This is a genomic window from Butyrivibrio sp. INlla14 (assembly GCF_900102515.1).
GTDB lineage: Bacteria > Bacillota > Clostridia > Lachnospirales > Lachnospiraceae > Butyrivibrio.
The window spans coordinates 1-103,713 of record NZ_FMVS01000016.1; the positions used below are offsets into that span (position 1 = coordinate 1).

General features: G+C 41.0%; 98 protein-coding genes and 1 tRNA gene. 86 read left to right on the top strand and 13 right to left on the bottom strand.

All coding sequences use genetic code 11. The features are described from left to right. Positions 1-579: 579 nt before the first annotated feature. From BLO53_RS11265 to BLO53_RS11350, 18 genes are all read left to right on the top strand, one after another. The gene (locus tag BLO53_RS11265; protein WP_092061563.1) at positions 580-2,184 is read left to right on the top strand and encodes an ABC transporter substrate-binding protein; all 1,605 of its coding nucleotides are present in this window, start codon (positions 580-582) and stop codon (positions 2,182-2,184) included. 121 nt (positions 2,185-2,305) lie between these two features. Then, on the top strand, positions 2,306-3,250 hold the full coding sequence (locus BLO53_RS11270) for an ABC transporter permease (protein WP_092061803.1): 945 nt from the start codon (positions 2,306-2,308) through the stop codon (positions 3,248-3,250). 280 nt (positions 3,251-3,530) lie between these two features. Next, positions 3,531-4,334 carry an ABC transporter permease gene (locus tag BLO53_RS11275; protein ID WP_092061566.1) on the top strand — a complete coding sequence of 268 codons (804 nt, stop codon included), beginning with the start codon at positions 3,531-3,533 and terminating at the stop codon, positions 4,332-4,334. Then, positions 4,325-5,125, top strand: a complete 801-nt coding sequence (locus BLO53_RS11280; RefSeq protein WP_092061569.1) for an ABC transporter ATP-binding protein — start codon at positions 4,325-4,327, stop codon at positions 5,123-5,125. Before BLO53_RS11275 ends, BLO53_RS11280 begins: the two co-directional genes overlap by 10 nt. Before the next feature lie 38 nt (positions 5,126-5,163). Continuing rightward, complete coding sequence (locus BLO53_RS11285) at positions 5,164-5,943, top strand: ABC transporter ATP-binding protein (protein WP_092061806.1); 780 nt, start codon at positions 5,164-5,166, stop codon at positions 5,941-5,943. A gap of 174 nt (positions 5,944-6,117) precedes the next feature. Next, a complete protein-coding gene (locus tag BLO53_RS11290; RefSeq protein ID WP_092061571.1) occupies positions 6,118-6,546 on the top strand; it encodes a hypothetical protein in 429 nt (142 codons plus the stop codon). Positions 6,547-6,713: 167 nt separating this feature from the next. Then, positions 6,714-8,222, top strand: a complete 1,509-nt coding sequence (locus BLO53_RS11295) for a shikimate kinase (protein WP_092061574.1) — start codon at positions 6,714-6,716, stop codon at positions 8,220-8,222. A 9-nt stretch (positions 8,223-8,231) separates the two neighbouring features. Further along, positions 8,232-8,966, top strand: coding sequence for an epoxyqueuosine reductase QueH (locus tag BLO53_RS11300; protein WP_092061577.1), 735 nt, complete (start codon positions 8,232-8,234; stop codon positions 8,964-8,966). Positions 8,967-8,997: 31 nt separating this feature from the next. Then, on the top strand, positions 8,998-9,678 hold the full coding sequence (locus BLO53_RS11305) for a hypothetical protein (RefSeq protein WP_092061580.1): 681 nt from the start codon (positions 8,998-9,000) through the stop codon (positions 9,676-9,678). A gap of 25 nt (positions 9,679-9,703) precedes the next feature. After that, positions 9,704-10,354 (top strand): prolipoprotein diacylglyceryl transferase family protein, encoded by a 651-nt coding sequence (locus BLO53_RS11310; RefSeq protein ID WP_330388897.1) that lies wholly within the window; start codon positions 9,704-9,706, stop codon positions 10,352-10,354. A 123-nt stretch (positions 10,355-10,477) separates the two neighbouring features. After that, complete coding sequence (gene argS / locus BLO53_RS11315; protein WP_092061586.1) at positions 10,478-12,247, top strand: arginine--tRNA ligase; 1,770 nt, start codon at positions 10,478-10,480, stop codon at positions 12,245-12,247. A gap of 193 nt (positions 12,248-12,440) precedes the next feature. Beyond that, positions 12,441-13,784 carry an MATE family efflux transporter gene (locus BLO53_RS11320; RefSeq protein ID WP_092061589.1) on the top strand — a complete coding sequence of 448 codons (1,344 nt, stop codon included), beginning with the start codon at positions 12,441-12,443 and terminating at the stop codon, positions 13,782-13,784. Positions 13,785-13,884: 100 nt separating this feature from the next. Beyond that, entirely contained in the window at positions 13,885-16,395 is a 2,511-nt protein-coding gene (locus BLO53_RS11325) for an EAL domain-containing protein (RefSeq protein WP_176757254.1), read from the top strand. Positions 16,396-16,409: 14 nt separating this feature from the next. After that, positions 16,410-17,039 carry a L,D-transpeptidase gene (locus BLO53_RS11330; RefSeq protein ID WP_242875369.1) on the top strand — a complete coding sequence of 210 codons (630 nt, stop codon included), beginning with the start codon at positions 16,410-16,412 and terminating at the stop codon, positions 17,037-17,039. Positions 17,040-17,115: 76 nt separating this feature from the next. Continuing rightward, complete coding sequence (locus tag BLO53_RS11335) at positions 17,116-19,158, top strand: SpoIIE family protein phosphatase (protein ID WP_092061595.1); 2,043 nt, start codon at positions 17,116-17,118, stop codon at positions 19,156-19,158. Positions 19,159-19,279: 121 nt separating this feature from the next. After that, a complete protein-coding gene (locus BLO53_RS11340) occupies positions 19,280-20,146 on the top strand; it encodes a hypothetical protein (RefSeq protein ID WP_092061598.1) in 867 nt (288 codons plus the stop codon). Then, on the top strand, positions 20,143-21,447 hold the full coding sequence (locus BLO53_RS11345; RefSeq protein WP_143003240.1) for a hypothetical protein: 1,305 nt from the start codon (positions 20,143-20,145) through the stop codon (positions 21,445-21,447). Before BLO53_RS11340 ends, BLO53_RS11345 begins: the two co-directional genes overlap by 4 nt. Positions 21,448-21,561: 114 nt before the next feature. After that, positions 21,562-21,822: a hypothetical protein gene (locus tag BLO53_RS11350; RefSeq protein WP_092061604.1), complete on the top strand. Its 261-nt coding sequence runs from the start codon at positions 21,562-21,564 to the stop codon at positions 21,820-21,822. 3 nt (positions 21,823-21,825) lie between these two features. Here the strand turns inward: BLO53_RS11350 and BLO53_RS19225 are convergent, their stop codons facing one another. Next, positions 21,826-22,002, bottom strand: coding sequence for a hypothetical protein (locus BLO53_RS19225; protein WP_176757255.1), 177 nt, complete (start codon positions 22,000-22,002; stop codon positions 21,826-21,828). A gap of 469 nt (positions 22,003-22,471) precedes the next feature. Between BLO53_RS19225 and BLO53_RS11355 the strand changes: the two genes are divergently transcribed. The 4 genes from BLO53_RS11355 (at position 22,472) to BLO53_RS19230 (ending at position 26,913) form a co-directional block, all read left to right on the top strand. Then, on the top strand, positions 22,472-23,065 hold the full coding sequence (locus BLO53_RS11355; protein WP_092061607.1) for a hypothetical protein: 594 nt from the start codon (positions 22,472-22,474) through the stop codon (positions 23,063-23,065). Between the two features lie 66 nt (positions 23,066-23,131). After that, positions 23,132-23,413: a hypothetical protein gene (locus tag BLO53_RS11360; RefSeq protein ID WP_092061609.1), complete on the top strand. Its 282-nt coding sequence runs from the start codon at positions 23,132-23,134 to the stop codon at positions 23,411-23,413. 334 nt (positions 23,414-23,747) lie between these two features. Then, positions 23,748-25,322, top strand: coding sequence for a ribosome small subunit-dependent GTPase A (gene rsgA / locus BLO53_RS11365; RefSeq protein ID WP_092061612.1), 1,575 nt, complete (start codon positions 23,748-23,750; stop codon positions 25,320-25,322). A 76-nt stretch (positions 25,323-25,398) separates the two neighbouring features. After that, the gene (locus BLO53_RS19230) at positions 25,399-26,913 is read left to right on the top strand and encodes a GDSL-type esterase/lipase family protein (protein WP_176757256.1); all 1,515 of its coding nucleotides are present in this window, start codon (positions 25,399-25,401) and stop codon (positions 26,911-26,913) included. A 57-nt stretch (positions 26,914-26,970) separates the two neighbouring features. Here BLO53_RS19230 and BLO53_RS11375 read toward each other — a convergent pair whose 3' ends face one another. Further along, positions 26,971-27,555, bottom strand: coding sequence for a TetR/AcrR family transcriptional regulator (locus BLO53_RS11375; RefSeq protein ID WP_092061618.1), 585 nt, complete (start codon positions 27,553-27,555; stop codon positions 26,971-26,973). A 234-nt stretch (positions 27,556-27,789) separates the two neighbouring features. Here BLO53_RS11375 and BLO53_RS11380 point away from each other — a divergent pair, with 234 nt between their 5' ends. After that, positions 27,790-29,202: a radical SAM protein gene (locus BLO53_RS11380; RefSeq protein WP_330388892.1), complete on the top strand. Its 1,413-nt coding sequence runs from the start codon at positions 27,790-27,792 to the stop codon at positions 29,200-29,202. A gap of 53 nt (positions 29,203-29,255) precedes the next feature. On the opposite strand, the gene BLO53_RS11385 is transcribed toward BLO53_RS11380, so the two are convergent. Beyond that, positions 29,256-29,329, bottom strand: a tRNA-Met gene (locus BLO53_RS11385). A gap of 211 nt (positions 29,330-29,540) precedes the next feature. Here BLO53_RS11385 and BLO53_RS11390 point away from each other — a divergent pair. The 23 genes from BLO53_RS11390 (at position 29,541) to BLO53_RS11505 (ending at position 50,504) form a co-directional block, all read left to right on the top strand. Next, the gene (locus BLO53_RS11390; RefSeq protein ID WP_092061621.1) at positions 29,541-30,482 is read left to right on the top strand and encodes a phosphatase PAP2 family protein; all 942 of its coding nucleotides are present in this window, start codon (positions 29,541-29,543) and stop codon (positions 30,480-30,482) included. A gap of 28 nt (positions 30,483-30,510) precedes the next feature. Continuing rightward, positions 30,511-31,815, top strand: coding sequence for an alpha-amylase family glycosyl hydrolase (locus BLO53_RS11395; RefSeq protein WP_092061624.1), 1,305 nt, complete (start codon positions 30,511-30,513; stop codon positions 31,813-31,815). 275 nt (positions 31,816-32,090) lie between these two features. Further along, the gene (locus BLO53_RS11400) at positions 32,091-33,788 is read left to right on the top strand and encodes an EAL domain-containing protein (RefSeq protein WP_207648477.1); all 1,698 of its coding nucleotides are present in this window, start codon (positions 32,091-32,093) and stop codon (positions 33,786-33,788) included. Positions 33,789-33,812: 24 nt separating this feature from the next. After that, the gene (locus BLO53_RS11405) at positions 33,813-34,250 is read left to right on the top strand and encodes a hypothetical protein (RefSeq protein WP_092061631.1); all 438 of its coding nucleotides are present in this window, start codon (positions 33,813-33,815) and stop codon (positions 34,248-34,250) included. A 1-nt stretch (position 34,251) separates the two neighbouring features. Beyond that, entirely contained in the window at positions 34,252-34,809 is a 558-nt protein-coding gene (locus tag BLO53_RS11410) for a GNAT family N-acetyltransferase (protein ID WP_092061635.1), read from the top strand. 218 nt (positions 34,810-35,027) lie between these two features. Continuing rightward, on the top strand, positions 35,028-35,546 hold the full coding sequence (locus tag BLO53_RS11415; RefSeq protein ID WP_092061638.1) for a CarD family transcriptional regulator: 519 nt from the start codon (positions 35,028-35,030) through the stop codon (positions 35,544-35,546). An 832-nt stretch (positions 35,547-36,378) separates the two neighbouring features. Then, positions 36,379-37,848 (top strand): alanine--tRNA ligase-related protein, encoded by a 1,470-nt coding sequence (locus tag BLO53_RS11425; RefSeq protein WP_176757257.1) that lies wholly within the window; start codon positions 36,379-36,381, stop codon positions 37,846-37,848. Positions 37,849-38,216: 368 nt separating this feature from the next. Next, entirely contained in the window at positions 38,217-38,930 is a 714-nt protein-coding gene (locus BLO53_RS11430) for an AzlC family ABC transporter permease (protein WP_092061647.1), read from the top strand. Continuing rightward, entirely contained in the window at positions 38,927-39,232 is a 306-nt protein-coding gene (locus tag BLO53_RS11435; RefSeq protein WP_092061650.1) for an AzlD domain-containing protein, read from the top strand. The genes BLO53_RS11430 and BLO53_RS11435 overlap by 4 nt, the downstream gene beginning before the upstream one ends. Positions 39,233-39,320: 88 nt before the next feature. Next, the gene (gene ispF, locus BLO53_RS11440; RefSeq protein ID WP_092061653.1) at positions 39,321-39,869 is read left to right on the top strand and encodes a 2-C-methyl-D-erythritol 2,4-cyclodiphosphate synthase; all 549 of its coding nucleotides are present in this window, start codon (positions 39,321-39,323) and stop codon (positions 39,867-39,869) included. A 156-nt stretch (positions 39,870-40,025) separates the two neighbouring features. After that, positions 40,026-41,450: a cysteine--tRNA ligase gene (gene cysS / locus BLO53_RS11445; RefSeq protein WP_092061656.1), complete on the top strand. Its 1,425-nt coding sequence runs from the start codon at positions 40,026-40,028 to the stop codon at positions 41,448-41,450. Further along, positions 41,435-41,875, top strand: coding sequence for a Mini-ribonuclease 3 (locus BLO53_RS11450; RefSeq protein ID WP_092061659.1), 441 nt, complete (start codon positions 41,435-41,437; stop codon positions 41,873-41,875). Before cysS ends, BLO53_RS11450 begins: the two co-directional genes overlap by 16 nt. 115 nt (positions 41,876-41,990) lie before the next feature. Beyond that, a complete protein-coding gene (gene rlmB, locus BLO53_RS11455; protein WP_092061662.1) occupies positions 41,991-42,740 on the top strand; it encodes a 23S rRNA (guanosine(2251)-2'-O)-methyltransferase RlmB in 750 nt (249 codons plus the stop codon). Then, positions 42,737-43,360, top strand: coding sequence for a sigma-70 family RNA polymerase sigma factor (locus BLO53_RS11460; protein WP_092061665.1), 624 nt, complete (start codon positions 42,737-42,739; stop codon positions 43,358-43,360). The genes rlmB and BLO53_RS11460 overlap by 4 nt, the downstream gene beginning before the upstream one ends. A gap of 146 nt (positions 43,361-43,506) precedes the next feature. Continuing rightward, complete coding sequence (locus tag BLO53_RS11465; protein ID WP_092061668.1) at positions 43,507-44,379, top strand: transporter substrate-binding domain-containing protein; 873 nt, start codon at positions 43,507-43,509, stop codon at positions 44,377-44,379. A gap of 129 nt (positions 44,380-44,508) precedes the next feature. Further along, the gene (locus BLO53_RS11470; protein WP_092061671.1) at positions 44,509-45,201 is read left to right on the top strand and encodes an amino acid ABC transporter permease; all 693 of its coding nucleotides are present in this window, start codon (positions 44,509-44,511) and stop codon (positions 45,199-45,201) included. After that, positions 45,194-45,943, top strand: a complete 750-nt coding sequence (locus tag BLO53_RS11475; protein WP_092061674.1) for an amino acid ABC transporter ATP-binding protein — start codon at positions 45,194-45,196, stop codon at positions 45,941-45,943. Before BLO53_RS11470 ends, BLO53_RS11475 begins: the two co-directional genes overlap by 8 nt. Before the next feature lie 54 nt (positions 45,944-45,997). Next, on the top strand, positions 45,998-46,675 hold the full coding sequence (locus BLO53_RS11480; RefSeq protein WP_092061677.1) for a zinc ribbon domain-containing protein: 678 nt from the start codon (positions 45,998-46,000) through the stop codon (positions 46,673-46,675). A 124-nt stretch (positions 46,676-46,799) separates the two neighbouring features. Continuing rightward, on the top strand, positions 46,800-47,006 hold the full coding sequence (gene rpmE / locus BLO53_RS11485) for a 50S ribosomal protein L31 (RefSeq protein ID WP_026488091.1): 207 nt from the start codon (positions 46,800-46,802) through the stop codon (positions 47,004-47,006). A gap of 87 nt (positions 47,007-47,093) precedes the next feature. After that, positions 47,094-48,086 (top strand): DUF1385 domain-containing protein, encoded by a 993-nt coding sequence (locus BLO53_RS11490; RefSeq protein WP_092061680.1) that lies wholly within the window; start codon positions 47,094-47,096, stop codon positions 48,084-48,086. Then, complete coding sequence (gene prmC, locus BLO53_RS11495) at positions 48,079-48,924, top strand: peptide chain release factor N(5)-glutamine methyltransferase (protein WP_092061683.1); 846 nt, start codon at positions 48,079-48,081, stop codon at positions 48,922-48,924. Before BLO53_RS11490 ends, prmC begins: the two co-directional genes overlap by 8 nt. Positions 48,925-48,981: 57 nt before the next feature. After that, complete coding sequence (gene prfA / locus BLO53_RS11500) at positions 48,982-50,049, top strand: peptide chain release factor 1 (RefSeq protein ID WP_026488089.1); 1,068 nt, start codon at positions 48,982-48,984, stop codon at positions 50,047-50,049. Between the two features lie 95 nt (positions 50,050-50,144). Next, complete coding sequence (locus BLO53_RS11505; protein WP_092061686.1) at positions 50,145-50,504, top strand: Hpt domain-containing protein; 360 nt, start codon at positions 50,145-50,147, stop codon at positions 50,502-50,504. Between the two features lie 13 nt (positions 50,505-50,517). Here BLO53_RS11505 and BLO53_RS11510 read toward each other — a convergent pair whose 3' ends face one another. Next, positions 50,518-51,021, bottom strand: coding sequence for a DUF5721 family protein (locus BLO53_RS11510; RefSeq protein ID WP_092061690.1), 504 nt, complete (start codon positions 51,019-51,021; stop codon positions 50,518-50,520). A 192-nt stretch (positions 51,022-51,213) separates the two neighbouring features. Here BLO53_RS11510 and BLO53_RS11515 point away from each other — a divergent pair, with 192 nt between their 5' ends. Continuing rightward, complete coding sequence (locus BLO53_RS11515; protein WP_026488086.1) at positions 51,214-52,239, top strand: substrate-binding domain-containing protein; 1,026 nt, start codon at positions 51,214-51,216, stop codon at positions 52,237-52,239. Here BLO53_RS11515 and BLO53_RS11520 read toward each other — a convergent pair. From BLO53_RS11520 to BLO53_RS11535, 4 genes are all read right to left on the bottom strand, one after another. Then, positions 52,229-53,065, bottom strand: coding sequence for a DegV family protein (locus BLO53_RS11520; protein WP_092061693.1), 837 nt, complete (start codon positions 53,063-53,065; stop codon positions 52,229-52,231). The genes BLO53_RS11515 and BLO53_RS11520 overlap by 11 nt on opposite strands. A gap of 75 nt (positions 53,066-53,140) precedes the next feature. Next, positions 53,141-53,884 (bottom strand): response regulator, encoded by a 744-nt coding sequence (locus BLO53_RS11525; protein WP_092061696.1) that lies wholly within the window; start codon positions 53,882-53,884, stop codon positions 53,141-53,143. A gap of 23 nt (positions 53,885-53,907) precedes the next feature. Further along, positions 53,908-54,201 carry a DUF1294 domain-containing protein gene (locus BLO53_RS11530; protein WP_176757258.1) on the bottom strand — a complete coding sequence of 98 codons (294 nt, stop codon included), beginning with the start codon at positions 54,199-54,201 and terminating at the stop codon, positions 53,908-53,910. Further along, entirely contained in the window at positions 54,202-55,428 is a 1,227-nt protein-coding gene (locus BLO53_RS11535) for an argininosuccinate synthase (protein WP_092061700.1), read from the bottom strand. Positions 55,429-55,711: 283 nt separating this feature from the next. On the opposite strand from BLO53_RS11535, the gene argC reads away from it, so the two are divergent. From argC to BLO53_RS11610, 15 genes are all read left to right on the top strand, one after another. Next, complete coding sequence (gene argC / locus BLO53_RS11540; protein ID WP_092061703.1) at positions 55,712-56,764, top strand: N-acetyl-gamma-glutamyl-phosphate reductase; 1,053 nt, start codon at positions 55,712-55,714, stop codon at positions 56,762-56,764. A 14-nt stretch (positions 56,765-56,778) separates the two neighbouring features. Further along, entirely contained in the window at positions 56,779-57,222 is a 444-nt protein-coding gene (locus BLO53_RS11545; RefSeq protein ID WP_092061706.1) for a GNAT family N-acetyltransferase, read from the top strand. A gap of 30 nt (positions 57,223-57,252) precedes the next feature. Then, the gene (gene argJ / locus BLO53_RS11550) at positions 57,253-58,476 is read left to right on the top strand and encodes a bifunctional ornithine acetyltransferase/N-acetylglutamate synthase (RefSeq protein ID WP_092061814.1); all 1,224 of its coding nucleotides are present in this window, start codon (positions 57,253-57,255) and stop codon (positions 58,474-58,476) included. Positions 58,477-58,524: 48 nt separating this feature from the next. Continuing rightward, the gene (argB, locus tag BLO53_RS11555) at positions 58,525-59,418 is read left to right on the top strand and encodes an acetylglutamate kinase (RefSeq protein WP_092061709.1); all 894 of its coding nucleotides are present in this window, start codon (positions 58,525-58,527) and stop codon (positions 59,416-59,418) included. Between the two features lie 44 nt (positions 59,419-59,462). Next, complete coding sequence (locus BLO53_RS11560; protein ID WP_242875370.1) at positions 59,463-60,662, top strand: aspartate aminotransferase family protein; 1,200 nt, start codon at positions 59,463-59,465, stop codon at positions 60,660-60,662. Beyond that, positions 60,659-62,158, top strand: coding sequence for a sugar ABC transporter substrate-binding protein (locus BLO53_RS11565; protein WP_092061714.1), 1,500 nt, complete (start codon positions 60,659-60,661; stop codon positions 62,156-62,158). The genes BLO53_RS11560 and BLO53_RS11565 overlap by 4 nt, the downstream gene beginning before the upstream one ends. Positions 62,159-62,255: 97 nt before the next feature. Continuing rightward, positions 62,256-62,921 carry a helix-hairpin-helix domain-containing protein gene (locus BLO53_RS11570; RefSeq protein WP_176757259.1) on the top strand — a complete coding sequence of 222 codons (666 nt, stop codon included), beginning with the start codon at positions 62,256-62,258 and terminating at the stop codon, positions 62,919-62,921. Between the two features lie 13 nt (positions 62,922-62,934). Next, positions 62,935-63,615 (top strand): response regulator transcription factor, encoded by a 681-nt coding sequence (locus tag BLO53_RS11575; protein WP_026488075.1) that lies wholly within the window; start codon positions 62,935-62,937, stop codon positions 63,613-63,615. Positions 63,616-63,627: 12 nt separating this feature from the next. Then, positions 63,628-65,145, top strand: a complete 1,518-nt coding sequence (locus BLO53_RS11580) for a sensor histidine kinase (RefSeq protein ID WP_092061720.1) — start codon at positions 63,628-63,630, stop codon at positions 65,143-65,145. Further along, positions 65,142-66,086: a GerMN domain-containing protein gene (locus tag BLO53_RS11585; protein ID WP_092061723.1), complete on the top strand. Its 945-nt coding sequence runs from the start codon at positions 65,142-65,144 to the stop codon at positions 66,084-66,086. The genes BLO53_RS11580 and BLO53_RS11585 overlap by 4 nt, the downstream gene beginning before the upstream one ends. An 18-nt stretch (positions 66,087-66,104) precedes the next feature. Continuing rightward, positions 66,105-68,357 carry a DNA internalization-related competence protein ComEC/Rec2 gene (locus BLO53_RS11590; RefSeq protein WP_092061727.1) on the top strand — a complete coding sequence of 751 codons (2,253 nt, stop codon included), beginning with the start codon at positions 66,105-66,107 and terminating at the stop codon, positions 68,355-68,357. Positions 68,358-68,429: 72 nt separating this feature from the next. Then, positions 68,430-69,446, top strand: a complete 1,017-nt coding sequence (holA, locus tag BLO53_RS11595; RefSeq protein ID WP_092061730.1) for a DNA polymerase III subunit delta — start codon at positions 68,430-68,432, stop codon at positions 69,444-69,446. A gap of 132 nt (positions 69,447-69,578) precedes the next feature. Next, a complete protein-coding gene (locus BLO53_RS11600) occupies positions 69,579-70,268 on the top strand; it encodes a DUF1653 domain-containing protein (protein WP_092061732.1) in 690 nt (229 codons plus the stop codon). A gap of 28 nt (positions 70,269-70,296) precedes the next feature. Continuing rightward, positions 70,297-71,322, top strand: a complete 1,026-nt coding sequence (locus BLO53_RS11605; protein WP_092061735.1) for a glycosyltransferase family 2 protein — start codon at positions 70,297-70,299, stop codon at positions 71,320-71,322. 83 nt (positions 71,323-71,405) lie between these two features. Continuing rightward, positions 71,406-72,116, top strand: coding sequence for a phosphatase PAP2 family protein (locus tag BLO53_RS11610; protein WP_092061739.1), 711 nt, complete (start codon positions 71,406-71,408; stop codon positions 72,114-72,116). Positions 72,117-72,184: 68 nt separating this feature from the next. On the opposite strand, the gene BLO53_RS11615 is transcribed toward BLO53_RS11610, so the two are convergent. Then, complete coding sequence (locus tag BLO53_RS11615; RefSeq protein ID WP_092061741.1) at positions 72,185-73,150, bottom strand: diacylglycerol/lipid kinase family protein; 966 nt, start codon at positions 73,148-73,150, stop codon at positions 72,185-72,187. 174 nt (positions 73,151-73,324) lie between these two features. Here BLO53_RS11615 and glyA point away from each other — a divergent pair, with 174 nt between their 5' ends. From glyA to BLO53_RS11630, 3 genes are all read left to right on the top strand, one after another. After that, entirely contained in the window at positions 73,325-74,563 is a 1,239-nt protein-coding gene (gene glyA, locus BLO53_RS11620) for a serine hydroxymethyltransferase (protein WP_092061744.1), read from the top strand. Between the two features lie 1,135 nt (positions 74,564-75,698). Further along, positions 75,699-76,961: a glycoside hydrolase family 3 N-terminal domain-containing protein gene (locus BLO53_RS11625; protein WP_092061747.1), complete on the top strand. Its 1,263-nt coding sequence runs from the start codon at positions 75,699-75,701 to the stop codon at positions 76,959-76,961. 140 nt (positions 76,962-77,101) lie between these two features. Continuing rightward, complete coding sequence (locus tag BLO53_RS11630; RefSeq protein WP_051196728.1) at positions 77,102-77,983, top strand: YitT family protein; 882 nt, start codon at positions 77,102-77,104, stop codon at positions 77,981-77,983. Between the two features lie 715 nt (positions 77,984-78,698). Here the strand turns inward: BLO53_RS11630 and BLO53_RS11635 are convergent. Further along, complete coding sequence (locus BLO53_RS11635) at positions 78,699-79,688, bottom strand: AraC family transcriptional regulator (protein ID WP_092061750.1); 990 nt, start codon at positions 79,686-79,688, stop codon at positions 78,699-78,701. Positions 79,689-79,740: 52 nt separating this feature from the next. Further along, positions 79,741-80,625, bottom strand: a complete 885-nt coding sequence (locus BLO53_RS11640) for an aldose 1-epimerase family protein (protein ID WP_092061752.1) — start codon at positions 80,623-80,625, stop codon at positions 79,741-79,743. A 219-nt stretch (positions 80,626-80,844) separates the two neighbouring features. Here BLO53_RS11640 and BLO53_RS11645 point away from each other — a divergent pair, with 219 nt between their 5' ends. The 4 genes from BLO53_RS11645 to BLO53_RS11660 all read left to right on the top strand — a co-directional run bounded on the left by BLO53_RS11645 (position 80,845) and on the right by BLO53_RS11660 (position 84,761). After that, complete coding sequence (locus BLO53_RS11645; protein ID WP_026488062.1) at positions 80,845-82,095, top strand: L-rhamnose isomerase; 1,251 nt, start codon at positions 80,845-80,847, stop codon at positions 82,093-82,095. Positions 82,096-82,199: 104 nt separating this feature from the next. Then, positions 82,200-83,048: a rhamnulose-1-phosphate aldolase gene (gene rhaD / locus BLO53_RS11650; protein ID WP_092061755.1), complete on the top strand. Its 849-nt coding sequence runs from the start codon at positions 82,200-82,202 to the stop codon at positions 83,046-83,048. A 21-nt stretch (positions 83,049-83,069) separates the two neighbouring features. Beyond that, positions 83,070-84,497 (top strand): rhamnulokinase, encoded by a 1,428-nt coding sequence (gene rhaB / locus BLO53_RS11655; RefSeq protein ID WP_092061758.1) that lies wholly within the window; start codon positions 83,070-83,072, stop codon positions 84,495-84,497. A gap of 78 nt (positions 84,498-84,575) precedes the next feature. After that, on the top strand, positions 84,576-84,761 hold the full coding sequence (locus BLO53_RS11660) for a CooT family nickel-binding protein (RefSeq protein ID WP_092061761.1): 186 nt from the start codon (positions 84,576-84,578) through the stop codon (positions 84,759-84,761). A 66-nt stretch (positions 84,762-84,827) separates the two neighbouring features. On the opposite strand, the gene BLO53_RS11665 is transcribed toward BLO53_RS11660, so the two are convergent. Beyond that, on the bottom strand, positions 84,828-85,076 hold the full coding sequence (locus BLO53_RS11665) for a GlsB/YeaQ/YmgE family stress response membrane protein (protein ID WP_035789112.1): 249 nt from the start codon (positions 85,074-85,076) through the stop codon (positions 84,828-84,830). 251 nt (positions 85,077-85,327) lie between these two features. Here BLO53_RS11665 and BLO53_RS11670 point away from each other — a divergent pair, with 251 nt between their 5' ends. The 11 genes from BLO53_RS11670 (at position 85,328) to BLO53_RS11715 (ending at position 96,617) form a co-directional block, all read left to right on the top strand. Further along, positions 85,328-86,530: a 2-hydroxyacyl-CoA dehydratase family protein gene (locus BLO53_RS11670; protein ID WP_092061764.1), complete on the top strand. Its 1,203-nt coding sequence runs from the start codon at positions 85,328-85,330 to the stop codon at positions 86,528-86,530. Then, positions 86,527-88,218 (top strand): 2-hydroxyacyl-CoA dehydratase family protein, encoded by a 1,692-nt coding sequence (locus BLO53_RS11675; protein WP_092061767.1) that lies wholly within the window; start codon positions 86,527-86,529, stop codon positions 88,216-88,218. Before BLO53_RS11670 ends, BLO53_RS11675 begins: the two co-directional genes overlap by 4 nt. A gap of 66 nt (positions 88,219-88,284) precedes the next feature. After that, on the top strand, positions 88,285-88,512 hold the full coding sequence (locus BLO53_RS11680; RefSeq protein ID WP_026488055.1) for a hypothetical protein: 228 nt from the start codon (positions 88,285-88,287) through the stop codon (positions 88,510-88,512). A gap of 25 nt (positions 88,513-88,537) precedes the next feature. Then, positions 88,538-88,879, top strand: a complete 342-nt coding sequence (locus tag BLO53_RS11685) for a hypothetical protein (RefSeq protein WP_092061770.1) — start codon at positions 88,538-88,540, stop codon at positions 88,877-88,879. 37 nt (positions 88,880-88,916) lie between these two features. Then, on the top strand, positions 88,917-89,678 hold the full coding sequence (locus BLO53_RS11690) for an ATP-binding protein (protein WP_092061773.1): 762 nt from the start codon (positions 88,917-88,919) through the stop codon (positions 89,676-89,678). Between the two features lie 44 nt (positions 89,679-89,722). Continuing rightward, complete coding sequence (locus BLO53_RS11695; protein ID WP_026488053.1) at positions 89,723-90,919, top strand: 2-hydroxyacyl-CoA dehydratase family protein; 1,197 nt, start codon at positions 89,723-89,725, stop codon at positions 90,917-90,919. Beyond that, complete coding sequence (locus BLO53_RS11700; RefSeq protein WP_242829046.1) at positions 90,919-92,694, top strand: 2-hydroxyacyl-CoA dehydratase family protein; 1,776 nt, start codon at positions 90,919-90,921, stop codon at positions 92,692-92,694. Before BLO53_RS11695 ends, BLO53_RS11700 begins: the two co-directional genes overlap by 1 nt. 93 nt (positions 92,695-92,787) lie before the next feature. Next, positions 92,788-93,582 (top strand): acyl-CoA dehydratase activase, encoded by a 795-nt coding sequence (locus BLO53_RS11705; RefSeq protein WP_026488051.1) that lies wholly within the window; start codon positions 92,788-92,790, stop codon positions 93,580-93,582. A gap of 26 nt (positions 93,583-93,608) precedes the next feature. Further along, positions 93,609-93,776 (top strand): hypothetical protein, encoded by a 168-nt coding sequence (locus BLO53_RS19235; RefSeq protein WP_176757260.1) that lies wholly within the window; start codon positions 93,609-93,611, stop codon positions 93,774-93,776. A 42-nt stretch (positions 93,777-93,818) separates the two neighbouring features. Beyond that, positions 93,819-94,538, top strand: a complete 720-nt coding sequence (locus BLO53_RS11710; RefSeq protein WP_092061776.1) for a hypothetical protein — start codon at positions 93,819-93,821, stop codon at positions 94,536-94,538. 15 nt (positions 94,539-94,553) lie between these two features. Then, the gene (locus BLO53_RS11715; protein WP_092061779.1) at positions 94,554-96,617 is read left to right on the top strand and encodes an oxidoreductase; all 2,064 of its coding nucleotides are present in this window, start codon (positions 94,554-94,556) and stop codon (positions 96,615-96,617) included. A gap of 80 nt (positions 96,618-96,697) precedes the next feature. Here BLO53_RS11715 and BLO53_RS11720 read toward each other — a convergent pair whose 3' ends face one another. After that, positions 96,698-97,156 (bottom strand): helix-turn-helix transcriptional regulator, encoded by a 459-nt coding sequence (locus BLO53_RS11720; protein WP_092061782.1) that lies wholly within the window; start codon positions 97,154-97,156, stop codon positions 96,698-96,700. 208 nt (positions 97,157-97,364) lie between these two features. Between BLO53_RS11720 and BLO53_RS11725 the strand changes: the two genes are divergently transcribed. The 6 genes from BLO53_RS11725 to BLO53_RS11750 are packed head-to-tail and all read left to right on the top strand — an operon-like array spanning position 97,365 to position 103,526. Next, a complete protein-coding gene (locus tag BLO53_RS11725; RefSeq protein WP_092061785.1) occupies positions 97,365-98,003 on the top strand; it encodes a hypothetical protein in 639 nt (212 codons plus the stop codon). Continuing rightward, the gene (locus BLO53_RS11730) at positions 97,984-99,819 is read left to right on the top strand and encodes an ArnT family glycosyltransferase (protein ID WP_143003242.1); all 1,836 of its coding nucleotides are present in this window, start codon (positions 97,984-97,986) and stop codon (positions 99,817-99,819) included. The genes BLO53_RS11725 and BLO53_RS11730 overlap by 20 nt, the downstream gene beginning before the upstream one ends. Further along, positions 99,819-100,367 (top strand): hypothetical protein, encoded by a 549-nt coding sequence (locus BLO53_RS11735; protein WP_092061791.1) that lies wholly within the window; start codon positions 99,819-99,821, stop codon positions 100,365-100,367. The genes BLO53_RS11730 and BLO53_RS11735 overlap by 1 nt, the downstream gene beginning before the upstream one ends. A gap of 12 nt (positions 100,368-100,379) precedes the next feature. Further along, positions 100,380-101,372: a glycosyltransferase family 2 protein gene (locus tag BLO53_RS11740; RefSeq protein WP_092061794.1), complete on the top strand. Its 993-nt coding sequence runs from the start codon at positions 100,380-100,382 to the stop codon at positions 101,370-101,372. Continuing rightward, the gene (locus tag BLO53_RS11745) at positions 101,311-102,402 is read left to right on the top strand and encodes a glycosyltransferase (protein WP_092061797.1); all 1,092 of its coding nucleotides are present in this window, start codon (positions 101,311-101,313) and stop codon (positions 102,400-102,402) included. The genes BLO53_RS11740 and BLO53_RS11745 overlap by 62 nt, the downstream gene beginning before the upstream one ends. After that, positions 102,378-103,526 (top strand): glycosyltransferase, encoded by a 1,149-nt coding sequence (locus tag BLO53_RS11750; protein ID WP_092061800.1) that lies wholly within the window; start codon positions 102,378-102,380, stop codon positions 103,524-103,526. The genes BLO53_RS11745 and BLO53_RS11750 overlap by 25 nt, the downstream gene beginning before the upstream one ends. Positions 103,527-103,713 lie beyond the last annotated feature (187 nt).

The window sequence follows — 103,713 nt, forward strand, 5'->3', positions numbered from 1 at the left end:
CTTACACGAAAATAACTGAAAGGCGTAGATTCATATAAACAAGTCAAGAGAGTAGAACTAGAGGCCTTACACGAAAAATAAGCGTAGCCGTAATTTCATGCATCCAGCCTTCTCCAGCCTGCCACAGAACAGTTGATGGCTGCGGGCGTGGCGGGCAGTATTGCGGTGTAGCTGGAGCGTTTGTGAATCCGCGACCGGGCTTCAAAAGAGTAAGCTGAGCTGCAAAAATGCTAAAGCTGCGAGACATTCGCACGGAGGAGATAATGCATGAGGCTTTGAAACGAAGACTAGTTTTCTGCTTATGGTTCACTAGGATTTGAACCATAGAAAACTAGTCAGAGGAGCAAAGCCCATGCATTACGACGAAGGTGAAGCGAGCAGATTTAGCATTTGCAGCTCAGCGCTCACTTACAGCACAAAAACAGCGGATGCGCAAACACCCTGCGGCACCAAATACTGCGGGTTGACAATTCTTTGACGAAGTTTTATAGTGCTTATGTGGCGTCCGAGGAGTACGCCGCGGTCGTAGACTCCACTTCAGGGAGCTACAATTCAATTAAATAGGAGGAAGATTTTAACATGATGAGAAAAAGACTTAATGGAAGGGCAGCAAGCTATCTTCTATCTGTCGTGTTAACAACGCTGACTGTTGCATTGAGCGGATGCTCAAGTGACAAGGCAGGAGATTCCCAGAATCAGAGCGAGAACACAGGGGCAGGCACTGAAACAGTGACCAGCACAGAGACACCAGCTGCTGAGACTACGGATGATCTTTCCAAGCTTACTGTAGGAATACCTCAGGACATTGATGGTCTTGACCCACACAACGCAACAGGGGCAGGAACAAGAGAAGTATTCTATAACATTTTTGAAGGCCTTGTTAAGGCTGATGAAAACGGTAATCTTAACCCTGCTGTAGCCAGCGACTACCAGATTTCAGAGGACAGTACAACATACACTTTCACTCTTAGAGATGGCATCAAGTTCCACGACGGATCAAACGTTACAGTAGAGGATATCAAATATTCCCTTGAACGTAACATGGGCGTAGATGGCAGCGAGCCACTTATCAAGGCCTATAGCAAGATTGACAGTGTAAATGTAATTGATGACAGCCACGTAGAGGTTGTCCTTAAGGAAGCTGATTCAGATTTCCTGACACAGCTCACAGTTGCTATTATTCCAGCATCTAACGAGCATCCTGAGACAACACCTATCGGAACTGGCCCATATATGTATGTTTCAAACTCACCACAGGAGAATTTCGTTGTTACAAGATTCGACGATTATTGGGGAGAGAAGGCATATATCAAGGACGTTGTTTTCAAGATCGAAGCTAATATGGACGCTATCGTAATGGATCTTGAGGGCGGCTCTATTGATATGATGGCTCGTGTTACACCAACACAGGTTGCACAGCTTTCAGACAAATTTGAGGTTTATGAGGGAACAATGAACCTTGTTCAGGCTCTTTACCTCAACAATGCAGTTAAGCCTTTTGATGATGTAAGAGTTCGTCAGGCTCTTTGCTATGCTGTAGATCCACAGGGCATCATGGACTTTGTATCAGATGGTGCAGGAACAGAGGTTGGTTCAGCTATGTTCCCTTCATTTAGCAAATACTACATGCCTGAACTTAACGACACCTACAACCTTGATACAACCAAGGCAAAAGAGCTTCTTACAGAGGCAGGATACCCAGATGGATTTGAGTTTACTATCACAGTTCCATCTAACTATGGTCAGCACGTAGATACAGCCCAGGTAATAGCTGAGCAGCTTAAAGAGATTGGCGTAACAGCAAACATCCAGGAAATTGAGTGGAATTCATGGGTTTCTGATGTATACAGTGGCAGACAGTACGAGGCTACAGTAGTAGGTATCGATGCTTCTACACTTTCAGCATCAGCACTTCTTTCAAGATATGTATCTGACAATGGCAAAAACTTCGTAAACTTTAATAGTGAAGCCTATGATACAGCTTATGCAAATGCTTCTGCAGCAACTGATGATGATACTAAGACTCAGTACTACAAAGAGTGCGAGACAATCCTTTCACAGGAAGCAGCAAGCGTTTATATTCAGGACCTTCCTGAATATGTAGTCCTTAACAAGAAGTTTACAGGATATGTTTTCTATCCTCTCTATGTTCAGGATATTGCTAAGATCAGACCAGCGCAGTAAAAGATTTAGAAATACACGTTTATCATTGGACATATAGCCCTGTAAACATGTACAATAAAATACAAGTGGAATCTTGCATTATGCAGGATTCATGAGAAAAATGTTTGGCGGGGAATACGATATGAAATACACATTAAAAAAGTTTATCTCAACAGTAGTTACTTTGGTTGTGGTTTCATTATGCGTATTCCTCGCTTTTAATGTTCTTCCAGGGGACCCGGCCGTCAGAATGCTGGGACTTGAGGCATCCCCTGAACTTATTGAGCAGACAAGAGAGCGTATGGGCCTTAACGACCCGCTACTTGTCAGATATTTTAGATGGTTCTTTGCTTTTCTTCAGGGAGACTTTGGCACAAGCTATAGCTATAGCGTTTCCGTGGCAAGTCTCGTAGTCAAAAAGATCCCAATTACGCTTACACTGGGGCTTTTGGCATTTCTTTTCACAGTACTGATTTCTATTCCCCTTGGAATACTTACAGCTAAATATGAAAACGGAATCCTGGACAGGACAATTACCGTTATAAATCAGGTCATCATGGCCATTCCGCCTTTCTTTTCCGGAATCCTGATCACATTTGTGTTTGGCATGATATTTAAGCTGTTTACTCCAGGCGGATTTATTTCATATACAGATGATTTTGGCGGATTTCTTAAGTATCTCTTTTTCCCATCCCTGGCGATAGCCCTTCCTAAGGTGGCTATGACCGTCAAGATGCTGAGGGGCAACCTTATCGATGAATCGGGAAAAGATTATGCGAGAACCGCATATAGCAGAGGAAATAACACCAATGGTGTTCTATATAGACATGTTCTTAAAAACGCTATGATACCAGTCATTACCTTCCTGGGCATGGCTCTTGCAGACATGGTGGCTGGAAGTATCGTAATAGAACAGGTTTTCAATATTCCAGGTATCAGCAGAATTCTCCTTAGCAGCATCAGTAACAGGGATTACCCAGTGGTTGAGGCAATTATCATGGGAATCGCTACAATCGTTATTGTGATCAACTTTCTTGTGGACGTGATCTACAGGATCATCGACCCTAGAATCAGCATAGAAGATTGATACAAAAGCTAACATTATAGGGGAAAAGAAAGTTAGCAGGATAAAATGTATAATATTGGACTTTGTAAAATTTGTAAGCAAGGCTTGCTTGAGATAGTCAAAGACGAAAAGACAAATAAAATATATATTTGTTGTGATGAGTGCGAGGCGGAGAAATAAATAGACTAAACTGGGATGTGGATATTTTTGAACATCACAACTAAACCTCCCATAGGCAGGTTTTAATAAGTGTTATATGAGCAGTCGAAAATATCGGAATAAATAAGCAATGAAAAATAAAATGATAAGAAAATTTTTAAAAAATCCATACCTTGTTATTGGCAGCATTATCATGGGAGTGATCCTCCTTATGATAATTGTGGGCTTTTTCTGGATGCCTTACGAACCTACCAAGATGAGTGCCTCTGAGAAGCTTCAGGGGATTTCTTTTAAGCATCTCTTTGGAACTGACAATATGGGACGTGATGTCTTTAGCAGAGTTATGTACGGTAGCAGAGTGACTCTTATGATCGCCATTGGCACCATCATAATCGGCGCGGGAGTTGGCACTGTGATAGGGGCTGTGACAGGTTACTACGGCGGAATGGTGGACGAGGTTACCATGAGGGTTATCGATGCTCTTTTTGCCTTCCCTAGTATTCTCCTGGCTCTTGTAATTGTCAGCGTATTTGGCGTTGGCTGGCCGCAGCTTGTGGCATCTCTTGGAATTGCTTTTGTCCCCAGTTTTGCCAGAATTGTAAGAGGAGAAGTCCTCAGGGTAAAAAATATGGATTATATCGAAAATGCAAGGCTTCAGGGAGTATCTGATGTCAGGATGATATTCCTGCACATACTGCCTAACATTAAGGGAGTCTTTGCATCTTCTATACTTATTGGCTTTAATAACGCAGTTCTTGCAGAGGCAGGACTTAGCTATTTAGGCGTTGGCTCTCAGCCGCCCTACGCAAGTCTTGGCCGAATGCTCTCAGATGCCCAGCAGTACATGTTTACAAGGCCTAGCTACGTGTTGTGCCCAGGTATTGTAATAGTTCTTATAGTTCTTGGCTTTGCATTTTTAGGGGAGGGTATTAAGAGATGGGAATAATCCTCGATGTTACGGATCTTCACATAGAATTCCATGATTCCTCCACACCTGAAACTGCAGTTGAGGACTTTGACCTGATGCTAGGAAAGGGCGAAATTGTAGGAATCGTGGGAGAATCTGGCTCAGGCAAGAGTATGAGTGCCCTTGCGATTGCAGGTCTTTTAAACAGGCATGCCATCAGGAAGACAGGCAGAATCATGTTCAGAGGTCAGGACCTTCTAACCTGCGACAGGGCAGTTCTGCGTTCTTTTCAGGGAGATGAGATATCAATCATCTTCCAGGAACCCATGACAAGTCTTAATCCTGTCAAAAGAATTGGCTGGCAGGTGGAGGAACCGCTTAGGATCCACCACCCTGAGATAAAAAAGAAAGAGCGCAAGGAGCGGGCAATTGCAATGCTGGGGGACGTGGGACTTGAGCATGCCGAGGAAGTTTACTACATGTATCCTCACGAATTGTCTGGCGGTATGAGGCAGAGAGTTATGATCGCTGCAGCCATGATAGGCAATCCTCAGATTCTTATTGCAGATGAGCCCACAACAGCCCTTGATGTCACAGTGCAGGCACAGATTGTGGATCTTTTAAAGAAACTCAACAGGGAAAAGGGAACATCGATCATCTTCATTTCTCATGATCTTAGCCTTGTAAGCCAGCTCTGCGAAAGAGTTATCGTAATGCAGAAGGGCAATATCGTTGAGACTGGGGATACAGAAGCTATTTTCACAAGGCCCCGCCACAACTACACAAAAAAGCTTATTGCCGCAATTCCCAAGATTGATCTGGGGGAGTGATGAGGGCTGATCATTGTCAAAAATGGAAAATAGATATTATGGAAAAAGAAAAAGTTCTAAGAGTAAGTAACCTGAACGTCTTTTACAAGAACAGGAAGCACAAGCTCTTTTCAAAAACAGACAAAAAAATACAGGCTCTTTTCGATGTTTCTTTTGACATGGAAGAGGGAGAAGTGCTGGCAATAGCAGGGGAGTCGGGTTGCGGTAAATCAACCCTTGCAAGGGCTATTGTTGGCATCAACAAGGACTATCAGGGAAAGATTTGGCAGAAATACAACAGACCCCAGATGGTCTTTCAGGACCCTTACAATTCCCTGAACCCTGCCAAGAAAATCGGCTGGCTTTTGGAGGAACCCCTTAAGGTTGATAAAGAGAGAAAGTGGACCAAAGAGGAGCGGAAAAAGAGAGTAGAAGAGATCATGGAGGAGATTGAGCTGCCACTTAGTATGCTGGATAGATTCCCTTCTCAGCTGTCAGGAGGCCAGAGGCAGAGAGTCTGCATAGGAATGGCTCTTATGCGGGAGCCCAAGCTTCTTATAGCTGATGAGCCGGTTTCTGCGCTGGATGTAACTATTCAGGCACAGATCATGGAGCTACTTCAGAACCTTCATAAGAAGCACGGAATCTCAATTATCTTTATCTCCCATGACCTTAGAGTCGTCTACCAGATCAGTGACCATGTTATGGTCATGAAAAATGGCCGTGTTGTGGAGTACGGAGAGACCAAACAGCTCTACAAAAAGCCTCAGGCTGAGTATACAAGACAGCTCCTATCTGCCGCAGGTATCAGGAAGGATAAAGCAGCTGAAAATGCCTGAAAATCTCTTCGAAATAGTACAGAACTGAATTATAAAAAGTATATTAAAAGTCTTAAAATCCCATTAAACATGCCGGATTTTAGGGCTTTTTTTGTATACTTATATTAAGTATTATTGTGTTTTTTCCGATATATCCTTTGAAAAACATGGATGTGATCAGAAAGGACGAGGAGTATGGCATTAGATAAACTTGGTGGTTATCTTAATAACTATAATGCTTACAATATACCTCCGGCAGTAGATAACAACGTTAAGGTAGGCGATTTAGAAAAGGTTCAGGTTCAGCCAAATGAGCAGCCAAAGAAGGAACTACAGCAGGAAGAACCTAAAAAGGGCCTTGACCTTACCGTTGAAGAAATACCAGTCAGAGAGAATGCTTCAATTGAGAATATTGCTATTTCATTTGGACAGTATGACAGCTCCTCAATTGATCTTTTTGGCGAGAAGGGACTTGCATCAGAGGATATGAAGCAGGCTATCTCTGGAATGCAGAAGGACAAGATCCTCCACGAGTATCAGTACTTTGTTGGCGGAAAGGATATGACTGGCAAGCAGAGCAACATTATCACTGGAACAGAAGATGGTTTAGTTATCAAGCTGTAACATTTTTTATAATATGATTATTTCGGGAGACATCAAAAGGTGTCTCTTTTTCTTTTGTCCTTTCTTATTTGATTTTGCCGTGGTATAAAGCGTTAGGATTTAGTATAATTAGGACAATGTGACAGAAAGTTTAGATACCCTTACATCTGCACAAGAAGGAGGCTTCTATGGGGAACTATACTGATGGAAACACCAGGGTTTGCGGTCTTATTGGCAATCCTGTAAGACATACACTTTCACCGCTTATTCACAATATGCTGGCGGAGATTACGGGAATCAACATGGTGTATGTGCCATTTGAAGTTGAGACTGTAAATGTTGGAGACGCCATAAAGGGGGCTCTTGCTCTTGATATAAAGGGGATGAACGTGACAATCCCTCATAAAAGCGAGGTTATTCCTTATCTTGAGGACATAGACCCTCTTGCCAAGGGAATTGGAGCAGTTAATGCCCTGGTTAGAACACCAAATGGCGGCTTCAAGGGCTATAATACGGATATGACAGGCCTTTACCGCGCCATGCTAGATGAAGGCGTTGAAATAGCCGGACAAACTGTGGTTATCCTGGGAGCTGGTGGCGTAGCAAGGCCAGCAGCTTTCCTCTGTGGCAGCAAGGGAGCCAAAAGGGTTTATATCCTTAACAGAACTTTTGACAGGGCTTTAGATGTGGCAGATGAAGTTAACAGGGCTCTTTTTGATATGAAAAGAGATGACCATATTACCGCAGATGGGATAAATGCCGCAGGAGAGGCCATGGACTTTCCTGAGATAGTTCAGCCAATGCGCCTTGAGGACTACAAGGATCTATATCAGGAAAAAGAAAAATTCATAGCCCTCCAGTGCACTTCAGTAGGTCTTTTCCCGGATGTGAATAGCGCAGTTATTGAGGATATTGAGTTTTATCAGCATGTAAGTGCTGCTCTTGATATGGTCTACAGGCCAATTGATACCAAGTTTATGAAGCTTGCAAGGCAGGCTGGGGCTGTAGCTTACTCAGGCCTTAAGATGCTTCTGTATCAGGGAATTGATGCTTATGAACTCTGGTTTTCTGATGAACTTACTGATGAAAATGGAAATCCTGTGCGCATTACCAAAGAGCAGGCAGATGATATCTACAAATCTCTTATCCTTGAAGTTACAGGAGCTCGCAACATAATCCTTGAAGGCTTTATGGGAAGCGGCAAGACTACAGTTTCCCAGATACTTGCAGATAAGCTTAGCCTTGAAATGCTGGATACAGATGCCGCTATCGTGGAGGCTGAGGGCCGCAGCATCAACAAAATCTTTGCAGACGATGGCGAGGAAATATTCAGAGATATGGAGACAGCTCTTTTGGCTACTGCAGTTTCTGAGCATTTCAGGGAGATGGTGATTTCCCTGGGAGGAGGTCTGGTCCTTCGCGAAGAGAACAGAGAAATGTTAAAAGAACTTGGCAAGGTTATCTACCTTAGAACCAGCCCAGAGACAGTTTACGAGCGCGTCAAATCTGACGATTCAAGACCACTTTTAAAGGGCGAAGATCCTCTCGGCAAGATCAAAAAGCTGCAGGCTGACAGGGGACCGGTTTATGAGTCTTGTGCGGACATCATAATCGATACCGACGATTTGACGCCAGAGGAAGTTGCTAGTAAAGTCTGCGAAATGGTACTTGGAGACGGAGCTATAGGTCCATTTTGAGAAAGAAATATGAGTACAAATAAGAGAAATTATTCAAAAGAACTTGAAAAGAAAATAGAAGAATTTGGAAAAGAAAATGCGCATCCAAGGCTTCTTTTACACGCCTGTTGTGCGCCTTGCTCTTCCTACTGCCTTGAGTATTTAAGGGAATACTTTGATGTGACAGTTTTTTTCTATAATCCCAACATTACAGAAGAGGCTGAGTACAGGAAAAGAGTTGAGGAAGAAAAAAGACTGATTTCAGAGTACAATAGGCAGGTGGACGAGGGCTCTTTTGACGGGATGAATTCAGATGAAAGGGCCAGAAAGATTGAGATTCTGGAGGGAGACTACATTCCTAAGGATTTTCTTGATGCCGCAAAGGGGTATGAAGACTGCCCTGAGGGCGGTGACAGATGCAGGAAATGCTTTGAACTAAGACTTGATGAAACGGCCCGGATTGCCTGGGAGAAGGGATATGAGTATTTCACAACCACCCTAACGATCAGCCCGCTTAAAAACGCTGATGTTTTAAATGAAGTGGGCGAGGAGGCAGCAAGGAAAATCAACTTAGAGAAAACTGCGCAAGTTTCAGGGCAAGAGAGTTTTAGAGTGGAGTTTTTGCCTTCGGATTTTAAAAAGAAAAATGGCTATAAGCGTTCAATTGAACTATCCCATAAGTTTGGCCTATATAGGCAGGACTTTTGCGGCTGCGGATTTTCCAAGGCTCAGAGGGAGAGGGAAAAGAAAGAGCGTAGTGAATAAGTTTTGATGGCTATAGAAAAGGGGAATTAAAATGGGGAATGATATTAAATATGATCCGGTGACAGGTCAGCCGGTTTCAGAAGGTTTGGATGGCGGCCAGGGCCTTGATCCGAATATGCTTGCAGGTTTTGATCCTGCTACAGGTCAGCCGATACAGGCGCAGCCAGTGCCACCTATGCAGCCAATGCAGATGCAACAGTCTATGCAACAACCAATGCAAGGAAATCCACAGTATACAGTGAATGTAGATTCAGCAACCGGACAGCCAATACAGATGCAGCAACCACAGATGCAGCAACCAGTGCAACCAGGGTATTATGTTCCACCAGTAAATCAGCAGCCAAGGTATGTTGCACCAATTCCTCAGGTTCAGCATCCGGATGATACAGATCCCAAAGCTAAAAAGCTGGTTCTGGCTTCTGCTATATGCCTTGCACTTGGGCATATTATGCCGGGGATTTCTTCATATGTAAGTGCCCTTAGCAACTCTTTTTATGATGACGATATATCTTATATTCTTGGTGGTGGCGGATTTTTCCTGTATATTGCAGCGCTGATACTAATGATAGTTCTAAGAGTCAAGTATCCTAAGAATAAGGGCGGCAAGATCATTATGATCGTAATGATAGCTGAGATTGCCCTTACTCTTTTTGCAGTAATCATGCTTTTTGCAACTTGCTGGATTTTCCTTGATACTTTTGGATGTACTTGAAAATTTTGAAGTTATGTATAGATTGATGATTTTTCTATCCCTGCTTTTGGGAATTGGATTTGCAGTATTGAGGAGCAAAAGAAAAGGAGTGCCCGGAAACATTATCGGCTATACGGTGATGTTGTCAGTAGTACTTCTTTTGAGCCTTTCAATTGGTGTGACCTTTATAACTTCTGCCGGAGAGGCAATTGGTCTTAACGGTACCGGAGCTGCAGTAGGAATAGGTCTTGGAATTTTTACCATGGCTATGATATCCCCGCAGTATAAAAGGAAACTTGCAGGATCATTTTTTATGGCTCTTCCACTTATGTACGGAATTGGGAAAATAGGTTGCTCTTTTGCCGGGTGCTGCGCAGGGCTCCCATATCACGGGGCTTTTTCTGTGTCTGGAAGAGAAGGAGTAGAAGTCTTTCCCATACAGGCTCTTGAGGCGGCGGTATTTCTTTTGCTATTTCTAGGATCAGCAGTCCTGGATATCAGAGGGCATTTTAAGCCTGTAATTGCAGCTATAGTCTATGCCTGCGCCAAGATTATGCTTGATTTTCTAAGAGATACGCATGTGGAGCATATCTTTTCACAAAATCAGATCATGTGCCTTGTGATCGTGATTGTTCTGTGCACCATGCATATAATAAGTGCTATAAACAATAAAGACAGGCTGCAAGTCAGACAGTAATACGGATAAAATATAGACTTCACATAATTGGAAAACTCTGTTAAAATCGATTAAGTTATCTTCTTATAACAGTAAAAGAAAAGTTGAAGTTTAGTTATAAATCATAAGAAAGAAGGTTTAATTTTGGAAAAAGTACTTGAACTAATTTCTAAAGAAGTAGGAGATGCCTTTGAGGCAGCTGGATATGACAGGGACCTTGGAAGAGTAACAATCTCTAACCGTCCTGACCTTTGCGAATATCAGTGCAATGGCGCTATGGCTGGTGCCAAGAAATATGGCAAGGCTCCATTTATTATTGCTGATGAGGTTGCAGCAAAGCTCCAGAACAATGAAATGTTTGATAAGGTTGATTCTGTTAAGCCAGGATTCCTTAACATCACAGTAAGTGGAGATTTTGCAAGGGGATACATTGTCAAGATGCTCCATGAGAAGCACTTTGGAGTTGATAGACCTGCCCACGAGCCTACATACATCATCGACTACGGCGGACCAAACGTTGCCAAGTCTCTTCATGTAGGACATCTCCGTAGCGCAGTTATTGGTGAGAGTATCAAGAGAATCCTTAAATATACAGGTAATAAGGTAATTGGAGATGCACATCTTGGTGACTGGGGCCTTCAGATGGGCCTTGTTATTTCTGAACTTGAAGTCAGAAAGCCTGACCTGTGCTATTTTGATCCAAATTACGAGGGAGCATATCCCAAGGAAGCTCCTTTTACAGTAGAAGAGCTGGGAGAAATCTATCCTGCAGCCAGCGCCAAGTCCAAGGAGGATGAGGCTTTCAAGGCCAAGGCTATGGATGCTACCAAGAAGCTCCAGGATGGCTACAAGCCTTATAGAGCTCTTTGGCACCATATCATGAATGTTTCTCTTGCAGACCTTAAAAAGAACTACAAGAACCTTAACGTAGATTTCGATCTCTGGAAGGGTGAGTCCGACGCTGATCCAGTTATTCCTGGAATGGTTGAGTACATGAAGTCTCATGGATATGCACATGAGAGCCAGGGAGCCCTTGTTGTAGACGTTGCTGAAGAAACAGATACCAAGGAAGTTCCACCTTGCATGATCCTTAAGTCAGATGGAGCATCTCTTTACAATACAACAGACCTTGCTACAATCAAGCAGCGTATGGATGAGAACCACCCACAGGGCATCATTTATGTAGTTGATAAGAGACAGGAGCTTTACTTTACACAGGTATTTAGATGCGCTCGCAAGACTAAGCTCGTTATGCCTGAGACAGAGCTTCACTTTGTGGGCTTTGGTACTATGAATGGCAAGGATGGCAAGCCTTTCAAGACAAGAGCAGGCGGAGTTATGCCACTTGGTGATCTTATAGCTGAGATCGATGATAAGATGTACAACAGAATCAAGGAAGGCAATCCTGATATGCCAGAAGAAGAGGCAAAAGACACATCTCATAAGATTGCTCTTTCTGCCCTTAAGTATGGCGATCTTTCAAACCAGCCATCCAAGGATTACATCTTCGATATTGAGAAATTCACTTCCTTTGAGGGAGATACAGGCCCATACATTCTCTACACAATGGTTCGTATCAAGTCAATCCTCAAGAAGTATGAAGCAGAGGGCGCAAGCGTCAAGGATGCCAAGCTCGGCAATCCTGACAGCCCTGCAATGAAGGAACTCATGCTTCAGCTTACAAGATTTGCAGATGCTATCGAAGGCGCAGCCAAGGACTTTGCTCCTAACAGAATCTGTGCTTACATCTACGATCTTAGTAACGCTTTTAACAGCTTCTACCACGGAACCAAGATCCTTGCAGAAGCTGACGCAACCAAGAAAGAGAGCTACATTGCCCTCATCGCAACAACATTGAAGGTATTAGAAACAGGTATAGATCTTCTCGGATTTTCAGCTCCTGAGAGGATGTAAGCGATATGAGGACTGAGTAAATGCAATTTCGTGCTTGCACGAAAAATTGCATTTATGAAAGGACTTAACGGACATGAGGAAAAAAGACATACGAACGAAGTGAGTATGTCGATTTCCGAATGGACGTAGCATGGCGAGAGCGAAGCGGAGCCATGCGTGATATCGCGAACGAAGTGGTTCTAAAGGTATTTATATGAAAGACACACAGCACATGTTCAGCAACAGGAAGCTACTCCTGTTGCTGATTCCAATTATAGCGGAACAGTTTCTGAACTCCCTGATGGGAATGGCAGACTCCATGATGGTCAGCAACGTAGGAGCTGCGGCTCTCTCCGGAGTATCTCTTGTAGATTCCATCAATAACCTTGTGGTCCAGGCCTTTAATGCCATGGCTACAGGCGGAGTTATCATCTGCTCCACATATGTAGGACAAAAAGATATGAAAAGGGCTCAGGATGCCGCAAGACAGGTCATCCTCGTTTCAGCCTTCATATCTTTTGTTTTGATGCTCATATGTCTCATATTTAGAAACCAGCTCCTTGGAATGATCTTTGGCCAGATAGAGCCAGATGTATATAAGGCAGCCAGCATATATTTTCTTTTAACTATTCTTTCTTATCCGGGAATATCCCTTGCCGCTGCGGGAAGTGCCATCTTTAGGGCTCAGTCCAACACAAGACTTCCAATGAACGTGGCAATAGTGTCCAACATCCTAAATGTGGCCGGTAATGCAGTTCTTATCTGGGGATTTGGCCTTGGAGTTTATGGAGCTGCTATAGCAACACTCCTTTCAAGAGTCTTTTCAGCGGTAGTACTGCTAACTCTTTTACGTAGGAAGAATCAGGAAATATCCGTCAGAGATTACCTTAAGATCCGACCTGATTTTCCAAAAATCCATCGTATCCTGGCCATGGGAATTCCAAATGGAATCGAGAACTCCATGTTCCAGTTTGGTAAGCTGGCAATACAGTCATCAGTATCAACCCTTGGGACTATGGCCATTGCAGCTCAGTCTATGACTAACATTTTTGAGAACGTCAACGGAGTTGCCGGAATTGGCGTTGGAATTGGACTTATGACCATAACAGGCCAGTGTCTTGGCGCAGGGCGCAAGGATGAAGCTATTTATTACACCAAGAAGATGATCGGCTGGGGATATATAGCCATTCTTGTTAGCTGTCTCTTTACCTACGCTATTGCAAGGCCTGTCACATTCCTGGCAGGCATGGAACCAGAGAGCGCAGGGCTCTGCATCTATATGCTGGGCTGGATTACAATTGCCAAGCCACTTTTGTGGGCGCCTTCCTTTGTAACTCCTTATGCCATGAGGGCTGCAGGCGATGTGAAATTCTCAATGATAATCGCAACCCTAACCATGTGGCTGTGCAGAGTTACTCTGGCTACATACCTCATCAGAGTTGTGGGAATGGGAGCTATGGGAGTATGGATCGGTATGTTTGCTGATTGGGCAATAAGAGGTATTATATTTACCTTTAGATTCCGTTCTGGAAAGTGGATACACAGGGTTGTTGAGTAAAAGTTATTAGTGTTTTAATGGTTTTTTAATTAAATATCAAACTAATCTAAAATATAATTAAGGTGTAGTAATTTACGTCTATTTTGCAATGGTAAAACGTATGAATAAAGACAGGAAAAAGCTTCTTTTTTATGTGCGCTACACCTTAAGTGTGATTGGTGTTTTATTACTATTATCTTCAATATTTGAGCTCATCAGAATATCACGTTCCGACGAGCTTTCTAGTTCTGTCCAGAGCCCTACTTTGGTCAGTCATAGAGTACTTTTCCTGTGCTCATATAATTCGCTTTATTTTACTTATAATGATCAGATCGAAGGCCTCAAGGAGACCTTGTATCCAAACGGAATAGAGTTTGACGTTATTTACATGGATACAAAAAAATATGGATCTGAACACGACATTGATATGTTTTATACCTTCTTAAAGGACAGGTTAAAAAAGGATAACGGTTATGAAGCTGTACTTCTTGGAGATGATGATGCAGTTAAGTTTGCCTTAAAGTACCAGGATGAGCTTTTTAAGGATCTTCCTATGGTGTTTTTTGGAGTAAATGACGAAAACTTTGCCGAGGAAGCTGCCAAGAACCCCATGATGACAGGCTTCTATGAGATGGACTATCTTAGCGACTGTATCGATCTTGCAGTAGCTCTTTTCCCAGAGAGAAAAGAACTGGTTGCTCTTCACGACAATTCCGCAGCAGGTATAGCGGATGAAGAGATATTCTATTCTCTTGACTTAGAATACCCTGGATACAAATTTACAGATATAAACAGCGCTCTTCTTACGCAGGATGAGCTTGTTGAAGCATTGCAAGGAATTTCAAGTGACGATGCAGTGCTCCTTTATATGACCTGCTACAGCGACTGTGAGGGCAAGACCTATTCAGTTCTAGATAGGACTAATACGGTTGTAAAGTATGCAGATGTACCAATTATCAGGAATTACTCCGGAGGAAGAGAGCAGGGAGTTTTGGGCGGCGTTTACATGGACTTTAGGCATCAGTGCAGGGATGCAGCCCTTATCATTGTTGACATTCTGGAAAATGGAGCAGACATTTCTGACTATGCACTTGACCTTGATACACCTAGTAAAAGCGTGTTCAGCTATCCGCTAATGCAGAAATATGGCATTAGTAAAAAACAGCTTCCTATTTCTACGGAGTATATAGGGGAGCCGGAAAATCTTTTTACCTACTACAGTAAAGTGCTACCTGCTGCTGTCATGATAGTTACGGCGCTGCTAATCCTGATCGTTACTTCTAACATGGCTGTATCCCAGCAGAGAATAGATAATGAGCAGCTAAAGCGTTCAAAAGAGGATTTGGAAAAATCAAGGAACAGGCTAAAATACCAGGCGGACCACGATGAACTTTCAGATCTTCTAAATAGAAGAGCTATAGTTGATACTTTAGCAAGAAAAGTTAAGAGCGGTGATAAATATGCAATCGTCATGGTTGATATCGATGGCTTTAAGGACGTGAACGAGAACTATGGACATAGCATGGCGGATTATATTATCAAATATCTGTCAAAAGAGCTAAAGGAAATGTCCGAAAGGGGCAACTGGCTAACCGGAAGATACGGCGGTGATGAGTTTATCATCATGATTCCTAATGTGAATCTTGATACTGATTCTGAAGAAGTAATACAGATCCTGGAGGCCTTTAGAAAGCCTATAGTTGTGGGCGAAGAGACGATACTTCTATCTGCCAGCATAGGAGTTTCAAATTCGAATTTTGAGAACCTTCCGGAGCAGCATATCATAAATGCTGAAATTGCCATGTATGAGGCCAAGAATATGGGCAGAAATACTGTATTTATCTATGCTGACGAGATGCAACTTAGGCTGAGGGAAGAAAGCAGGCTAAAGAATCTTGTGATTGAAGCCTTTGACAGAGACCAGTTCTACATTTTGTACCAGCCAAAGGTAGAGACTCTAACTGGCAAGGTGGTTGGTTTTGAGGCACTGGTAAGAGCTGAATTTATACAGGAAGGCCCGGGAGTATTCATACCTATAGTAGAGAAGAACGGCTGGGTCACAAGGCTGGGGCGTATTGTGACTGAGAAGGTCATTAAGCAGCTTGCAGTATGGAAGGCTCAGGGAAAAGAACTACTTCCGGTATCCATTAATTTCTCTTCTAAGCAGGTTAATGACCTGGGTTATGTTTCTTTTCTCAGTGACCTGTTAAAAGAGTACGATATACCCGCTAAATATATAGAGATTGAGATAACAGAGAGTCTTTTGCTGGAAAAGAGTATTCAGTCGGATAGGCTTTTTGCAGAGCTTAAGGGGCTTGGCATCAGGATTCTGATGGATGATTTTGGAACAGGTTATTCATCCCTTGGATATCTTATTTATGTCCCTGTGGATGAGATAAAGCTTGATAAGTCCCTTGTAGATAATTACCTTGTTCCGGAAAAGGATGGTTTTATAGGCGATGTTATTAAGCTTGTTCATGACATAAATAAAACTATTATCATTGAAGGCGTAGAGGAAGAATGGCAGTTCAAAAGACTTTGCGATTTTCAGGCTGATGCTGTTCAGGGCTATTACTTTAGTAAACCTCTTGACCCTAGTTCAGCTATCGATTTTCAGGTAGAAATAGATTGAAAGGAAGTGGACTTATGAATATGAGAAAAGTGCTTGTAAGGAGCTGCCTGGCTGCGGCGATGTTTATCTTTTTACTGGGAGCAGGCTTTAAAAAGGCCAAAGCCAGTGATTTTGACCCGGGTTTTTATGCTTCCTATTATCCAGATGTAGCGGCGGCCTATGGGACAGACCCCAATGCTCTTTACAGCCACTATCTTACCTTTGGAATTAATGAAGGAAGATTTAAAAATGCCCAGGAGGCGGCAACAGGGCAGAGAGATGATACTTTGGATACGCCTACTACTTATGTGGATGTGGATCTTACAAATCAGCAGATGATCTATTATGTTGACGGAACACCAGTAATAACGTCTTCAATTGTTTCAGGAAATACCAGCAATGGCAATGGAACGCCAACAGGAGTATTTTTTATAAACGCCAAAGTCCCCGGAAAATACCTGGTGGGACCTACCTGGAATGTGTGGGTCAATAGATGGATGAGATTTACCGGAGCTGTGGGACTTCACGATGCCAGCTGGAGAAGTGAGTTCGGAGGTGAGATCTACAAGAAAAATGGGTCTCATGGATGCGTGAATCTGCCAAGTGATGTGGCTAATTCTCTTTATGATATGGTAAACATTGGCACCATGGTCATAGTTCATTGACCACTTATACTATATATAGATATTTTTCTTTTTCATAATTCGTTTGTATAAATAATTAGGCAGAGGATGTAGGATCATGTTATCAATGATTATCAAAATGTCAGCAATATCGGCACTTTACGTTGCCTTAACAATCGTTTTGTGGCGCTTTTTCAGGGTAAAGAAATTAAGCAAGGCTTCAATACTTATAATAGGACTTATCTATGGCATGTGTTCAGTTTTGTCTACTCACTTTGGGGTGGACTATGGAGACATGCTTTTAAATCTGCGTGATGTGGCGCCTCTTGCTGCGGGACTTTACTTCCACCCGGCAGCTGGCGTTATAGCGGGCCTTATAGGCGGCATAGAAAGATATATAGCTGGAACTTACTTTGGAATTGGATCCTACACCAGAATTGCCTGTAGTGTGTCTACATGCCTTGCGGGTTTTGTAGCTCTTTTGATGAATAAAAAGGTATTTAAGGGCAAGAAGCCATCGCCTATGTTTGCTTTCTTTATGGGAGCAGTCATGGAAGTTTTCCATATGTATGTGGTATTTATCACCCACAGGGATGACATGAGGATGGCTTTTGTGGTTGTAAGGGCCTGCGCTATACCGATGATCATATTTACTGGAATTGCCCTTTCTGTTATGGCAATCATAATGCAAATCCAGGCGGGGGAATGGAAAAATCCATTCAGGACTGTTTCTGATGAGAAAGTATCGGTATCTCAGACCTTCCAGAAGTGGCTATTTATTGTTACATTGTCAGTAATTGCCGTAAACTTTGCTTTTTCGTTTTTGGTTCAGACTCGGTCTGCCTATCAGGATGGCCGAAACAGGATAATCGATCAGGTTGAAGATGTGAAACTTAGATTTTCAGCGGGTCTTAAGTACGTTGTTCCTGAGTCCTCTGAATATTTTGAAATCATAAGGCCTGACGGGACTATAATCGCCGGCAAGCATATAAACGATAAGGTCCCAATAAACGCCCTGGCCAGCATCCAGGACCATCAGGGCAAGGAAATGTACAGGGCAGAATATTTTGAGGAAATGGCCTTTAACAAGGTTGATGCGCTTTCTTCTGATCTGCTACTTCTTACGTATATTCCTGAAAGTGAGATGTACTGGTACAGAAACGCTCAGGCTTATGAAACAGGCTTTGCGGATATTCTGCTATTTACGGTTATATATGTGCTGATTGCCTTTTTGGTAAGGCAGATTGTGGTAAATAACATTGACCTTATTAATACCTCTCTTGATAAGATCACTAATGGTGACCTTAATGAGGTTGTGACGGTAAGGAACTCCTCTGAGTTTGCGTCCCTTTCTGATGATATCAATCAGACTGTTGATACTCTAAAGGGCTATATAGATGCTGCGGAAAAGAGAATTGAGCAGGAACTCTTTTTTGCAAGGACCATTCAGGAGTCATCCCTTCCGAGGGTTTTTGATTTCCCGGGTAGAGATGAGTTTGAGATTTTTGCATCTATGAAGGCGGCAAAAGAGGTAGGTGGAGACTTCTACGATTTCTTTTTCGTAGACAACAAAAGGTTTGCCCTTGTTATAGCGGATGTTTCCGGTAAGGGAATTCCGGCATCTTTATTCATGATGAGAAGTAAGACAGCTATCAGAAGTTTTGCTGAGACAGGTGAAACTCCTGGAGAAATCCTGTCAAAGGCCAACAATGCCCTTTGCGAGGGCAATGATGCTGAGATGTTTGTCACTGTCTGGCTGGGAATCATAGATCTTTCAACTGGAGTCATGAAGTGCGCCAATGCAGGTCATGAGTACCCGCTTATAATGCGCGCAGGCGGCAATTTTGAAATCTTCAAGGATAAGCACAGCCTTGCGCTTGCTGCCATGGAGGGATTAAAGACCAAGGAATATGAGATTGAGCTTAAACCTGGAGATAAGCTATTTGTCTACACAGATGGTATTCCAGAGGCTATAAATGAAGAGGTTGAGCAATACGGCACTGACAGGCTCACAAATGAGATCAATACTGTAAAAGATAAGTCTTTTACCAAGATACTTCCATTTTTGTCCGATTCAGTGGCCAAGTTCAGGGGCAGTGCTGAGCAGTTTGATGACATTACTATGCTGGGATTTAATTTCTTTGATTATTTGAAGTTATAAGGCGCTTGAGCATGCAACAGATGATTCCGCTATTTTGTTTTTTATTTTAAAGAGCCTTCCGTTTTTGGTATAATATGCAAGGCTTAAAAATATAAAGAAACATGATAACGGGAGAAAAGTTTTGAAAGCGGAGTTTTTATTTACTACTGATATAGTCGAAAAGAGACAGAGTCAGTGGCCTTTTGATGAGAAAACTAATGAGATGGCCTATGTTTCAGGTGGCGCCAGATCTTATATCACGGTCACTGAGAATGGAATAAATGAAGTAATAAGGGGCTATGATGGCCTTTTTAAAGATGTTACCTGCAACTTTAGTGAGATAGAAAAAGTTAAGTGGACTGAGGATTATCTTTTCCTAAAGACTAGCAGACATACTTTTGGAATAAAGCTTGATACGGTTTATGAGGGAAGTCTTGATGAGATCACTTCTAAGGTCAAGGCTGCAAGGAAAGGCCGCATCAAGTCTTTATTTGCAAATTCCAAAAAGGAAGATGGTATTTCCAAGGAGGCTAGGGATTTCTTTAGGGCAAACAGCTCTTTAGATGCTAAGAGAAGTAAACTCCCTCTTTCTGCAAGATTCAGGCCAAATATGATTGGTATGATCTTGTTTGTTGCCTATGAGCTCGTTAACCAGTTGGATTCGGCTTTGTTTGACGGAGTTGGTTTTTATAGCCCACTTCCAATTGTGCTTAGTGTTCTTTTAGCTGCGGTGCGTGGCTTTGCTGCAGGCTATATCTATACATTTTTTGTCACCTGGTTTTTCCAGCAGAAGGAAAGCGTAAGAGTGGCATCCATAGTTCTTTTCCCTGTTACATTTGTAGCTTTTGGTTTAATGGCTGTTGTAGGGGCAATTCCTTATACAATCTATTTGCTGATAAAGGGCAGGACTACGGCGACTTTTGACAGGATTGTCAACGTCAGTGCTGTATTTTTTGGCGTGGCTGCAGTGGCTGTCGTGACTTATTTTGCAACGATATTTCTGGTATGAAAAAGGAACGAAAGACAATGAGTTATGCAAGACCAAATAGTGCCAAAAAAGAATCGGCGGGTTGCCTGTTTGGGTTACTGACTTTTATTCTCGAGATGCTGGGACTAATTCCGGGAATATATATTGTGAAGTTTGTTGACGACACTTTTAATAATAGCATCCTGACTCAAATTGCAGTCTTTATTTTTCCATTTCTTGGCATGGTTATAGTTGTATTATTGATGGCTTGCCTGGAAGAAAGGATAGTAGCTGCAAGGCATCCAGAGGTTTCTCCAATGGATGAAGCTGAGAAATACTTGCCAAAAGAGCCATTTGAAAGGGTACCTCATTTTGGAAAGCTCTTTGGAGATGATCAGGTAGATGAGTTGATTGGCAGTTATAGCTTTAGTCCCTATATAGATAAAAAAGGAAATTCGTCTAAATTCATAAATTTAAGCGAAGATAAAAAGTGGATGCAGCTACTGGGAAGTTACCTGCCACTTGATCTTTTATGCGGTTATAACGAGAATACAAACTTTCTCTATACAATTGACGGTGCAATTATTCAGCTTCCTAAAAGGGCCAAGAAAACTGATGTAAAGGATCAGATCAGAGAATTCCTGGATGCGCGCGGGATGTACTATAAGTTTTTGCCATCTTCTTCTGAAAAAGTGTTTAATGAAATTAGTAAAAAATATGGAACTTTGTCTAGGGCTGACTGGAGCAGGATGCGCTATGAATGGGAAAAGAATATACTTAGTAATAAAAAGGTATTTAGAGAATTAGGATTTCAAAAGTATACCCCACATTCCGCTAGAGTTAAGGAAAATCAGTACTTTTTTGAAAGAGTTCTTACAGCCAATGAACTTGAAAATACTGCGTTGGCAGTAAGAAGAAAAGAAATACCGCTTTCTGATTATCTTGTTTTTGAGAAGTATAAGAATGAATATAGCGTCTGCAATGGTATTGAACTTATAAAGCTTGTAAATGATTCTCAAAAGAAAGAGAGCTTGGATTTCCTTTTTGACTGCCTAAGAGATGTAGATGAAGCTTATTTCATGCCTGCTGCAGAACTTTTAAAGGACCTACCTGCTGACCTTGTATTTAAAAAGATGGAAAAGAATGCAAGGAGAGCCTACGAAAACAGAGATGCGAACAGACTTGCTGGAATCCTCTATTTATCTAAACTGATGGGCCACGAGACGGAATATATCAGGAAGAAAAAGGAAGAAATAAGGAAGGGCAAAGAAGAGGAACTTCAAAAAACTATTGAATCAGTTTATGATACAAGGAAGTATGTAAGGTATATGATGGAGGAATGATTGACATATACTAATAAGGATATATAAAGACGGTAATATACAATTTCCAGTTGAATATTTTGACAGGCATAATTATTATGATAGGTACAGCATAAAGTGCCGGGATGGAGAAAAATGGAACAGGGAAATTATAAGAATACTAAGAGAAGAGTATTGATATTGTTTATTTTGAGGGTTTGCCTATGGATTGTGGCGCTTGGCTCAACAGCTTATTGGATTTACTATTCGGTGCGCCTTCACATGGATGGCATATTTGCACCAGAACAGTATTCACCAATGCTGAGGCCAGTTTTGTATACTTGCCTGATAATTGCGATTGTAGCTATTTGTATGAGTTTTGTGCTACATGCAATTTCGAATAAGATAAAAAGATAATATTTAGTTGCTGTTTTTTGTTCTAACACTAAAGCTGTAGTTGTATCCGTAGCTCTTAGCAAATTTCTTTATTGACAAAACTTCTGATACGCTATCAACGGCTATTGTAAGTACGCTACCAGTGAGCTCAGCTTCGTAGCCGTTATTATTTAATATTTCCAAGAATTCTTCTTTTCTCATATTCAATATCTCCTACATTTTCTATTTCGATAATGAGGTTCGCTACAACGCGCAAACCTTGTATAAAATATCACTAACATAAATTTTATGCAATGCAAATTCTGTGAAAATTGTGTGTCCTAGGTGAGCTGGAATTTTGTGGGGGCTTCCTGGTCTACACGAAAGTGCCGGTTAGAGCCAAATGCATATAAGCAAGATTAAAAACAAACAAAGAAGTATAGCTAGAATTTTTTGACGTGAGCAACAATATGAATAAAATAGTAATTGGCCTATTATTAGCATACGAAAGGCATGAAGAAGAACAATGTTCATTGTGAAGAGTCATATAGAAAATCCCGTTTTGGACCGGAGAATTATCTAGTCTACTGGGGAAGAACTGTAAACTTTGAAATCGGTGCTAAATGTAGCTATATCAATGGTGGCTGGAAGATTGAATTTTGTTAGGAAATATTAATGGTAGAATAATAGTATGAATAACTATAATTCTGCCATTTCTTTTTTTATTAATATAATTATATTTTTTGTAACGCTGATATTTACTGCACAGCTATTCTTTAAAGACAGAAAGTGGTGTCCACAAAGGGCAAAAGAAGCTTTCAGGTTCTTTACGGTTCAGAGTAATGTGTTGTGCGCTATATCTGCTCTTTTTATGTTGCTTTTTCCTGCATTAGAGTGGGCGTACTATCTAAAGATTATTGGTACTTCTGCTGTAACTGTGACCATGATGACAGTTTTATTATTCCTTGGACCTGTTTTTGGATATCAGTACATGTTTAAGGGATCTGACCTGTTTATGCATTTGCTGACGCCGCTTATGGCGCTAGTATCATTGTGCGTATTTGAGAGAAGAGGAGTAAGTTTTGCTCAGGCGTTTATTGGAATAATCCCGGTAGCATTATATGGCCCACTATATCTGTATAAGATAAAATTTGCGCCTGAAGGAAAAAGATGGGATGATTTTTACGGTTTTAACCGAGGAGGCAAATGGAGAATATCATATGTTTTGATGCACATTGGCACGGCAGTGCTCTGTATTATCTTGTATCTGTTGCTTAATATATGATCTCTTTCTCCCCAATAACTTTATAGCAATCTGATTTGATGATGGCATTGTGATTTGGAGCATATTATGTATTCAAAAATAATTATTTGTCTTGACGGGAATGAGGATGAAATACTTACGAAGCAAGTTGCTATGCTGAGTGAGAGACATCATGCTGCTATTGAAAAAGTAGATTCTGAGAGGGCTGCAAGAATTATAGCAGATGGTGATACTGATATTCTGTTCATTTGTGATAATGAGGGACTATTGTCGAGGGCAAAGGGCAGAGGAATAATAACGAATACTCCAGCTAAAATGAAAGAATCTTATGCTAAAGCGATGGAGATGTTGAAAGCTTTAGGCAAATGAGAAACTCAAGTTGACTAGATTCTGATATGCTGATAGACTTAAGATATACCAAATAAAGGAGAAAGCGAGGTAAATTTGATGCGTGTAGTTAGAACAGAGATTGTAACTAAATACAGTATGATGACCTCGGTTTGTGCCTTATAATACTTGCTTTATTTTATGATGCTTATTTAACCGTGGCTAGTGAGCTGCGGTTTTTCTTTGCCTATTTCTGGGCATTTTCCAAATTCGAGGTCTCCATAGATTCTTGAACGCATTTATATTATTGTGATCAAGAAGTCACTCTAGATGAAAAATGATGTTGTAAAAACTCATACAAGGAGATCAAACTGAAATGAATAATATAGTTATCAGAAAAGAAACTAAGGACGATTTTTACTCTACTGAACTTATGACAATGCGAGCATTTTGGAACCTTCATGGACCGGGATGTAATGAGCATTATCTGGTACATAGGCTTAGAGAAGCCAGGGAATATTTGCCCAAGCTAAGTCGCGTGGCAGAAATTGATGGGAAGATTGTAGGAGCTATTTTTTATTCAAAAGCCAGAGTTGTAGATGGGGATAAAGAGCATGAGGTTCTGTGCTTTGGTCCGTTGGCAGTTGAGCCCATCTATTGCAATATGGGAATAGGCGGAAGATTATTGGAAGAGACTATAGCACTTGCCAGAGAGGCTGGATATAAGGGAATTGTAATATGCGGTGAACCGCAGTATTATCCAAGACATGGGTTTAAGACCTGCGATCATTTTGGAATAATTCATCCTGCCTTTGGAAATAGTGACGCTTTTATGGCATATCCTCTGAGCGATGAATTTGAAAAGGTTCACGGATATTTCTATGAAGCGCCTGTTTTTGAAGAGGGTGAAGACGAAAGAAGTGTACAGGAATTTACAAAGGGCTTTCCTTACTATAAGCCTCTTAAACTTTCATGCCAGTGGCTTCATATTGAAAAACTTGGCCGAATATCGGAAGTTGGCAGGAATAGTTATAAAATAAGATTTTGGGAACAGGAGATTTCTGCAAGGCTCAAAGGAAATTTTTTTGAAAAGAATCCTGATATTGTCCCAGTTGTAGGAGATTATGTGACATTTCTTTATAACAGAAGAGGAGATAGTATAATAGTTTCTGTATGTGAGAGAAGCACTTTTTTGCAGAGGCCTGACCAGGCCAAAACCGGCGTGATGCAGAATATGGTCTCTAACGTGGACTACTGTTTTATAGTTACTTCTCTTAATGAAGACTATAGCTATAACCGCATTGCCAGATATGTGAGTATTGCTCTGCAGGGCGGGGCAATTCCGGTTGTTGTTCTTACCAAGACAGATCTGTGCAATAATGTTGGGCGTTACATAAGAGAGGTTGAGAGCATTTCAGATAAAGCGGAAGTTCATGCAATCTCAGCCCTGTACAATATTGGTCTTGATGAGCTGGATAAATATTTTAAGCCTGGCAAAACGATCTGTCTGATGGGATCCTCAGGAGCTGGGAAATCGACCCTGATAAATGCCATTACAGGGGAAGAAACCATGAAAACCTCTGAGATAAGGGAAGATGATGACAAGGGAAGGCACACCACAACGCATCGACAGATGATTTGCCTTGAAAATGGTGTATCCATAATCGACACTCCGGGCATGAGAGAAATTGGAATGGCCAATACACAGGATGGAATAGATGATACTTTTTCTGATATTCTGGAACTTGAGAGCCAGTGCAGATTTAGCGATTGCAGGCATGACACAGAGCCTGGCTGCGCTATTAAGGCAGCCATCGAAAGTGGCGAGCTTTCTTTAGAAAGATATGAGCTATACAAGAATCTTGGGGCTGAAAACACACGCAACTATGCTAAAAAGAAGATGATCTCAAAGTGGCAGAAAGAATATAAAAAATATGGAAAGATAAGATAATCGCCGTTCTAATGTTATACTTATATATACTTGATTTAAATCACCGATGATTTCATTGGAGGAGAATAGGGACCTGATGAGAAAAGACACATTTAAGAAACGTAGGAAAAAATCTATGAGCAACTGGTTTGAGGAGATGGTTGAGCGCCTTGGTGGAAGAGCGATAGCCATCGCCTCATTGTCCATGCTTGTGATTATAATTGCAATCATTGTGCTCATTGTGATCAAAATAAGTTCAATGGACAAAGATTTGGATGATGGCTACAGTGATGCTCAGGTTGCTGGTGAGGAAATGACTGCTGGCGGAGACTCAAATCTGGCTGAGGGAGATATGCCTGTTGTCGAGACCGCAACTGAAGGGACGAAGACTGAATCAACTTCAGATACGACTGTGCTTGCCAAAAAAGAAGGGGCAAAGGAAGGATATCTTAACAGGTGTGTATTCCTTGGCGACTCCAGGACAGTTGCCATGGTCAACTATGGCTTTTTTAACGATGATGCCGCACTGGCCCAGATTGGTATATCACATCCGGCATTTGCATCCAATAAGTTCATTAACAATGCAGGAAAAGAATATACTTTAAAAACCTATCTGAAGTCTCATCAGGCTCCGGTTATTTATATTCTTTTGGGAGTAAACGGGATAAATGATCCCAGTGAGAAACATTATCGGAATACGTTTATTTCTCTTATCGACAGTGTGGCCGAGATGGCGCCTAATTCCAATATTGTACTTGTGGCAATAGGCCCTGTTGATGACAACGGAATATACAAAAATAATGTCCAGAACGCAATGATAGACAAATATAATAAGTTTCTTCTGGAAACTGCCAAGGAGAAGCATATCTTTTACCTTAATATCGCGGAAATCCTCAAAGGGCCTGATGGACAGGTCAAGTCTGAGTATAACGGCGGCGATGGGCTTCATTATTCCGGAAAAGGGTGTGAGGCCATATTCAAGTACATAGTAGAACATCCTGTGCCCCAGATATCTGATGAGGGCGAATATGTTGTTAAATATATCAAGCCTGATCCTAACAGAATCAAGGTTACCATGGGTAAAGACTCTGGAATTGATGAAGATAAGATTGATGATCTTATGAAAATGATGACTGGAACTGCAGAAAACCAGACTTCTTCTGATGCCAGCACACAAAGCAGTACAGAAACTGAAGAGGAACTGCGTAAGAAGGCAGAGGAAGAAGAGAAAAAGAAGGCGGAAGAGGAAAAGAAGAAAGAGGAAGAGGAAAAAAAGAAGGCTGAGGAAGAGAAGAAGAAACTAGAAGAGGAAAAGGAAGAGGAAAAGGAAGAGGAAAAGGAAGAGGAAGAGAAAAAGAGGCTGGAAGAGGAAGAAAAAGAAAAAAAGAGACTGGAAGAGGAAGAGCGTAAGAGAGCCGAAGAAGAGAAGGAGAAAGAGAAAAAGGAAGCTGAGGAAGGAAGTAAAGAAGCGTCCAAAGACGAGGAAGAAAATGAGGGAAGCGGAAAGGCTAGCACCGCTGCCAGCTCAGCTGCCAGCTCAAAAGACGAAGTACAAGACCAGTCTGAAACACCGTCAGATCAGTCAGAAGCAGAAGCTGGGAACGAGCCGTAAGAAAACGAACCACAAACTCTCCCTCGTCCCTAGGGACCATTATCATCAACATTTGTTTCATGACAGTTTTTTCAATGTGTTATCAAACATTTCTACGCATATATCAGCCATGCGCTGTTCGCTTTCCTGCATCCCTTCTCTGAACCAGCTGATAAGTATCTGGAAAAAAGCTGCTTCTGAAGCAAGCTTGATGTATTTGATCTCTGTATCTGTTGTAGGATACAGAAGTTCTGATATGGACCTGCCGGAAAAGAGCTCACGTTTCAATATACCTGCCTGATCAAACAGGGCGATGGTTTCTTTATCCTCGCGGATGGTACGGAAAACATCTTCAAACCACTGATGAGGATTCTCATGCATTTCTGGTTTTTCACAAATTTCTGCTATGCTTTTTATCAGTCTGTTACCGAGTTCATGCAAAATATCTTCCTTGTCAGTATAGTTGCGGTAGAAGGCAGTACGTGAAACTCCAGCACGACGCACGATCTCACTGACAGTGATCTTTTCATACGGGTGTTCGCCCATTAGGTGCATAAGCGCAAGCTGAAGGCATTCTCTGGTCAGCTGGTTAGACTCTTTGTTATTCATTCGCAGAACTTCTTTTTTCTGCATTTCTGTCAAAGGCTCTTTAGTGGCTTTCATATTTCTTTTCCCCTGTTGTTACAAAATAAGTGATTATGTCACGTCGCGCCAATTGACACTTCTACTGTCATGTCCGAGAGTAGAGCTGTTGTATTGCATCTCCTGCGGCGTTACACTTGTAACATCAAAACGATTGTAACACTTAAAGGGGAGGAATAACAAGTATGGAATTAGTAGAAAACTTATCTCACAAAGTGCAGAAACAGGCATTTAGCCTATTGATCGATAGATTTCTTGCAAATCTCGACAAAGCTGAGAACAGAAACGTATTTAAAACTCGTAGATCAGGCAGAGAAATTCTGGGGGAAAGATGGAGCAAGAAAGGACAAGCTTGATCAGGTAAGAGCAGCTTTCAAGGACCCTGACAATAGATGGGTCAAGTTTATAAATAAAGTAGTTGATGAGACAGATCCTCACGTTGCCAAGATGACAATGCTAAACCTTGGTTATGAGGCCTTTTTCAGAGGTACCAAGATGATCAGGGCAAACAGGGAAAAGTACGGATGCAATATCCCATGGCTTATTCTCTTTGATCCTACAAGTGCCTGCAACATGCATTGCCAGGGCTGTTGGTCCGGTACTTATGGCCCTAAGCACGACCTGTCTTTTGAAGACATGGATAAGATCGTTACCCAGGGAAAAGAGCTTGGCGTTTACCTATACATGATGACAGGCGGGGAGCCTCTTGTAAGAAAAAAGGATGTACTGCGTCTTGCTGAAAAGCACAATGATGTTGAGTTCTCTATTTTTGACAACTCCACTTTAATTGATGAGGACTTCTGTAAGGAAGTTGTAAGACTTGGAAATATTACGTTCCAGCTTTCTATCGAGGGTACTCCTGATACAAATGATGCGAGACGTGGAATTGGTCATTATGACGCTGTAATGAAAGCCATGGACCTGTTTAAGAAATACGGAATTGTCTATGGAACTTCCATCTGCTATACAAGAAATAATATCGAGGCAGTAACTGACCCTAAGTTTATCGAGTTCATAGCTGAAAAAGGTGCAAGATTCGGATTCTTTTTCCACTATATGCCAGTAGGAAATAATGCGGTACCAGAGCTTATGCCTACTGTAGAGCAGAGAAGAAAGATGGTAGATCAAATCAGATACCTTAGAAGTGACAAGTGCGATATAGGGTTCTTCCCTATGGATTTCCAGAATGATGGAGAGGCAGTTGGTGGCTGTATCGCTGGCGGAAGAAACTACTTCCACATCAATTCAAGTGGAGATGCAGAGCCCTGCGTATTTATCCACTTCTCCAACACTAATATTCATACTCATTCAATACTTGAGATGCTTCAGAGCCCTCTTTTCATGGAATATCACAAGGGACAGCCTTTCAATAAGAACCATTTAAGACCATGCCCAATGCTTGAAAATCCTGAGCTTCTTCGTGAGATGGTGGCAAGATCTGGAGCCCATGGTACCAATGAAGAATCAGAGGAAAGCGTTGAACACCTCTGCTCAAAGTGCGATAATTATTCAAAAGAGTGGGGACCTGTAGCAGATGATATCTGGGCTCGCCAGAAGCACTATAGAAAAGCATACGAAAACTATGCAAAAGAAAATATAGAAAGCGCCGAGAAATTGGAATTTCCTGAGACTATGGAAATCAAGAAAGAAGAGAACAGAGGTGCTTGATAGCAACGCCAGAAGACACAAAAAAAGGAAGCGATAAACGCTTCCTTTTTTAGTAGCGAGAGGGGGACTCGAACCCTCGACACCGCGGGTATGAACCGCGTGCTCTAGCCAGCTGAGCTACCTCGCCATATGAGATTGTTTGTTGCTGTCGGTCGCAACCGACTTGTATAATATACCGCGTGGAGAGAGCATTGTCAACAAATAATTTTCAATTTTTTTCAAAAAATATATACTCGTTTTATATTTATCAATAAAACGTTTCGAAATCCTACATGCCAATTATGATAAAATATAAGGAAGTAGACAAATAATGAAGAAATCAGAGGAGTAGGTTAGGTATGGACGCAGTTGTGGGGAACTCTTTTTATTTTGACTTTGAAGTGAGGCTTATGGAAGCTTTGCAGGGGATACTTGGCGAAAAGGGAGCAGTACTATTATCACAGCTATCAGCGCTGGGAGAGACATTGATTTTCATAATGATCCTGGGATTCTTGTACTGGGGTGTTGATAAAAAGGCTGGAATTAAGGTAGGAACTGAGCTTATGTTTGCTCTTTGCCTAAACCCAATGGTCAAGAATATAGCTAACAGAAGAAGGCCGTATTTTGATAATACTAACGTAAAGTGCATAAGGCCTGTAGAAAAAGACGCGGATATTTATGATATTGCAGCTCAGGGCTTTTCTTTTCCCAGCGGACATTCAACCAATTCAGTTGTGGTCTATGGGGGCATTGCAAGGTGTTACAAGAATAAGCTTATAAGGGCACTTGGGGTGGTATTGCCTGTTCTTGTTGGATTATCCAGGATAATTGCAGGAGTTCACTATCCAACGGATGTGTTGTGCGGATGGGCCTTGGGCCTTGTTGTGATCCTTATAGTGCCAGTAATATTTGACAAAGTTGGAGATGAAAAGAGATGGCTTGTCTTTTTGATACTATCAGTAATCAGCCTTCTTGGGGGGTTCTACTGCAAGACAGATGACTATTTTACAGGACTTGGGATGATGCTTGGTTTTTCTGTTGCAGTTGAAATAGAAGAGAGATTTATAAAGTTTGAGAGTACCAACAGACCTTTAGAGATAGGGCTCAGACTAGTTTTGGGAGCAGCAATTTTTAGCGCTATCACAAGCCTTTTAAAGCTTCCGTTTCCAGCAGAAGTATTAAACAGGGGCGATTTTCTTGCGCATCTTATAAGAGTTTTAAGGTATTTTATTGCATCTGTAGTCAGCATGGGGTTATACCCAGCTTGCTTTAAGAAAATGTCAGGTCTTTTCAATAAATAAGATCATCAAAAATCAGGAGGTATCTGCTATGTGGGCTTATGAGACTTCTTTTTATCAGATCTATCCATTGGGATTTTGTGGTGCGCCCTTCGAAAATGATGGAAAGCTAGAACACAGGATTTTAAAGGTCATAGACTGGATCCCGCATTTTAAAAAGCTTGGCATAGGCGCTGTCTTGTTCAATCCTGTATTTGAGTCTGATACTCATGGCTATAATACCAGGGATTATAAAAAGATAGATGTTCGCCTTGGTACTAATGCTGATTTTAAGAAGGTTTGTGACAAGCTCCACAAGGAAGGCATCAGGGTTGTGCTTGATGGAGTGTTCAACCACGCAGGCAGAGGCTTTTTTGGATTTACTGATGTTTTGGAAAAAAAGTGGGATTCTTCCTATAAGGACTGGTTTAACATAAGCTTTGACGGAAACAATGGCTACAATGATGGTTTGTGGTATGAGGGATGGGAAGGCAATTATGATCTGGTCAAACTCAATCTGAAAAATCCGGCAGTCACTGATTATCTTTTGGAAAGCGCCAAATTCTGGGTTGATGAGTTTGGAATTGATGGACTTCGCCTCGATGTAGCCTATTGCCTTGATCAGGACTTTATCAGAAGGCTTAGAAGAGAGAGTAGCGGCTGGAAGGAAGATTTTTTCCTCATGGGCGAGATGATAGGCGGAGATTACAACCGCATTATGGGAGATGACCTGTGCCACAGTGCCACTAATTATGAGTGTTACAAGGGCATGCATTCCTCATTTAACAGCATGAATATGTTTGAAATAGTCCATTCCCTTTTGCGTCAGTTTGGGCCGGAGAACTGGACTTTGTATAGAGGAAGGCACCTTTTATCTTTTGTTGATAATCATGATGTCAGTAGGATTGCCAGTGTCCTTCAAAGGCCTGAGCATCTTAAGCTTATTTATACCCTTATGTTTGGAATGCCTGGAATTCCTACAATCTACTATGGTAGTGAATGGGGAGAAAAGGCGGATAAATCCCAGGGAGATCCTGCACTTAGGCCTTGCTTTGATGAGCCTATGTGGACGGAGCTTACTGATACGATTGCCGCGCTCTGCCATGGAAGAGAAGGCTCCAAGGCTTTATCCTACGGAGATTTTAAGTCTCTTTTACTAACTAACAGACAGTGCATCTTTGAAAGAGAAGCAGAAGGTGACAGAGTGATTGTTGTCATAAATGCTGATGAAAATCAGTTCCATGCTGATTTTGATGCAAGAGCAGGAAGAGCTACAGATATTATAACTGGAAAAGAGATAGATTTTGGAGGAGGACTTAATATTCCGGGATATACTTCATATTTACTGCAGATTTGATGAATGAATGTTGCAAATAAGTTGTTGCTATAGGAGTTTTATATTATAATTTATATATGGAAATTCGTACACCTATAATTGCAATATTGGTATCAAGCATACTTCTTGTTATTTATCTTAGAAGGAACCTGCCGCAGCTTATTTCTGCGAAGGTTTTCTTTGTTTTCTTAATTTCGGTCTTTTTTAACAACCTGTGTGAGATCTTTGAATGTGCGGTATTCTGGTATGCTGATGAGTCTTTAGTAAATTTAAGGCACGTTGCACAGGTCCTATATATGGGATCTCTTTTGGTTCCGGCCTTTATCATGTGTATTTATGTGTATTTCAGGACCTCGAGAACGCGGGCTATATCCAATACTGTAGTGGTGATGATCGGCATTCCTATGCTGCTTGCGATAGCTAATGCTATAGCTCGTGGTATTTTTTATGGAATTAGTGATAACGGTAAGTATTTTAACTATGGCACTGCTGTTGATACTTGCTATATTGTGGGATTTCTTTATATCTTTTTATCTCTTGCGAGAGTTATATATTTCAGGGGGAGACTTCCGAGGGATGGCTTTATTGCTGTTCTGGCAGGTCTTGTAAACTGGGCGGGATGCGCTTTGTTTCAGTACTTCAACAGGGACATTCAGGTTTCAGCCATTGCAATGATGGTGATGGTGCTGATTCTTTTCCTGTCTATGGAAAATCCCAAGGAGTTTTTCGAAAGATCAATTCAGGGCGTTCTTAACCGCGATGCCTTTAACGTAGCACTATTAGAAGCGGCAGGCTTTAGCAAGAACTTTTTTATTGTATCAGTTATTTTTACTGGCAAGACCAATGTTATGTCAATCTCTGAGAGAAAAGAGCTGACGGAGCTTATGAGGGCAGTTGGCAGGTTTACGGAGAGTTACATTGGGGTGCCGTCATATCTTTTTAACTGGAATACCTTGTGCTCTATAGTCAGAACTCCTGAGAATGTTGAGAGCTATATGACTTATGTCGGTAGTCTCAAGGACAATGAAAGCAAGAACTACAGGCTGACGTTTAGTGTTCTGGAGTGCCCTAAATATGCAAGTTCAGCTGATGACGTAATCAAAATTCTGGGCTATGTTTCTGAGGAATATGTATACACCCAGTCCTCGCCGAATCTTGTGATAGACCATAACGTTGTAGACAAGATGGTTTACAGAAATTCTATAGAGGACATTGTTAGAACAGCGGTAAAAGAGAAGTCTTTTGACGTTTATTACCAGCCTATCCTGACAGTTGAAGATGGCAGCTTTTCATCGGCTGAAGCTCTGGTAAGACTGAGAAGACCCAAGACAGAGAACTATATTTCTCCTGAGGATTTTATTCCAATTGCTGAAAAGTGCGGATTTATCCAGGAGATAGATGACATTGTATTTGAGAAGGTTTGTTCCTTCATAGCTCGCAGCAATTTACAGGGATATGGGATCAAGATGATCGAGGTCAACCTCTCTGGCAACGAAGTTGTGGATGAACAGACCCATGCCAGACTTATAAATAAGATGGAGAAATATCATATTCCTCCTAAGTTTATCAATTTTGAGATTACGGAGACTTCCTATATCAGTGATGATCAGGCTTTCAAGGAAAATGTAAAACTATTAAAGGCCCACGGAAGCACGTTTTCAATGGATGATTTCGGGGCTGGGTATTCAAATCTTTTGGAGATACTTAAAATGGATTATGCCCTGGTCAAGCTGGACAAAGAGTTTGTCTGGAACTGTTTGGATCAGGATAAACCTGAGAATCTCAGGATGTTGGAGTATACAATCAACTTCTTAAAGGACTATGGACTTCATATTTTGGCTGAAGGTGTTGAGACGCTTGATCAGGCCAAGATGCTGATAGATAAAGGTGTTGAGTTCTTGCAGGGCTTCTATTATTCAAGACCAATACCGGAAGATGAGTATTTGGAGTTTTTGAAATCGCAGAAGGGTTTATTTTCCAAAGACAATGGATAATGGCTTGAGGGAAAGGAGATTCATATGAACGAAGAGCTTTACAATGCTGTTTTTGGCTATGGTGAGAACAAGGTGGATCCATTTGAACTGTGTGCTGTTGATTTTGACAGGATCATTGGTGACATGAAGCTTGTTGGTTACGAGATCAACTCTCTCAATATTGTTCAGCAGATCATGCTGGAACAGTGCGACAATCTTCTTAAGACCAAGAACAAGATCATAGAGCTGGTAATGGATATGGACAACCAGGATGATTTTTGCAGAGAAAAGTACGGACTTTCTTTTAAGGATATCATGGCGCTTGACCCGCAGCACGATATTGAGTGGGACATAAAGAGTGGTAAGGTCATTTATTTCCTATCCCACGAAGCTATGCACAAGGAAGAGGCGTATTTTACCCTGTTCAAAAAATCTATGGATGCCTTTACTGCCAAGACTGGCTTCCAGTATATGAGTCTTTGATATGGGATACGTATTAGAAACTGAAAGACTGATCCTTAGGGGCTGGAAAGATGAAGATGCATCCAGCCTCTTTAAATATGCAAGCGATGAGCGTATAGGGCCGGCTGCAGGCTGGCTTCCCCATAGGGATGAAGACTATTCCAGGGCCGTTATACGGACCATTTTTGCTAAGGACGAGGTTTATGCAATTTGCCTTAAAGGCCAGGGGAGAGCTCCTGTTGGAAGTATAGGGCTTACACTGAAAGGTAGTCCTGAGAGGCCTCTTAAAGAGAAAGAAGCAGAACTTGGATACTGGATCGGCTTTCCTTTCTGGGGCAGGGGCCTTGTTACTGAGGCGGCCAGAGAGCTTATCCGGCATGGCTTTGAAGATACTGGACTAAACAGGATCTTTTGCGGATACTTTCAGGGAAATACAAGGTCTCAGAAGGTTCAGGAAAAATGTGGATTTAAGCATTTATATACCAATGAAACTTCGAAAATACCTATGCTTGGAGAGACTCGTATTGAGAACATCAGTGTAATTACCAGAGAAGATTATATGGCGGGAAAAGGCAGATAAAATGAATGCTTTGTCCATATGATACACAAATTTTTTTGAGTTTTTTGCGCGCAAAAGTGTTACAAAAAAAGTAATATTATGTTATAATTACAACATGCGAGTAAGGACATGGTAATGGGGAACCAAGGATTCTACCCACACCATGTCTTTTTAATCCTCAGCTGTGAAAGCGCTTTCAAGTTAGCAGATGGTTTTGTTTCAGATCAAGGAGGAACACAATGTTAAATATTGGAGAGTGCGTTATTTACGGTAGTCATGGTTTATGCAAGGTTCGAGAAATTCTCGTGCCATCGTTTCTTGAGAGGGGAAAAGAGAAACAGTATTACATGATGATTTCCGCTGTGGATGCCGGAAGTGTCCTCTATGTTCCAGTAGAGGGTGCCGAGGACAAGATACGTGAAGTCATTAGCGCTGACTATGCTGAAGGATTAATAGATGATATTGAGGGAACTCCGGAAATTGAGCTTCCTGAGGGTAAGAAGGCTGAGCCCGCAATACTTGATATCATTAAGAGAAATGTAGCCGAAGAGATGATGGGCCTTGTGAAGGCTCTTCGCAGGATCAAGGCTACCCGCGAGGCGGAGGGCAAGAAATTTGCCATGCTTAATGAGAAATACCTGAATATGGCTGAAAAGCTTCTTTACACTGAGCTTGCATTTTCTCTTGAGACAGAAAAAGATGTTGTCAAGAGAAGAGTATTAGAAGAACTCTCAGATCTTCCACTAGAGACTGCATGATGCAGTCTCTTTTTTTGAAATTTCTCCGAAATTCCTATGGTCAAGTGAAGCAAAATAAGAGAAAAAATCAAAATTTTGCATGACAGGCCAGGGTTCAAGTGATGCAAAAAGAGAACAAATCAAAATTTTGCATGACTTTGTGCCGAGGCAGTGATGCAAGAAAAGTGAAATGTGGGATTTTGCATGACTTTGTGCCGAGGCAGTGATGCAAAAAGAGAACAAATCAAAATTATGCATGACTTTGTGCCGAGGCAGTGATGCAAGAAAAGTGAAATATGAGATTTTGCATGACTTTGTGCCGAGGCAGTGATGCAAGAAAAGTGAAATATGAGATTTTGCATGACTTTGCGTTGAAGTAGTGATGCAAAAAAAGAAAAAATCAAAATTATGCATGACAAGTCTGGGTTCAAGTGATGCAAAAAAAGAACAAATCAAAATTATGCATGACAAGCTGGGGCTCAAGTGATGCAAAAAAAGAGAAAAACAAAATTATGCATGACAAGCCGGGGTTCAAGTGATGCAAAAAAAGAGAAAATCAAAATTATGCATGACAGGCCAGGGTTCAAGTGATGCAAAAGAAGAACAAATCAAAATTATGCATGACATGCTGGGGTTCAAGTGATGCAAAAAGAGAACAAATCTAAATTATGCATGACAAGAGTGAATCAGACTGGCTTAAAATGAAACTTTAAGTTCAATAACTAGTTATGGTAGAATATTGCAATAATGTTGATCAGACAAGAAAATACATGCTTGTCATATATCATTAAATTGTGCTACATAGAAAGATTAGTCAGTATGCAGGATGGCAGCATGTGGGATGGAGATAGATATGACAGAAGAATTGTATTATACAAGTGCGTATATTAGTGAGTTTGTGGCCAAGGTTGTAGACTGTAGGAAATGCGAGATTAATCCAAGTAAGGCACAAGCGAGCGAGATGCAGGCAAGTAAAGAACAAGCAAGTAAAGAACAAGCAAGTAAAGAACAAGCAAGTAAAGAACAAGCAAGTAAAGAACAAGCAAGTAAAGAACAAGCAAGTAAAGAACAGGCAAGTAAAGAACAAGCCAGTAAGGCACAAGCAAGTGGGAATGCAGAAACTAGCAAGATTACAGAAGCTAGCAATTCACAGGATATGTATGAAATAATCCTGGATAAGACAGCTTTTTTCCCGGAGCAGGGGGGACAGGGAAGTGATGGCGGCGTTCTGGAGTTTGAGGATGGAGCTAAGAGAGCTCAGGTCCTACATGTGAGCATCAGTGAACAGGAATGTGATGGCAAGATGAATGAAGGCGATAATTTGGACGGGAATGCAGGAAATAAACCGGACAAGCATTTTGCGATGATCAGACATCTTGTTGACAGGGAAATCCCTGTGGGAACCACAGTTCACGGTGTGATTGACTTTAGTCACAGGTTCTCAAATATGCAGCAGCACACAGGAGAGCACATTTTCTCAGGGCTTGTCTGCAGCAGGTTTGGCTATGATAATGTGGGCTTTCATCTAAGTGATTCGGAAGTTACCATGGATTACAATGGGCCTATAACTCAGGAGGAGATCAAGGAGATTGAAGCAAAGGCCAATGAAGTTATATGGCAGAATCTTGAGGTTTTATGTGAGTTTCCGGAAGAAAGCAGACTAGAGAATATTCCATATCGCAGCAAGAAGGAACTTACAGGGGATGTGAGAATTGTGACTATTCCAGGCGTTGATATTTGTGCCTGCTGCGCACCACACGTACTTAGAACCGGAGAGATAGGACTTTTGAAGGTTGTTGGCCTTCAGAACTACAAGGGCGGCGTGCGCGTGTACATTTTGTGTGGCAAAAGAGCTATGGACTATCTTAACAAGGAACATGAGATAGTGTCTGAGCTTTCAGGCATGTTCACAACTGCTTCTGAAAATGTAATTACTGCTGTGAAGAAGTTATCTAACGCTAATTCTGAGCTCAAACAGGAGCTTTCTGAGGCAACCAGCGCCCTTATAGAGGCAGAGGTAAAAGAGATAGACAAGACCCTTGAAAATGTAGTACTTATCAAAAAGAATCTTGATAGCAATGCAATGAGGAAACTTGTGAATCTCCTGACCGCAGATCACAGCGGCTTTTGCGGCGTCTTTGCAGGCAGCACGGCAGAAGGCTACAGATTTATAGTTGGAACTTCTAATAAGGACAAGGATTGCAGGGAAATTGCCAACATGCTGAGAACACAGTTTGGGGCAAAGGGCGGCGGCTCAGCCCAGATGGTTCAGGGGAGCCTTAAGACAGATGATATTGAGGCAGTAGTGGATGCTATAAAATGATGTAGAATTGCGAAAAAGACGTAAGTCGTGGAGCAATTCGTATAACATAATATAGTTCGGATAGAAATGCCTGATATGCTGCCAGTTACTGCATTGGATAATTTTACCACCTTGATTGAATCTCAATAAAAATATATATTATGATATAGGTGTCAAAATTCAAAATGCTTACATGCTCGCATGCTAAGCATTTTGAATTTATGACCCGAACAAATATGAGGAATAAGCAATTTACGAAGTAAATTAGCGATTTACGAATATTTGTAGAATTGCGTGAGTTTCGAAGAAACAAAGCAATTCGTATATCATATAGGTGTCAAAAGCTGGCAACACAGTAATTAAATGACATATGAGGATGTTGGGAGATTATGAAAAAAGGTACGTTTAGGGATTTTCTTTTGGGATGCCAGAGCGCAATACCGATTTGCCTTGGCTATATAGCAGTATCTTTTGCCTTTGGAATAGAGAGTTCCAAGATTGGAATGACTCCATTTCAGGCAGCTATGACTTCTCTTTTGAATGTGACCAGTGCAGGTCAGTTCTCAGCTCTGGAAGTTATAGCTAGAAATGGAAGTTTTGTGGAACTGGCAATACTGCAGTTTATAATAAATCTGCGATATATGCTGATGTCTACAGCTCTTTCTCAGAAGCTTGGAGCCGATGTGAATACTCTTCATAGGATGGGAATTTCCTATGGCGTTACGGATGAGATATTTGCTGTGAGCATTTTTAAAAAGGGGCCGCTCTATCCGCTGTTTTCATACGGCCTTATTATCACATCTGTATTTGGCTGGGTTCTTGGAACAATCCTTGGTTCAGTTGCAGGCCAGATCCTGCCACAGATATTTATTAGTAGCCTTGGACTTGCAATTTACGGCATGTTTATTGCAATCATCATTCCAGAGACTAGGGTGAGCAAGGCTATTGCGGCAGTTGTCATTTCATCTATGGCCATGAGCTGTGTATTTACCTATGCTCCATACCTTAAAATGATTTCTGCAGGTTTTAGGATTATAATAGTAACAGTAGTTGTTGCGGCAGTAGCAGCAATAGTAGCACCAGTCAGGGAGGAGAAGGCATGAGTAGAGTTTATCTTTATATCCTCCTTATGGCGGCTGTAACTTACCTTATCAGGATGCTGCCACTTACTCTTATCAGGAAAGAGATAAAGAGCACTTTTGTCAAATCTTTTTTGCATTATGTGCCCTATGCAACGCTGGCAGCTATGACGTTTCCTGCTATTTTATCTGCTACGGATCACATTTATTCTTCCGTTGCAGGTTTTGCTATGGCGCTTATACTGGCCTTTAACAAAAAGAGCCTTCTAACAGTTGCAGGTATTTCCTGCTTTACTGCATTTATTGTTGAGTTGTTTTTTTTATGACCTAACAAATATGAGGAATAAGCAATTTACCTGGTAAACTTGCGGCTTCCGAATTTTAGTAGAATTGCGAAAGTACGAGGAATTTGACATGAGAGTTGGAATGGGATATGATGTGCACCGGCTTGTGGAAGGGAGAGACCTTATCATAGGTGGTGTTAAGATTCCATATGAAAAGGGATTACTTGGACATTCGGATGCGGATGTTCTTTTACATGCTATAATGGATGCACTTTTGGGAGCAGCAGCTCTTGGAGATATAGGTAAACACTTCCCTGACACAGATGAAAGATATAAGGGAGCTGATTCCAGAGCTCTTCTTCGCGAAGTGGCCAGGATGCTTGAAGAGGAGAATTACCTTGTTGAGAACATTGATGCAACCATAATTGCTCAGGCTCCCAAGATGAGACCGCACATTGATACTATGAGGCAGAATATTGCTGATGATCTTGGAATCGAGATTTCACAGGTCAATGTCAAGGCAACTACAGAGGAAGGCCTTGGATTTACAGGAGCGGGAGAGGGCATATCTTCTCAGGCAATATGTAGCCTTACCTCTATGTTTGACAGAGGTGCCACAGTTTTTGACAGCGAAAGCGCTGACCAATGTAGCAGCTGCCCGGGCTGTCAGAGGCAGTAATTGTTAGAACAAGGCGATAACACGTATCAGTATATATGCAGAAAATAGAGAAGCAAGACATCTAAAATAGCTGCTTGCAGATACAGAAAAATAGATATACATAGCTATTTAATTTAGCTGGAAGATAGAATAATAAATCAGGAGAAATAGATAAAAATGGCACACAAATTTTCTTTTTATAATACGCTAGATAGAAGGGTAGAGGAGTTTACCCCAAGGGAGGAAGGCAAGGTTTCAATGTACACCTGCGGACCTACCGTTTACCACTATGCTCACATTGGAAATATCAGAACCTACATTATGCAGGACGTACTTATCAAGGCCCTTGCATATGCAGGCTATGATGTGAAAAGAGTCATGAACATCACTGATGTTGGACATCTTTCATCTGATGCTGACACAGGCGAAGATAAGATGCTTGCTGGCGCAAAGAGAGAGCACAAGACTGTTATGGAAATTGCCAAGTACTACACTGATGCTTTCTTTGCTGATTTTGATGCAGTTGGCAATAAGCGCCCTGATGTTATAGAGCCTGCTACAAACTGCATTCCAGAGTTCATCAACATGGTAGAGACACTTCTTAAGAAGGGCTATGCTTATGTTGCTGGTGGAAACGTATACTTTGACACATCCAAGCTCAAGGATTACTACGTTTTCTCATCTGAGGTAGAAAAAGAGGCACTTCAGGTGGGCGTTCGTGACGATGTACAGGAAGATGCCAACAAGAAGAACAAGACAGACTTTGTTCTCTGGTTTACAAAGTCTAAATTTGAAGACCAGGCACTTAAGTGGGATAGCCCATGGGGTGTTGGTTATCCAGGATGGCATATTGAGTGCTCATGCATTTCTATGAAGCATTTAGGAGAGTATATCGATATTCACTGCGGTGGTGTTGACAATATTTTCCCTCATCACACCAATGAGATTGCACAGTCAGAGAGCTACCTTGGACATGAGTGGTGCAAATACTGGTTCCATTCAAATCATCTTAATGACAAGTCAGGCAAGATGAGTAAATCAAAGGGTGCAATCCTTACTGTATCTCTTTTAAAGGAAAAGGGCTATGATCCTCTTGTATACAGGTTCTTCTGTCTTCAGTCACATTATAGAAAGCCTTTGGAATTCTCATATGAGGCCCTTGATCAGGCTGTAGCTGCTTATAACAAGCTTGTTAAGAGAGCTTCTGAGCTCAAGGAAGATGGCGCAGTTGATGAGAAGGTTAAAAAAGAGTTTGAGGAGAAGTTCGCAGATGCTGTATGCGGCGACCTTAATACTTCAATGGCTACAACTGTTCTTTATGATGCGCTTAAGGCTGATACAAACGATGCAACTAAGCTTGCTCTTGTAGAGAGTTTTGATAAAGTTCTTTCTCTTGATCTGATCGGACATGCCAAGGCACTTTCACAGGACGCAGATGTTGATCCTGAGCTTGAGAAGTTCATTCTTGATGCTATTGAGAGACGCGCTCAGGCCAAGAAGAACAAGGATTTTGCAACTGCTGATGCCATAAGAGCAGAGCTTCTTGAAAAGGGTGTAGAGATCAAGGACACCAGAGAGGGCGTTAAATGGCAGCTGATTTAAATGAATATTTAAATAGCAAATTTGGTATAGAGTCTCAGGATATCAGAACTTATTCTCCTCTGACTCTTGCTTATATAGGTGATGCAATCTTTGATGTGATCATTCGATCAATCCTGGTTAATAAGGGTAATACTGCTGTTAACAACCTGCACAAGAGGGCCAGCAGTATTGTTAAAGCCAAGACTCAGTCTGATATGGTCAAGGCTATCATGGATGAACTTACCGAAGAAGAGCAGGATTACTATAGAAGAGGTCGCAATTCCAAGCCTCACACCAAGGCCAAGAATGCATCAACAATTGAGTATCTTGATGCCACAGGCTTTGAGGCTGTTATGGGCTTTTTATATCTTACAGATAACATGGACAGAGCCTGTGAGTTAGTAAAACTGGGAATTGAGAAACTTGGTCTAGATATTCTGGATTGAACATGGGATTGAAAATTATAGTCGTTTTGATAACTGTAGGTACAAAGGTTTAGCAGGCATGCGTGTATAGGTGTCTGGAACAGCGGATTTTAGTAATATATAAGGATTATGAAATATGGAAGAAAATTTTGAGAGCAGGATAATAGAGGGCAGGAATGCGGTTTTGGAGGCTTTCAGGTCAGGTAAGACCATAGACAGACTCTTTATTTTGGATGGTTGCAAGGATGGACCTGTGCAGACTATTTTAAGAGAGGCAAAAAAGCACAAGGATACCGTTATTTCTTTTGCCAAAAAAGAGCGACTTGACCAGATTTCTGAAACTGGCAAGCATCAGGGAGTTATAGCCTACGGCGCATCCTACAACTATGCTGAGGTTGATGATATTCTTGCAAGGGCAAAAGAAAAAGGTGAAGACCCGTTTATTATCATTCTTGATAATATCGAGGATCCTCACAACCTTGGAGCTATTATCAGAACAGCGAATCTGGCTGGGGCTCACGGAGTTATAATTCCCAAGCACAGAGCAGCATCTCTTACAGCAACTGTAGCCAAGGCATCAGCTGGAGCAATCAATTACACACCAGTTGCCAAGGTGACCAATATTGCCAATACTATCGAAGACCTCAAGGATAAGGGGCTTTGGTTTGCCTGCGCTGATATGGGCGGAACCACAATGTATCAGCTTAACTTAAAAGGACCTATTGGCCTTGTTATTGGAAATGAGGGAAGCGGAGTAAGCCGTCTTGTCCGCGAAAAGTGTGACATGATTGCCTCAATCCCTATGAAGGGAGATATTGATTCCCTTAATGCTTCGGTAGCATGCGGAGTTCTTGCGTTTGAAGTTGTAAGACAGAGGATGGGATGAGCGATAGCAAATACAAAGATAAAACTGATGAGGAAATAATTCTTTCTATACATGATGACGAAGATTCAGGCGCGATAGACTACATCATGAACAAGTACAAGAATCTGGTCAGGAAAAAAGCTACTTCCATGTTTATCCTGGGAGCAGACAAGGATGACCTTATTCAGGAGGGCATGATTGGTCTATTTAAGGCTGTGAGAGACTACGACTACGGTAGAGATGCAAGTTTTGCCACCTTTGCGGATCTTTGTATCTCAAGGCAGATCTATTCTGCTATAAAGTCTCTTAACAGGAAGAAACATGCGCCCCTCAACAGTTATATTTCTATTTATGCCAAAAGAGAAGATGGGAGCGAGGATATATCACCATCTCTTGAGGAGGTTCTGGAATCGGATTCAAGCTTTATTCCGGAGCAGCATATCATTGACCAGGAAAACCTTAAGGCTCTGGAAGAGGCTATAGAAAGAGAGCTTAGTCCCTTGGAGAGCCAGGTGCTGGATCTTTATATCACAGGCATGAGCATAAAGCAGATTTCGGCAGTCCTTTCAAGGGATGAGAAATCTACAGATAATGCTATGCAGAGAATCAGAAATAAACTCAAAAAATATCTTAATAAATAATTAAAGATATGTTTATTGAAAGAGATTTCTTTTAACTGTAAAATCCTAGTAAAGAGATAGGATTTTGACATATGCGGATTTATCATGTACAATACGTTTAAACAAATGCAATTATATTGCGCAAAACGATATGAGGAGACATGATTATGAAACTTTTCGAGAGTAAAAGATTTTTAGGAATAACTGTTGCTACAACAATGCTTGCTGGATTACTTGCAGGCTGCGGCAATTCAAATGAGACAACTTCTAATCCATCTAATGGAGCTGCAGAAAACAGTGTAGCTGCTCAGACACTGGCAGATACAGCTGCAGATCAGCTTGCTGCTATCAAGGAAAAGGGCAAGATCATCATTGCAATGGAAGGCCAGTGGGCTCCATGGACTTATCATGATGAGTCTGGAGAACTTGTTGGATTTGACACAGAGGTTGGTAAAGAGATAGCAAAGCGCCTTGGTGTAGAAGCTGAGTTTGTAGAAGGCGAGTGGGACGGACTTTTTGCTGGCCTTGATGGCGGAAGATACGACTGCATCATAAATGGTGTTGAAATCACAGATCTTAGAAAAGAGAAATATGATTTCACTACTCCATATGCTTATATCAGAACTGCACTTGTAGTTAAGAATGATAACACTGAGATTACAACCTTTGATGACCTTAAAGGCAAGAAGACAAGTAATTCTCTTGGTTCAACCTATGCAGATATGGCTGCAGATCTTGGCGCAGATGTTCAGAATATAGACACACTTTCAGAGACTATCGATATGGTATTATCAGGAAGAGTAGATGCAACACTCAATGCTGAGGTTTCTTTCTATGATTACCTTGGCGAGCACCCAGATGCTCCTATTAAGATAGTTGCTCTTACTGATGAAGCTTCTGAGGTTTCAATACCTCTTCGAAAGGGCGATGAATCAGCTTCTCTACGAGCTGCCATAGATGAGGCAATACAGGAAATGGCTGCTGATGGCACACTTTCAGAGCTTTCCACTAAATACTTTGGCCAGGATATAACCAAGTAAGATATAATGAGATGGTGCCATGGTGCACCTTCTTTTTTTCTCGGAATATAAGGGAAATGCTAATATTCCAGCTATTGCTAGTAACAATGATATTGATATAAAGAAAAATGACATGAAAGAGATTTACTGATGGACGATAGATTAGTTGAAATTATCACAAGTTCCTTTTTCAAGATTCTGATACCAGGTATAAAGATCACAATACCCTTGACTTTGTTATCATTTGCATTGAGCCTTGCTATAGGTCTTTTACTGGCCCTTGTTCAGGTAGCCAATATCAAGGTGCTGCGTCAGATTGCCAGATTTTATATCTGGGTATTTCGTGGAACACCTTTGATAGTGCAGCTCTTTATTATTTTCTTTGGACTTCCAAATGTTGGAATTATTCTTGACGCATTTCCTGCTGCTGTGCTGGCTTTTGGACTTAACCTTGGTGCCTATAATGCTGAAGTTTTCAGGTCAGCTATTTTGGCAATTCCAAAGGGGCAGCTTGAGGCAGCCTACATGATAGGCCTTGACTATCCTCAGGCTATGGTAAGGGTTATTTTGCCCCAGTCCTTCCCTGTGGCTTTTCCAAATCTTTTTAACAACCTGATAAGCCTTCTTAAGGATACTGCGTTGGCATCTAGCATTACAGTCATAGATCTTTTTACAACTGCTCAGCAGATTGCGGCCAGAACCTATGAGCCTTTTGCCCTATATCTGGAGGCAGCTTTTATTTATCTGATTTTTTCAACTCTTTTGACCTGGCTTCAGAGATATCTTGAAAAGAAGCTGGTATGGAAAAGTGATGGTAAGGATAAGGTGACAAAATATGCTTGAAATACATAATTTACATAAGTCTTTTTCTGGAACCGGAGTCCTTGCGGGAATGGACTTTAAAGTGGACAAGGGCGAAGTGGTGGCCATAATAGGCCAGTCCGGATCTGGTAAGACAACTCTTCTAAGGTGTATGAGCTTTTTAGAGACATCTGATATTGGCGAGATAACCTTTGATGATTATCACGGAGATATGGCCCACATTTCAAAGGCAGATATCAGGAAGCTTAGAATGGAAATGGGCTTTGTCTTCCAGAGCTTTAACCTTTTTAATAATATGACTGCTCTTGAGAACGTCATGGAGGGCCTTGTAACAGCCCGCAAGATGAACAAGGACAAGGCAAAAGAGATAGCACTTGAGCATCTTGCTAAGGTAGGGATGCTTGACAGAGCGGGATACTACCCTGGTGAATTGTCAGGTGGCCAGCAGCAGAGAGTTGCGATTGCAAGAGCAATTGCCCCTGAGCCTAAGGTGATTCTTTTTGATGAGCCTACAAGTGCTCTTGATCCAGAACTTACAGGAGAGGTTTTAGAGGTTATGAAAAAACTTGCCCTGGAAGGAACTACTATGGTTGTTGTGACTCACGAAATGTCGTTTGCTCAGGAGGTTGCATCAAGAGTAGTATTTATGGACGGTGGAAGAGTGGTAGAACAGGGAACGCCTTCAGAGATATTCGGAAATCCCCAGCAGGAGAGGACAAGACAGTTTCTTAACAGAGCACTTCACAAAATCGAAAAAGTGTGATAAACTAGGCGAAGTTTTTCGGGATGGAGTTTTTGGAAAAAGGAGAGTTTGATCATGAAATGTAACAATTGTGGTGCAGAGAACGCTGACGGATCTAAGTTCTGTACTAATTGTGGAGCTGCACTTGACAATAATGCGGTTGATGCTGGTGCACAGCAGTACGCACAGAATTCACAGTACGCACAGAATTCACAGTATGCACAGAACGTGCAGTATGAGCAGAATCCTCAGAACATGCAGTATGCACAGAACAATCAGTATGCACAGCCTATGCAGGGCGCTCCTATGTTTAATGGCCAGAATGCTCAGTATATGCAGTACAACCAGTATAATCAGGCTGGACAGTATCAGCAGCTGACCAAGGAAGAGTTTATCAATCTTCCTGCTATGGAGAAACAGAAAAAGAATGCTAATGCATGTGCTATAATCTGCTATGTATGCGCAGCAATCACACTTATTGCGCAGCTTGTTGGCGGTGGTTTCCCAATTGACGCGGTTATTCTTGGAGTGCTTGGTGGTATAATTCATTGGAAGAAGAGCTTTATAGCTTCTGTTATACTGCTTGCATACAGTATCTTTAATTTTGTGATCTGTATATTTGTTCTTCATACTGGCGGCGGCTGGCTTATTATTGTAGCTGGTGTATATGCTGTTGTTACAACATATAAGATGAACAAGGCCTACAAGAACTACACTTCTACAGGCGTTGTTCCTACAGAAAATGTAGCATAATAATAAATCGTTATAAAAAGTACTTGCGAATATAGCATAAGTATGTTATATTTATATAGCTGTTGTGGACAGCGGTAACTATAGTTAATTAGAAGATTTTTTGTATATAGAGAGGTGAGAAGAGATGAGACAGGACATTCAGCCAGAATTCCATCAGGCCACTGTTACTTGCAACTGCGGTAACACATTCACAGTTGGATCAACAAAGAGCGAGATTCACGTAGAAATTTGCTCAAAGTGCCATCCATTCTATACTGGCCAGCAGAAGGCTACAAGTGCTCGTGGACGTATTGATAAGTTCAACAAGAAATACGGCATGAACAACCAGTGATTGAGCTATTAGAATTTAAGAGGTTGAGGCATTAGCCTCGGCCTCTTTTCTTTTTACAAAATAAAGTATTTTAGCTTGAGGTAGTGTATGAAGAGACGTAAGGTTAAGCATTATTCAGGAATAGGCGGACAGGCAGTACTTGAAGGCGTTATGATGAAGAACAAGGATATGTACGCTGTTGCTGTCAGAAAGCCCAATGGAGAAATAGCTGTAGAGATAGATGAATATCATGGTCTTGCTTATGGGAGTAAGCTCCTTAGCATTCCTTTTGTAAGAGGAATATTTGTCTTTATAGATTCACTTATTTTGGGACTTAAGTCACTTAATTTTTCTTCTTCCTTTTATGAGGAGGCTCCAGAGAAGCCATCCAAGCTGGATGAAGAACTTGATGTGGTTTCCGGAGGACATGAGGATACCTTCCTTATGGTTGTGACTACTATCGTATCCTTCCTTTTTGCTATAGGTCTTTTTATGGTCCTTCCATATGCTCTTTCTGAGGTGCTTGGTAAATATATCAGAAATGAGTCTGTGATTGCTATCATTGAGGGCGTGCTTAGAATAGTAATTTTTATTCTCTATATTCTTCTTATTTCCTGTATGAAGGATATTAGAAGACTGTTCCAGTATCATGGCGCGGAACACAAGTGTATTAACTGCATTGAAAAAGGTAGACCTCTCACCGTTAAAAATGTCAAGAAGAGTTCAAGACTCCACAAGAGATGCGGAAGTAGCTTTATTCTCTTTGTTATGGTGATCAGTATTATTCTCTTTTTCTTTATTAGAGTAGACTCTTATGCACTTAGAGTACTGATCAGAATTCTTCTTATTCCTGTTATTTCAGGAATCTCTTACGAGATTATAAGACTTGCGGGCAGAACAGAGTTCTTCCTTGTAAGGCTGATCTCAGCACCAGGACTTTGGCTTCAGAAGCTGACTACCAAGGAGCCTGATGATGATATGATAGAGGTTGCTATCAGATCAGTAGAGGCTGTTTTTGACTGGAAGGAATTCCTAAAGGACTCCTTTGGCTACGAAATAGACGACAGTTGGTTAAAAGACGACGAAGAGACAGATGAGTAATTACAAAGATTTATATATAAATGGAATAGAGAAATTAGAAAGAGCCGGGATTGCAGAAGCTAAGCTTGATGCCCGGCTCCTTTTGGAATATGTGTGTGGAACAGATCACAGCACCCTTTTGGCACATCCTGATTTGGAGGTTTCAGGCGCAGACACTGAGAAGTATCTGGGCTTTATTGACAGAAGGGCTGAGCGTGAGCCTGTTGCATATATAATTGGCTCCTGGAGCTTCATGGGGCTTGATTTTTGTGTTAACAAAAACGTGCTTATTCCTGAGCAGGATACAGAAATTTTAGTGGAAGAGGCTATGAGATATCTTGAGGATGGAATGAGATTTATGGATCTCTGCACAGGCTCAGGCTGCATAGCACTAAGTCTTTTAAATTATACAAATAATACAAGCGCTGTGTGCACTGACATTTCTGAAGGAGCACTTGAGGTTGCAAGGGAGAATGCGGATAAACTTGGGCTTTCCAATAGAGCAACCTTTATAAAGACAGATCTTTTCCCTACAGAAGGGATGGGCAAGTTTGATATTATTGTCTCAAATCCTCCATATATTGCCAGCGAGGTAATTAAGGAGCTGGCTCCAGAAGTAAGAGATTATGAGCCCAGGCTTGCTCTTGATGGAGATGAAGATGGCCTTGTGTTCTACAGGAGAATCGTAGACAAGGCATCTGAGTATTTGAATTCCAGCGGATATTTACTGATGGAAATAGGCTATGACCAGAGGGAAGCTCTTGTATCAATGCTAGAGGCCAATGGCAGATTTCATGATATCCAGGTGATAAAGGATCTTGGCGGTAACGACAGGGTTGTAAGCGCCTGCTTCTATTAGCGTTATTGGGATGATTATGTTTATGCCTGTAAGAAGTGACTAATAGAGGATAAGGATATGTTTGATAGAATAGAAGATATAATACGAAAATATGAAGATATTAGTATGGAACTTAATGAACCGTCTGTGATCTCTGATCAGGACAGATTCAGAAAGCTTATGAAAGAGCAAAAGAGCTTAGAGCCGCTTGTAGAGTGCTATAACCAGTACAAAAAATGCAAGGAAACCATGGAAGAGAGCCTTATGATGCTGGATGAAGAGAGTGACCCAGATATGAAGGAAATGCTCAAGGAAGAACTTGCAAATGCCAAGGACATGATTCCTGAGCTTGAGAACCGCCTTAAGATTCTTCTTTTGCCCAAGGATCCTAATGATGACAAGAACGTAATAGTTGAGATAAGAGCGGGCGTTGGCGGCGACGAGGCAGCTTTGTTTGCAGCAGATATGTACAGGCTTTATACAAGATATGCAGAGCGTCAGAACTGGCGTGTGGAGACCATGAGCGTTGAAGATATCGGTATTGGCGGCATCAAGACTGTGAGCTTTATGATAAAGGGAAATGGAGCTTATTCAAGGCTTAAATTTGAAAGTGGAGTTCATAGAGTTCAGAGAATTCCTGCTACAGAGTCAGGTGGTAGAATCCATACCTCTGCAATCACAGTTGCAATCATGCCTGAGGTTGAGGATGTGGAAGTTGAGATAGATATGAATGACTGCAAGTTTGATGTTTTCAGAGCATCTGGTAACGGCGGACAGTGCGTTAATACCACAGACTCTGCAGTAAGACTTACTCATTTTCCTACTGGAATAGTAATTTCCTGTCAGGATGAAAAGAGCCAGCAGCAGAATAAGGCTAAGGCACTTAGAGTGCTTAGAGCCAAGCTCTATGAACTTGAGCAGGAAAAGAAGCACAACAATGAGGCTCAGCTTCGTAAGAGTCAGGTAGGAAGTGGAGACAGATCAGAGAAGATCAGAACCTACAATTTCCATCAGGGAAGAGTTACAGACCACAGGATTGGCCTTACTCTTTATAAGATTGATCAGATCATGGATGGAGATATAGATGAGATCATAGACAGCCTCATAGCAGCTGATCAGGCGGAGAAACTAAGTTCTATAGAATAAGCATGTAGGCGTTTTGACTTTTGACACCTATATGATATACAATTACTATATGAGTTCGAATTTGTACTTTTTTTCGTGAAAGGTATGGTTTGATTATGGATGCTGCTTTTAAAGCCGAACTGATAGAGTGGGGTGTAGACTGGGACGAAATCCTGGACAGATTTATGGGTAATGAGGACCTCATTGCCAAGTTTATGTTCAAGTTTTTGAATGACCAGAGCATGAATGATCTGACCAGATTTTTAGAAGAAGGGAATGTCACAGAAGCCTTTAAGGCAGTACACACTTTGAAGGGCGTAGGCGCTAACCTGGGACTTAAAGGGTTCCTTACACCAGTCCGTGATCTTACTGAAATCTTAAGGGCCGGCTCAATGGATGGCTATAAGGAAAAGTATGATGAGATAAAACCTAAATATGATGAGCTTATTGCTATCTTACAGAAGTATCAGGCATAGCTGATGAGTTGTTTTATTCATATTCTTTTGTATTAATATTAGATTTTTCAAGAAAGCTTGGGATGAATTCATCCCAGGCTTTTTCTATTGTTTTATCTAGTGAAAAGACCCTAAAGGCGCAGCCTGTTGTAAGTATGATATTGCCGTTTGAAAAACGTATATTAAGACCTAAGAGAACGTCTTCAGGGTTTATGTTAAGCCCAGCCTTTTCTAATACTTCATTTTTCATTGCCTGTCCCGGATGAAAAGTGAATTTAAAAGAAAGAGGAGTTCTTTTACCCTTTATAAGGTCAAAGCAGATTCCCTTTAGATCGCTCCATTTTGAATAATCTAAAAGTGGCATGTCATCTGAAAGTTCGCCGTCATTTTTGTAGAAATCTTTATGGATATTACCGTCAATATGGAAGGTGTTGAAGGTATCTATTGTGGCTTCTTCTACCAGAAAGTTATCGAATATATCTGATGTAAGAAGTTTTGTCATGAATTCTTTTTTATTTGAAGCTAGTACTGCGATCATTGTGTTCCTTTGTTCCTTTTTATTTATTGTATTTAAGTATACCATGAAAAGAATGAGAAATTATGTATTTTGCAATATGTAATAATGAATAAAATAAAATGGTCCTTTTTGCATAATATTGGATAAATTAATTAGTGCATTGCAACTTAAAATTAGTTTATACTATTATTATCGTAATAAAGGAGAAAAAGTATGTCAAAAACAGTTAGACTTAAAGATATTGCAGACAGAATAGGTGTTAGCACAGTTACAGTATCCAAGGCTCTTTCTGGACAGAAGGGTATGAGTGAAGATCTTAGGGAAAAGATTCATGCTCTTGCTGATGAAATGGGCTATGTTCCTTCTGTTTCAAGAAAACAGGATTTCTCCAATAAAAGTTATACCATTGGTGTTCTTATTTCTGAAAATTTCATGAGCGAGTATAGCTCTTTTTATACCAGAATGCATCAGCAGGTATCACAGATAGCCATGGATAGGGGCTGTTTTACTATGCTTGAAGTTATTTCTGCTGATAATGAGAAAAATAAGGTAATCCCTCGCCTTGTTGAGGATAAAAAGATAGAGGGGATTGTTGTAGTTGGAAGGCTTGATCAGGAGTACCTTTCTGCAATCAAGGAGCAGAGCGGAATTCCTATGGTTTTTCTTGATTTCTGCAATCACTCTGGTGATGAGGACGCGGTTGTATCTGATAGCTATAATGGAGCATATTGCCTGACAAATTATCTCTTTGACATGGGGCACAAGGATATTGCCTTTGTTGGAACAATATTGGCTTCAGGAGTTATTACAGACAGATATCTTGGATATACCAAGTCTCTTATGGAACATGGGCAGCCCTACAGGGGTGACTGGATCATTTATGACAGGGATCTGGAAACTGGAGTGATGGACTATAATAAGTTCTTTAAACTCCCAAAAAAGATGCCTACAGCCTTTTTCTGTAACTGTGATATGGCTGCAAGCATGCTTATTAGAAAACTAAATGAAAGTGGTTATAGAGTGCCTGAGGACATATCCGTTGTAGGATATGATAATTATCTTTTCCCTGGGTTATGCGACATAAAGCTTACCACCTATGGAGTTGATACCTATGAGATGGGTAGAAATGCAATCCTGAACCTTATCCGTAAGATAAGCGGAGAGAGGTACAGACAGGGAATCATGATCCTCGAGGGCCATATGATAGAAGGCGAAAGCGTCAAAAGAATCAGCAGGTAACTACGATTCCTCCATCGCCTGCGTAGGTTGTGGCTACGCCTGCTGCATCTACTATAAGTGCCTTTCTAAAGGGAATCTTTTTAAGAAGGAGATCCTTAACAACTGCAGCTCTTTCGTAGCAGTTTACGTGGGTTATCATAAGGGTCTTTTCTTCCGGGTTTAATATTTCTCCAGCAACAAGCTCTGTCATTTTGATAAGAGCTTTTCTTATGCCTATTCCCTGGCTCTTCTGGGCTATTTCCCCCTTAACACCGCAACATACAGGCTTGATATTGAGCGTAGTAGCTACAAGGGCCTTGACGCCTGTAAGACGGCCGTTTTTGCGAAGTGTTTCCAGTGAGTCAAGAACAAAATAAGTAAGCATCTCGTCTCTGAATTTCTCAAGAGCTTCAACTACTTTGTCAAAAGACATGCCGCTATCAGCCAGTTCCATGGCTTTTAGAGCAATCTGAGCTTCGCCGCAGCATGCTGAAAGAGAATCAACAATATGGATATTCTTGTGTCCGTATTCTTCCAGATATAAGTCTTTGCCTAGAAGGGCGCTGTTGTAGCTGCCGCTAAGCTTGGAAGAGAGGGTAACAACGTAAATATCCTCAGCATCACTTACAAAGGACTTCATATAAAGCTCAGGTGAAGGGCAGGCTGTTCGGGCACAGCTGTCAGAAGCTGCTACCTTGGCCAGATAATCTGCCTGATCAAAGGTTTCGTCATCAATAATAGTATGCTCATCTATCTGTAAGATAAGTGGAATAATCTGAAATCTTGGGTCTTTTCTGTATTCTGATGGAAGGTCGCAACAACTATCAACTACAATTTTATAACTCATAAAGCCTCCATTTGGTAAAAAATCTTTTTAGATAATAACATTTACTGACCCATTAGTAAATGCATTGATTACAATTTAACTATCGCTTTTATTGCTAAGATTCTTGACTATTTCTCTAGCTTCGGAAATGGCATTTCTATAGGAAAGAGAGATCCTAAAGCTCTCGTCATCATCCATAGTAACCTTGCCAAAACCGACCTTTTTGATGTGATTTATATTGATTATGGCATTGTCGTTTATAGGGCAGATTTGCGGGAAGATAACGCACTGGTCGTAGAAGTTGTAAATATCATCAATAAGAGTTATGGTTCTGCCGTCTGCAATCTGTACTATGACTTCGGCGCCTTTTCTTTTGGCGTAAACTATATCGTCGTTTTTGGCGTAAAAAGCACCTTCCTTACCTCTAAGTTCCAGTGTTGGAATAGGGTCGCCCTTAATTTTGCGAATCTCGTCCATGGTGCTTGTAAGCTCTGCAACTCTTATAGGCTTGTCGATGAACATCAGGTTTGGTATATCAAGACCTGATTCTTCATACTCCTTACGGTAATCAATAGTTGATACGCACAGTATTATTGGACGAACTACCCCTGCGTCCAGTAAGAGTTTAACTATTTCAAACCCGGTAGGAGTGCTTGTTGTCATATCGATAAACAGGCCATCGTACATCTGTGGATAGCGCAAAAAGGCTTCAACATTACCATAAGAGTCTATATAAAGACGTTCGCCAGATTCCTTGAAAAACCTGTCAGACTGCCTCCCCAAAAGCCTCTCTGTTTGCTTTCTGTCTGCTATGTTGTCATCGCATACCGCAATATGCATTTTCCTATCCTCCCCAAAAATATTTAAATAAAGCTAAAAGATATTGGAAGCCAGAACAAAAGAGCTACAAGACCAATCTGGATAAGTAGTATCAAAGGCATTCCAACAAGGAAATACCAGTGTTTGGTCTTGTGTCTAAAAAGGAACATTCCAATAATAGATCCGATGCTGCCCCCAACTATGGCAACTGAAAATAGGGTTGCCTCAGGAATGCGGAAGGCATTTTTCCTGGCCCTCCGCTTGTCTATTCCCATTAAGGCAAACCCTAGAAAGTTTGTGATTACCAAATATATGATTATAAGAAACAAAGAATTCATTTAGTTATTGTTTGATTCTACTTCCTGCATCTTCATGGCACGAACCTTAGAAGAAAGGCCAAAGAGATTGATAAAGCCTTCTGCGTCGTGATGATCATAGAGATCACCAGTCTTGAAAGATGCAATGCTCTCATTGTAGAGAGAGTAAGGTGACTTGGTGCCAGCCTTAATGATATTACCCTTGTAGAGCTTAAAGGTAACTTCACCTGTTACATACTTCTGTGTTGACTGAATAAAAGCCTGCTCAGCTTCTCTTAGAGGAGTGAACCATTTCCCTTCATAAACTATATCGGCAAATTTGTTGCCCATATCTTTCTTCATTGTATAGGTATCACGGTCTAAAATCAACTCTTCAAGCTGCTGATGAGCCTCATATAAAATTGTTCCGCCTGGAGTTTCATAAACGCCGCGGGACTTCATTCCAACAACGCGGTTCTCAACGATATCAACGATACCAATTCCATTCTCTCCGCCAAGCTTGTTGAGAGTGCGGATAATATCGGAAACCTTCATCTCTTTTCCATTGACGGACTTAGGAACACCGCCCTCAAAGGTCATAGTGACAGTTGTAGGAACGTCTGGAGCCTCTTCTGGAGTCTTGCCCAGAACTAAGAGATGCTTGTAATTGGGCTCAAGTGAAGGATCTTCAAGCTCAAGGCCTTCATGTGAAATATGCCAGAGGTTACGGTCTCTGCTGTAGCTTGAGTCTGCAGAAAATGGAAGATTGATTCCATGTGCCTTGCAGTATTCAATCTCTGATTCACGAGAATCCATGGTCCACTTGTCATTTCTCCAGGCTGCGATGATCTTGATATCAGGCGCTAGAGCCTTTATGCCAAGCTCAAAACGGATCTGATCATTGCCTTTTCCTGTAGCTCCGTGGCAGATTGCAACAGCGTCTTCCTTTCTGGCAACTTCTACAAGTTTCTTGGCAATGAGTGGACGTGCCATGGATGTGCCGAGAAGGTACTTGTTCTCATATACAGCATGAGCCTGAACGCAAGGAACAATGTATTCATCACAGAATTCATCTACAACATCAAGAATGTATAGCTTACTGGCACCACAGCTAAGAGCTCTTTCATTGAGACCGTCAAGTTCTTCTTCCTGGCCGCAATCAATGCAGACACAGACTACTTCGTAATCAAAATTCTCCTTGAGCCATGGAATGATAGCTGTAGTATCGAGACCACCAGAGTATGCAAGAATAACTTTTTCTTTTGCCATTATCGTAACCTCATCTTTCTTCTTATTATTTAATCGTTTATTATTATATATGTACGACTTCCCCAACTATTAAAATGTAAGCTAAAAACGTTCACTAAATAGTTGCTTCCAAATCAATATAAAACAAAAATGTATAAAATGCAATATAAAATGCATAAATATTTAAAAAATACATAAAGTGATGCATAAATATTAAATTTTCTATTGCATAATACAATTTGTGGTCGTATACTGAAAAATATTATTCTTAGTTCCAAATACTATATGTGAGAGGATGCAAGAGATGATAAAGGTTGGAATTATTGGTGCAACAGGTTATGCAGGGGCAGAAATTGCCAGGATCCTTTTAGGTCACCCTGAGGCAGAAGTTGTATGGTATGGCTCCAAAAGCTATGTGGGAGAAGAGTTCTCTAATGTTTTTGGAAGTCTTTTTTCTATAATAGATGACAAGTGCCTTGATGATAATATGGAAGAACTTGCAGATAAGGTGGATGTGATCTTTACAGCAACCCCCCAGAGGTTATGTGCTTCTCTTATAAATGAGGAGATTCTTAATAAGGTTAAAGTCATTGACCTCTCAGCTGATTTCAGACTAAAGGATGTGAAGGTGTATGAGGAATGGTACAAGATAGAGCACAAGGCACCAGAGTTTATTGATGAGGCTGTCTATGGACTCTGCGAGATTAATAGAGATAAGATTAAGGGCGCAAGACTTGTGGCTAATCCAGGCTGCTATACAACCTGCTCAATTCTTACTGCTTACCCTCTTATAAAGGAAGGACTGATTGATCCTGACACACTTATTGTTGATGCTTTAAGTGGCGTGACAGGGGCAGGAAGAGGCGCCAAGGTCGCAAATCTCTTTTGCGAGGTCAATGAGAGCTGCAAGCCGTATGGGGTTGCGAGCCACAGACATACACCTGAAATAGAAGAACAGCTTGGATACGCTGCCGGAAGAAAAATGGTGATAAATTTCACTCCTCACTTGGTTCCTATGAATAGAGGCATTCTTGCTACAGAATATGCATCACTTGTAAAAAAGGATGGTAAACTTCCAGATTCTTCGGATATTAGAAGGGCCTACGAGAAGTATTATGGGGATGAGATTTTTATCAGATTGTTGAAGGATGGCGTTTACCCAGAGACCAGATGGGTGCAGAGCAGCAACTTTGTTGATATAGGCTTTGAGATTGACGCAAGAACCGGCAGGATCATCATGATGGGTGCAATTGACAATCTGGTAAAGGGCGCAGCAGGTCAGGCAGTTCAGAATATGAATATTATGTTTGGATTAAACGAGACAGCAGGGCTTAAACTTGTTCCAAAATGTCCATAAGGGGAGAGACATAAATGGTACGTATAATGACAATTGAAGATTATGACCAGGTCTATGCCCTGTGGAATTCAATCCATGGATTTGGGCTTAGGACTTTAGATGATTCCAGAGAATCAATTGATATCTTTTTAAAAAGAAATCCTACTACCAGCGCAGTAGATGTGGAGGACGGAAAAATAGTGGGCGCTATTTTATGCGGCCACGACGGGAGAAGAGCCTGTTTTTACCATGTTTGCGTGAGCGAGCAGTACAGAATGCACGGTATAGGCAAAAAAATGGTGAACTTTTGCTGCATGCAGCTTAAAAAGGAGAAGATAAACAAGGTTTGCCTTAATGCGTTTGTGACAAATGAGGTTGGTAATAAGTTTTGGAAAAAAATGAACTGGACTCTCAGGGATGATATGAATTATTACGACTTTGTTCTAAATGATGAGAATAAGACTGTATTTGTTCCCTAGCTGATTTCAGAAAAAAGGATGGGTGATGAAATGAAGGTTATAGAAGGCGGAGTTACAGCTGCGACAGGGTTTGAAGCTACAAGCGCTATGGCGCAGATAAAATATAAGGATAGGACAGATATGGCTCTTGTTTATTCCAAGGAGCCTTGTGTATGCGCAGGAACCTTTACTTCAAACGTTGTTAAGGCAGCCTGCGTAATGTGGGATAAAAAGATTGTTGAATCTGGGGATCCAATGCAGGCAGTTGTTGTAAATTCTGGCATAGCCAATGCCTGCACAGGAAAAGAGGGATTCGATGCTTGCGAGGCCACAGCCAGGGCTTGTGAGGAATATCTTGATGTTCCTTATAATACTGTTGCTGTTGCTTCTACTGGAGTAATAGGAATGCAGCTTCCAGTAGACAAGCTGGTAGCGGGAGTTGAGGCAATGAGTAAGACCTTGGATGGCAGCATTAAGGCTGGCACTGATGCTTCCAAGGCAATAATGACAACTGATACAGTTAATAAAGAGGTTGCTGTATCTTTTGAAATAGATGGCAAGACAGTTACACTTGGAGGAATGAGCAAGGGATCAGGAATGATCCATCCTAATATGTGCACTATGCTGGCCTTCCTTACTACAGACCTTGCGATCAGCAAAGCTCTTTTGCAGGAGGCTGTAAGTGACGTTGTAAAGGATACCTTTAATATGATCACTGTAGATGGAGACACATCTACAAATGACACTCTTTTATGCATGGCTAATGGCCTTGCTGGAAACAAAGAGATAACTGAAAAGGCAGATGACTACAACACATTTAAGGAAGCTCTTTTATTTGTATGTGAGTATCTTGCCAAGAAAATGGCTGCAGATGGAGAAGGTGCAAGTAAGCTTTTTGAGGCCAAGGTCGTAAATGCAAGGGATAAGCAGGATGCAAGGATATTATCAAGAGCCATAGTTGGTTCTAATCTGTCAAAGGCCGCTATTTACGGCTGTGATGCTAACTTTGGAAGATTTTTATGTGCCATGGGCTATTCTGGAGCAGAATTCGACCAGAATGATGTGGAGCTTTATTTTGAAAGTGAGTATGGAAAGCTCAAGGTTTTTGATAAAGGAACACCTATCGTTTTTGATGAGGACAAGGCTCTTGAGATTATGAAGGCTGACGCTGTTACAGTATTTGTGGATATGAATGAGGGAAATGCATCTGCTACTGCATGGGGATGCGATCTTACCTATGATTACGTCAAGATAAATGCAGATTACAGAAGCTGACAGGGAAAAATAACCTGTGCTATCAGATTATATTGTAGGAGGAGTGCTATGGATAAGGATATGCAGGAAGTACTAAAAAAGGCAGAGGTGCTTGTGGAGGCCCTTCCTTATATACAGAAGTTTAATAAAAAGGTCATAGTTGTTAAATATGGTGGAAGCGCCATGAGCAATCCGGAACTTCAAAAAAGTGTAATAACGGATGTTACTCTTTTGAAACTTGTTGGATTTAAGCCTATTATAGTTCATGGTGGCGGCAAGGCGATCAGTAACTGGGTTTCTAAGGTTGGCAAAGAGGCAGAGTTTGTAAATGGACTTCGTGTAACTGATGCGGAAACCATGGAAATAGCGGAAATGGTCCTTGGAAGAGTTAACAAGCAGCTTGTGACTATGGTTCAGGAGTTGGGAGTTAAGTCAATAGGTATAAGCGGTAAGGATTCAGGTCTTTTACATGTTACCAAAAAGCTCTCTGATGGGAAGGATATAGGCTTTGTAGGGGAGGTTGATAAGGTTGATCCCAAGGTTTTATTTGACCTTCTTGATAATGATTACCTGCCAATTGTAGCTCCAGTTGGCTTTGACGATAATTTTGATACCTACAATATAAATGCTGATGATGCTGCCTGCGCGATTGCCAAGGCTGTTGGGGCAGACAAGCTGGCTTTTTTGACAGATATCGAGGGTGTGTACAAGGATATCAAAGATCCGTCTACCTTTATTTCAAGGCTTACCTGTTCAGAAGCAGATGCTCTTATTGCAAGCGGAAACATTGGCGGTGGAATGCTTCCCAAGCTTAATAACTGCACAAATGCCATAAGAGAAGGCGTTAATAAGGTGCATATCCTGGATGGGCGAATTCCACATTGCCTTCTTCTTGAAATCTTTACAAACAAGGGAGTTGGAACAATGTTTATGTCTGATAATGAGCTTGCAAAAGAGGCCTGATAGTGCGGACTCCATGATCATGATTAGAGTAAGGAGATGACAAAATGAGCGAGACAATGCAGAAATATATTGATGAGGCAGAAAAGGCACTTCTTCATACCTACAACAGGTATCAGATTGTACTAGACAGGGGAGATGGAGCTTATTTATATGACACAGATGGCAAAAAGTATCTTGATTTTGTTTCGGGAATAGCTGTTTTTGCCCTTGGATACAATAATAAAGAGTATAATGATGCCCTTAAAGCCCAGATTGACAAGCTTCTTCATACATCAAACTATTATTATAACGTACCTGCAATAGAAGCTGCCAAAAAGATAAAAGATGTATCGAAAATGGACAGAGTCTTTTTTACAAACAGTGGAGCTGAGGCAGTAGAAGGCGCTTTAAAGGCTGCCAGAAAGTACTATTATAATAAAACAGGCAAAAATGACGGGGAGATCATTGCTATGAACCATTCCTTCCATGGAAGGACCTTCGGTGCATTATCTGTTACAGGAAATCCCCATTACAGAGAAGCCTTTGAACCAATGATCGGGAATATTAAGTTTGCTGATCTAAATGACCTTGGTAGCGTTTATAAAAATGTTACTGATAGAACATGCGCTATTATCCTTGAGACAGTTCAGGGAGAAGGCGGCATTCACCCTGCTACAGAGGAGTTTTTGTCAGGACTTAGGAAATTGTGCGATGAAAAAGATATTCTCCTGATCCTTGATGAGATACAATGCGGAATGGGGAGAACAGGCTACATGTTTGCCTGGCAGAAATATGGAATAAGGCCTGATATCATGACCACAGCCAAGGCACTTGGATGTGGAGTTCCTGTTGGAGCATTTCTTATGACTGAGAAAGTAGGGGCAAATTCTCTAGCCGCCGGTGATCATGGAACCACCTATGGAGGAAACCCTTTTGCTTGTACAGCTGTCAGTAAAGTACTTGATTTATTTAAACAGGACAATATAATAGAGAATGTGAAAGAAGTTGCTCCTTATTTAGAAAAGCGCTTAGATGAGCTTAGGGATCAGTATGATTTCATAGTTGACCGAAGAGGTGCGGGTCTGATGCAGGGTCTTGTTTTTGACAGGCCTGTTTCGGAGGTGATTGGAAGGGCTCTTAACAGGGGACTGATCCTGATAAATGCCGGTTCTAATATAATCAGATTTGTTCCACCTCTTATTATTACGAAAGAGGATGTGGATGACATGATCGGCATTTTGAGATCTTGTCTGGAGTCTGTATGAAATTAAGAATCAGAATTTTTTCTATTATACTAATAGCATGTACCCTTGCGGGCACCATGGTGTATGCCCGCTCGGGACAGAGCATTTTTGAAAATCGTTCGCTATTTCCAGGGAATAAGACAACAGTTAGATTATGGTATACGGATGACTCGCTTACCAGCTACCTTCAGAGTAGAGCGGTAGCCTATTCAGAGAGTAATAAAAGTGTTCGTATAGAGCCTGTTCTTGTTTCCGGTCTGGAATATCTTGAAGAAATCAATAAGGCTTCTCTTACAGATGATAATTACCCTGATCTTTTTATAATAACAAATGATTCATTGGAAAAGGCCTATCTGGCTGGACTTGCTATGGAGATTACAGACGGGGAGGATTACCTTTCTGAGGAAATGTTTCCAAATGCAGCTATCAGCTCAGTAATCTATGACAACAGATATATAGCCTATCCTTTGTATTTTGAAACAAGTTCTCTTGTATACAACAAGACTTATCTGGAAGAAATGGCTGTTGAGAATATGCAGTCAGAGATAGATGCTGCTGACGGAGAGGCTGCTCAGAACGCCATAGACAGTTCATCAGAAGGCGCATCAGAAGGTGCATCAGATGAGAGCACAACTGAGACCAGTACAGAGATAACACAGGTTATGATTGATGAAGAGGTTGAAAAGAGCCTTCCTCTTACAATATCTGATATTTTGAAGTTTTCACAAAGCTATAACGCCCCTGAGCAGGTTGAAGCGGTGTTTAAGTGGGATGTAACAGATATTTTCTACAACTACTTTTTTGTAGGGAATTATATGAATGTTGGCGGAAGAGCTGGTGATGATGTCAGCAAGATTGACATATATAATACAGATACGATCAGCTGCATGAAAATTTATCAGCAGCTTAACCAGTTCTTTGCTATAGATGCAGATGATATTGACTATGACAAGGTAGTTAGTGATTTCATAGACGGCAAGATAGTATTTACCGTTGCAACTACTGATATTCTCGCCAAGATCAAGGAAGCACAGGATGCGGGAGAATGTCCTTATGAGTTTGCTGTTGCAGATATGCCAGGGCTTACAAGTGACTTCGGCACGAGGACAATGTCAGTTACTAACTGCATTGTAGTAAATGGATATACGGAGCACATTACAGAAGCCAATGCAGTAGCCAGATTTCTGTGCAATGATAATTCAGGCGATATTTATACCAACAGTGGCAAGATTGCTGCTCATTATGGAGTAAGATACAACGACAGTAACATTTCAACATTCTTAAATGTTTACAATGATTCAGTTCCTATGCCCAAGACTATTGAAACCAGCAATCTATGGATGGAACTTGAAATAGCTTTTACCAAGATATGGAATGGAGAGGATTGTAATTCAACTCTCAAACAGGTATCTGAAAGCATCATGACTCAGGCTACAGGTGAGAGCTATGTGGAAGAGACTATTCCTGATCCTGATGATGAGGCTATCACAGCGGGGCTTACAGAGGATAGTGACTGAGATAGCACAAAGCGACATAATTTCTAATGGAGTTGCTTTATTTTCTTTAATAAAATAAAATAGATAATGCATGGCGGGGTCCTCTGATGGAGGAAACATGCGTAATATTTTAATAACAGTATTAGTACTGATGATGGTACTTACAGGATGTAGACGGGCAGATTCATCAGAGGTTATTTTAACTGATGACAGTTTAGAAAGTGCCAGTATACAGATAACGGATGATGATAATGAGGCTTTAGCGAGTCAAAATGAATCTGATGCGAGTGAAACTAGTGATGGTGGAACTTCTGACAAGGAACTTGTAATATTTGTCTGTGGGGCAGTTAACGAACCTGGAGTCTATTACCTTAAGGAAGGGCATAGGGCTGTTGATGCTATAGAGGCTGCTGGTGGTTTTTCGGAAGATGCTGATAAGACCATTGTTAATCTGGCAGCTCCTTTATCAGATGGTATCAAGTTGCAGATTCCAACTAAGGAAGAGGCGGCAGGAGCTTTGGCTGATGGCAGGCCTTTTGACAGTGCTATTGATGGAAGTCTTGGAAATTGTTCTTCTCAGGTAAGTGATGGTAGTCTTGTTAATATAAATAGGGCTACAATTGACGAACTCAAGACTTTGCCGGGTATAGGCGATGGGATTGCCGGCAAGATTGTAGATTATCGCTCGGAAAATGGCAATTTTACTTGTATAGAAGATATCATGAAGGTATCAGGCATCAAAGATAAGCTGTTTTCTAAGATCAAGGATCATATAACAGTATAGAAATGGTGGAGAAATGGGTAAAAAGGCGCTAGTAGTAGATGATGAGAAAATAATAGTTAAGGGCATTAAGTTTAGTCTTGAGCAGGATGATATTGAAGTTGACTGTGCTTATGACGGACAGGAAGCTCTCGATAAGGCGAGAACTAGTAACTATGACATCATTCTTCTGGATGTTATGCTTCCAGTTATGTCTGGCTTTGAAGTATGCCAGCAGATCAGAGAATTTTCAAATGTTCCAATCATTATGCTGACAGCCAAGGGCGATGACATGGACAAGATACTTGGCCTTGAATACGGAGCGGATGATTATATTACCAAGCCTTTTAACATTCTTGAGGTTAAGGCCAGGATCAAGGCTATCATGCGTAGAGCCAATAAGAGCTCAGAGAATAAGGGTGTTATTACTTACGGTGATCTTAAGCTCCATGAAGAGTACAGAAGAGTATTTGTGGGAACCAGAGAAATCAATGTAACAAGCCGTGAGTATGAGCTTTTAGAACTTCTTGCATCAAACCCTGGCAAGATTTATTCAAGAGAAGAGCTTTTGACCACTATCTGGGGAAACGATTATCCTGGAGATGTAAGAACTGTAGATGTTCACATCAGAAGACTTCGTGAGAAATTAGAGCCAAACCCAAGCGAGCCAAGATATGTTCGCACTAAATGGGGAAGTGGCTATTATTTCCAGGCTTGATAAGTTGACCTTATGAAAAATATAGTAAATAGCATTATAACAATCTTTAAACAATTAAAAATCAAGAACATTCTAAATAGTCTTAGAGTGCGATTCTTTATAGTAGTAGCTATCACAGGTTTACTATCTTGTGTTTTCATGCACAAGATAATCCTGGCTAGCTATGAAGATCGTGCTGTCAGTGTCAAATCTACCGAGGTTCAGACTCAGCTTAAGATCTTGGCTAATCACCTTATTGTTTACAATTACTTGCAGGATCCATCCTCTGAAGTGATAAATGCAGAGCTAGATATGCTGGCTAATCTTTATGATGGACGTGTGATGGTCATAAATGACGACCTTAAGGTTGTTAAGGACACCTATAGCATCAGCCAGGGTAAGACCATTATTTCAGAAGAAGTTGTAAAATGCTTGAAGACTGGTTCAAAGGGAACTATGTCCAGCTACGATCAAGGAAATGGCTATATAGAGTTGATCACACCTATTATTGAAACTCAGCTTATAGAAGAACAGGATGTATCTGAAAAAGGTGATAGTAGTGAGGTTGTAAGAGGTGTTCTTCTTACAAGTGTTTCTACTGACACAATTGCTACAACATTGGAAATCCTGGACAGAAGAGCGACTACAATTGAAATTCTGATTGTTGTGGTGATCATAGCTTATGCGGCTATAGTTTCATATGCCTTGTACAAGCCCTTTGACAGAATTACAGCTGCTATCAATGATATCAAGGAAGGCTATACAGATAAGCCTATTGTTGGACCAAACTATCTGGAGACAGAGCAGATCATCAAGGCCTTTAATGCACTTCTTCGCAGGATGAAGGTGCTAGATGACTCCAGGCAGGAATTTGTATCAAACGTATCCCATGAGCTCAAGACCCCTATCACATCAGTCAAGATTCTGGCGGATTCTCTTTTGGCTCAGGAAGATGTTCCCAATGAGGTCTATAGGGAATTTATGAAGGATATAGGCCATGAGATAGACAGAGAGGATAAGATAATCAACGATCTGCTAGCTCTTGTAAGAATGGACAAGACTTCAGCTGGCCTTGTTATAACAGAGGTTGATGTAGTTGATCTAACAGAGGGTGTATTAAAGAGAATGAGGCCTATTGCCAGGAAACATAATGTTGAACTTGTTCTTGACAGTAAGAGGGCTATTACAGCTGAAATCGATGAGGTAAAGATATCTCTTGTTATCATGAACCTTGTTGAGAATGCTATTAAGTATAACAAGAAAAATGGATTTGTAAGAGTTGAACTTGATGCAGATCATCAGTATTTTTATATGGATGTTATTGATTCAGGAGTGGGAATTCCTGAGCAGGCTCTTGATCATATCTATGAGAGATTTTACCGGGTAGACAAGTCAAGGTCCAGAGAGATTGGTGGCACAGGTCTTGGCCTTGCAATTGCGCGAAATGCCGTATTGATGCACAGAGGGTCAATTGATGTAAAGAGCACTTTGGGTGAGGGCACAACCTTTACTATCAAGATTCCGCTATTTAATTCAGGGAAGAAGCAATGACAGGAAGAATAAATGTTAAAAACTTAATACTTCGTTTTGGATTTATCCCTGCGCTTTTAATGGTTTTGTTTATGGGGGCAGGCTGCGGGAAAAATACGGCAACTTCAGACAAGACCATAAAGGTTTACTATGTCAATGCGAGCGAGACAGGGATTATTTCTCAGGACTATGAGCTGACCTCTTCTATGGATGATTCTGATGCTGCAATTACTGAACTTATCAGTGTATTAAAAGAGATGCCTGACAGAATGCAGTATGAAGCTCCTATTTCCGGAGGAATAGAGCTTATAGGGTATTCACTTCACGATAAACTTTTGACTTTAAATTTTAACCCCAATTATCTGGAACTTGGAAGAACCATAGAAATTCTGGATAGGGCAGCAATAGTAAGAACCTTTACTCAGCTTGACAGTATCGAATATGTGTCTTTTCAGATTGAGGGTACTCCTATAACTGACCATTATGGCAATGTTATCGGTAACATGTCTGCTGATACTTTCATTTATAATGCTGGTAATGAGATCAATACCTATGAAAAGGTTGAACTAAAGCTCTTTTTTGCAAGCAGCGACGGAACAAAGCTTGTTCCGGTTTATAGATCTGTTGTATATAACAGTAATATCTCAATGGAGAAGCTTGCTGTAGAGCAGGTTATAAGTGGACCTAACACGGATATTGCCTTTCCAACGCTTTCCAAAGATGCCAAGGTTAAGAGTATCAACGTTAAAGACGGAGTCTGCTATATTGATTTTGACAGCGCATTTTTATATCAGCCCAATTCGGTTTCTGCTGAAGTGGCTATTTATTCTGTAGTAAATACACTTACAGAGCTTCCAAATATAAATAAGGTTGTTTTCTCGGTAAATGGTGAATCAGCCTTTACTTATATGGACTATCTTATAAATGGATCCTATGAGAGAAATTTGGATCTCATCGACTAAATAAGGAAAACTAATAATATGAAACGACCGTTATGCTTTTTATCATTAGTAATAACGGCGATTGTCTATTTATATCTTGAATTCTTTTTATCTGATCACCTTTTTGATCATTCAAAGGAAGATGGTAATAAAATACAAATAGTTGGCATGGTTGACCGCAAGGAATACCGTGTCGATTATTTGGGAGAATTATCACCTGTACTCTATATCATTCCACAAGAGAGAAAGATAAGCCTTTGCAATAAATACATTCAATGTTATATGTCTAAAGAGGATTATAAGGAACCTAAGGTAGGTGAATACGTAATGGTGTCTGGCCTTGTTAAATCCTTTTCTGCCGGGAGAAATCCTGGTGAATTTGACTCTCGCCTTTATTATTCAACACTTAAAATTGAATATAGGATAAAAGATGCTCGGATAATTAAAAGAGCAGGAAATGAGAATAAAGTATATGAGACACTTTATCAGATAAAGTATAGCCTGGAAAAGGTACTTGATGAAAATCTTGATAGTAAAGATTCATCTGTTATGAAAGCGATACTTCTAGGAGATAAGGCCTTTATGGATGAGAATACCAAAAGACTCTACAAGGACGCTGGAATAATACATATTCTGGCTGTAAGTGGCCTTCATATTTCTATTCTGGGCATGGGCCTTTACAGGCTACTAAAAAGACTAAGGCTACCCATGATCCCTAGGGCGCTTATGCCAGTTATATTAATGTATTTCTATGGACAAATGTGTGGGATGAGCTCGTCCGCAGCAAGAGCAATTGTTATGTTTGCTTTAAGCCTTCTGGCTAAGGTGATTGGAAGAACCTATGATCTTTTATCTGCCCTTTCTCTGGTGGAGCTACTACTTCTTATTGAGCAGCCCTTGTATTTGTGTAACAGCGGTTTTCTTTTCTCCTTTGGGGCAATAGTTGGAATTGGATATATCATGCCAGCTGTAATTAAACTGCTTCCAAAAGAAAAATGTAGTCGCCTAAAGTTTGCAGATGACAAAAAAGAGGGGCTATTCAAAAAAACACAAAACTATGTAAAGAGTAGTCTGATCGCAGGCTTGTCAATTTTTCTTGCTACAGTTCCTGTGTATATGTGCTTTTATTATGTTTATCCAATACAGTCGGTATTTTTAAATCTTTTTATACTGCCTCTGATGGCGCCCCTTATGATCCTGGGAATAATACTTATGGTCTTAGGACTTGTATTAAACACCAGAATTGCCATTGTGAGTGCTATGATACATTTGATCCTTAAATGGTATGAAGCCTTGAGCGTGCTTTCAGCAAGACTTCCTGTTGGTAAACTGTATCTTGGTCATGCCAGCAAGCTGCAGATTCTTATTTATGTCTTGGGACTGCTTGCTTTTGTGACCATGATAGAGAGAACGCGAAATAGAGAAAACTACAAGTGGGGAGTTCTAATACTTGGAGTTTCTCTGACTTTTCTTTTGCTTGATCCAAAACCGGAGCTCCAGATATCAATGCTAGATGTAGGACAGGGTGATGGCATAGTTATAAGGACCAGAAGAGAAAATTATTTGATAGATGGAGGAAGCACTGATAAAAAGGATATAGGCAAGTATACTATAATTCCTTATCTGTATTATGAAGGAATAGGAACTCTTGACGCAGTTTTTATAACGCATGAGGATGAGGACCATATATCTGGTGTTTTTGAAATAATGGATGATATGGAAAATGGTGGGATCAGGATTAAAAATCTTGTAATGCCTGATATTTCTGAAGCTTCAAAGGGTGAGAACTATAAAAGGCTGATAGATAGGGCAAAAGATCTTAATATTCCTGTAAGCTATATCAGCTGCAAAGATAGGATCAATTCTGCTGTTGAAATAAGGTGCCTTAATCCTGTGAGCAAGATGAATGTAGAAGGAGCTAATGCTTATTCTTCAGTTCTGTATCTGAAGTATAAAGATTTCTCCGCACTGTTTACCGGTGATGTGGAGGGGGAAGGAGAAAGGCATTTATTAGATGATATAAAAGGTAATCAGGAAATGCTTCAGAAAATAACGCTCCTAAAGGTGGCTCATCATGGTTCTAAGAATAGTACAAGCAAGGAAATGCTTGATTATCTGAATCCAAGGATTGCGCTAATAAGCTGCGGCATAGATAATAGATACGGTCATCCTCACAAAGAACTTCTGGAGCGCTTTGATGGAGGTAGTACAAGAATATATAGGACTGACAGGTCAGGAGCAATTACTGTGACTGTGTCAGGGCAGAAAGTGATGATAAGGGAATTTCTATAATAACGAACGCTATGACGATAATAATGTGAATTTTACGCGCTCTGTGTTAACATATTAATTGGAGTGTAAAAAATGGCGGCTAAGACATCAGATTTTCCAGTAAAACAAAGACAAATAAATGAAGATATAAAAAATGCCACTTTTAAGCAGTGCTATCTGATATATGGGGAGGAAGCCTACCTTAGAAATCAGAACAGGGATAAGCTTGTTAAGGCACTTTCAGGAGATATGGCATCAATGAATTTTTCCAGGTATGAAGGAAATGATCTTAATCCTGGAGAGATTATTGATATGGCTGAGACAATGCCTTTTTTGTCAGATAAGAGAGTTATCCTTATAGAAAATAGTGGCTTTTTCAAAAACGGATGCCCTGAACTGGCAGATTATCTGAAGGCTCCAGCTGAAACTACCTTTTTTATCTTTGCAGAAAAGGAAGTAGACAAGCGTAAAGATATCTACAAGACTGTATCCAAGACTGGCTTTGAGATGTGTTGTGATGAGCAGGATGAGGGCATTTTAAAGACCTGGATTGCAGGTAAGGTCAAGAGCGAGGGCAAGAGCATTTCTCCAAGGGCACTTGCCTTTATGATAGACAGAGTAGGCACTGATATGTCCAACATTAGCACGGAGCTTGAAAAGCTAATTTGCTATTGCATGGATAAAAGCGAGATTACAGAAGAGGATATAGAAGCTGTCTGTGCAAACTGGCTTACAAACCGCATCTTTGCCATGACAGATGCCATAGTAGAGAGAAATCAAAAAAGAGCCATTGACCTATACTATGACCTTCTTGCCCTTAAGGAACCGCCTGCTAAGATACTGGCCCTTATTACAAGGCAGTTTAACCTGATGCTTCAGGTAAAAGAAATGAGCGATAACAGAAGGGACAATGGTTCTATAGCAAGTGCTGTAAAACTGGCACCATTTCTTGTTGGCAAGTATATAAACTGGGCAAAGGGATATTCCAGAGAAGAACTTGTCGAAACTCTGGAGCTTTGTGCTGGCAATGATGAAGCTGTTAAGACTGGTAAACTCGATTATGTTATCAGCGTAGAAATGGTGATCATCAAGTGCACAGCGGGTAAATAAAGGCTTTTTACCACTTTAAACGTTTTGGGGATTTGAAATAATGAAGGTATGGGATTATACTAGGAAAAGGTTGCGTGGGTATTTTGCAACTATATCTTGTATATAACTGTATATTTAGTATGGAGGATAGTTGTGAACAGACCAAGACCAGTACCGCAGGAATTATATAGACATTTCAAGAACAAACTGTATCAGATAATTTCTATTGCCATTCATTCTGAAACGAGAGAGGAAATGGTAGTTTACCAGGCTCTTTATGGGGACTATAAGGTTTATGTGAGGCCTTTAGATATGTTTATGTCTGAGGTTGATCATGTTAAATATCCTGATGTTACTCAGAAGTATCGCTTTGAAAAGGTAGAACCAGGAGCAGTATCTCTTGACAAACCTGTAGAGGTAGCAAAAGACAAGACTGATATAGTAAACAGGCCACAAGATGATGAAAATATTGTGAAGCCGCAGCAAGATATTTCAGTAGGTCCTGTGACAGAAACTACAGAGAAGTTACATATTGCTACAGAGAGAGAAAAGTTCAGGAAAGAGCCCTACAAGCATTCACAGGTAATGGATAAGAGCGTGGATGAAGAGGCTCAGGAACTTAATCTTGATCCACTCGTTATCGAGTTTATGGATGCTGATCTTGCAGCTGACAAGAATGACATCTTATCCAAACTCAGACCTACGATCACCAATGAGATGATTGATATTATGGCTTTATCTCTTGGAGTGGTTGTCAATGAAGGCGATGTATACGACAGATACAATGATCTTCGTACATGTCTTAACACTATGGAGAAATTTGAGAGCACAAGGCTCAGATAATATATAGATTTAAGGAGTTTATTTAGAAATGAAATTACTTTCAATTGCTGTACCATGCTACAATTCTGAAAGCTATATGGAGAAGTGCATTGATTCACTTCTTGTTGGTGGTGAGGATGTAGAAATCCTGATTGTAGATGATGGTTCCAAGGATAAAACTGCAGAGATAGCAGATGCATATGCTGCTAAGTATCCTACAATCTGCAAAGCTATCCATAAGCCCAATGGCGGACACGGCAGTGCAGTTAATGCAGGTATAGAAAATGCTACAGGTCTATATTTCAAGGTCGTTGATTCAGATGACTGGGTAAAAGAGATTGCGTATCGCAAAATTTTATCAACTCTTTCAGAACTTGCTGGAGGAGAGACAACGCTTGATCTTCTTATCAGTAACTTTGTTTATAACAAGGTTGGAGAGAAGAGACACAAGGTAATGAGATACAACACAATGTTCCCTATTGAGCAGCTCTTTACCTGGAAAGATATTAAGAGAACACCTAAGGGACATTACCTTTTAATGCACTCTGTTATCTTTAGAACAAAACTCTTACAGCAATGCGGACTTAAGCTCCCTGAGCATACCTTCTATGTAGATAATATTTATGTATTTAATCCACTTCCTTTTGTTAAGACAATGTACTATCTGGATGTTAATTTCTACTATTATTACATTGGTCGTGAGGATCAGTCAGTTAATCAGAAGATTATGCTCTCTAGAATTGATCAGCAGCTTCGTGTTAACAAGCTCATGGTTGACTATTATGTAGAGAATTATGGTATGATCCGCTCCCAGAAAGAGCGTCATAAATACATGTTCAATTACCTTGAGATCATTACCGCTATTTCATCAGTTCTTTTGATTACTGAGGATACCAAAGAGAATCTTGCCAAGAGAAAAGAACTTTTGGAATACATCAAGGAAAAGAACTACCTCCTGTATCTTAAGATCAGATACAGCATAGAAGGAACATATATCTACCTTCCAGGTAAGGGAGGAAGAAAGATTACTCTTGCTGGCTACAAATTGTTACAGAAGATTTTCCACTTTAATTAATTGAATTATTGTGGTAGAGTAATCGAAGGTTTTATTTCATTGTTTTTAGGCATTTGGCTGCCAGATGCCTGTGAGGGATTATTATGAAAAAATTATATGAGGAATGGACGGGAAGGAGTATGAACAAAGAGACCTTTCGTGATCTTTTAAAGCTTGCGACTCCGATCTTTATATATGCGCCCATTTATCTTTATTGGTTTATTCTTATTGAGAAACACAAGTTTTCGCATTATGCGGTGATACATACAGTGGTGGATGACCATATTCCTTTTGTAGAGGCCTTCATTATCCCATATTTTATGTGGTTTGCGTATGTGGCGCTTACACTACTGTTTTTTATGTTGTCTTTTGATGTTGAGGATTATTACAAGAATTTCTTTTTCCTGGCAACAGGAATGACAATATTCCTTATAATATCAACGCTGTTTCCTAACATGCATAACCTAAGACCTGCCATTATGCCAAGGGATAACGTGTTTACTCATTTGGTTCAGTTTATTTATAGCACCGATACGCCAACAAACCTTTGGCCCAGTATCCATGTTTATAATTCAATTGGAACCATGATAGCTGTTCATCACAGTAAGAGATTTAATAAAGTCGGTGTTATTATCATGGATATAATAGGATCACTTATTATTTTATCTACTCTTTTTGTGAAACAGCATTCTTTCTACGATGTAATAACAGCATTTATCATGGCAATCATTTTTTACATTGTCTTTTATCACAGCTCCTTTATGGAGAGCTTCTGTGTCAGGCAAGAAGAAAAGGTTGCAGTCAGATATAACTAATAATAGATTAAGCCTGTCATCGCTTTATAAAAATATCGATGACAGGCTTTTTTCTTTATATATTCATCTTAATTCATCATATTTAGCTTTTTCTCAAGGCATTCCCAGGTGATATTATCAGATTTTACGGACACTTCGCCGTCTGTGTGAACCCACATTGGCTTATCTGTTTTGACGTTTACCTTTTTTACTACGTGGTGACCTATTCCCTTTATCCAGAAATAGTGGCCTGTAAAGGAAAAGGGCAAAGCGTAGAACATTCTATAAACAGGCATATTGCCTGCATAGACCAGGTCAAACTTGCCATCAGACAGATCAGCCTTTGGAGCAAAATTAAATCCGCCGCCTTCGCAGTGGTGTATCATGGCAGCAATAAAGATAAAGCGCTTTAAATGGATCACTTCTGTATCATTCAGAGTTATATCACAGGGAACCTTCTCTACACCAAGGAGCTGTCTGACCGCGATAGAGCCGTAGGTCAATTTTCCAAGTCCTATCTTGTTTAAAAAATTCTTGGTGCCAGATGAGAGGGCCTGCTCGCAGACTGCGGCATCAAAACCTATCCCTGAGCTTACGTCAAACATTCTTGTAACAGAAATTCTGTCATCGTGAAGTCTGGAGGTCTCTCTTGACATGGAATTATAGGTGAGCCTTCCAAGGTCTAAAGTGCGAGTCTTTTTACCAGCTATTATCTGGTCTATCAGGTCATCAACCTTTTTTGGATAAGAGAGATCTCTTGCAAAATCATTGCTGGATCCTATAGGAATATAGCCCACAAGAGTATTTTCAAAGTCCTGTATTCCATTTATTACTTCGTTTAAAGTACCGTCGCCGCCTAAAACAACTATTCTTATAGGTGTTGGCTCAGGCTCCTTGGTAGTAAGACTTTTTGCAAGCTTTGTTGCATGCCCCGGACCTTTAGTAAAAACAGCCTGGTATTTTAAGCCCTTTTCTGTAAATTTAGCCTCTAGTTTTTCCCAGATTTCCTTGCCCTTGCCAGATCTGGCTGAAGGGTTAACAATGCAGTAATACATATTTTCATACCTTCCCCGAAAAAAGTCAGGACATATAGCCCTGACATTTTGTTAAATAATAAATTATTGTAATTATTATAGCATTTTTTTTCTTGGTATGTTACGATATGCAAGATGTTGCTTTAACACATTACATCGCAAAAGAAAAAGTGTTGTTAATAGGAGGAGTTCGTTATGTATTCATTGGAAGAATTAAGAGCAGTTGACCCAGAAATTGCATCTCTTATTGAGAAAGAGGTGGATAGACAGAATGATCATATTGAATTGATAGCTTCTGAGAACTGGACCAGCAAGGCGGTTATGGCGGCTATGGGAAGCCCATTGACTAACAAATATGCAGAAGGACTCCCTGGAAAAAGATATTATGGCGGCTGTTATGTTGTAGATGAAGTTGAAAAGCTTGCTATCGAGAGAGCAAAAGAGCTTTTCCATTGCGACTATGCTAATGTTCAGCCTCATTCAGGCGCGCAGGCTAACCTTGCTGTACAGTTTGCTCTTCTGCAGCCTGGGGATACTATCATGGGAATGAACCTCAATCAGGGCGGACATCTTACCCACGGTAGCAGTGCTAATATTTCTGGAACTTATTACAAGGTTGTTCCTTATGGTGTAGACGAGAATGGTGTTCTGGACTACGAGGAGATGTACAGACTTGCAGTAGAGCATAAGCCCAAGCTCATCATTGCTGGCGCATCAGCTTACTGCAGAACTATAGACTTCAAAAAGTTTAGAGAAGCAGCAGATGCCTGCGGAGCTGTGCTTATGGTTGATATGGCACATATTGCAGGACTTGTAGCAGCAGGAGTTCACCCAAGCCCATTCCCATATGCTGACGTTGTTACAACCACAACACACAAGACTCTTAGAGGACCTAGAGGAGGACTTATTCTTTGGAATCAGGCAGCTCAGGACAAGTACAAGTTTAACAAGGCAGTATTTCCTGGAATCCAGGGCGGCCCACTTGAGCATGTAGTTGCAGCCAAGGCTGTATGCTTCAAGGAAGCTCTTTCCCCTGAGTTTACAGAATATGGTCAGAATATAGTCAAGAATGCCAAGGCACTCTGTAAGGGCCTTATGGATAGAGGAATCCAGATTGTTTCTGGAGGAACTGACAACCACCTTATGCTCATTGACCTTACAAACTTTGGCCTTACAGGAAAAGAAGTTGAGGCATGGCTTGATGATGCTCATATAACAGCCAATAAGAATACAATCCCTAATGAGCAGCAGTCTCCATTTGTTACAAGCGGTATCCGCCTTGGAACACCTGCTGTAACAACAAGAGGCATGAACGAGGCAGATATGGATGATATTGCCGAGGCAATATCTATTGTTATAAAAAATAAGGGTGAAAAGAATGATGAGGCAAGAGCTATTATTGCAAAGCTCACATCCAAGTATCCACTCAAATAATAAAATTATGTAGATGTCAAAAGTAAATTATGACACCATATGATACTTGTAGAATAATGATCATATGAAGAAGCGGCCCAAAGACCTAGTGTACTGACACTAGTACAGATCTTTGAGTCGTTTTTCTTTTGCTTTAAGCTATGTATGTAACTGTCTACTGAAAACATTTATTGCTGGTCCGAAAACAAAAGTTTCAGACAATTTATGTGTGCTTGAAGGTGCGCTTTCAAAAACACAAAACGGAAAATCGACAATTGGTAAATATCAATTTAAAAACAAATTTCTGAGCTTTACAGTAAAATCTACATTTCTACAGATGGGCGTGAAGAGCAAAAATGAATATTTTAAATTGTATATATTGAATATACAATTATAATAATTGAGAGATAATTAAACAATTACAACGCAATTATCAAATTAATCAAAAGATATTTTGAAAATGTATTGACAACTTAAAAGGGGTTGCATATAATAAAAGCATCTAAAGAAACAAAATACTTCTCCAAAGATAATCAGATCAATTGGAGAAAGAAAGGCAGGTACACTCCAAAGGGATAGTTAGTTAAAATATTCAGAGAAAGGATGGTACGGACCACCAAACTAAGAAGTTAGTAGTATAAAAGATTTTAAGTTTTGTTAGATCGGTTTTAAAAGAAATTAGAAGTAAGAATTAGAAGTAAGAATTAGAATTAAGAAAACAGCTATCGAGTACATGAAGAGTGGTAAGTGTAATATAAGTATCTTACAGCCACAGCATATGAATGCAAAAGTTAATGGAAAGAATAAGCTGAGAACTTGGAGGATCAGTCCATTGGACGAAATATTTGAAGTTAATATGTACTCGGCATAGGGCAGAAGCAGGTTATATCGATGAAGCTTCTGCCCTTGGTTTTTGTTCATTTTTATTTTTTTTGTTTTCTGTTTGTTATTGGAAACTGTCTGCTGGGCAATCAATCAAAAATCCCAAGAAATTGCATGTCTGGTTTGAACACTACACAATATATATGATAAAATTATGTTGGTGTCAAAAGAAATTATCGACACCTTAAGATAAGAAAAATACTGTAGGATCACAGGATTTATATAAGGCAAATGCCTTTATAAATATTGATGCCAGGATGCATCGGGGGAGAGTATGGGAAGATTAGAAGAACAGGATTTTGATGAAAAGAGGCTGGCTCGCAGACAGCGTAGGAAAAAGAGCCAGCTCATTGCATTTATATCATTATTTACATTTTTTGCTATAATCGTTATCTTAGTTTGTTTTGGAATAGGTGCAATTAAAAAGGTTATCGGAGAAAAGAAGGCTTTGCAGGAGCAAGCAGCTCTCGAAGCTTCTATAGAAAATGAAAATGTTGTGATAGAGACACCATCTGATGTGGAAGAGGAACCTGTAGAGATGTCAGAAAGCGATGTCCTTGAGGAAATAGTAAATGGATGTCTTAATGAACTGACATTGGAGGATAAGGTTGCAGGTTTATTTATGGTCACTCCTGAACAGCTTACAGGTGTAGAAACTGTAGTCAAGGCAGGGTCCAGTACTCAGGATGCGCTTTCTAAGTATTCTGTCTGCGGACTTGTATATTCACCTAAGAATCTGAAGTCACAGGAACAGGTATCTGAGATGATAAAGAGTACAAGGGATATGAGTAAATATCCTATTTTTGTAGCTCTAAAAGAGGATGGATCTTCAGAGGGAACTATTTCTGCATCTCTGGGCGGATTGGATATTCCTGAGATCAACAATTCTGATACCGCATATAGCGCTGGAACAAATATTGCAGCTGCTATGTTCAAATATGGCTTTAATTTTGATCTGGCTCCGAGTGTTGATGTTTCTGAGAACGGAAAATATGGAACTGATGCGGCATTGGTTTCAGATGTGACAGTTTCGTTTACCAATGCTTTAAGCGACAGTGGCATATTTGCCTGTCTGTACGATTTCCCGGCAAGTACTTCTGACAGCGAAATTACCAAAGATGAGCTGTCAGCAGGAAATTATAGTGTATATCAGAAGGCGATTGGAGATGGAAGTGTAAGCGCAGTAATGATGAGCAATGGCTCTTTTCCGGGACTTGTTTCTGTTGATACACCTGCTTCACTTTCTTATGAGATCATAGGGGGCGAACTCAGGAACAGCGTTGGATTTGATGGAGTTGTCATAACGGGTCCTCTTGATCAGGAGGCTATAACAAGTAAGTATTCATCTGCAGAGGCCGCAGTAAGTGCTATTGCTGCCGGAGCTGACATTATCTATCTTCCAGAGAATTTTGAAGAGGCATATCAGGGAGTTCTAGATGCTGTATCAAATGGGAAGATAACTGAGGAGAGAATAGACGAATCTCTTAAGAGAATTTATAGACTTAAGTATGCTGACAAGGTTGGCCAGACAAATTGAATAAATAATGTATAGAGCTTTATATTTTATGTATAAAGCTCTTCCTTATGTGATAAGTTCGTGATAGAATGAGATTTGCTTTTTCGCTTTGAGGCGAAAAAGTGTTGCATATTTATTAAGTATAGTGGGGAATTAGTAGTATGTCAGAGAGACAAAAAAAGATCGTATTTACTCTTAAAAAGGATCTCATACGTTTGATAGTTGTGCTGCTTGCGGCATTCCTTATGGCCATGAATATCCAGACCTTTATTAACGCAGGGGGACTTTATCCAGGTGGAGCGCAGGGGCTTACGATTATCATCATAAGAGTGGCGTCTAAGTTTTTTGGTATCAATATTCCATATACTCCGGTTAGTTTGATCCTGAATGCTATTCCTATCTATATAGGTTTTAGATTTATTGGAACCAAGTTTACTTTGTTTTCTCTTGTGATGGTTCTGGCAAACGGTGTGTTTGTCGATATGCTTCCTATTTATTCTGTTACACATGATCCGCTTCTGATTGCTGTATTTGGCGGTATTGTCAATGCAGTTGCTATTACAATGTGTCTGGACGTAGATGCGACCAGTGGTGGAACGGATTTCATTTCTATCTTTTTATCTCAGAAAAAGGGGATTGACGCGTTCCCAATAATCCTTGCGGGAAATGTAGTCCTTTTGACGATAGCGGGCCTTTTGTTTGGATGGGACAAGGCTCTTTATTCAATGATTTTCCAGTATGTATCAACTCAGACACTGCATGTTCTATACAGAACCTATCAGCAGAGAACTTTATTTATCATCACGGAGTATCCTGATGAAGTCTGCAAGCTTATATATGCCCAGTCTAGTCATGGTGCGACCTTGATAGATGGTGAGGGCTCCTACGGCCACAACAATAAGAAGATTGTTTACTCAATCGTAAGCGCAGCTGATACCAGAAAGCTAATCCCTCTGATAAAAGAGATCGATCCAAAGGCTTTCGTAAACTCCATCCGCACAGAAGAAGTCATGGGCAACTTCTACATGAAACCCCGCGACTAAGACTGCTTTGCCACCATTTTCAGTACATTAATATCCCCCTCCCCTCCGAGTAATTGTGTACGCTCATTCAGAAAGTTTTTTTCGTCGGTTTCAGTTCGGATATTCATGGACTTCTGGAAGGGGCATAAGAATTCTACGGTTCAAAACTCGCGCCAGGGCAGCGCTTGCGAGTCGTCCAGTTTCCTATGCGAGTCTTATCTGGCAAATGCAATTTTCTAATGTTTCCACAGCAGTTTTTCCCGCGCGTGCGAAGCGTTGTCTGAAGCAGGACGGAAAATACTTAACTTCATATGAAAATGCCATTTGGCGCACCGCGCCATAAAGAAATGAGGAATCAATTTCTCCAAGCTAGCTTGAGAAAATTGATTCCCCATTTCTTATAACGCCCGCTCTGCGGGCTATGGCATTTTCTGTTGTAATATTACTTTCCGTCCTGCAAGTTTACGCTGCAGCATGCGCATTGAAAGAAAAACTGCGGAAACATCTAAGAAAATCTGCATTTGTCAGTGACGAGCACTACGGGAACTGGCGTGAGTAAAAAGCTGCCACTTGGCGCTCAGACATGTTGAACCGAAGCAGAATTCTTATGCCCCTCCAGAAGTCTCATGAATCCCTCCTCCTTACGCAGACGAAAAAAACTTCCATGAATATCGCTCCCCACTTACTCGGAGTGGAGGGGACAGTTATGCACCGGCTGAAAATGGTGTGCGACAGCTTATTGATTGCTGATGCGGAAGTCGCGGGGGCTGCAGTCGTATTTGCGCCTGAAGAGGCGGTGGAAGAAGCTTGTGTTGTCATAACCTATGAGCACCGATATATCTGCAATAGATATGTCGGTGTTTTTTAGTAGCTCGCAGGCCTTGTTCAGGCGCTTGTTCTGGAGAAGCTCTTTGAAGGTGCTGCCGGTGGCTTTCTTGATGATGCGGCTAAGGGTGTATTCGTCTTCACCGATATCTTTTGCAAAAGAGCCAAGGCTTGCATCTTTGTACTCATCATCGATGTAGCGCAAAATCCGGAACATGACCTCCTGCTCGTAGGAGCGCCTTGATACGCGGATTGTATCAGTGTGCTGCAACAGGTTTAAGAAAAGAAGCCCCATCGTCACCTGATTTATCATCTTGTAATCACTGCCCCTGGAACTCTTTTCGTCTATCATATTGCAGATTAGATTCTCCATAAGGTTCTGAATCTGTGTGATTCCGGAAACATTAAAGTACAAAAAATTGCCTCCGATGTCTTTTTTAGTCAGGCAGCTTACAAGGAAATCCTTGAGAGCACTATCTTCGTGCTCTAGCATGGAAAATGGAGTCCCAAAAAAATCAGGAAGGATCATGAAGTTTACAGCTATATCATTTTCTCCTGCAGGGAGGATTTCCTGTCTGGCGTGCTGATTCATGAATAGAAGATCGCCCTTTTTGAGTGTAATGCGCTGTCCGTCAATTATGTGAACTGTTTCTCCCTGACACATATAGATAAATTCTACATAGTTGTGGGTGTGGAGAGGAAAGTGGACGAAACGCACATGGGGACGCATGTCTATCAGCTTGCCATCTGCAAGGACTCTGGCTGAGTCAATCTCATCGCCAGAGCCATCTTTCTTTTGACCACTGTAATAGAGCTCACGGTTGATATAGGGCTCTCCGCTTAATATGGCTTTTTCTTCATCTGTAATTGTACTTAGGATGTCTAGGATTTTCTGATTCATGTCTTGCTATTTTCCTACGTCTATAGTATGTACTTAGTTGTCTAATATATTCTCAATCTACTGTAATCTTGTAGGAGATGGTTCTGGATGAGCACGCTTCAAGGCGCTGAACACCATATTTTTCAGGAAGCTCACCTCTAAAGCCTTTGTTGTCACAACGGCCAATCCAAGGCTCAAGACATACGTAATGAGCTTCGGAAGAAGGCTTGGACCAAAGCCCAAAGGATGGAAATTCTTCACAATTCATGGTTATATAGGGCTTTCCATCTGGCGTGCACAGGCTCACTTCTCTTACTTGATTGTCGTCAAAGATAAGTGCATCCTTGTCAAAAATGTGTTCTGTAATATCAAGGTAACCGTCATTAAGAGGAAGAACAGTAGGATTTTCATGATCAACTTCTCTTGTTTCCTGGATAATAAGGACGTAGCTTAGTTCATTTTTATCCTTGAACTTAACCTTATAGTCAGTTCTTTTCTCGTTATCATTAATTGGGCATCTAAAGGCAGGGTGACCTCCTATTGAATAGAACATAGGCTCGTTTTCAGAACAGTTTTTAACTTCCCAAATAACGCTTATGCTGTTTGCTATGAGCTTGTGAGTTACTACAAGTTCAAAATCAAAGGGATACTTTTCAAGCGTCTGGCTAGTTGCCTTTAATTTGAAACTGATGCTGTCAGAAGTCTTACCTGCAAATTCAAAGTCCATGTCTCTTGCAAAGCCGTGAGAGGACATGTGGTAGGTCTTGCCATTGTATCTATATTCGTCGTTATAAACATTTCCTACAAATGGGAATAGAATTGGCGCATGCCTGTTCCAAAATGCTGGATCTGCCTGCCATAAAAGCTCTTTTTCTCTCTTTTTGTCATATATGCTGCTAAGCTCAGCACCGTGGTCAGAAACTGCAATTTTCAAAAATTCATTTTCAATGTATTCCATTTTATTAGCTCCTTTTTATGCAAACATCTGTGCCTCTCTATGATAATTGTATTCTTATGGCATTGCAAGAAAGGACGTAAAATTTGTTTTTTTTCGACCTTATCAGTATAAGGGCAGGAGTGTAAGGTAAATATATAAGCAAAATACTGGTTGTAAATATTTTTAAACGGCTATGTGTACGCGGTATCGTCTTCATAGCCATCATGAAAGGGGAAAACAATGACAGTAACAGAAAGATACGAAGATGCGAAAGCGCGCTATGCGAAAATTGGAGTTGATACAGACAAGGCACTTGATGCACTTTCCAAGATCAAGCTTTCAATGCACTGCTGGCAGGGGGATGATGTAATTGGTTTCGATCAGAAGGGACCTCTTACAGGCGGAATTCAGACAACAGGAAACTATCCATACAAGGCTACAACTCCAGAGGAGCTTATGGCTGATATGGACAAGACTTTTTCATATGTACCAGGTAAGCACAAGATAAATCTTCATGCTTCCTATGCAATTTTTGAAGATGGACAGTGGGCTGACAGAGATGAGCTTAAGCCTGAGCACTTTAAGAGATGGGCTGAGTATGCCAAGGAAAGAGGACTTGGCATTGACTTTAACCCTACATACTTTAGCCATCCCAAGTCAGAGGTGGCAACACTTTCATCAGCAGACGAGGAAATCAGACAGTTCTGGATCAGACATGGACAGGCCTGCATCAGAATTTCTGAGTATCTTGCAGAACAGACAGGCCAGACTTGTATGATGAATATCTGGATTCCTGATGGACTTAAGGATATTCCTGGTGACAGAAAGGCTCCAAGAGCAAGACTCAAGGACTCTCTTGATCAGATTCTTTCTATTGACTATGACAAGAGCAAGGTTGCGGTTGCTGTTGAGTCCAAGGTATTTGGTATCGGTGAAGAATCCTACACAGTAGGAAGCCATGAGTTTTATATGAACTATGCAGCACAGAAAGGAATTATGTGCCTTATCGATACAGGCCACTTCCATCCAACAGAGAACGTTGCAGATAAGTTATCTTCAATGCTTCTTTTCAATGACAAGATGGCTCTCCACGTATCACGTCCAGTTCGCTGGGATTCAGACCATGTTGTGATCTTCAATGATGATGCAAGAGATCTTGCACAGGAAATCGTAAGAAACGGCGCTGACAGATTCTACATCGGTATGGATTACTTTGATGCCAGCATCAATAGAATCTCTGCATGGACAAACGGAATGAGAAATTTCCTTAAGGCTCTCATGTATGCTGAACTCCAGCCAATGGATAAGCTTACACAGCTTCAGGATTCATGCAACTTCACAGAGCTTATGTCACTTAACGAGCAGCTCAAGATGATGCCTTTTGGGGATGTATGGGATTACTACTGTGAAAAGAACGGTGTAGCACTTGAAGGCGACTGGTTTGCTGATTGCGCTCAGTATGAGAAGGATGTTCTGTCAAAGCGTGGCTAATAGTACCATAAAAGGACAGACCAAAAAAAACAATAGAATTAATTAGCAAAAAGATAAGTGATGGCAAGAAATGCCACATTTATAGATGTAAGGAGAAATAGGAAATGAAAGTATTAGATGCTAAATTTGCAAAGGGATTCTGCCGCCTCTGTGTTGACGGCTTTTATCAGGGATGGCACGAGAGAAACGGCGGAAACTTAAGCTATAGAATCAAGGATGAAGAAATTTCATCTGTACAGGATGACCTTGATGAGTCAGGTGAGTGGAAGGAGATTGGTACAACAGTCACAGATCTTGCCGGCGAATATTTCATGGTTACAGGCTCTGGCAAATATTTTAGAAATGTAGAGATAGATCCAGCAGCCAATGTTTGTATTATCAAGGTTGATGATAAGGGTGAGAACTACAAAATCGTTTGGGGCCTTGTAGAGGGCGGAAGACCAACATCTGAGCTTCCTTCACACCTTATGAACCTCGAAGTTTGCAAAAAGCGTGATCCTCAGATCCGCGTCGTATATCACTGTCACCCGGCTAACACAATTGCTCTTACCTTTGTGCTTCCTCTTGATGGCAAGGTGTTTACAAGAGAAATCTGGGAGATGGCTACAGAGTGTCCAATCGTATTTCCAGAGGGAATCGGCATTGTGCCTTGGATGGTCCCAGGAGGAAAAGAGATTGCTGTTGCCACATCAGAGATCATGAAGAGACAGGATGTTGCTATCTGGGCTCATCACGGAATGTTTGCCTGCGGAACAGACTTTGACATCACATTTGGTCTTATGCATACAGTAGAAAAGGCTGCAGAGATCCTTGTTAAGGTAATGTCCATGACAGATAAAAAGAGACAGACAATACAGCCAGATGATTTCCGTGCCCTCAATGCACCATTTGGTGTAAACATCTCAGAGGAATTCCTGTATGATAAAAAATCCGATATCATCGGGGAATATTGATTGTAAACTGGGGGAAGAAAAATGAAATATTACCTAGCAGTTGATATAGGCGCTTCTTCCGGCCGACATATCCTTGCACATATGGAGGATGGCAAGATAGTTCTTGAAGAGGTGTACCGTTTTTACAATGGAATGGACCAAAAGGATGGACACCAGGTATGGGATACAGACAGACTCTTTTCTGAAATCCTTGAGGGAATGAAGAAGTGTAAAGAACTTGGAAAGATACCTGCTACCATGGGAATTGATACCTGGGGTGTTGACTATGTTCTACTTGATAAGGATGACCAGAAGATCGGTGATTGCATTGCCTATAGAGATGGCAGAACAGAGGGTATGGATAACGAGGTATATAAGATTATTTCTGAGGAAGATCTTTATTCAAGGACTGGTATTCAGAAGGCTATCTTTAATACTATCTATCAGCTCATGTCAACCAAGGCAAGAAACCCTGAAAAGCTTGAGAAAGCAAGGACATTTTTGATGGTTCCTGACTATTTCCATTTTCTTTTGACAGGTGTTCGCAAGCAGGAGTACACAAACGCTTCTACGACTCAGCTTTTAAATGCCAAGACCTGCGACTGGGATCACGAACTTATAAATAAACTGGGGTATCCTGATGAGCTCTTTGGAGAACTTTCTATGCCTGGAACAGTAGTAGGACCTATAAAAAAAGAAATTGAGGCCAAGGTGGGATATAGCTGCAATGTGGTCCTTCCTGCAACTCACGACACAGGCTCAGCTGTAATGAGTGTTCCGGCTACAGGAGATAATACACTGTATATTTCATCAGGAACCTGGTCACTTATGGGATGCGAGCTGGAAGAGGCTAATTGCACTCAGGAAGCAAGAAAGGCCAACTTTACTAATGAAGGTGGCTACCAGCACAGATACAGATTCCTTAAAAATATCATGGGCCTTTGGATGATCCAGTCAGTTAAAAAGGAATTTGAAGAAGGCTATGATTTTGATGGAAAGACCGGGGATGAAGATTTCTCTTTTGCAAGTCTCTGCGACAGAGCATCTCTCGAGACAATAGATTCTGTTGTTCCTGCTAATGATGGAAGATTCCTTAATCCTGATTCAATGGTAAAAGAGGTCCAGAAAGCCTGCCAGGAATCAGGCCAGCAGGTGCCACAAACTCCTTGGGAGCTTGCACGAGTAATCTATAGAAGTCTTGCCGTGTGCTACAAAGAGGCTACTGAGGAAATAGAAAAAATAACAGGCAAGCACTTTGATAGCATCAACATTGTTGGTGGCGGGTCAAATGCTGTTTACCTCAATGAATTAACTGCTGCAGAAACAAAGAGGCGCGTTTATGCAGGACCAGGCGAAGCTACAGCAATTGGTAACATCGGAGCACAAATGCTTGCTGATGGAGTATTTTTTGACCTGAATGATTTCAGGAAGTGTGTCTTTGACTCTTTTGGTGTGGTAGAATATAAATGATATAGGTGGCAAGGCCTAAGATAGAGAAGGTTATGGGCAATGCATATATCAATCTTATGATACTGGGAGGTAGCACATATGTGTCTTTCAACAGCAGTAAGAGCGGACAATCCGGATGAGATTTTGATGGAGTATGTTCAATCACTTTCTATAGATGGGGAATTGATAACGCTTGTTGATCTCATGGGTGAAAAGAAGGTTGTAAGAGGGAATCTGACCTTTGCAGACCTTACAGGCGCAGTCCTTAAGATTGACTGCAAATGATGTAAAATAAAAGATCCTGAAGTAGAGCAGATAAAAAGCTATACTTCAGGATCTTTTTTATTACAGTTATTTAAGCAGAGCGCGTCCTGCAAAGATTACAATGCAAGAACCGATAACGCCAACAATAAGGTTTCCGATAATGCCGCTTCCGTGGATGCCTACAAGTCCAAGAACGAGGTTTCCTACGAAACCACCGATGACACCAAGAATGATGTTCTTTAAAAGACCACCTTTATTGTTCATGAATTTTCCTGCAAGCCATCCTGCAAGAGCACCGATTATAAGTCCTGTTATAAGGCCCATTCCATTTATCATTTTGCTTACCCCTTTCTTTTTTCATAGAAATGAGTATATCATAATACTCAGATGATGTAATCCAAATACTTATTTTTATCCGGTAAAAATCGCTATGTTTTCCTTGATTTTTTTTACAAAAAATGTAACAAAAAATTAAATAAAATTTGGGTTAAAGTTTTGGGGCTTTTGTGCTATTATTATGAATGTGTAAGGCAGAAACAATAATACACGATCTAATATTCTAATAATAAATGGGGGGAGAATTTCATATGAAAGATCTCGTGCACATTTTTGAGCTCGAGGACTTACTACAGGAAGCAAATAATGCGCTTATTCGCCAGGCTAAGGCTGACGGTAAGCGTGTTTTAGGCTATACATGTTATTTCATGCCAGAAGTTTTACTGGATTTGCCTGGCTGCGTTTCCTGTCGTCTTCGTGCACCTCGCAGCACTTCACCAGACATGGCAACATATTATATGTCTAACCGTACTTGTATGTACGGAAGATGTCTTTTGGAAAGAGCCTTAGAAGGAGGCTTTAATTTCCTTGACGCTGAAATGGCTACTGAAACCTGCACTGTTACGTGCCGTTTCCAGGAGCATTTACAGATGATGGATATCATTCAGAATCCTGATTTCTTCTGTGAATTCACAGATGTTCCATTCAAGAAAAATGACAATTCAATAGACCACTTTGAGACTCAGCTTAAGGCTCATGTCCTTGATAAACTCAAGGAACACTTTGGAATTGATACTAGTGATGCAGCTCTTTTAAAGGCCATAGAAGAGCACAATGAAATCTGCAGACTTATAACTGAGATCGGTAGCTACAGAAAGCTTGATGAGCCTACTATTACAGGCACAGAGTTCTCTATAATCATGCTTGCAACTCTGGTTTGCCCTAAATACCTGATAATTGACAAACTCCGCGATATTGCTGAAGAGCTCAAGACCAGAAAGCCAGATGCCAAGAAGAACTACAGATGTAAGGTAGTTCTTGCAGGGTCAGAGGAAGATGATCCTAATTTCGTCAAGCTCATCGAAGAGTGCGGAGCTCTGGTTGTGGCTGACAGACACTGCTACGGATCACTTCCTGGAAGAGAGGAGATTGTTGTAAGAGAAGGCGAGACACCACTTCGTGCAATTGCCCGTCACTACCTTGAGACCAGCCAGTGCCCAAGATTTATGGATCAGCACGTGATGAGAGAGCGCAAGCAGCATCTTGCAGATATTGTAAAAGAGTATAAGGCAGACGGAATCGTTATTTCACAGATGAAGTTCTGCGAGTACTGGAGCTATGAGCGTACTATCGACACCCTTATCTTCCCAAGAGATTTTGGTATTCCAGTATGTTCTATAGAAAAAGAGTACGTCAACAATGCCGTTGGACAGCTTCGTACCAGATTCCAGGCCTTTGTTGAGAGTATAGAGCTTAAGCACATTCAGAATGCGCAGAAGGGAGTAACAGCATGAAGCTTAATATGAAAGATATTAAGGCCAAGTACAGAGAGCTTTTTGTTGTAGAGAAGGCTCCTGAAGATAAGAATAAGCCTAAAGATATCAAGAAAATGGCCAGAGATTTCTGGTATGGTAAGCCTCACGAAGAGAGAAGACTTGGTGATCTCTATGTAGGAGATACAGGTCTTTACAAACACCGTGAGTGGCGTGGACTTCCAGATACCATGTACTATTTTAACATGGTATGGCTTTATAACTACGCTCACATGGTAACAGACATCATCAAATACGGCGATGGCCCAATGGGACTTATTGACTTTGCCAAGGGAACCATGAGATATCGCTGGATGGGACAGACATATCTTACTGTTATGCACTGGTTTGACAGAGGCATGGAGGGTATGCGTGGAGAGGCTATGAAGGCCTCTGCCTGGCATTATCGCGGAATGGTAAGTGAGACCATCCGTCAGTTCCAGGAAATGTTTATTGCAGACAAGAAGATGCATGGTGGCAAAGAAGGCAAGCACTATGACAAGAATATTGCCCACAACGAGACTGTTGGAGGAAGCTTCTTTTATCCATTCAGAGGACAGCTTGAGGACATCCCTCTTGAGATGATCCCATACTTTGTATCAGTTCACGTTAATAGCCATACAGTTCTTAACTATATTGATGCAGCTCAGTCCATAGGACTTCCTTCAGATCCATGTCCTATGTGCCAGGCTGAATATGGACTTTTTGTTCATGACGATTATCCTGATTTTGCGCCTGCAATGGTTACTACCAATGAGGCTTGCGATGGATCAGTTGCTACTAGTGTTTTACAGGACTGGTTCCTTGATCGTCCTCTTTATGCACTTCCTCAGCCTATGAGATATGATGATCCTCTTGTTCAGAAGAATCATCAGAAAGAGATTGAGCAGTGCTGGAAGTTCATAGAAGACCAGTACGGCGTTAAATTTGACTGGGATACTTATGTCAAGACTGCGCAGTCCTTTAACAAGCTTACAGAGTTTGAATGGGAAAAATGGGACGTTGCAGCCAATACTCCATATTATCCTATTAGTGGCGTAGCACAGGCTCTGTACCGTATCTACTATTCACAGGACGGTGACAGACCAATCTGGCACGAGATGGATGAGCACGTCAGGAAAATCATGAACAAGACAGTCAAGAACAAGATTGAGACCTTCCCTAAGACAAGACACCGTGCCATCGCATGGAGCTGCGCACCACTTTATTATTCACACTGGTGCACATGGGCTTACAACTGCTGGGGTATCAACTGCGTCATCAACATGGATTCACTTATGTTTGACCAGTATCTTAGAACTGATACTTATGAGAATGCTCTTGAGGATCTGTCCTGGATGAATGAGAAGGCTCCTATGAGAGCAATGGCTGTAGGCGGACAAGAGCATATTCTTTCACTGTTTGACTATATGGAACGCTTTAACTGCGATATGGTAATCATGTATGACCAGCTTCAGTGTAAGGGAATGCAGGGAATCCACGGTGTATTCGAGGATGAGTTCAGAAAGCGTAATATTCATGCTATCTGGGTTCCACATGCTCTTCCTGATAAGAGAACAGTATCGAGAAAAGAAATCAGAAAGATCATAAGCGACTACATGACAACAGTTATGCATGAGGAGCCACTTGATCCAACACTGGTTGAATTCGACGACGACAAGAGCTGGTAATAGGTTTTACTGCCAGCAGTTACGTATTATTAGGTAATTAGGAATATATACAGGAAAGGATATAAGATGAAAGGATTTTTAAGATTCTTAAAGAAGCTTTTTGGAATCTGTGCAGTAATATACGGCATTCTCTTTGTTGTTTTTTACTGGGATCTTGATGGCAAGTTCATGTATTACATCTGGGAGCCATTCATGGTAAAGAGATTCGACAATATGAAACGCGAAGACAACACAAAGATTCCATACATGAAAAAAGATATTCTTGAGCCAAGAGAGTATACAGAGATTTATTAAAATCTATTTTTTTAGAGAGGCTGAAATGTCAGAACATACACATACATACACACATACTCATGAACATGATGGCCATGAGCATGAACACGAGCATAGTTATACCCACGATCACGAATGCGAGGGTAAGCACGACCACGAGCATCATGATCATCACCATGACCACGGCGCCATAGATTCTCCTGAGAAATTAAAGGCTCTTTTAGATCACATGCATCAGCACAATGTGCATCACACAGAGGAACTACACGGAGTGGCACATGCTCTTTCTGATCAGGGTAAGGCTGAGCTTTCAGAAAAGATCCATGAAGCTATGCGTTTTTATGATCAGGGCAACGACCTTCTTGCAGAGGTCTTAAAAAGTCTCTGATAAAAAGGAAACAATTATAAGGTATTAGGTTTAATAAATGGGAAAAGATACAAAGATCATAGCGCTTACAGGTAAGGGCGGAGTAGGTAAGACTTCTCTTTCTGCCTCTATCGTGCGCATACTTACGGAAGAACATCCGGATAAAAAGATTCTGGCAATTGACGCAGACCCTGCTGTGGGACTGTCAGTTGCTCTTGGAGTTAAACCTGAGCTTACACTTGATGAGATCAGGAAAAAGGTTGCAGAGGATGTAACTGGCAAGTTAAAAGACACACAGGACATCCTGGCAGAAGCTAAATTCCAGCTCTACGACACAATGGTTGAGAAAAACGGATTTGCCTTCCTTGCAATTGGAAGACCTGAATCAGCTGGATGTTACTGCGCGATCAATACTTATCTGCGCAAAGTTATTGAAATGCTTGTTGATGATTTTGATTATGTAGTAATTGACGGCGAGGCAGGAATTGAGCAGATCAACAGAAGAGTTCTTGAAAAAGTAACTCATCTTATCTGCGTGTCGGATCAGAGCCGTAAGGGGCTTCAGATCATTGAGACCATTAAAAATGTTGCGGATGAACTTGTTATGTATGACAAGATTGGTCTTATTGTAAACAGAGCACCACTTCCAGAAAAGATCGAGGGTGAGGAAATTGGAGGTGTTCCAGTGATCTCAGTCATAAAGCAGGACGATGCAATGACAGAAAATGACATTGAAGGAAACAGCGTCTTTGAACTTCCTTCTGATACCATCATCCTAAAGGGTGCCAAAGAGGCCCTTAAGAAGCTGGAAGTTATTTAAGAGAAATACATAAGTAAAAATATTAAGAAAGGAAGGTATTACAAGTGCAAGATTTAAAGCACATGATCACCTTTGAAAAGTGGCTTGAGGATGCGTCCAATCCACTTATTAAGGAAGCACAGGATGAAGGTAAGTACGCAATTGGCTATACCTGCTATCACATGCCTGAAGTTCTCCTTAATCTGGACAACTGCTTTTCTGTAAGGATGAGAGCTCCAAGAGTAGGTTCCATCGATATTTCAACTTACTACATGTCAAACTACACTTGCGAGTTTGCAAGATCTCTTTTGGAAAACGGTATTGAGGGTGGATACGGTTTCCTTGACGGAATTGCCGGAGTTGATGCCTGCTCAGCAATGAACAGATGCTATGAGCACCTGGAAATCCTTAAATGTAATGAGAAGCCACATTTTTTTGTCACTCACACTGACGTGCCATACAAGGTTGAAGAATACAATTTTGATCAGGTGGCAATTCAGATGAGAGAGAGACTCCTTGCTGTGATGCATGAGAAACTGGGTACTGATGTCTCAGATGAGGCTATCAGAAAGGCTGTTGAGCTTCACAATGAAATGTGCCGTGTAATTACAGAAATTGGAAACTTCAGAAAGGAAGAAAATCCAAGGATAACAGGTTATGAGTTCCATGTTATCTGCCTTGCAAGTTATTGCTGTCCAACAGCCAAGATCCTTCCATATCTGAAAGAGACTCTTGAAGAAATAAAAACAAGAAAGCCTGATGACAAGAACAAGTTCAGAGCAAGAGTTCTTGTAGTTGGGTCAGAGATTGATGACCTTAACTTCTCAAGACTCCTTGAGGAGAGCGGAGCAATGATAGTAGCAGACAGATTCTGCTATGGATCATTCCCTGGAAGAGAAGAGATAAAGCTAAATGACCATGAAGATATAGTAAGACAGATTGCAAGACACTATATGCTCACCTCTGAATGCCCCAGATATATGGCAGAAGAGAAGGTTCTTCAGAGAAAGGAAACTGTAGATAAGCTGGCAAAAGAGTTTAAGGCAGACGGTATCATCTACGAACAGATGAAGTACTGTGACTTCTGGGCCTTTGAAAGACCTCTTGCAAGCCATATCATGACTGAAGAGTATGGCTGGCCTACCCTTTCAATCGACAGATCCTATAATGTTCATAATTCAGGTCAGCTGCGTACCAGATTCCAGGCCTTTGTAGAGGCTTTGGAGATCAAGAAAATCAGAAGTAAAAGGGAGGTAATGTGATGAAATACATTGATCCCAAGAATTTTAGATTAAAGGACAATATCGACTGGAAGGCCCAGGCAGCCAATTTAAAGGAAATAGCTGGCATTGTAGGAGATATTGTAAAAGAGACAGACTGGAGCGAAGTAGCAAAGTCAGCTAAAAAGGATGCTAAGGGTATTCAGAAGAGACTCTCTCATGAACTTGATCTATTAAAGAAGATGAGCCCTGATGAAGTCAAGGACCTTGTTCTCAATGGTGAAAAGCAGCTTGGTAAGCTCTATGCCAACGGCAAGATGGCAACTGTCAGAAGAGAGTGGAGAGGTGTCAAGGACACTGGAGTAGACTTCTATGAATGGGGCAAGATGTGGGCAATGCTTCTTGCAACCTTTAGTAAGGACCTTGTTCCAGCCCTTATGGGGACTGTTCATTACAGATGGATGGTTTCATATTTTTGCTGTCACTCCTTTATGGACAAGAACACAATGGGACTTCGCGGCAGAGCTCTTAAGATGCACCACGAACTCATCTATGCAATATTCAGATATGTTGCAGAGAACCTTGTACTTCTTATGAAGTCAGATGAGAAGGTTGGTAATTCCAAGGAACTTTCCAAGAAGATAGTTCTTTTTGATGAGATGACAATGTCACAGATCATGGCTGGTTTTCCTGATCTTATTGGTATTCCTTATCAGCTGATGCCGGTATTTCTTTTGTCAGAAATCGATCAGCTGGCATGTATGCCATATATTGACGCAGTTGAGTCCTATGGACTTCCGTCAGACACCTGCCCTGTTCCATCATCTGAGTGTGGCGCAGCAGTCATAGATGCTCTTCCCCATATGGGCGCCTGCTTTATTTCTAGCTCAATGCCCTGCGATGGCTCAGTAATGGCTTCTTCCTATACAGGACGAAGGTTCAAGGATCTTCCTACATATCATCTGGCATTCCCTGTAAGATATGAGGACGAGTCCATAATGGATGCAGCGGTAAAAGATATCAAGGGCTGCATCAAGTTTATCGAAGACAACACAGGTGCTAAGTGGAACTGGGATGCATATTTTGCAGCCATGAAGCGCTTTAACACCGAGACTAAATACGAGCTTGAAAAGTGGGAGATCAACCAGACAGATCATCCTCAGCTCATTGGTCCATGTTACGAGCTCTTTAGAAAATGGAACTATGAGATGGATGGAGGACTTGACCCAAGAATCATCAAGACCTTCTACAATGTAGATAAGCTCATGAAAAAAGCTTACGAGTGCAAGGATGAACCTTGGCGCGGCAAGATGAAGTACAGAGCAATTGTTTGGTCTATACCAGCTCACTACTATGCAAACTTCTCTAACTGGATGGCTAACTGCTGGGGCGTAGATATCCTGGTAGAAATGGAGTCACTTAACTTCACAAAGCCACTGGAAACAGAGAATAAAGAAGAGGCACTTAAGGACCTTGCAAGACTTTATGAGCGAATGGTCATGAGAAGACATACAAACGGTGGTTATGACCACGTTGTAACAGAGCTCTGGAGACAGTGCGAAGCCTGGAACGTAGATTTTGTTCTTATGTATCAGCACGTATCCTGCAAGAACATGGCAACAGTTCAGGGACTTTTTGAAGATCAGGCAAGAGAGCGTGGCATCAAGCTCTTGTGGTGCAGCCACGACCTTATGGATCCAAGAACAGTTTCAAGAAAAGATATGCGTGCTTCTGTAAATGAATTTATGAGAACAGTTATGAAGGCAGAGCCTGTAGATCCATCACTGGTGGATTTTGAGGATGACACGTCGTGGTGAGCAGAGCACTTGGCGAGGTATTTACGAGCCTAGTGAGAATCCCACAGCAGAGTAAGATAAAAGAATATTATTCATAAGAGAGGAATATAAAAAATGAAGTATTTTGGTGGATGTGATGTAGGATCAACCTACACAAAGGCAGTAATTATTGACGAGACTGGCAAGATGGTTGCCAATACAACTCTTAAGAGCAAAATCATTGCTCAGGAGTCAGCAGAAATGGCTATGAAGGAAGTATGCAGCCAGGTTCCTGATCTTAACAGTTCAAAGGACCTTACATACCTTATTGGTACAGGTTATGGACGTAACAAGGTTCCTTTTGCTGATGAGAATATTTCTGAGATTTCTTGCCACGCTATGGGTGTACATGTAACAAATCCTAGCGTAAAGGCTATCATCGATATCGGTGGACAGGACGTTAAGGGTATTGCTATTGATACAGATGGAACAGTTAAGAACTTTGCCATGAACGATAAGTGTGCTGCTGGAACAGGTAGATTCTTTGAAGCTATGGCAAGATCATTTGAAATGAGTCTAGAGGACTTCTCAAAGCTTTCTCTTAAGGCCAAAAACGTTATTCCTATCACAGCTCAGTGTACTGTATTTGCTGAGTCTGAGGTCATCACACTTGTTGGTGAAGGCAAGCCTATGGATGAGATTGCAGCTGGTATCGAAATGGCTGTAGCTAAGAGATGTTTTGTAATGTCCAAGAAGGCTGGAGCAACAGATTCTATCACACTTACAGGTGGATGTGCCAAGAATGAAGGTCTTAAGGCTGCTATCGAGCAGGTACTTAAGCTTAAAGTTGTAAATCTTTCAACAGATCCTCAGCTTATGGGAGCTCTTGGCGCAGCAGAGTATGCAAGACAGAAAGGTCTTGCTAAGTAATTAGTTTAAAGAGAAAGGATAAATGCATGGACAAGGCGCTTAGAATAATCGGAAAAATAATAAAGGTGCTGACAATTGTCACAGGCGTTTTATTTGTTATCTATTTCTGGAATCTTGATCAGAAGCTTATGGCCTGGTTCTACACTTTCGTAAATAAGATTTTCGATCGCAAGAAACAGGACCTTAAATTCTGATGTAATAGGAAGTAGAAGTTTAGATAACAAGGATGTAGAAGTATGAAACTATATGACAATATAATATCAGATACCATGAACGCACTTGCTGCTGGTGGTGAGAGTATAAAACGATACTCATATACTGGATCATTCTGGAAGGATAATGGTAGCAGTGAGTTTATTATGCAGAGAGATGCAGCCAAGGAGCTGGGCTCTGAGGGAAATCCTTCTGTTAATTACACACTGGTTACGACTTCAGGTATTGTTACTGAGGATGAAGTACTGGTATATGGATCTGATATTAGTGAAATTAAGGGCAGCTGTGGTTTTGCCAGAATAGTTATTCTGGAAACAGAGGACCTTCAGGAAGATAAGGACACTGAAAAAGCTTTTGCTTCTATCAGAAATCTTGAGTTTGTGAGATATCATGTTTTTCCTAAGGGCTACATGGTGAGAGTATCAGCTAGTAGTAACCAGGAACAGATAAGGATCAGCCAGGGGGCTTTGGCAGGAGGAATCTCTTTTGCCAAGGTTGGTTCCCTATATATAAAGAAGTACAAGGAACTTCCTGAGGTTAAGCATGTTCGCGTAATATTTATTACTGACAAAGAAATGGTTAAGAGTCTTGTTCCAAACGCAGAAAAGGCTTCTACCATTACAAAGACACTCACACATATTCTGGACGGAATGCCCACAGACTGCGGGCACTGCTCTATGAAGGCTGTGTGTGATGAAGTAGATGGCATGAAAGAACTGCATCTGGGGAAGAAAAATAAGTAAAAAGGGGGTTATATTTTGAAACAGGAATATGAAGCATTATTTACACCCTGGAAGGTAGGCAATCTTGAAATCAAGAACAGGATTGTGCTGGCTCCTATGGGTGGAACCTGTATCTTTGGCTGGATGGAGCCAGGGGGAAGCCACTTTGATAAAGAAGCAGCCAGGCTCCTTCTCAAGATTGCCAAGCACGATTGCGGTCTTGTAATACCTGGAATTGCTCCGGTAAAAGATATGCTGGGAGGAAAGTGGTTATATCAGAACCCAGGCAAGTTTAAGCAGCTTGCGGGATTTATGGATCAGGTACATGCGACAGGTGCCAAGATGTTCGTGCAGCTTACTGCCGGATTTGGAAGGTCTTTTGCTCTGACTGAGCCACTTAAAATGCTTATTCAGAATAAGAAGCTTGGAGCGGTAGCAAAGCCCTACATTGACCCTGAGTATCTTACAGCAGCACCATCAGTTCTACCTAACAGATGGGCTGACGATGTAATGACAAGGCCACTGACTGTAGATGAAATCCATGATATCATCTATGCTTTTGGCGAGACTGCAAGACTTTGCAAGGAAGCTGGAGTTGATGGTATAGAGGTTCACGCTGTTCATGAAGGATATCTTCTTGATCAGTTTACACTTGGCTATACAAATCACAGAACTGACGAATACGGCGGTTCTTTTGAGAACAGATACCGTTTTGCGGTAGAAATCGTTCAGGAGATAAAGAAAAAGTGTGGCAAGGATTTCCCTGTTTCTCTGCGTTATTCAGTTCGTTCCATGACAAAGGCCTTCCAGTACGGCGCTATGCCTGGTGAGGACTTTGAAGAAATCGGACGTGATATGGAAGAGTCAGAGAAGGCTGCCAAATACCTTCAGGATGCTGGCTATGACATGCTCAACTGCGATAACGGAACCTATGACGCATGGTACTGGGCACATCCACCACAGTACATGCCTCAGAACTGTAACCTTGAGGATGTTAGCCATATCAAGAAGTTTGTAGATATACCTGTAGTATGTGCAGGTAAGATGGAGCCTACAGTTGGCGCAGCAGCCATAAAGAAGGGCGATATTGATGCTATGGCTGTTGGCAGACAGTTCCTTGCTGATCCTAAGTGGGTTGCCAAGATTGAGAGAGGCAGAGAAGACGACATTCGTCCTTGTATCTGCTGTCATACAGCTTGCTTTAACCTGACTAAACATGGTAATAGTGCCAACGATCAGGACCTTTCTGAGTCTGCCGGAATGTGCAAATGCGCAGTTAACCCTCGCAGCATGCAGAGTAAGAAATATAAGGTTGTTCCTACCAAGGAGCCAAAGAGAGTTGCTATCATCGGTGGTGGTATCGGTGGAATGGAGGCAGCAAGAATCCTTGCCCTTCGCGGACACGAGCCAGTTCTTTATGAGAAGACATCCGAGCTTGGTGGTGTATTTATTGCAGCCGCTGCTCCTGAGTTCAAGGAAAAAGATAAAGAGCTCATCGAATGGCAGAAGAAACAGCTTAAAAAGCTTGGCGTTGAGGTTCACATGAACACTGAGATCAAGGCTGACAGCCTTCCTCAGGCAGATGAATACATCATTGCAACAGGTGCTGAGGCTAACCATATCCCGATTCCTGGTGCAGCTGAGTATGCTATGGATGCCACAGATTACCTGCTTGAGAAGAAAGAAGTTGGTAAAAATGTTGTAATCATCGGCGGCGGCCTTACAGGCTGCGAGATTGCTCTTGACCTCTTTAGAAAGGGCAAGAACCCTCAGATTGTTGAGATGAAGGATGATCTTATTTCAGTCAAGAACATGTGCCTTGCTAATACAAGTTACCTTCGCGACTGCTTTAAGACCAATAAAGTGCCAGTTTACCTTAAGGCTGGCGTAGTCAAGATTACAGAAGACAGCGTAGTTATTAATGCTGGAGATGGAAGAAGCGTAACACTTCCTGCAGATTCTATTATCATGTCCGTTGGCTACCATGCAACACCTCTTATCCAGCCTGCCAAGAACGTTCACCTCCTTGGTGACTGCAAGAAGGTCGGCAATGTAAGAAGTGCAGTTTGGGGCGCATGGGACATTGCAATGAAGATTTGATAATATGTAATCAGATAGAAGACGCCTAGTCTTTCTATCCTGTAATAAAAAAGATACCTGGAGATTTCCAAGTATCTTTTTTATTTTATATTAAGTGCCATAAGTCTAAGTAAATAGTTGATAACTCGTTTGTCTCGGCTATTAATCTGATGATAGTAATAGAGCATTTCCAAATCTTCCATGGAAGTCCATTTCTTGAGCTGAGGTGCTGACATATCAGCGCATTCAGAAAGGAAGTCCTGATATAGTCCATCAAAATCAGCCTGAAGGTCAGATTCTGTATCAAGTACGACTTGTGCATCTAATGTCTGATTCTCGCCTTTTGAACTTGCGATAGAAAGTTTGATCAGCTTGTTTAACGGAATTTTGTAGAATATTGAAAGCTTGTATAGCGCTTCTGTTGGAGGCATCAGTCTCGAGGTTTCATAATGGGAATAAGTTGCTCTTGTTATTCCAAGATACTTGGCAACATCGTCTTGTTTGTAGTCGTATTTATCCCTTAATAGCCTTAAATACTGGGCTAGAGGTGAATCTGCCATGAAAAATCTCCTTTTTTATAAAAAGTTTATATATCATTATACTTTAAGTGAAAATGCGGTTTCGGAGCCTTACAAGTATATTCCGAGTATCGTAACACACTTGAAAGATATTCGTAATATCGTATAATGGATTTATAACGACGTCAGATAGCTCTAACTATGAGCTATCCATAAAAAAGACTTTTTTATGAAGGGAGATGTTTAAACAATGAACATGAAACTGATCAAGAGGATTCTTACAGTTACACTTGCAGGGATGCTTGTAGTAATGCCTATCACAGCAGCTGCAGAGACAGATTCTTCTTCTCCGGCAGCTACAACAACAGAGACTGCAGCAGAGCCAGCTTCTGTTGCTATTCCTGAAGCTACCCAAGTTGTAACAGGCGGCAAGGTTATCAAGTCAGCAGTTGCTGGTGCGAGCACAGTTACATCATTTAAGGGTGTTGCTGTAAAGGCAAACGATTCAGCTATCGTTGCTGCTGGAGCAGCAATCGCAAAAGGCGAGAGAGCTTATGTTAAGTCTTATGACGTAACAGCTAAGACAAGCCCAGCCGTATATGCAAGCTTTAATGGCTGTGCAAAAGCTCTCGGCGGCACAGTTATTTCAGCTATGAATGTAGATTTTGGTAAGATGGCAGGCAAGAAGTATTCACAACTTGATCCTAACGTTCAGGTTCCTGTAACAGTAGGTATTCCTGGAAAGGTTCAGGCAGGCAAGACATATGCTATGATTAAGGTTCTTCCTGGTGGAGCAACAGAAGTTCTTGCAGATCAGGATACTGATCCTAACACAGTTACATTTAACATTCAGGGTGGACTCGCATCTTATGCGCTCGTTGTATACTAATCCTTATGTGAATTGTACAAAACGTAATGCTAAGCAGCCTGTAAAGGGCTGCTTAGCTTATGTAAAAGAAAACGCATTTTTGCTACTTGGAATCCTTGTGGCAATATGCTTTTGCCTTTATGGCCTTATGGGCATATATGGGTTTACCGCATATCCTGATGAATTTGGATACTGGGCTCCAGCAGCCAGAATTTTGGGATATGACTGGTCCCAAATAACAGCTCTTGGATCCTTTTATTCTTATGGTTATAGCATATTACTGGTGCCATTTCTGTATTTTTTTGATAGCTCTATCCTGGCTTATAGGGCAGCTGTTATATTAAATCTTGTTTTTCAATGTTCTTCATTTCCACTTATTTATTTCATAATAAAAAAACTCTTTCCCGAGACTTTAAATAATGAAAGAGCGATAATAACTTCTGTATCTGTACTGTATCCTGCTTGGATTTTTTATACTCAGACAACAATGACTGAGAGCATCCTTAATTTTCTAGTGGTTTTATCGATATTCCTATTCATGAGATTTACGGAAAAACCATCTGCAATTAGAGGATTATTATTTGGAATTACTCTTCTATATTCATATTTTGTCCATATGCGCTGTCTTGGGATGATAGCCGCAGGCTTTATAACTCTATTTATATGGGCATTTGGAAAAAGAAAACACGCTTTCAGCAAAAAGTATATTCTAGTAATCATACTTATTCCGATCATGTTTGCTGCAAGCTTTATTATAAAAGATAAAGTTGTTGAAGTTCTATACCAAGGAACTTCTAAAGAAGTATTAGCCTGGAACGATTATTCAGGCATACTATACAGACTTTCAAAGTTTTTAAGCATAAATGGAATTCTGAACTTTTTAAAGGATCTATGCGGCAAGCTTTTATATCTGGGCTTTTCAACTATGGGGATAGGGTATTTTGGCCTGGCCTTACTTACAAAGAAAAGTCTGAAATTTATTGGTAAGTATAAAAAGAAAAATGCAGGGGAAAGAGATTATCTTTTTTTCTTCATTTTCCTGGTTGTACTAATGCAGTTTATGGTAGCTCTTTTGTACCTGAATGGAGCTTCAGCAATAGATAGCGACAGACTTGATAACTTCCTGCATGGAAGATATATAGATATAATTCTTCCACTGCTGTTTGCTGTGGGAATACCTGAAATGCTTGCCTGCAAGCACCTTTTTAAGAAGTTTGTGATATTTACAGGCCTTGAGCTGACTTTGGATGCGGTTGCATTTTGCGTGATTGCAGATAATCTGACACATATGAATGATGTACATGCATTTACCATGGTAGGCATGAGTTATTTTGTAACAACTCCTTTGACAAACACAATGGCCTATTTGATAAAAGAAAGCATGTTGCACTTTGCTATTTGCATTTTTGTGTTTGTCGTAGTCTATTTGTACAGAAGATACAGTATGCAAACAATCCTTATTTTTCTCATAGTAGTTCAGGTGATTCTCGGGTTTAAGGCCTGCGAGCATTTTATTTTTGACAACCAGTCCTATATCTACGGAGATGTAGTGCTGGGGCAAAAGCTTGAAGAAATCAGGGATAGATACCCGGACAGGAGAATCATTCACGTATATGAGAAGGGCGTTCCATATATAGGGATTATCCAGCTGGAAAATAAGGATGCCAGTATTTGTGCAATAAATGCAGAGTTTCAAGATATAGACCTTGGGCAATATCTTGATGAGGATGTAATTCTTATTCTGGATACCGGTGGCAAATATATGAAAGAAGCAGACGCGTTTTATAATGATGACTGGATACTTGCCCATTTAGCTTTATTTTATCAGGAGGAATGATGAGAAAAAGAGTATTGTTTTTATGTGCTTTGATGGCATTAATAGTTCTTTTGACAAGCCCCTTTGCCTGTGCCAGGTCTAATGCACAGGATTCTAATGCAGTGAGCTATAAAGGGCAGGTGATGGTTCTTGATAATGATGCTGTAGCTTTTTTGCAAAAAGATGAGTCCTCAGAGCAGAAGGCTTCATTTAAGGCTGGAGAGAGCGTCTTTGTTACAAACCAGGATGATCAGTGGTTTGAAATTTTCTATAAAGGAGATGTTCTCTATATAAAAAGAGAAGCCATAAGTGCCGAAACCTACGCATCAAATGAAGCATCAAACATCAGAATGGCTCAGGCTGCAGAAGAGGAACTAAAAAGCAAAGAAAAGACAGATACAGTAGTTATAGAATCCTATGGAGTGGAAGAGGAGAGAAATGTAAGTTCCGTGGTCTGGAAGGGGGCAATTATTGTCCTTGTGGTTCTTATAATCATTCTTTCAGTAGTAATAGGAATCAGTAATAGCAAGAAGGATAAAGATATAGAAGAGGCGCAGGAAGAAAAGTAACGAGGGGTAAAAATGAAGCTCATCATACAGATTCCGTGCTTTAACGAAGAAGGCACTCTTAGAGCTACATTAGACGATCTGCCAAGGAGTATCAAAGGGGTAGACCAAATTGAATATCTTATAGTAAATGACGGTAGCAGCGATGAAACTACAAGGGTTGCAAGGCAGTGGGGCGTTAACTATATTGTTAACTTCACCCAGAACAAGGGACTTGCCAAGGGCTTCATGGCAGGTATCGATGTTGCTCTGGAAAATGGAGCGGACATTATTGTAAATACTGATGCTGATAATCAGTACTGCGGAGCTGATATAGAAAAGCTGATAAAGCCAATCCTGGAGCAGAAGGCAGATATTGTAATTGGAGAAAGGCCAATACTTGAAATTGATGACTTTTCTCCTATCAAAAAGAGATTGCAGAGGATTGGAAGCTGGGCTGTAAGACAGGCATCCAAGACTGACATACCTGATGCACCAAGTGGATTCAGGGCTTTCTCTAGAGAAGCAGCCCTTAGGCTTAATGTGGTGAATGACTATACCTACACTTTGGAAACCATTGTTCAGGCAGGACGAGAGAAGATCCCAATCATTAGCGTTCCTATTAGCACTAATCCTGCAGTCAGGCCCTCGAGACTTGCCAAAACTATGCTGGGATATGTCAGAACCTCAATGCTAACAATACTCAGGGCTTATCTGATTTATAAACCTTTGAAGGCATTTCTTTTCCTATCTCTGTTTCCAACACTGCCGGGAATTGCCATATGGATAAGATTTTTGTATTTCTTTTTCAAGTTTGGCGGAGCTGGACACATCCAGTCCCTAATATTTGCCTGCACCATGATTATCATCGGCTTTGTCTGCATGATGATCGGAATCCTGGGAGATACAATAAGCGCCAATAGAAAAATCCTGCAGGATGTTCAGTACCACACGAGGAAACAGTACTATGACGGAGTCAAGATTCAAAAGCCTGATAAAGGCGAAGAATGTCGTATATATTACCGTTAAGAATAAGGACTACATCAGGACCAGGCAACTCGAGAGGATACTTTCAGAAAATGCCGCAAGCGTCCGCGTCTATTCTTCTGAAAAGAAAACGCCACTTAAAAGGGCACTGAATATCAGGCGGAGACTTGGAAAGATATCTTTTGAGGGAGTTGATGTTATAGTTGTTGGATTCTTGCCTCAGCTCATCCTTGATAAGGTCATAGACATAGCCTTTGGAGACAGGGCAGTTGATATTGCAGCTGGTAAAAGAGATAGCTTTAAGCTGCAGGTTGTAGCAGATATGTTCTTATCCCTCTATGACACCGTGGTCTGGGATAGAAAGCTTGTAAGGCCTGGTGGGCTTTTGGCAAGGTTTTGTAAGGAGCTTGATAGAAGGACAGTAGAAGAGGCTGATCTTGTACTTACAGACACCAGGGCAGATGCAGACTATTTTGCAAAAGAGTTTGAGGGAGAGCGGGAGAAGTTTGAGGTTCTGTATCTGGAGGCGGAAATTGATTGTTATGATAAAAAAGAGGCTGAGAGTACTGAGGTTAAAAGAGTGCTGTACTTTGGAACTGGGCTTCCACTCCAAGGTACAGATATAGTGGCTGATGCATTTAGAATTCTTATTTCCGAAAATAACTCTGTAAATGTTGTGCATATCAGTGATTATCTATCTGAGAATAAGAAGGATATTTGCTGCGAAATAAAATGCATATTTATTGGCAGTACAAAATATATGAGTAAGGAACAACAATCATTTATAACAAGTGGCCAGGTGGAATACCATGAATGGCTCACAGAGCCAGAACTCATAGAGCAGATTGAAAAAGCAGACATTTGCCTTGCAGGACATTTCAAAGCCGAGATAGATAAGGCTGACAGAACAATTCCAGGAAAAGCCTTTATATATGAGGCACTCGGCAAGAAAATGATCCTGGCAGACACAACTGCCAATCGTGAAATCTTTAAACCAGATGACAGACATATCTTTGTAAGACGAGGAAGTGGGGAGGCCCTCTCTGAATGCATAAGAAAATCTCTTGTATAGTTCCTGTTTATAATGTTTCAAAATATCTCAGAAGATGCCTTGACAGCCTTATAAACCAGACTATACCCACAACAGATTATGAAATAATACTTGTAGATGACGGTTCAACTGATGATTCGGGCTCTATCTGTGATGAGTATTCTTATGAGTACGATTTTATCTCCGTTATCCATCAGAAGAATAAAGGCCCCGCAGCCGCTAGAAACGCAGGGCTACAGGCAGCCTGCGGAGACTATATTTCTTTTGCCGATCCAGATGACTACGTATCTGAGAGATTCTTCGAAATTCCCTACGCTCATGCAATGCAGTATGGGGCTGACATTGTTATTTTTGATGCCTATAAGGATATGATCAGGGATAGAAATGGAAGAGAAGCTGTAAAGACTCAAATGAACCCTCATGCCAAGTACGGCTTTTGTACAGAAGAAGCAGACGACATACAGTCTATGCGCTGCCAGATTCTGTATCCTTACATGGCTGCCTCGGTTTATGATTTTAAATTCTACAAAAATGTCCCTCTGGCTGCCCCCTGGGACAAACTCTATAGAGCAGAATTCCTCCGGTCTAATAATCTCAAATTCCCGGAAAACTTAAGAGTCCTTGATGACATGTGCTTTAACTTTGAAGCCTTTGGCAAGGCAAAGGTCGTAAGCTACGTGCCATCATTTCTGTATCACTATCAGGTAGTAAACTCATCAATCACCAATAGCTACAGGCCAGACAGACCCCAGCAGGATATCAAGGCCTTCTGGCATCTGTATGAGATGATAAATGAGAAATCAGAAGTACAGGAGAATCGGCAAATCAAGAGACAAAATCTCCAGAATCAAGAAATATCAGCTGATGAAGAGAAAAAAGAAGCCCAGATGACCGCCCTCTATGCCCGTGTCATAAAGAGCTTTGCCATCTGCTGCAGACTGTGCTTTTTCAACAAGGAAAAGAAAGAAAGTAGAAAAGAACAGCTCTCCACTGCCTGTAGATATATGGAACTTGAACCCTACAAGACAGCCTTTGAGAAGATCAGCTTAAGAGATTTGGAGTGGAAGCTAAAGATAGTAGCTGTTGTAGGTAGACTCAAGAAGCCCTGGATGCTATATCTGCTTCATAAATTGCAGAATGGATAAAAAATAGGGGAAAAAGATAAGAAATAGTACATTTTCTATCTAAAATGGCATTTTTTATGGCGAAAAAGATAAAAAATGATGTATTTTCTATCTAATGATGTTGGGGTCAAAAGCCCCTTGAATCTAAAACTATAGTTGCTAATCCCTAATGGGATTTACATATATCTGTCCCTTGAAAAGTTAATAC

Coding starts and splice junctions, on each gene's coding strand:
- BLO53_RS11265 (WP_092061563.1), top strand. CDS start 580: ATGATGAGAAAAAGACTTAATGGAAGGGCAGCAAGCTATCTTCTATCT.
- BLO53_RS11270 (WP_092061803.1), top strand. CDS start 2,306: ATGAAATACACATTAAAAAAGTTTATCTCAACAGTAGTTACTTTGGTT.
- BLO53_RS11275 (WP_092061566.1), top strand. CDS start 3,531: ATGATAAGAAAATTTTTAAAAAATCCATACCTTGTTATTGGCAGCATT.
- BLO53_RS11280 (WP_092061569.1), top strand. CDS start 4,325: ATGGGAATAATCCTCGATGTTACGGATCTTCACATAGAATTCCATGAT.
- BLO53_RS11285 (WP_092061806.1), top strand. CDS start 5,164: ATGGAAAAAGAAAAAGTTCTAAGAGTAAGTAACCTGAACGTCTTTTAC.
- BLO53_RS11290 (WP_092061571.1), top strand. CDS start 6,118: ATGGCATTAGATAAACTTGGTGGTTATCTTAATAACTATAATGCTTAC.
- BLO53_RS11295 (WP_092061574.1), top strand. CDS start 6,714: ATGGGGAACTATACTGATGGAAACACCAGGGTTTGCGGTCTTATTGGC.
- BLO53_RS11300 (WP_092061577.1), top strand. CDS start 8,232: ATGAGTACAAATAAGAGAAATTATTCAAAAGAACTTGAAAAGAAAATA.
- BLO53_RS11305 (WP_092061580.1), top strand. CDS start 8,998: ATGGGGAATGATATTAAATATGATCCGGTGACAGGTCAGCCGGTTTCA.
- BLO53_RS11310 (WP_330388897.1), top strand. CDS start 9,704: ATGATTTTTCTATCCCTGCTTTTGGGAATTGGATTTGCAGTATTGAGG.
- BLO53_RS11320 (WP_092061589.1), top strand. CDS start 12,441: ATGAAAGACACACAGCACATGTTCAGCAACAGGAAGCTACTCCTGTTG.
- BLO53_RS11325 (WP_176757254.1), top strand. CDS start 13,885: ATGAATAAAGACAGGAAAAAGCTTCTTTTTTATGTGCGCTACACCTTA.
- BLO53_RS11330 (WP_242875369.1), top strand. CDS start 16,410: ATGAATATGAGAAAAGTGCTTGTAAGGAGCTGCCTGGCTGCGGCGATG.
- BLO53_RS11335 (WP_092061595.1), top strand. CDS start 17,116: ATGTTATCAATGATTATCAAAATGTCAGCAATATCGGCACTTTACGTT.
- BLO53_RS11345 (WP_143003240.1), top strand. CDS start 20,143: ATGAAAAAGGAACGAAAGACAATGAGTTATGCAAGACCAAATAGTGCC.
- BLO53_RS11350 (WP_092061604.1), top strand. CDS start 21,562: ATGGAACAGGGAAATTATAAGAATACTAAGAGAAGAGTATTGATATTG.
- BLO53_RS19225 (WP_176757255.1), bottom strand. CDS start 22,002: ATGAGAAAAGAAGAATTCTTGGAAATATTAAATAATAACGGCTACGAA.
- BLO53_RS11355 (WP_092061607.1), top strand. CDS start 22,472: ATGAATAACTATAATTCTGCCATTTCTTTTTTTATTAATATAATTATA.
- BLO53_RS11360 (WP_092061609.1), top strand. CDS start 23,132: ATGTATTCAAAAATAATTATTTGTCTTGACGGGAATGAGGATGAAATA.
- rsgA (WP_092061612.1), top strand. CDS start 23,748: ATGAATAATATAGTTATCAGAAAAGAAACTAAGGACGATTTTTACTCT.
- BLO53_RS19230 (WP_176757256.1), top strand. CDS start 25,399: ATGAGAAAAGACACATTTAAGAAACGTAGGAAAAAATCTATGAGCAAC.
- BLO53_RS11375 (WP_092061618.1), bottom strand. CDS start 27,555: ATGAAAGCCACTAAAGAGCCTTTGACAGAAATGCAGAAAAAAGAAGTT.
- BLO53_RS11390 (WP_092061621.1), top strand. CDS start 29,541: ATGGACGCAGTTGTGGGGAACTCTTTTTATTTTGACTTTGAAGTGAGG.
- BLO53_RS11395 (WP_092061624.1), top strand. CDS start 30,511: ATGTGGGCTTATGAGACTTCTTTTTATCAGATCTATCCATTGGGATTT.
- BLO53_RS11400 (WP_207648477.1), top strand. CDS start 32,091: ATGGGATCTCTTTTGGTTCCGGCCTTTATCATGTGTATTTATGTGTAT.
- BLO53_RS11405 (WP_092061631.1), top strand. CDS start 33,813: ATGAACGAAGAGCTTTACAATGCTGTTTTTGGCTATGGTGAGAACAAG.
- BLO53_RS11410 (WP_092061635.1), top strand. CDS start 34,252: ATGGGATACGTATTAGAAACTGAAAGACTGATCCTTAGGGGCTGGAAA.
- BLO53_RS11415 (WP_092061638.1), top strand. CDS start 35,028: ATGTTAAATATTGGAGAGTGCGTTATTTACGGTAGTCATGGTTTATGC.
- BLO53_RS11425 (WP_176757257.1), top strand. CDS start 36,379: ATGACAGAAGAATTGTATTATACAAGTGCGTATATTAGTGAGTTTGTG.
- BLO53_RS11430 (WP_092061647.1), top strand. CDS start 38,217: ATGAAAAAAGGTACGTTTAGGGATTTTCTTTTGGGATGCCAGAGCGCA.
- BLO53_RS11435 (WP_092061650.1), top strand. CDS start 38,927: ATGAGTAGAGTTTATCTTTATATCCTCCTTATGGCGGCTGTAACTTAC.
- ispF (WP_092061653.1), top strand. CDS start 39,321: ATGAGAGTTGGAATGGGATATGATGTGCACCGGCTTGTGGAAGGGAGA.
- cysS (WP_092061656.1), top strand. CDS start 40,026: ATGGCACACAAATTTTCTTTTTATAATACGCTAGATAGAAGGGTAGAG.
- BLO53_RS11450 (WP_092061659.1), top strand. CDS start 41,435: ATGGCAGCTGATTTAAATGAATATTTAAATAGCAAATTTGGTATAGAG.
- rlmB (WP_092061662.1), top strand. CDS start 41,991: ATGGAAGAAAATTTTGAGAGCAGGATAATAGAGGGCAGGAATGCGGTT.
- BLO53_RS11460 (WP_092061665.1), top strand. CDS start 42,737: ATGAGCGATAGCAAATACAAAGATAAAACTGATGAGGAAATAATTCTT.
- BLO53_RS11465 (WP_092061668.1), top strand. CDS start 43,507: ATGAAACTTTTCGAGAGTAAAAGATTTTTAGGAATAACTGTTGCTACA.
- BLO53_RS11470 (WP_092061671.1), top strand. CDS start 44,509: ATGGACGATAGATTAGTTGAAATTATCACAAGTTCCTTTTTCAAGATT.
- BLO53_RS11475 (WP_092061674.1), top strand. CDS start 45,194: ATGCTTGAAATACATAATTTACATAAGTCTTTTTCTGGAACCGGAGTC.
- BLO53_RS11480 (WP_092061677.1), top strand. CDS start 45,998: ATGAAATGTAACAATTGTGGTGCAGAGAACGCTGACGGATCTAAGTTC.
- rpmE (WP_026488091.1), top strand. CDS start 46,800: ATGAGACAGGACATTCAGCCAGAATTCCATCAGGCCACTGTTACTTGC.
- BLO53_RS11490 (WP_092061680.1), top strand. CDS start 47,094: ATGAAGAGACGTAAGGTTAAGCATTATTCAGGAATAGGCGGACAGGCA.
- prmC (WP_092061683.1), top strand. CDS start 48,079: ATGAGTAATTACAAAGATTTATATATAAATGGAATAGAGAAATTAGAA.
- prfA (WP_026488089.1), top strand. CDS start 48,982: ATGTTTGATAGAATAGAAGATATAATACGAAAATATGAAGATATTAGT.
- BLO53_RS11505 (WP_092061686.1), top strand. CDS start 50,145: ATGGATGCTGCTTTTAAAGCCGAACTGATAGAGTGGGGTGTAGACTGG.
- BLO53_RS11510 (WP_092061690.1), bottom strand. CDS start 51,021: ATGATCGCAGTACTAGCTTCAAATAAAAAAGAATTCATGACAAAACTT.
- BLO53_RS11515 (WP_026488086.1), top strand. CDS start 51,214: ATGTCAAAAACAGTTAGACTTAAAGATATTGCAGACAGAATAGGTGTT.
- BLO53_RS11520 (WP_092061693.1), bottom strand. CDS start 53,065: ATGAGTTATAAAATTGTAGTTGATAGTTGTTGCGACCTTCCATCAGAA.
- BLO53_RS11525 (WP_092061696.1), bottom strand. CDS start 53,884: ATGCATATTGCGGTATGCGATGACAACATAGCAGACAGAAAGCAAACA.
- BLO53_RS11530 (WP_176757258.1), bottom strand. CDS start 54,201: ATGAATTCTTTGTTTCTTATAATCATATATTTGGTAATCACAAACTTT.
- BLO53_RS11535 (WP_092061700.1), bottom strand. CDS start 55,428: ATGGCAAAAGAAAAAGTTATTCTTGCATACTCTGGTGGTCTCGATACT.
- argC (WP_092061703.1), top strand. CDS start 55,712: ATGATAAAGGTTGGAATTATTGGTGCAACAGGTTATGCAGGGGCAGAA.
- BLO53_RS11545 (WP_092061706.1), top strand. CDS start 56,779: ATGGTACGTATAATGACAATTGAAGATTATGACCAGGTCTATGCCCTG.
- argJ (WP_092061814.1), top strand. CDS start 57,253: ATGAAGGTTATAGAAGGCGGAGTTACAGCTGCGACAGGGTTTGAAGCT.
- argB (WP_092061709.1), top strand. CDS start 58,525: ATGGATAAGGATATGCAGGAAGTACTAAAAAAGGCAGAGGTGCTTGTG.
- BLO53_RS11560 (WP_242875370.1), top strand. CDS start 59,463: ATGAGCGAGACAATGCAGAAATATATTGATGAGGCAGAAAAGGCACTT.
- BLO53_RS11565 (WP_092061714.1), top strand. CDS start 60,659: ATGAAATTAAGAATCAGAATTTTTTCTATTATACTAATAGCATGTACC.
- BLO53_RS11570 (WP_176757259.1), top strand. CDS start 62,256: ATGCGTAATATTTTAATAACAGTATTAGTACTGATGATGGTACTTACA.
- BLO53_RS11575 (WP_026488075.1), top strand. CDS start 62,935: ATGGGTAAAAAGGCGCTAGTAGTAGATGATGAGAAAATAATAGTTAAG.
- BLO53_RS11580 (WP_092061720.1), top strand. CDS start 63,628: ATGAAAAATATAGTAAATAGCATTATAACAATCTTTAAACAATTAAAA.
- BLO53_RS11585 (WP_092061723.1), top strand. CDS start 65,142: ATGACAGGAAGAATAAATGTTAAAAACTTAATACTTCGTTTTGGATTT.
- BLO53_RS11590 (WP_092061727.1), top strand. CDS start 66,105: ATGAAACGACCGTTATGCTTTTTATCATTAGTAATAACGGCGATTGTC.
- holA (WP_092061730.1), top strand. CDS start 68,430: ATGGCGGCTAAGACATCAGATTTTCCAGTAAAACAAAGACAAATAAAT.
- BLO53_RS11605 (WP_092061735.1), top strand. CDS start 70,297: ATGAAATTACTTTCAATTGCTGTACCATGCTACAATTCTGAAAGCTAT.
- BLO53_RS11610 (WP_092061739.1), top strand. CDS start 71,406: ATGAAAAAATTATATGAGGAATGGACGGGAAGGAGTATGAACAAAGAG.
- BLO53_RS11615 (WP_092061741.1), bottom strand. CDS start 73,150: ATGTATTACTGCATTGTTAACCCTTCAGCCAGATCTGGCAAGGGCAAG.
- glyA (WP_092061744.1), top strand. CDS start 73,325: ATGTATTCATTGGAAGAATTAAGAGCAGTTGACCCAGAAATTGCATCT.
- BLO53_RS11625 (WP_092061747.1), top strand. CDS start 75,699: ATGGGAAGATTAGAAGAACAGGATTTTGATGAAAAGAGGCTGGCTCGC.
- BLO53_RS11630 (WP_051196728.1), top strand. CDS start 77,102: ATGTCAGAGAGACAAAAAAAGATCGTATTTACTCTTAAAAAGGATCTC.
- BLO53_RS11635 (WP_092061750.1), bottom strand. CDS start 79,688: ATGAATCAGAAAATCCTAGACATCCTAAGTACAATTACAGATGAAGAA.
- BLO53_RS11640 (WP_092061752.1), bottom strand. CDS start 80,625: ATGGAATACATTGAAAATGAATTTTTGAAAATTGCAGTTTCTGACCAC.
- BLO53_RS11645 (WP_026488062.1), top strand. CDS start 80,845: ATGACAGTAACAGAAAGATACGAAGATGCGAAAGCGCGCTATGCGAAA.
- rhaD (WP_092061755.1), top strand. CDS start 82,200: ATGAAAGTATTAGATGCTAAATTTGCAAAGGGATTCTGCCGCCTCTGT.
- rhaB (WP_092061758.1), top strand. CDS start 83,070: ATGAAATATTACCTAGCAGTTGATATAGGCGCTTCTTCCGGCCGACAT.
- BLO53_RS11660 (WP_092061761.1), top strand. CDS start 84,576: ATGTGTCTTTCAACAGCAGTAAGAGCGGACAATCCGGATGAGATTTTG.
- BLO53_RS11665 (WP_035789112.1), bottom strand. CDS start 85,076: ATGATAAATGGAATGGGCCTTATAACAGGACTTATAATCGGTGCTCTT.
- BLO53_RS11670 (WP_092061764.1), top strand. CDS start 85,328: ATGAAAGATCTCGTGCACATTTTTGAGCTCGAGGACTTACTACAGGAA.
- BLO53_RS11675 (WP_092061767.1), top strand. CDS start 86,527: ATGAAGCTTAATATGAAAGATATTAAGGCCAAGTACAGAGAGCTTTTT.
- BLO53_RS11680 (WP_026488055.1), top strand. CDS start 88,285: ATGAAAGGATTTTTAAGATTCTTAAAGAAGCTTTTTGGAATCTGTGCA.
- BLO53_RS11685 (WP_092061770.1), top strand. CDS start 88,538: ATGTCAGAACATACACATACATACACACATACTCATGAACATGATGGC.
- BLO53_RS11690 (WP_092061773.1), top strand. CDS start 88,917: ATGGGAAAAGATACAAAGATCATAGCGCTTACAGGTAAGGGCGGAGTA.
- BLO53_RS11700 (WP_242829046.1), top strand. CDS start 90,919: ATGAAATACATTGATCCCAAGAATTTTAGATTAAAGGACAATATCGAC.
- BLO53_RS11705 (WP_026488051.1), top strand. CDS start 92,788: ATGAAGTATTTTGGTGGATGTGATGTAGGATCAACCTACACAAAGGCA.
- BLO53_RS19235 (WP_176757260.1), top strand. CDS start 93,609: ATGGACAAGGCGCTTAGAATAATCGGAAAAATAATAAAGGTGCTGACA.
- BLO53_RS11710 (WP_092061776.1), top strand. CDS start 93,819: ATGAAACTATATGACAATATAATATCAGATACCATGAACGCACTTGCT.
- BLO53_RS11720 (WP_092061782.1), bottom strand. CDS start 97,156: ATGGCAGATTCACCTCTAGCCCAGTATTTAAGGCTATTAAGGGATAAA.
- BLO53_RS11725 (WP_092061785.1), top strand. CDS start 97,365: ATGAACATGAAACTGATCAAGAGGATTCTTACAGTTACACTTGCAGGG.
- BLO53_RS11730 (WP_143003242.1), top strand. CDS start 97,984: ATGCGCTCGTTGTATACTAATCCTTATGTGAATTGTACAAAACGTAAT.
- BLO53_RS11735 (WP_092061791.1), top strand. CDS start 99,819: ATGAGAAAAAGAGTATTGTTTTTATGTGCTTTGATGGCATTAATAGTT.
- BLO53_RS11740 (WP_092061794.1), top strand. CDS start 100,380: ATGAAGCTCATCATACAGATTCCGTGCTTTAACGAAGAAGGCACTCTT.
- BLO53_RS11745 (WP_092061797.1), top strand. CDS start 101,311: ATGACGGAGTCAAGATTCAAAAGCCTGATAAAGGCGAAGAATGTCGTA.
- BLO53_RS11750 (WP_092061800.1), top strand. CDS start 102,378: ATGCATAAGAAAATCTCTTGTATAGTTCCTGTTTATAATGTTTCAAAA.